Origin of the sequence: Bacillus sp. FSL R5-0397 (genome assembly GCF_038593395.1) — a bacterium.
Lineage (GTDB): Bacteria > Bacillota > Bacilli > Bacillales > Bacillaceae > Bacillus > Bacillus altitudinis.
On sequence record NZ_CP151992.1, the window covers coordinates 107,501 to 222,843 of the forward strand.

Consider the following 115,343-nt stretch of genomic DNA (forward strand, 5'->3'; position numbering starts at 1 on the left):
AAACTTTGTTCTGATTCGAATGAATGACACGCAGCCTTTGGCTAAAAGGGTACTTGTTGAAAAGCACTTGATTAGCCCCAATTTAGCAGAATCAAGATTTGGCGCCTGTTTGCTTTCAGAAAATGAAGAAATCAGTGTCATGCTGAATGAGGAAGACCATATTCGTATTCAATGCTTGTTCCCAGGATTTCAGCTGGCTAATGCACTAAAAGCAGCTAACCAAATAGATGACTGGATTGAAGAGCAAGTGGATTATGCGTTTTCAGAAAAGCGAGGATACTTAACGAGCTGTCCGACCAATGTAGGTACAGGTATTAGGGCTTCAGTCATGATGCACTTACCAGCATTAGCCCTGACAAGACAAATGAATCGCATTATTCCTGCAATTAATCAATTAGGTCTTGTGGTCAGAGGAATTTATGGTGAGGGTAGCGAAGCAATAGGGAACATCTTTCAAATTTCAAATCAAATGACACTGGGTCAATCAGAAGAAGATATTGTAGATGACTTGAATAGTGTGACGGCGCAGCTCATTGAACAAGAGCGATCTGCACGTAAGGCATTATATCAGACGTCTAAAATTGAACTTGAAGACAGAGTGTACCGTTCCTTGGGGATTTTGGCTAATTGTCGCATGATTGAATCTAAGGAAACGGCTAAGTGTTTGTCAGATGTGCGACTTGGAATTGATTTAGGTATCATTAAGGGGCTTTCAAGTAATATACTGAATGAACTCATGATTTTGACACAGCCTGGCTTCCTTCAGCAATATTCAGGAGGAGCCTTGGAACCAAATGAAAGAGATATAAAACGAGCAGCAATTATCAGAGAAAGGCTGCGCTTAGAAATGCATAGGAATGGACAGGAGGATGAAACGATATGATGTTTGGAAGATTCACTGAAAGAGCTCAAAAGGTATTAGCACTTGCACAAGAAGAAGCCATTCGCCTAGGCCATAAGAACATCGGTACAGAGCATATTTTACTTGGTCTTGTACGTGAAGGTGAGGGCATCGCCGCAAAAGCATTAGAAGCACTGGGCCTTGTTTCAGATAAAATCCAAAAAGAAGTCGAGAGCTTGATTGGAAGAGGGCAAGAGGTGTCTCAAGCTATTCCTCATTACACACCTAGAGCGAAGAAGGTTACGGAGCTTTCTATGGATGAAGCGAGAAAGCTTGGTCATTCCTATGTAGGGACAGAACATATTCTTTTAGGTCTTATTCGTGAGGGAGAGGGTGTAGCTGCCCGTGTCTTAAATAACCTCGGAGTGAGCTTAAATAAAGCACGCCAGCAAGTATTGCAGCTTCTAGGCAGCAATGAAACGGGTGCATCTGCGGCAGGATCTAATAGCAATGCCAATACACCAACTTTAGATAGCTTGGCAAGAGACTTAACGGCTATTGCGAAAGAGGACAGCTTGGACCCTGTGATTGGCCGCAGCAAAGAAATTCAGCGTGTCATTGAGGTCCTAAGTAGAAGAACAAAGAATAACCCTGTCTTGATTGGAGAGCCTGGTGTTGGTAAAACAGCGATCGCAGAAGGTCTCGCACAGCAAATTATTCACAACGAAGTGCCTGAAATTCTGCGTGATAAACGAGTCATGACACTTGATATGGGAACCGTTGTAGCGGGAACGAAATATCGTGGTGAATTCGAGGATCGTTTGAAAAAAGTCATGGACGAAATCCGTCAGGCTGGAAATATCATTCTCTTCATTGATGAACTTCATACACTGATTGGTGCAGGTGGAGCAGAGGGTGCGATTGATGCCTCTAATATTCTAAAACCATCTTTAGCACGTGGTGAGCTTCAATGTATCGGGGCAACAACGTTAGATGAGTACCGTAAATATATTGAAAAAGATGCTGCACTTGAACGTCGATTCCAGCCAATTCAAGTGGACCAGCCATCTGTCGATGAAAGTATTCAAATTTTAAGAGGGCTTAGAGACCGTTATGAAGCACATCACCGTGTGTCTATTACAGATGAAGCCATTGAGGCGGCGGTAAAGCTTTCTGATCGTTATATCTCTGATCGTTTCCTTCCAGATAAGGCGATCGACTTAATTGATGAGGCGGGTTCAAAAGTTCGCTTACGTTCTTTCACAACACCGCCTAATCTAAAGGAACTTGAGCAAAAGCTGGATGAAGTACGCAAGGAAAAGGATGCAGCTGTTCAAAGTCAAGAATTTGAAAAAGCGGCTTCTCTTCGTGATACGGAGCAACGTTTGCGTGAAAAGGTAGAAGTGACGAAGAAATCTTGGAAAGAAAAGCAGGGACAAGAGAATTCAGAGGTTTCTGTGGATGATATCGCAATGGTTGTTTCTAGCTGGACGGGAGTACCTGTTTCAAAAATTGCTCAAACAGAAACAGATAAGCTTCTAAACATGGAACAATTGCTCCACTCTCGCGTCATTGGACAGGATGAAGCAGTTGTTGCTGTTGCAAAAGCTGTAAGACGTGCCCGTGCTGGACTAAAAGATCCGAAACGTCCGATTGGCTCCTTTATTTTCTTAGGGCCAACAGGTGTTGGTAAGACTGAGCTTGCAAGAGCACTCGCTGAGTCTATCTTCGGTGATGAAGAAGCGATGATTCGTATTGATATGTCTGAGTACATGGAAAAACACTCGACTTCAAGACTTGTTGGATCACCTCCAGGCTATGTGGGCTATGATGAGGGTGGTCAGCTGACTGAAAAGGTGAGAAGAAAGCCGTATTCTGTCGTGCTTCTAGATGAGATTGAAAAGGCGCACCCTGATGTGTTTAACATCTTACTTCAAGTGTTAGAAGATGGTCGTCTCACTGATTCTAAAGGTCGTACTGTTGACTTTAGAAATACGATTTTGATTATGACTTCAAACGTTGGAGCTAGTGAGCTGAAGCGCAATAAATATGTTGGCTTTAACGTGCAGGATGAAAGTCAAAATTACAAAGATATGAAAGGCAAAGTTATGGGTGAGCTGAAACGTGCGTTTAGACCGGAGTTCATCAACCGTATTGATGAAATCATTGTCTTCCACTCACTCGAAAAGAAACATCTAAAAGAGATTGTGTCTCTCATGTCTGATCAATTGACAAAACGACTAAAAGAGCAGGACCTTTCAATTGAATTGACGGAAGCAGCAAAAGCCAAGATTGCCGACGAAGGCGTAGATCTTGAGTATGGTGCTCGTCCGTTAAGAAGAGCGATTCAAAAGCACGTCGAGGATCGACTTTCTGAGGAATTGCTGAAAGGCAATATTGAAAAGGGCCAACATATCGTATTAGATGTAGAAGATGGAGAAATTGTCGTAAAAGCAACGGCTGCTACGAACTAATATAGTAAGAAAAAAGTGTGAGGCATACCAGTAAGTTGGATGCCTCCCTTTACTTATTTTCTGACCAGTATAAGGAGTTGTATTCTTCAATCTATGGCTAAGTCAAAATCAAAATTTATATGCCAATCGTGCGGTTATGAGTCAGCCAAATGGATGGGGAAATGTCCCGGCTGCGGCACTTGGAACAGTATGACAGAAGAGGTCGTTCGTAAAGAGCCGGCAAATCGTCGAAGTGCGTTTAATCATTCTGTTCAAACCATTCAAAAACCTTCACCTATATCTGCAATTGAAACATCCGAAGAACCCCGAATTAAAACGAATTTAGAAGAATTTAACCGAGTATTAGGAAGTGGAATTGTCAAAGGTTCACTCGTTCTTATTGGCGGTGATCCTGGGATTGGGAAGTCCACACTATTATTACAAGTTTCAGCACAGCTATCAGATCAAAATCAGAATGTGTTATACATATCTGGTGAGGAATCAATCAAACAAACGAAGCTTAGGGCGGACCGTCTCGGTATTGAAAGTGCCTCTTTACATGTTTTGGCTGAAACCGATATGGAGTATATAACGTCTGCTATACAAGAGATGAAACCCGCTTTTGTTGTGGTCGATTCAATTCAAACCGTTTATCAAAGCGATATCACGTCAGCTCCTGGATCTGTTTCTCAGGTGAGGGAATGCACTGCCCAGCTGATGAAAATTGCCAAGACGAATGGTATTCCTATTTTTATCGTTGGTCACGTGACGAAGGAGGGCTCGATTGCTGGGCCGCGCCTTTTAGAGCATATGGTAGATACAGTTCTTTATTTTGAAGGGGAGCGCCATCATACGTTTCGTATTTTACGGGCAGTGAAAAACCGTTTTGGTTCAACGAATGAATTAGGAATTTTTGAAATGAGAGAGGAAGGGCTCACAGAGGTATTAAACCCATCAGAAATCTTCTTAGAAGAGCGGTCAGCAGGTGTATCTGGATCGTGTGTTGTTGCCTCAATGGAAGGAACAAGACCTGTTCTAGTGGAGATACAAGCACTTATTTCACCGACGAGCTTTGGGAATCCACGGAGAATGGCTACTGGCCTTGATCATAACCGAGTGTCATTGCTTATGGCCGTTTTAGAAAAACGGGTAGGGCTGCTACTGCAAAACCAAGATGCCTACTTAAAGGTCGCAGGTGGTGTGAAACTTGATGAACCAGCGATAGACTTGGCTATTGCCGTTAGTATTGCATCAAGTTTTAAAGATGCAGCGCCGCATCAAGCAGATTGCTTTATAGGAGAAGTGGGTCTGACGGGAGAAGTCAGAAGAGTTTCAAGAATTGAACAGCGTGTGCAGGAAGCTGCTAAACTAGGATTTAAACGAATGTTTATTCCTCAGGCGAATATAGATGGATGGAAAAAACCGAGAGGGATTGAGTTAGTCGGTGTAGAAAATGTAGCAGAGGCACTTCGTATTTCACTAGGGGGATCATAGAAATGGAAAAAGAGAAAAAAGGAGCGAGAGAAGTCGATCTCTTAGATATTGTCCAGTTTGTGGCACCAGGGACACCCCTGCGGGCAGGGATTGAAAACGTCCTAAGAGCCAATACTGGAGGGCTCATTGTTGTTGGTTATAACGATAAAGTGAAAAGTGTGGTAGATGGAGGATTTCATATTAATTCTGCTTTCTCCCCAGCACATTTATATGAATTGGCGAAAATGGATGGGGCGATTATTTTAAGTGACTCTGGTCAAAAAATCTTGTATGCGAATACACAGCTTATGCCGGATGCAACCATTCATTCATCAGAAACAGGCATGAGACACCGAACGGCTGAACGTGTAGCAAAGCAGACAGGTTGCTTAATCATTGCCATTTCTGAACGTCGGAACGTCATTACCTTATACCAAGGGAACCGACGATATACGCTGAAAGATATTGGTTTTATTTTGACGAAGGCCAACCAAGCGATACAAACACTTGAGAAATATAAAACCATTTTAGATCATGCCATTTCTGCGTTAAGCGCCTTAGAATTTGAAGAGCTTGTGACCTTTGGTGATGTATTATCCGTGCTACATCGTTATGAAATGGTACTTAGAATCAAAAATGAAATCAATATGTATATCAAAGAGCTTGGGACAGAAGGACACTTGATCCGTCTGCAAGTCAATGAGCTGATTACAGATATGGAGCAGGAAGCGGCGTTATTTATTAAAGATTACGTGAAAGAAAAGATCAAAGATCCATATGTGCTGCTGAAACAGCTCCAAGATATGTCGAGCTTTGAACTTTTAGATGACTCCATTTTGTACAAGTTACTTGGCTATCCAGCATCTACAAATATTGACGAATATGTGTACACTAGAGGATACAGATTACTTCATAAAATCCCTAGACTGCCTATGCCAATCGTTGAAAACGTGGTCGAAGCATTTGGTGTGCTAGATCGAATTATGGAAGCAGATGTACAAGATTTGGATGAAGTAGAAGGAATTGGAGAAGTAAGAGCGAAAAAGATAAAAAAAGGATTAAAAAGACTGCAAGAAAAACATTATATCGACCGTCAGCTATAAAAAGAGAAATTTTTCTTAAATACGGTTAAAAATGGATGAATATGGGTATATTAATGATGGTTTTGTTTTCTGTTCATGATGATAGGAAACTTAAGCATATATCAATGTCAGATGAAGGTGGATTGACAGATGAAAAATAAAGGAGGTGAAGGTATGTTAAAAAGAATCGTTCAGGCGTTTTTTATCATTTTCGGTGCAGTTGTAGGGATTTTTATCATTCCAGAGTTATTTCTGCTGTTAAATTTGAAGGACATACCTTTCATAACAAATGCTTACTCTTCAGCACTAATAGGAGCCGCTGTGTTCTTTATCATTGGTAAATGGTGCACAGGCTATGTGGTTAATTGGGTGAAATGGATCGAGGATTCTCTATTGAAGGCGCCTCTTCCTGATCTTATATCTGGAAGTTTCGGTTTAGTATTTGGACTTATTCTAGCATATCTTATTGTAAACGTGATCCCGCTAAACAATATCCCATATCATATTTTTGGTACCATTATTCCGATTTTCCTGGCTTTCTTTTTAGGATACCTTGGATTTCAGGTAGGGTTTAAGAAGAAGGATGAAATGATGGGGCTGTTCTCCCGATCTGCAAAGGTCACAAAGAAAAAAGGAGCAGCTGATGATGAACCTGAAATAGAAGATAAAAAGCTGAAAATTTTAGACACAAGTGTTATCATTGATGGAAGAATCGCAGATATTTGTCAAACTGGATTCCTAGAAGGTGTGATGGTCATTCCTCAATTTGTACTCGAGGAATTACAGCATATTGCAGACTCTTCTGATGTATTAAAGAGAAATAGAGGCCGAAGAGGTCTTGATATTTTAAATCGTATCCAAAAAGAACTGGATATTAAAGTTGAAATTTACGAAGGTGACTTTGAAGATATTCAAGAGGTTGACAGCAAGCTTGTGAAACTCGCTAAGTTAACTTCAGGTGTTGTTGTGACAAATGATTTTAATTTAAATAAAGTATGCGAACTTCAAAAAGTAGCAGTGTTAAACATCAATGATCTAGCCAATGCAGTCAAACCGGTTGTGCTGCCTGGGGAAGAAATGAAGGTACAGGTCATCAAAGATGGGAAAGAGCATAACCAAGGTGTTGCTTACTTAGATGACGGTACGATGATTGTGGTCGAAGAAGGACGCAATTATATTGGAAAAGACATTGATGTGCTCGTCACGAGTGTGCTGCAAACTGCTGCTGGAAGAATGATTTTTGCGAAGCCAAAACTTCTGGAGAAGGCGCTCTAAAGGGAGAACGAACATGTATTATGAAGTAGTTATTCCGGCTGCGGGGCAGGGGAAGCGAATGAAGGCCGGCCGCAATAAACTTTTTATTGAATTGAAAAGAATGCCGGTCATCATCCACACACTGAAGGTGTTTGACGCTCATTCACAATGCAGACGCATGATCTTAGCGATCAATGAAGAAGAGCGTCGTGACTTTGAAAGGCTACTGAAGGTACACGCTTTTCAAACGCCTGTTTCACTTGTCACTGGCGGTGAAGAACGGCAGCAAAGTGTATACGAAGGGTTGAAGGCTGTGCAAGATGCGGACATCGTGCTTGTTCATGATGGCGCAAGGCCTTTTATTAAGCATACACAGATTGACTTGCTCGTTAAAGCAGCGATTGAAAAAGGCTCCGCAGTCGTAGCGGTACCAGTGAAAGACACAATCAAACGCGTTCAAGAAGGCAAAGTGGAACAAACCATTGAACGTCAGAGCTTGTGGGCAGTCCAGACCCCACAAGCTTTTCGTCATTCTATTTTAAAAGAAGCGCATGAACATGCGGAGCGGACAGGCTTTCTTGGAACAGATGACGCCAGTCTTGTGGAACAATTACACGGTGAGAGTGTGTATATTGTCCAAGGAGACTATACCAATATTAAACTGACAACACCGGATGATTTATTGGTTGCCAAGGCAATTATGGATGCGGAAAGAGGGTACTAGAACATGTTTAGAATAGGACAAGGTTTTGATGTGCATCAATTAACAGAGGGAAGACCTCTTATTATTGGCGGTGTGACGATCCCTTATGAAAAGGGTCTACTTGGGCATTCAGATGCGGATGTACTGCTTCATACTGTGGCGGATGCCTGCCTAGGTGCGATTGCAGAAGGAGATATCGGCAGACATTTCCCAGACACGGATCCGGAGTTTAAAGATGCAGACTCTTTTAAATTACTTCAGCACGTGTGGGCACTTGTAAAAGAAAAAGGCTATACACTGGTGAATATCGATTGCACGATCATGGCGCAAAAACCAAAGATGGCACCATACATTCAGCCAATGTGTGAGAAAATCGCAGAAGCTCTTGAGGCAGATGTCACACAGGTGAATGTCAAAGCAACAACGACAGAGAAACTTGGATTTACAGGAAGAGGCGAAGGAATTGCCTCTCAAGCAACCGTACTTCTTCAGAAAAAGTAAAATCCGTTTTGATGAGAATGGGTTTTGATGATAAAATACGTTTATAAAAAATTGGTGTCAGACAACATGATGCAGATGAAAGGAAGTTAAACTCATGGGAAATGAAGTGCGTGTTCGTTATGCACCGAGTCCAACTGGTCATTTACATATTGGGAATGCTAGAACGGCTCTTTTCAACTATTTGTTCGCACGCAGTCAAGGCGGCAAATTTATTATTCGAATCGAGGATACGGATCAAAAGCGTAATGTAGAAGGCGGAGAAGAAAGCCAGCTTCGCCACCTGCAATGGCTCGGGATTGATTGGGACGAGAGCATTGATAAAGATGGCGGCTACGGTCCTTACAGACAATCAGAGCGTAATGATATTTACAAAAAATATTATGACGAGCTGCTAGAGAAAGATTTGGCGTATAAGTGCTATTGTACGGCTGAAGAACTAGAAGAAGAGCGTGAAGCACAAATTGCCCGCAGTGAAATGCCTCGATATTCTGGTAAATGCAGTCATTTATCAAAAGAAGAAGAGGACAAGCTGATTGCTGAAGGAAGAGAGCCAAGCATCCGCTTCCGAGTGCCTAAAGGAGAAATCATCAAATTTGACGATATGGTCAAAGGCGAGATTTCATTTGAAACAGACGGCATCGGTGACTTTGTTATTGTGAAGAAAGATGGTACGCCAACGTATAACTTCGCTGTAGCGGTGGATGATCATTTGATGAAAATGACTCACATTCTTCGTGGTGAGGATCACATCTCGAATACACCTAAACAAATTATGGTCTTCAATGCATTTGGCTGGGATGTTCCGCTGTTCGGACATATGACGCTGATTGTAAACGAGAACCGCAAGAAATTAAGCAAACGTGATGAATCAATTATCCAGTTCATCGAACAGTATAAGAACTTGGGCTATTTACCAGAAGCTTTGTTTAACTTCATTGCACTGCTTGGATGGTCTCCAGTTGGTGAAGAGGAACTATTTACAAAAGAGCAGTTCATCGATATTTTCGATGTCAATCGACTTTCTAAGTCACCAGCTCTATTTGATATGCATAAACTAAAATGGGTGAATAACCAATACGTGAAAGCACTTGATCTTGATCAAGTTGTGGCACTTACACTTCCACATCTTCAAAAGGCAGGCAAGGTAAGCGAGCAGCTGACAGAAGAAGAAAACACGTGGGTGCGCAAACTCATTTCTCTATACCACGAGCAATTGAGCTACGGAGCAGAAATTGTTGAGTTAACAGAGTTGTTCTTTAAGGAACAAATTGAGTATAATCAAGAGGCAAAGGAAGTTCTTGCAGAAGAGCAAGTACCAGAAGTGATGGCTTCGTTTGCAGGTCAGCTTGAACGTCTTGAGTCTTTCACACCTGATGAAATCAAAGCTGCCATTAAAGCGGTACAAAAAGAAACAGGGCATAAAGGTAAGAAACTATTCATGCCAATTCGTGTGGCTGTCACTGGACAAACGCATGGCCCAGAGCTTCCGCAAAGTATTGAACTACTAGGTAAAGAGACGGTATTAAACCGCATTAAACAAATATAAGGAAAATCGTTGCGAGGGAGAAGTACAATGTTATCGTCCATCACAGAAAGAGTCTTCACCGGCTGAAAGAGACTTATGGGCAGACGTTGGAAATGCACCCTCAAGACCCTTGAGGAACACGTATGTTAGTATGCAAGGGCGGTACCCTCCGTTATGGGATGAAGTTGAGAAGGCTGCGAAATGAGGGCTTTCTAAACAGAGTGGAACCGCGTTTTCAAAACGTCTCTGTCATATGGCAGAGGCGTTTTTTATTTGTCCAAAAAAGAGAGCAAGTCCTAAGAGAGATTGATGGGGAAGAACGGGGGGAGCATGTGTTTTTCAAAATGCTGAAAGAAGATATTGATACTGTGTTTGATCAAGATCCTGCTGCTAGAAGCTATCTTGAAGTAGTGCTAACCTATTCAGGGCTTCATGCGATTTGGGCTCATCGTGTTGCGCATGCATTTTACAAGCGTAAGCTGTATTTTCTTGCGCGGATCATTTCTCAGGTCAGCCGGTTTTTCACAGGGGTTGAGATTCACCCAGCAGCAACCATCGGCCGGCGGTTCTTTATTGATCACGGCATGGGCGTCGTGATTGGGGAAACATGTGAAATTGGCGATAACGTCACTGTTTTCCAAGGCGTGACATTAGGGGGAACAGGGAAAGAAAAGGGAAAGCGGCATCCAACTATTTTGGACGATGCCCTGATTGCGACTGGTGCTAAGGTGCTCGGTTCCATTACCGTAGGAAAAGGGTCCAAGATTGGTGCGGGGTCTGTTGTGTTAAAAGACGTACCAGACCATTCCACTGTTGTAGGTATACCTGGGCGAGTGGTCGTTCAAAATGGAAAGAAAATCAATCGTGATCTCAATCATCAAGATTTGCCAGATCCAGTTTCTGATCGTTTCAAAGAATTGGAGCGAGAAATGGAAAAGCTAAAACGTGAGCTGGCTTCATTGAGCAGAAAGGAAGAACAATCATGACAATCAATATTTATAATACATTGACACGTAAGAAGGAAGAGTTTGTCCCACTTGAACCAGGAAAGGTGAAAATGTATGTATGCGGACCAACCGTGTATAACTACATTCATATCGGGAATGCAAGACCTGCCATTGTATATGACACGGTACGTAAGTATTTAGAATATAGCGGCTATGATGTGAATTTCGTATCCAACTTTACTGATGTGGATGATAAACTCATCAAAGCAGCAAATGAATTAGGCGAAGATGTCCCAACGATTGCTGATCGATTTATCCAAGCATACTTTGAGGACGTCAGTGCATTAGGCTGCAAAAAAGCAGACCTTCACCCGCGAGTGACAGAAAATATGGATGATATCATTGCGTTTATCGCCACATTGATTGAAAAAGGCTACGCCTATGAGGCGGATGGTGACGTGTATTACAGCACACGCTCATTTGAAGGCTACGGAAAACTGTCTCACCAATCGATTGATGAACTAAAGACAGGTGCCCGTATTCGTGTAGGTGAGAAGAAACGAGATGCGCTGGACTTTGCTTTATGGAAGGCTGCAAAGGACCAAGAAATCTCATGGGATAGCCCGTGGGGCGAAGGACGCCCAGGCTGGCATATCGAATGCTCAGCCATGGTTAAAAAATATTTAGGTGATACGATCGATATTCATGCAGGCGGACAGGATTTAACCTTCCCTCATCATGAAAATGAAATCGCTCAATCTGAGGCTTTGACAGGCAAACCTTTTGCAAAGTATTGGATGCATAACGGATATATTAATATTGAGAATGAAAAAATGTCAAAATCACTAGGCAACTTTGTGCTCGTGCATGACATTGTGAAAGAACAAGATCCTGACGTACTTCGATTCTTTATGTTGTCGGTTCACTACCGTCATCCAATTAACTACTCAATGGACTTACTAGAGAGTACAAAGAGTGCGTTTAACCGACTCAAAACGTCGTATGCTAATTTACATCATCGCCTTGAAAGCAGCACGAATATCACAGAAGATAACACTGAATGGTTGACAAAGATTGAAGAGCAGCGTGCGACATTTATTTCTGAAATGAATGATGACTTCAATACGGCAAATGCCATCTCTGTTTTATTTGAACTAGCGAAACAAGCGAATTACTATATGGAAAATGATCATACTTCTGAGGAAGTGATCAAGGCATTTATTGGTTTGTTCCAAGAAATCACATCCGTCCTCGGCTTCTCACTAGAAGAAAAGCACACGCTTGACGAAGAGGTAGAAGCATTAATTGAGAAGCGGAATGAAGCTAGAAGGAATCGTGACTTCGCATTGTCTGATCAAATTCGTGACCAGTTAAAGAGCATGAATATTGTATTGGAGGATACTCCTCAAGGTACGCGCTGGAAAAGAGGAGAATAGGTCATGTTGAATTTTGAAAAGCTGAAAGACGGAAAACAGTTGAACGGACTTGCGCTTGCTTATATGGGTGATGCCATTTTTGAAGTATACGTGAGGCATCACCTCCTCCAAACGGGGGCGACCAAACCAAATGAGCTTCATAAACGTGCAAGTAAGATCGTTTCAGCTAAATCTCAGGCCGCTATTTTATTTGAGCTTCAGCAGAAGGGCTTTTTCACAGAAGCGGAAGAAGCGGTGCTGAAAAGAGGAAGAAATGCAAAATCAGGCACAGTGCCTAAAAACACAGACGTTCAAACGTATCGTTATAGTACAGCGTTTGAAGCGCTCATGGGTTATTTATTTATTGAGAAGCAGGACGAACGCTTAGAAGAGTTGATTAGTCAGGCGATTGAAATCGGAACGTCAGGGAGGAAGACAAATGAGTCAGCAACATGATTATGTGATTGGGAAAAATGCAGTGATTGAAACACTGAAGTCAGATCGGGAGTTATACAAGCTCTGGATGGCAGAAAACACTGTAAAAGGACAAGCCCAGCAGGTCATCGAACTCGCGAAAAAGCAAAATATCACCATTCAGTATGTTCCGAGGAAAAAGCTTGATCAGATGGTAACAGGTCAGCACCAGGGAATCGTTGCACAAGTAGCAGCATATGAATATGCAGAATTGGACGATCTGTATCAAATTGCTGAAAAGCGGAATGAACAACCATTTTTCATCATCTTAGATGAAATTGAAGATCCGCACAATTTAGGGTCGATCATGCGTACGGCCGATGCTGTTGGTGCACATGGAATCGTCATTCCAAAACGACGAGCGGTAGGCTTGACGACAACTGTTGCGAAAGCATCTACTGGAGCCATTGAACATATCCCGGTCGCAAAAGTAACCAATCTTTCCAGAGCTCTTGATGAAATGAAAGAAAGAGGAATCTGGGTCGCAGGAACAGATGCATCTGCGAAGCAGGACTACAGACAATTTGATGGCACGATGCCTCTCGCTCTTGTCATTGGCAGTGAAGGAAAAGGAATTGGCCGATTGATTAAGGAAAAATGTGATTTCTTGATTAAATTGCCAATGGCCGGGAAGGTCACTTCATTAAATGCATCAGTTGCCGCTAGTCTATTGATGTATGAAGTGTATCGAAAACGTTATCCGTTAGGAGAATAGAGATGGACATCCTCTTAGTCGATGGATACAACATGATAGGTGCATGGCCTCGTTTGCAGCACTTAAAAGAAAACAGCTTTGAAGAAGCCAGAGACGTGCTGATTCAACATTTAGCAGAATATCAAGCATATACAGGGTATCGAGTCATTGTCGTATTCGATGCCCATATGGTCAAAGGAATCGAAAAGAAGCGGACAAACCACCGAGTAGAGGTCATCTTTACAAGAGAAAATGAAACGGCTGATGAGCGGATTGAAAAACTGGCACAAGACTTAAATAACATTCGGACGCAAATTCATGTGGCGACCTCTGATTATACAGAACAATGGGCGATTTTTGGACAGGGTGCACTTCGTAAGTCAGCACGAGAGCTCTTAAGAGAGATAGAAGTGATTGAACGAAAGATTGAAACACGTGTCAAAAAGATTACTTCTGATAAACCAGCATCCAAAATTGAATTGTCAGAAGATGTATTGAAAACGTTTGAAAAATGGCGGCGGGGAAACTTGGAATAGCTTGACGATATTTCAACCATTATTGTATAATATTTCTATCTAGGTGCGGTCGGGGGGATCGAAGTGAATCTAAACAACAGCAAGGGTAAGTCCATCAGAGAGCAATTTTGCCAGTTGGAAGATGAACAAGTCATTGAAAGGGTTCATGTCGGAGATAGTGATGCGCTAGATTATTTAATAACGAAATACCGCAATTTTGTACGTGCGAAAGCAAGATCTTATTTCTTGATTGGAGCGGATCGAGAGGACATTGTCCAAGAGGGGATGATCGGACTTTATAAGTCTATCCGCGATTTCAGAGAGGACAAGCTTACTTCATTTAAGGCTTTTGCAGAATTATGTATTACCCGCCAAATTATCACCGCAATTAAAACAGCTACTCGCCAAAAACATATCCCGTTAAATTCCTATGTATCATTAGACAAGCCGATATACGATGAAGAATCGGACAGAACATTATTGGACGTCATTTCCGGTGCTAAAGCGCTTAACCCAGAAGATTTAATCATTAGCAAAGAAGAATTTGATGATATTGAAATGAAAATGGGTGAATTACTAAGCGAGCTGGAAAGAAAGGTACTTGTGCTTTATCTTGATGGCAGGTCCTATCAGGAGATTTCTGAAGATTTAAACCGTCATGTGAAATCAATTGATAACGCACTCCAAAGAGTAAAGAGAAAATTAGAGAAATATTTAGAGCTGCGCGAGATCAGTCTCTAATCAAACCTATATTGACAGCTTTTTCGACACTGTGATAAGGTACTAAGGAAATGATGTCGAGAAAATAGGTGTAAATATGAGGAAAAAGATTACTCTAGCCTGTAAAGACTGCGGAAGCCGCAATTATACGACAATGAAAAGTGTTGCTTCAGCAGCTGAAAGATTAGAAGTTAAGAAATATTGCAAGACTTGTAATTCACATAAAACACATTTAGAAACGAAGTAGGATTTGCGTTCTTTAATCTGTGGAGGTCTTTTACATGCGTATTATCAGTTTCTTAAAAAGTGTCGGGAAAGAAATGAAAAAGGTCAGCTGGCCAAAGAAAAACGAAATGGTCCGCTACACGATCACTGTTATTTTAACAGTCGTATTTTTTGCCATCTTTTTCTCTTTTCTTGATATAGGAATCTCACAATTAATCGAATTAATTCATTAATACTTGAATAATGGTCTGCTGAACGTGCTATAATAGATCATAATATGACTTGCCAAAAAACCCGTTTTACGGGTTTTTTCAATTGCTTGAAAATATTTACCGGTACTCGAGATTCGTCAAATAGACATTACGAAATGTGGGGAGGGAAGGACTAAATAGTCCTGAACGAAAATGGAAAAGAATTGGTATGTTGTGCATACGTACTCTGGCTATGAGAACAAAGTGAAAGCGAACTTGGAAAAGCGTGTTGAATCAATGGGCATGCAGGATAAAATTTTCCGCGTTGTTGTACCAGAAGAAGAAGAAACGGACATTAAAAATGGTAAGAAAAAAGTAGTGAAAAAGAAAGTATTCCCTGGATATGTGCTAGTAGAAATCGTCATGACTGACGATTCTTGGTATGTCGTTCGTAATACACCAGGTGTGACAGGATTCGTTGGATCAGCTGGATCAGGCTCTAAGCCGACAGCGTTATTACCTGGCGAAGCGGAAACCATTCTGAAGAGAATGGGACTTGAAGAGCGCAAGACAGAAATCGACTTTGAACTAAAAGAAACAGTCAAGGTCATCGATGGACCATTTGCTAACTTCACAGGCTCTATCGAAGAGATTGATTATGATAAAAGCAAAGTCAAAGTATTCGTTAATATGTTTGGTAGAGAAACTCCTGTGGAACTTGAGTTCACACAGATCGATAAATTGTAATTTAAAAGAGCTTGAAATGAGTGTATAGAAGTGGTAATATAGCAAAGGTACGTCTTGAGTTCGCTCAAGATCGCTAGCTAGTTATTTCGTCATTCATATAAAGAATGAAGTTGTTGAGTGGGAGGGGGATTCCCCTATTACCACATCACGGACTTTAAGGAGGTGTGTCTCGTGGCTAAAAAAGTAGTAAAAGTTGTTAAATTGCAAATTCCTGCTGGAAAAGCTAACCCAGCTCCACCAGTTGGACCTGCACTAGGTCAAGCCGGTGTTAATATCATGGGATTCTGTAAGGAGTTTAACGCTCGTACAGCTGACCAAGCTGGTCTTATCATTCCTGTTGAAATTTCGGTTTTTGAAGACCGTTCATTTACATTTATTACTAAAACTCCACCTGCTGCAGTATTACTTAAAAAAGCAGCTGGTATTGAGTCTGGTTCTGGTGAACCTAACCGTAATAAAGTGGCAACTGTTAAGCGTGATAAAGTACGCGAAATCGCGGAAACAAAAATGCCTGACTTAAACGCTGCTAGCGTTGAATCAGCTATGCGCATGGTTGAAGGTACTGCACGCAGTATGGGTATTGTCATCGAAGATTAATTTTTTGTCTTGTTGGGTTGCGAGTTTGGTTTTGACAAGTTCGCAACCCTTATTCGTGGGAGGTTATTCCGCTAAAACCACATAAGGAGGATTTTTATAATGGCTAAAAAAGGTAAAAAGTATGTAGAAGCTGCTAAGCTAATCGATCGTACAAAAGCGTATGATGTTGCTGAAGCTGTTTCTCTTACAAAAAAAGCAAATACAGCGAAATTTGATGCGACTGTAGAAGTTGCTTTTCGTTTGGGCGTAGACCCTCGTAAAAACGATCAACAAATCCGCGGTGCAGTTGTACTTCCTAACGGAACTGGTAAAACTCAACGCGTTCTTGTGTTCGCTAAAGGCGAAAAAGCAAAAGAAGCAGAAGCTGCTGGAGCAGACTACGTTGGAGATTCTGATTACATCACTAAAATCCAACAAGGCTGGTTCGAATTCGATGTAATCGTTGCGACACCTGACATGATGGGTGAAGTTGGTAAGATCGGTCGTGTACTTGGACCAAAAGGTCTTATGCCAAACCCTAAAACAGGAACTGTAACTTTCGAAGTAGAAAAAGCAATCAATGAAATCAAAGCTGGTAAAGTAGAATACCGCGTTGATAAAGCTGGTAACATCCACGCGCCAATCGGAAAGGTTTCTTTCGAGGACGAAAAGCTTGTTGAGAACTTTGCAACAATCTATGACACAATCCTTAAAGCAAAACCTGCAGCGGCTAAAGGTGTATACGTGAAAAACGTTTCTGTTACATCTACTATGGGCCCTGGCGTGAAAGTGGATCCATCTTCTTTCTCTGCAAAGTAATTCTTGACTTATCACAACCGTTTTGATAATATCAAAATGTTGTAAAATAGAATAATCATTTATACCGTAGACAGCAGGGGCCTTATGGCTTAATTAACCCGCCGAGGTGTATATGTCACAGTCTTACGTTAACGTATGCTTGTATATACAGCCTCCATGTCTTAATGGAGGCTTTTTATATGGAGAACCGTTCGTTAGGAACGTGATGGCCTGATCGGTATAAGTGTTACACAAAGAATGTACAGGAGGTGTAACCATGAGCAATGCAATCGATACTAAAAAAGTTGTCGTTGATGAAATTACTTCTAAATTTAAAGACAGTATGTCTACTGTAATCGTAGATTACCGCGGTCTTTCAGTTTCTGAAGTGACTGAACTTCGTAAACAGCTTCGTGATGCTGGCGTAGAATTCAAAGTTTACAAAAACACTTTGACTCGCCGTGCAGTTGAACAAGTTGAACTAACGGGTTTAAACGATTTCTTAACAGGTCCAAACGCTATCGCATTCAGTAACGAAGATGTTATCGCACCTGCGAAAATCATCAACGAATTTGCGAAAAGCCACGAAGCTTTAGAAATCAAAGCTGGTGTTATCGAAGGAAACGTAGCGACTGTAGAAGAAGTGAAGGCTCTTGCGGAACTTCCGTCTCGCGAAGGCTTACTTTCTATGTTGCTTAGCGTTCTTCAAGCTCCAGTTCGTAACCTTGCTCTTGCTACTAAAGCAGTTGCAGATCAAAAAGAAGAACAAGGCGCTTAATGCGTACTTGACGTAAAAAAACTTAAAATGGAGGAATTACAAATGGCTTTAAATATCGAAGAAATCATTGCTTCAGTTAAAGAAGCAACTGTACTTGAGTTAAACGACTTAGTAAAAGCAATCGAAGAAGAATTTGGCGTAACTGCTGCTGCTCCTGTAGCTGTAGCTGCTGGTGGCGGTGCTGCTGCTGAAGAAAAAACTGATTTTGATCTAGTACTTGCTGGTGCTGGAGACCAAAAAATCAAAGTTATCAAAGTGGTTCGTGAAATCACTGGTCTTGGCTTGAAAGAAGCTAAAGAACTTGTTGACAACACTCCAAAACCACTTAAAGAAGGTATTGCTAAAGAAGAAGCTGAAGAACTTAAAGCTAAGCTTGAAGAAGTTGGCGCTTCTGTAGAAGTTAAGTAATCTTCGCCTAATCTTTTGGGAAAGCTCGCTTTTACTGGCGGGCTTTTTCTTTTCTTATCTCCTGAAACGATTGAATCCAGAGGAGGTCCATTCACCATGAGTGACCACTATTATACGGAAAAGCCATCAGTGAAAAGCAATAAACAGACATGGGACTTCACCTTGAGAAACCGTAGCTTTACTTTTACAAGTGACAGTGGAGTGTTTTCTAAGAAAGAAGTCGACTATGGTTCGAGGCTTTTAATTGAAGCTTTTGAAGAACCTGACTTGGATGGCGACGTCTTAGATGTCGGTTGCGGTTATGGACCGATCGGCTTATCGTTAGCAAACGAAATGACAGGCCGCACCATTCATATGATTGATGTGAACGAAAGAGCAGTCGAACTTTCAAAGGAAAACGCTAAGCATAATCGCATTGATAATGTCCGCATCTATCAAAGTGATTTGTTCTCGAATGTTCATTCATCAGCTGCTTTTGCCTCTATACTGACCAATCCCCCAATACGGGCAGGGAAGAAAGTAGTACATGCGATCTTTGAAAAAAGTGCTGATCATTTATTGCCGGAAGGTGAGTTGTGGGTGGTTATTCAGAAAAAACAAGGTGGACCATCTGCGATTGAGAAATTAGAGCAGCTTTTTGGAGAAGTGACGGTCGTTATGAAAAAAAAGGGCTACTATATTATCAAAGCTAAAAAAGTTTGACGCAGTTTCCTAGCTGTGTTAACATTATAAAATGCCAATGTGTATATTTTGCTTGATAGGCTTAAAAAACAACTATTTTGTATAAATTATGCATACTTGGGAAAACTAATAAAATCGGTATTTGTTTTTGGATGTGGTTTTCTTATTTTAGAAACCCTTTTTTCTTTTGTCTTGTAAAAGTATTTCTTTACTGACATTTGAAAGACAGAAATACTTTTTACACATATAATACGCATGATTTGAGGGGTGAATCAGTTGACAGGTCAACTAGTTCAGTATGGACGACACCGCCAGCGCAGAAGCTACGCACGCATAAGCGAAGTGTTAGAATTACCAAATCTCATTGAAATTCAAACCTCTTCTTATCAGTGGTTTCTTGATGAGGGTCTTAGAGAGATGTTTCAAGATATATCCCCAATTGAGGATTTTACTGGTAACCTTTCTCTTGAATTCATTGATTACAGCCTAGGGGATCCTAAGTATCCTGTAGCAGAATCAAAAGAACGTGATGTAACTTACTCTGCTCCACTAAGAGTAAAAGTTCGTTTAATTAACAAAGAAACTGGAGAAGTAAAAGACCAAGATGTGTTTATGGGGGATTTCCCAATCATGACAGACACAGGTACTTTTATCATTAATGGTGCGGAACGTGTAATCGTTTCTCAGTTAGTACGTTCTCCAAGTGTATATTTCAGTGGTAAAGTAGACAAAAACGGTAAAAAAGGTTTTACTGCGACTGTCATTCCAAACCGTGGCGCATGGTTAGAATACGAAACTGATGCGAAGGATGTAGTCTATGTACGCATCGATCGCACACGTAAGTTGCCGGTTACGGTTCTTTTGCGTGCTCTCGGCTTCAGCTCTGATCAAGAGATTCTTGACCTCATTGGCGAGAATGAATACTTACGCAACACGTTGGAAAAAGACAATACAGAGAATGCCGATAAAGCACTTCTCGAAATCTACGAGCGTCTTCGTCCCGGAGAGCCACCAACTGTTGAAAATGCGAAAAGCTTGCTAGACTCTCGCTTCTTTGATCCGAAGAGATATGACCTAGCAAATGTTGGACGCTACAAGATTAATAAGAAGCTTCATATTAAAAATAGACTATTCAATCAAAAATTGGCTGAAACGCTAGTTGATCCTGAAACAGGTGAAATCCTAGCAGAAAAAGGTCAAATTTTAGATAGAAGAGTGCTTGATAAAGTTCTTCCATACTTAGAAAACGGCATCGGATTTAGAAAGCTTTATCCAAACGGTGGCGTAGTAGAGGATGAAGTAGAACTTCAATCTATCAAGATTTATGCACCAACTGATCAAGAAGGCGAGCAAGTGATCAACGTGATTGGTAATGCATATGTAGAGGAAGCTGTGAAGAACATCACGCCTTCTGATATCATTGCTTCAATCAGTTACTTCTTTAACCTGCTTCATGGAGTAGGTGACACAGATGATATCGATCACCTTGGTAACCGTCGTCTGCGTTCTGTAGGTGAACTTCTGCAAAACCAATTCCGTATTGGTTTAAGCAGAATGGAGCGTGTTGTTCGTGAAAGAATGTCGATTCAAGACACGAACACGATCACACCTCAGCAGTTGATCAACATCCGTCCTGTGATCGCTTCTATCAAAGAGTTCTTTGGTAGCTCTCAGCTTTCTCAGTTCATGGATCAAACAAACCCGCTTGCTGAATTGACACACAAACGTCGTCTATCAGCGCTTGGACCGGGTGGTTTGACACGTGAGCGTGCAGGAATGGAAGTTCGTGACGTTCACTATTCTCACTATGGTCGTATGTGTCCGATTGAAACACCAGAGGGTCCAAACATTGGTTTGATCAACTCTCTATCTTCATTTGCGAAAGTGAACCGCTTCGGATTTATCGAAACACCTTACCGTCGGGTTGATCCTGAAACAGGTAAAGTGACGCCGAGAATCGATTACTTAACCGCTGATGAAGAGGATAACTACGTTGTAGCACAAGCGAACGCTCAGCTAGCTGATGATGGTTCGTTTATCGATGATAACATTATCGCTCGTTTCAGAGGGGAAAACACCGTTGTTCCTCGAAACCGCGTTGACTACATGGACGTTTCGCCGAAGCAGGTTGTTTCTGCAGCGACAGCATGTATCCCATTCTTAGAAAACGATGACTCTAACCGTGCTCTAATGGGAGCGAACATGCAACGTCAGGCTGTGCCTTTGATGCAGCCGGAATCACCGATTGTTGGTACAGGTATGGAGTATGTATCAGGTAAAGACTCTGGTGCTGCTGTGATCTGTCGTTACCCAGGTGTTGTAGAACGTGTTGAAGCGAAGAATATTTGGGTTCGCCGTTATGAAGACGTTGACGGACAACAAGTCAAAGGAAACCTAGACAAATACAGCTTGCTGAAATTTGTCCGCTCTAACCAAGGGACTTGCTACAACCAGCGCCCAATTGTAAGTGTTGGAGATGAAGTCGTCAAAGGAGAAATCCTTGCAGACGGTCCTTCTATGGAAAAAGGTGAATTGGCTCTAGGACGTAACGTCATGGTCGGCTTCATGACTTGGGACGGTTACAACTATGAGGATGCGATCATTATGAGTGAGCGCCTTGTAAAAGATGACGTCTACACTTCTATTCATATTGAAGAATATGAATCAGAAGCTCGTGATACAAAGCTTGGACCAGAAGAAATTACGCGTGATATTCCAAACGTTGGGGAAGATGCTTTACGCAACCTTGACGAGCGTGGAATCATCCGTATTGGTGCAGAAGTAAAAGACGGAGATCTTCTTGTCGGGAAAGTAACGCCTAAAGGTGTAACAGAACTAACAGCTGAAGAACGTCTATTACATGCAATCTTCGGTGAAAAGGCTCGTGAAGTACGTGATACGTCTCTACGTGTACCACACGGCGGCGGCGGAATCATCCACGATGTCAAAGTCTTTAACCGTGAAGATGGAGATGAATTACCACCAGGTGTTAACCAGTTAGTCCGTGTATACATCGTTCAGAAGCGTAAAATTTCTGAAGGTGACAAAATGGCCGGACGACATGGTAACAAAGGGGTTATCTCCAAAATTCTTCCAGAAGAAGATATGCCGTATCTTCCAGATGGAACACCGATTGATATCATGTTAAACCCTCTAGGGGTACCATCTCGTATGAATATCGGTCAGGTACTTGAGCTTCATATGGGTATGGCTGCACGTTACCTAGGCATCCACATTGCGTCACCAGTATTTGATGGTGCGCGTGAGGAAGATGTTTGGGAAACGCTTGAAGAAGCAGGTATGTCCCGTGATGCGAAAACAGTCCTTTATGACGGTCGAACTGGTGAACCATTCGATAACCGTGTATCAGTCGGAATCATGTACATGATCAAACTGGCTCACATGGTTGACGATAAACTTCACGCTCGTTCAACTGGACCATACTCACTTGTTACGCAGCAGCCACTGGGCGGTAAAGCACAGTTTGGTGGACAGCGTTTCGGAGAGATGGAAGTATGGGCACTTGAAGCTTACGGTGCAGCATATACACTTCAAGAAATCTTAACTGTAAAATCGGATGACGTTGTGGGTCGTGTGAAAACATACGAAGCGATCGTCAAAGGGGATAACGTACCTGAACCAGGTGTCCCTGAATCATTCAAAGTATTAATTAAAGAACTTCAAAGTTTAGGTATGGATGTGAAAATCCTATCTGGCGATGAAGAAGAGATAGAAATGAGAGATTTAGAAGACGATGAGGAAACGAAGAAAGCAGACGGATTAGCGTTATCTAATGACGAAGATGCTGCAGACCTCGCACCTGTCGATCTTGAACGTGACGCAGTCACAAAAGAATAGCAGAAACGATTAGAGCAAGTGACTAGGGTATAACCCGAAGATTAAAAGGGAGGTAGGCCCCTTGCTAGATGTGAACAATTTTGAGTATATGAACATCGGTCTCGCATCACCTGATAAAATCCGTTCTTGGTCTTTTGGTGAAGTGAAAAAGCCTGAAACGATTAACTATCGTACACTGAAACCGGAAAAAGATGGTCTCTTTTGTGAACGTATCTTCGGACCGCAAAAAGACTGGGAATGTCATTGTGGAAAGTATAAACGCGTTCGTTATAAGGGTGTTGTATGTGACCGTTGTGGTGTAGAAGTAACACGGGCAAAAGTCCGTCGTGAGAGAATGGGGCATATCGAACTGGCTGCCCCAGTTTCCCACATTTGGTATTTCAAAGGTATCCCAAGCCGTATGGGTCTTGTTCTAGATATGTCACCACGTGCGTTAGAAGAAGTGATTTACTTCGCTTCTTACGTCGTGACTGATCCGGGCAACACACCGCTTGAGAAGAAACAACTTCTTTCTGAGAAAGAATTCCGTGCTTATTTAGATAAATACGGTAACACCTTCCAAGCAGCTATGGGTGCAGAAGCAATTAACAAACTTCTTCAAGATATCGATCTTGTAAAAGAAGTAGATACACTCAAAGAAGAGCTAAAAACAGCTCAAGGACAGCGTCGTACACGTGCGATCAAACGCCTTGAAGTGTTGGAAGCTTTCCGTAACTCAGGAAACAAACCGTCTTGGATGATCCTTGATGTACTTCCGGTTATTCCACCAGAATTACGTCCAATGGTTCAGCTTGATGGCGGACGTTTTGCTACTTCTGACTTGAACGACCTTTATCGTCGTGTCATCAACCGTAACAATCGTCTGAAACGTTTATTAGATCTTGGCGCGCCAAGCATCATCGTTCAGAACGAGAAGCGTATGCTTCAAGAAGCTGTCGATGCCTTGATTGATAATGGACGTAGAGGCCGACCAGTAACAGGACCAGGAAATAGACCATTGAAATCTCTTTCTCACATGCTGAAAGGGAAACAAGGGCGTTTCCGTCAAAACTTGCTTGGTAAACGTGTTGACTATTCTGGACGTTCCGTTATCGTCGTTGGACCACATTTGAAAATGTATCAGTGTGGACTTCCGAAAGAAATGGCTCTTGAACTATTCAAACCATTCGTGATGAAGGAGCTTGTTGAAAAAGGATTAGCTCACAACATTAAGAGCGCGAAACGTAAGATTGAGCGCGTGCAGCCGGAAGTTTGGGATGTTTTAGAATCAGTGATTCGTGAGCATCCAGTCTTACTAAACCGTGCACCAACTCTTCACAGACTTGGTATTCAAGCGTTTGAACCTACACTTGTGGAAGGACGCGCAATTCGTCTGCATCCACTTGTATGTACTGCCTACAACGCTGACTTTGATGGTGACCAAATGGCGGTTCACGTACCATTATCTGCTGAAGCTCAAGCTGAAGCTCGTATCTTAATGCTTGCTGCTCAAAACATTTTGAACCCGAAAGATGGAAAACCTGTTGTTACGCCATCTCAGGATATGGTGCTAGGTAACTACTACCTTACACTTGAGCGTAAAGGTGCTATCGGAGAAGGTATGGTCTTCAAAGATACGAACGAAGCCCTTCTAGCTTATCAAAATGGGTATGTGCATCTTCATACACGTGTAGCTGTTGCAGCTAACTCGTTGAAGAATGTGACATTCACTGATGAACAGCGTTCTAAATTGTTGATTACAACAGTTGGAAAACTAATCTTTAACGAAATCTTACCGGAATCATTCCCTTACATGAATGAGCCGACAAAGAGCAATATTGAAGAAAAAACGCCTGACCGCTTCTTCCTTGAAAAAGGTGAAGATGTCAAAGCTGCGATCGAGAAACAAGAAATCAATGCGCCGTTCAAAAAAGGTATTTTAGGTAAAATCATTGCGGAAATCTTTAAGAGATTCCATATCACTGAGACATCTAAAATGCTTGACCGCATGAAAAATCTTGGTTTCAAATACTCTACTAAAGCGGGTATTACGGTTGGGGTGTCTGATATCGTCGTATTAGATGATAAACAGAAGATCCTCGAAGAAGCGCAAGCAAAAGTAGATAACGTCATGAAGCAATTCAGACGTGGTTTGATTACTGAAGAAGAGCGTTACGAGAGAGTCATTTCGATCTGGAGTTCTTCTAAAGATGTCATCCAAGGTAAACTGATGAAGTCCCTTGATGAAGTCAACCCTATCTACATGATGAGTGACTCTGGAGCGCGTGGTAACGCATCTAACTTCACTCAGTTGGCTGGTATGCGTGGTCTGATGGCCAACCCGGCTGGACGTATCATTGAACTTCCGATTAAATCTAGTTTCCGTGAAGGTTTAACCGTATTGGAATACTTTATTTCCACTCACGGAGCGCGTAAAGGTCTTGCCGATACAGCTCTTAAAACAGCTGACTCTGGTTACCTCACGCGTCGTCTTGTTGACGTTGCGCAGGATGTTATCATCCGTGAAACAGATTGCGGTACAGACCGTGGAATCTTGGCGAAGTCCATTAAAGAAGGAAATGAAATTATTGAGAAACTTGAAGAACGTCTTATCGGACGTTTTGCAAGAAAACCAATTGTTCATCCTGAAACGGGCGAAGTCATTGTTGGCGAAAACGAACTAATTGATGAAGATAAAGCACTTGAAGTAGTTGAAGCAGGAATCGAGGAAGTATGGATCCGTTCTGCATTTACATGTAACACGCCTCATGGTGTATGTAAACGATGCTACGGCCGTAACCTTGCAACTGGTACTGACGTTGAAGTCGGTGAAGCAGTTGGAATCATCGCTGCACAATCGATCGGTGAGCCAGGAACACAGCTTACAATGCGTACGTTCCACACCGGTGGGGTAGCAGGAGACGATATCACTCAAGGTTTACCTCGTATCCAAGAGTTATTTGAAGCGCGTAATCCGAAAGGGCAGGCAACCATTTCTGAAATTGATGGTGTCGTTGCTGAAATTAACGATGTTCGTGACAAGCAACAGGAAATTGTGGTTCAAGGCGAAGTTGAAACTCGCTCTTACACAGCTCCTTACAATGCACGTCTGAAAGTTGTTGAAGGTGACAAAGTCACTCGTGGTCAAGTACTGACAGAAGGTTCAATCGATCCGAAAGAACTTCTTAAAGTGACTGACATGACAGCTGTTCAAGAATATCTGCTTCATGAAGTACAAAAAGTATACCGTATGCAAGGGGTAGAAATCGGAGATAAGCACGTAGAAGTAATGGTTCGCCAAATGCTTCGTAAAGTGCGTGTCGCTGATGCAGGGGATACAGATGTATTACCAGGCACACTTCTTGATGTACACCAATTCACAGAAGCGAACAAAAAAGTACTATTCGAAGGCAAACGTCCTGCAACAGGCCGTCCAGTTCTTCTTGGTATTACAAAAGCATCGCTTGAAACAGACTCATTCTTGTCTGCAGCATCCTTCCAAGAAACGACTCGTGTCCTAACAGATGCGGCGATCAAAGGAAAACGTGATGAACTGCTTGGCTTGAAAGAGAATGTCATCATCGGTAAACTTGTTCCTGCTGGAACTGGAATGCCAAACTACCGTAAAGTTAAGCCGGTTTCACAAGTGCAGCCGTCTGATGATATGGTTCCTGTAGAGTAATCTTTCTCTTAAGATTTCTATAAAAATCATCAAAAAATGGTGAAGGATGTCAAGATTATCTGTCAAACGATATTGACATCCTTCTGCCATGATGATAATATAACCAAGGTGCTCAAAATAAAACCTGTTACTTTGGAGGATATTCGATGTCTTATGATAAAGTATCACAGGCTCAATCCATTATTATTGGTACGAAGCAAACAGTAAAAGCTCTGAAACGAGATTCAGTGAAGGAAATCGTCGTAGCGAAAGATGCTGATCCTGCTTTAACCGCTAGTGTAATGAAACTAGCGCAAGAGAAGGGTGTAGACATTTTAGTGGTAGATTCCATGAAAAAGCTCGGCAAGGCCTGCGGAATTGAAGTTGGGGCAGCAGCTGTTGCCATTATGTTATAGCGTACTTGTTTTGTTTTTGCATGCTTAAAATGCAAAAGCATTGTTTTTTGCCTTTTGATGAACCACCTGGGTATGTGGGTTATAAAAAAAGTAATGAAGGGAGGAATAACAACATGCCTACAATTAATCAGCTAATACGCAAAGGACGCGTGAGTAAAGTTGAAAACTCAAAGTCTCCTGCACTTAACAAAGGATACAACAGTTTCAAAAAAGAGCACACTAACGTAACATCTCCACAGAAGCGCGGGGTTTGTACTCGTGTCGGTACAATGACACCGAAAAAACCAAACTCAGCACTACGTAAATATGCTCGTGTACGTTTGTCTAACCTGATTGAGGTAACAGCTTACATTCCTGGTATCGGACATAACCTACAAGAGCACAGTGTAGTACTTATCCGTGGCGGACGTGTAAAAGACTTACCGGGTGTACGTTACCACATCGTTCGTGGTGCGCTTGATACTGCCGGAGTTGACGGCCGTATGCAAGGACGTTCTAAATACGGAACAAAACGCCCTAAACAAAGCAAATAATATAAACAAACATAAGGGTTTTTAGAAGTTGAGTTCAGATCAGTGGAGTCAGGCAGCTGACAATGAAATTGAGATGAAAGACAGATAGAAATCCTTTTAAAAGAGAAGGGAGGCTATTCAGATGCCACGTAAAGGTCCTGTAGCAAAAAGAGACGTTTTGCCAGATCCAATTTACAATTCTAAACTTGTATCACGTTTGATCAACAAAATGATGATCGACGGTAAAAGAGGAAAGTCACAAACTATTCTCTACAAGTCATTTGATATCATCAAAGAACGTACTGGTAATGAAGCGATGGAGGTTTTCGAACAAGCCTTGAAAAACATCATGCCAGTTCTTGAAGTTAAAGCACGTCGTGTAGGTGGAGCTAACTACCAAGTTCCTGTAGAAGTTCGCCCAGATCGTCGTACGACTTTAGGTCTTCGCTGGTTAGTAAACTACGCTCGTCTTCGTGGAGAAAAAACGATGGAAGAGCGTCTTGCTAACGAAATCCTTGACGCAGCTAACAACACTGGTGCTGCTGTTAAGAAACGTGAAGATACACACAAAATGGCAGAAGCGAACAAAGCATTCGCTCACTACCGCTGGTAGGATTTATACCAAACTAAAAAAACTATTCCCTAATAAGGAAGGAGAAATTACCCAATGGCAAGAGAGTTCTCCTTAGACAAAACTCGTAATATTGGTATCATGGCTCACATCGATGCCGGTAAAACGACAACGACTGAGCGTATCTTGTACTACACTGGTCGTATCCATAAAATTGGTGAAACTCACGAAGGAGCTTCACAAATGGACTGGATGGAGCAGGAGCAAGAACGTGGTATTACAATCACTTCTGCTGCTACTACAGCACAATGGAAAGGTTACCGTGTAAACATCATTGATACACCAGGACACGTAGACTTCACTGTTGAAGTTGAACGTTCTTTGCGTGTACTTGATGGTGCGGTTGCTGTTCTTGATGCACAATCAGGTGTAGAGCCTCAAACTGAAACAGTTTGGCGCCAAGCAACAACTTACGGAGTACCTCGTATCGTATTCGTTAACAAAATGGATAAAACTGGTGCGGACTTCCTTTACTCTGTAAGCACATTAAGAGATCGTCTTCAAGCGAACGCTCATGCAATTCAATTGCCGATCGGCGCTGAAGATCAATTCGAAGGAATCATCGACCTTGTAGAAAACGTAGCATACTTCTACGAAGATGACCTTGGAACTCGCTCTGATGCACAAGAAATCCCTGCTGAGTATAAAGACAAAGCTGAAGAGCTTCGCAGCAGCTTGATTGAAGCTGTCGCTGAGCTTGATGAAGAGCTTATGGAAAAATACCTTGAGGGTGAAGAAATCACAATTCCTGAATTGAAAGCTGCAATCCGTAAAGGAACTTTGAATGTTGAATTCTACCCAGTTCTTGTTGGATCTGCTTTCAAAAACAAAGGTGTTCAGCTTGTACTTGACGCTGTGCTTGACTACCTTCCTGCACCAACTGATGTTGCTGCAATCAAAGGTACATTGCCAGATACAAATGAAGAGGTTGTACGTGAGTCTACTGATGACGCACCATTCGCAGCTCTTGCATTTAAAGTTATGACTGACCCTTATGTTGGGAAACTAACTTTCTTCCGCGTATACTCTGGAACACTTGATTCTGGTTCTTACGTGAAGAACTCTTCTAAGAACAAGCGTGAGCGTGTTGGACGTATCCTTCAAATGCACGCAAACAGCCGTGAAGAAATCTCTACTGTATATGCAGGGGATATCGCAGCAGCTGTTGGTCTTAAAGATACATCTACTGGTGATACTCTTTGTGACGAGAAAAATCTTGTTATCCTTGAGTCTATGGAATTCCCAGAGCCAGTTATCGATGTAGCTATCGAGCCTAAATCTAAGGCTGACCAAGATAAAATGGGTATCGCTTTAGCTAAACTAGCTGAAGAGGATCCAACATTCCGTACACAAACAAACACTGAAACTGGTCAAACGATCATCTCTGGTATGGGTGAGCTTCACCTTGATATCATTGTTGACCGTATGAAGCGTGAGTTCAAGGTTGAAGCTAACGTAGGAGCTCCTCAAGTTGCGTACCGTGAAACATTCCGTTCTAGTGCAAAAGTTGAAGGTAAATTCGTACGTCAGTCTGGTGGACGCGGTCAGTTCGGACACGTTTGGATCGAATTCGAACCAAACGAAGAAGGCGCAGGCTTCGAATTCACAAATGCAATCGTCGGTGGGGTTGTTCCACGTGAATACATTCCAGCAATTCAAGCAGGTCTTGAAGATTCACTAGAAAATGGTGTATTAGCTGGATTCCCATTAATCGACATCAAAGCAAAATTATTCGATGGATCTTACCACGATGTTGACTCTAACGAAATGGCGTTTAAAATTGCTGCATCTATGGCATTGAAAAATGCTGTCAGCAAATGTAACCCAGTTCTACTTGAGCCAATGATGAAAGTAGAAGTCGTTATCCCAGAAGAATACATGGGAGACATCATGGGTGATATCACATCTCGTCGTGGACGTGTAGAAGGTATGGAAGCTCGCGGTAACGCTCAAGTTGTTCGCGCTATGGTTCCACTTTCTGAAATGTTCGGATATGCAACTGCACTCCGTTCTAACACACAAGGACGCGGTACTTTCACTATGCACATGGATCACTACGAAGAAGTGCCTAAGAGCATCAGTGAAGAAATCATCAAAAAAAATAAAGGTGAATAATTGATTTTGCCTTTAAACTAAAGTATAACTACTATTGAAGATCAGAAAGTGAGAGGTAACTCTTCACTTTCTATCACTCATACCAAATACAATGAACCTTTAAGGAGGATTTTTAGAATGGCTAAAGAAAAATTCGACCGTTCCAAATCGCATGCTAACATTGGTACAATTGGACACGTTGACCATGGTAAAACAACTCTAACTGCTGCTATCTCAACAGTTCTTCATAAGAAATCTGGTAAAGGTACAGCTATGGCTTATGACCAAATCGATGGTGCTCCAGAAGAGCGCGAGCGTGGAATCACAATCTCAACTGCACACGTTGAGTATGAAACTGAAACTCGTCACTATGCACACGTAGACTGCCCAGGACACGCTGACTATGTTAAAAACATGATCACTGGTGCTGCTCAAATGGACGGCGCGATCTTAGTAGTATCTGCTGCTGATGGTCCAATGCCACAAACACGTGAGCACATCCTACTTTCTCGTAACGTAGGTGTTCCTTACATCGTAGTATTCCTTAACAAATGTGACATGGTTGACGATGAAGAGTTACTTGAACTTGTTGAAATGGAAGTTCGTGACCTTCTTTCTGACTATGACTTCCCTGGTGACGATGTACCAGTTATCAAAGGTTCTGCTCTTAAAGCTCTTGAAGGTGATGCTGATTACGAAGCAAAAATCTTCGAACTTATGGATGCGGTTGATGAGTACATCCCAACTCCAGAGCGTGACACTGAGAAGCCATTCATGATGCCAGTTGAGGACGTATTCTCAATCACTGGTCGTGGAACAGTTGCTACTGGTCGTGTTGAGCGTGGACAAGTTAAAGTCGGTGACGAAGTTGAAATCATCGGTCTTCAAGAAGAAAACGGTAAAACAACTGTTACAGGTGTTGAAATGTTCCGTAAACTTCTTGACTATGCTGAAGCTGGTGACAACATCGGTGCACTACTTCGTGGTGTATCTCGTGAAGATATCCAACGTGGTCAAGTACTTGCTAAACCAGGTACAATCACTCCACATAGCCGTTTCAAAGCTGAAGTTTATGTACTTTCTAAAGAAGAGGGTGGACGTCACACTCCATTCTTCACTAACTACCGTCCGCAGTTCTACTTCCGTACAACTGACGTAACTGGTATCGTACATCTTCCAGAAGGTACTGAAATGGTAATGCCTGGCGATAACACTGAGATGGAAGTTGAACTTATCTCTACTATCGCTATCGAAGAAGGAACTCGTTTCTCTATCCGTGAGGGTGGACGTACTGTAGGTTCTGGCGTCGTTTCTACTATCATTAAGTAATAACAGTTAAAAGAGACTCCTTGCAAAAGGGTCTCTTTTTTTGCTTTTCCAGTGCATAACGGCTACTATAAGCTATAGAATCTAAATGGAACCGAGAGGATCACTGGAATGGCGAAGACAATGTTGAAAAAGTGGCCGATTGGCGGGCTTGATCAATGGATTATGATAAAAGAAGATCAAGCAGAAAAAACAAAACCTGTTTTATTATTTTTACACGGTGGCCCAGGCTCAGCTCAAATGAGTTATATCGATTCCTTTCATAAGGAACTTGATCAAGACTTCACTGTTGTTCATTGGGACCAGCGCGGTGCAGGACTGTCTTATCAAAAAAACATTCCTGAGTCTTCTATGACCATTGGGCAATTCGTAGAGGATACGATTGAGCTTACAGAAAAACTACTTTCTTATAATGATCAAACGAAATTATACATTGCGGGTTATTCATGGGGATCATTAATTGCGATACAAGCTGTACATAAACGACCAGATTTGTATCATGCCTATTATGGAATTAGTCAGGTGGTTGATGTATTAAAAGAGGATATTGTATCGTACGAACTTCTTCTAAAAAAATATCAAGGCAAGCATTTCTTCACTAGATGTCTAAGATTGCTGACACCACCCCCTTGGAAACGCACCTCTGCTCATGCTTTGTTCTCTCTATACAAAGAGTTCGCAAAAGTAGGGCTCACGCATAGGTGGAAGCCACTTTTTCAAATGCTGTATGCATTTCTCGTTAGTAAGCATTATCAGCTAAAAGATAAGTGGAAATTCCTTATGGGACAGAAGTATAGCCAGGATATGCTGTGGGACGAGCTGATGAACGAAAGCATTCAATACCGAGTTTCTTCTATATTAATACCCTGCTACTTTATCATCGGGGAACATGACATGATTACACCAGCTGCTGTATCAAAACCATATGTTGATCAACTTACAGCACCAATAAAAGAGTGGTTTACTTTTAAAGAATCTGCGCATTCTCCGCATATTGAAGAGCCAGAAGAATTTATTCGTATCGTCAGGAAGACAGCTACACATCATCTTCAGGGAAAGCTTGATTTATAGGCTGAACCCCTGTATAATATGAAAAGTGTGCAAATCATAAATTTATCCGATTTATTATTGCAACACGCAGGCCAATTTGGTACAATAGTGCATGTTGGTCTTTGACTGCGATGAAGTGAGAGGTTGCTGACACACCCGGCCGCTTTGCCATGGCAAGGTGATCAGGTTTTTCTCACGGAGAACTGTCTAACGTAAGTAGGCGAAAAGGAGGGAAAATAATGGCAAAACAAAAAATTCGTATTCGTTTAAAAGCATATGATCATAGAATTCTTGATCAATCTGCTGAGAAGATTGTTGAAACGGCTAAGCGTTCTGGTGCTAGTGTATCTGGTCCAATTCCGCTTCCAACTGAAAAATCAGTTTACACAATCCTTCGTGCGGTGCATAAGTACAAAGATTCTCGTGAGCAATTTGAGATGCGTACTCACAAACGTCTAATCGACATCGTGAATCCAACTCCACAAACAGTTGATGCACTTATGCGTTTAGATTTACCATCCGGTGTAGATATCGAAATCAAACTTTAATTCAAATAGAAAACACATATTATAGGAGGTGTGACGAATGACCAAAGGAATCTTAGGTAGAAAAATTGGTATGACGCAAGTATTCGCAGAAAACGGTGATCTTATCCCTGTAACTGTTGTTGAGGCTGCTGCTAACGTTGTTCTTCAGAAGAAGACTACTGACACGGATGGCTATGAAGCAATCCAAATCGGTTTTGATGACAAACGTGAGAAGCTTTCTAACAAACCAGAGAAAGGCCACGTTGCTAAAGCGGAAACTGCTCCTAAGCGCTTCGTAAAAGAATTACGCGGTGTGGAGTTAGATGCGTATGAAGTTGGTCAGGAAGTCAAAGTTGATATTTTCGCAAATGGAGATATCGTAGATGTAACAGGAACATCAAAAGGTAAAGGATTCCAAGGGGCTATCAAACGCCACGGACAATCACGCGGACCAATGACTCACGGTTCACGTTACCACCGTCGTCCTGGTTCAATGGGACCTGTTGATCCAAACCGAGTATTCAAAGGTAAACTTCTTCCAGGACGTATGGGCGGAGAGCAAATCACTGTCCAAAACCTTGAGATCGTTAAAGTTGATGCAGAACGCAATCTTCTATTGATCAAAGGAAACGTACCAGGAGCTAAAAAATCTCTAGTAACTGTAAAGAGTGCAGTTAAAACTAAATAACTCTCTTAGGAAAGGAGGAAACAAGTCATGCCAAAAGTAGCATTATTTAACCAAAACGGTTCTACTAACGGTGAAATCGAATTAAACGCTTCTGTGTTTGGAATTGAGCCAAACGAAAGCGTAGTATTCGATGCTATTCTTATGCAAAGAGCTTCCTTACGTCAAGGAACTCACAAAGTAAAAACTCGTTCTGAAGTACGTGGCGGAGGTCGTAAACCTTGGAGACAGAAGGGTACAGGTCGTGCTCGTCAAGGTTCTATCCGTTCACCACAATGGCGCGGAGGCGGTATCGTATTCGGTCCAACACCACGCAGCTATTCTTATAAATTACCTAAAAAAGTTCGCCGCTTGGCTATCAAGTCAGTATTGTCTTCTAAAGTAATCGACAACAACATCATCGTTCTTGAAGATCTTACTCTTGATGCAGTGAAAACGAAAGAATTCGCAGGGATCCTTAAAGGGTTATCTGTTGAGAAGAAAGCGTTGATCGTCACTGCGGATGCAAACGAAACAGTTGCTTTATCTGCTCGTAACATCCCTGGAGTAACAGTTGTTGAAGCTAACGGTATCAACGTTCTTGACGTTGTCAACCACGACAAACTTCTGATCACTAAAGCAGCGGTTGAAAAAGTAGAGGAGGGACTTGCATAATGAAAGATCCTCGTGATGTTCTAAAGCGCCCTATCATTACTGAACGTTCTGCTGATCTAATGACAGAGAAGAAGTATACGTTCGAAGTTGATGTCAGAGCTAACAAGACAGAAGTGAAAGACGCTGTTGAAGAAATCTTTGGAGTGAAAGTTGAGAAAGTCAACGTTCAAAACTACAAAGGTAAATCAAAACGCGTTGGACGCTACACTGGTATGACTAGCCGTCGCAGAAAAGCGATCGTGAAATTAACTGCTGACAGCAAAGAAATCGAAATTTTTGAAGCGTAAATCTTAAAAAGAAGGAGGGAAATTCAAAATGGCGATTAAAAAGTATAAACCAACCAGTAATGGTCGTCGTGGCATGACTACTTCAGATTTTGCTGAAATCACGACTGACAAACCAGAAAAATCGTTGCTTGCACCGCTTCACAGAAAAGGCGGACGTAACAACCAAGGTAGATTGACTGTTCGTCATCAAGGTGGCGGTCATAAACGTCAATACCGTATCATCGACTTTAAGCGTGATAAAGACGGTATACCTGGACGCGTTGCTACAATCGAGTATGATCCAAACCGTTCAGCGAACATCGCTCTTGTAAACTATGCAGATGGTGAGAAACGTTACATTCTTGCTCCGAAAGGAATCCAAGTTGGTACTGAAGTTACTTCTGGACCAGAAGCTGACATCAAACCAGGTAATGCTCTTCCACTTATCAACATCCCAGTTGGTACAGTTGTGCATAACATTGAATTAAAACCAGGTAAAGGTGGACAATTAGTTCGTTCTGCTGGTACTTCTGCTCAAGTTCTAGGTAAAGAAGGTAAATACGTTCTTGTACGTTTGAACTCTGGTGAAGTACGCATGATCCTTTCTGCTTGCCGTGCGACTATCGGTCAAGTTGGAAACGAACAACACGAACTAATCAACATCGGTAAAGCTGGACGTTCTCGCTGGAAAGGCGTACGCCCAACAGTTCGTGGTTCTGTAATGAACCCTAACGATCACCCACACGGCGGTGGTGAAGGACGCGCTCCAATCGGACGTAAATCACCAATGTCTCCATGGGGTAAACCGACTCTTGGATTCAAGACTCGTAAGAAAACCAACAAGTCTGATAAATTCATTGTACGTCGTCGTAAAAACAAGTAACGGGGTTGTCTACGGTTCATTTAGGACCGTAGTTCAATCACGAAGGGAGGTTCCACAATGGCTCGCAGCTTAAAAAAAGGACCATTTGTTGATGATCATTTGATGGCTAAAGTCGAGAAATTGAATGAAACTGACAAAAAGCAAGTCGTAAAAACTTGGTCTCGTCGTTCTACAATTTTCCCACAATTCATCGGTCACACAATCGCTGTCTATGACGGACGCAAACATGTACCTGTTTTCATTTCTGAAGATATGGTAGGTCACAAATTGGGCGAATTCGCACCAAGCCGTACTTACAAAGGTCATGCTAGTGACGATAAAAAAACAAGACGCTAATGAGAGGAGGCTTTTAAATGCAAGCTAAAGCTGTCGCAAGAACAGTCCGTATTGCTCCTCGTAAAGCACGTCTAGTAATGGACCTGATCCGAGGTAAGCAAGTAGGAGAAGCAGTTTCTATCTTAAACCTTACGCCTAAGGCTGCTTCACCAATTATTGAAAAAGTATTAAAATCTGCTATCGCAAATGCTGAGCACAACTACGAGTTGGATGCTAACAGCCTAGTGATTACTCAAGCATTCGTTGACGAAGGTCCAACACTTAAGAGATTCCGTCCACGGGCTATGGGTCGTGCGAGCGCAATTAACAAACGTACTAGCCACATTACAATCGTTGTATCAGAAAAGAAGGAGGGATAATCCGTGGGTCAAAAGGTAAATCCAGTAGGTCTTCGTATTGGCGTCATTCGTGATTGGGAATCTAAATGGTTCGCAGGAAAAGATTACGCTGACTTCTTACATGAAGACTTGAAAATCCGTGAATTCATCAGCAAGCGTTTGTCTGACGCGTCTGTTTCTAAAGTAGAAATCGAACGTGCTGCAAACCGCGTAAATATCACAATCCACACGGCTAAACCAGGTATGGTAATTGGTAAAGGCGGATCTGAAGTTGAAGCACTTCGTAAAGCTCTTAACAGCCTAACTGGCAAACGTGTACACATCAACATTCTTGAAATCAAGAGAGCAGATCTTGATGCTCAGCTAGTTGCTGAAAACATCGCTCGTCAACTTGAAAATCGTATTTCATTCCGTCGTGCACAAAAACAAACAATCCAACGCACAATGCGTGCTGGAGCACAAGGAATCAAAACAATGGTTTCTGGTCGTCTTGGCGGTGCAGATATTGCTCGTTCTGAATATTACAGTGAAGGTACTGTTCCATTGCACACACTTCGTGCTGACATCGACTATGCTACTGCTGAAGCTGATACTACTTATGGTAAGCTTGGCGTAAAAGTATGGATCTATCGTGGAGAAGTCCTTCCAACTAAGAAGAATACTGCGGAAGGAGGAAAATAATATGTTATTGCCAAAACGCGTGAAGTATCGCAGAGAACATCGTGGAAAAATGCGTGGTCGTGCAAAAGGCGGCACTGAAGTACATTTCGGTGAGTTCGGTATCCAAGCTCTTGAAGCTTCTTGGATCACTAACCGTCAAATCGAAGCTGCTCGTATTGCTATGACTCGTTACATGAAACGTGGCGGTAAAGTTTGGATCAAAATTTTCCCTTCTAAGCCATACACAGCAAAACCTCTAGAGGTCCGCATGGGTTCCGGTAAAGGTGCTCCAGAAGGCTGGGTAGCTGTAGTAAAACCGGGCAAAGTTTTATTTGAAATTTCTGGTGTGTCTGAAGAAGTTGCTCGTGAAGCTCTTCGTCTTGCATCTCACAAATTGCCAATTAAGACGAAGTTCGTAAAACGTGAAGAAATTGGTGGTGAATCAAATGAAAGCTAATGAAATTCGTGACCTTACCACTGCTGAAATTGAACAAAAAGTAAAGTCTCTTAAAGAAGAACTTTTCAATCTTCGTTTCCAATTAGCGACTGGGCAGCTTGAAAACACTGCTCGCATTCGTGAAGTGCGTAAATCAATCGCACGCATGAAAACTGTGATTCGTCAAAGAGAAATCGCTGCTAATAAATAATAATTAGAGGGGAGGCCCCGCAAACATGAGCGAACGTAACCAACGTAAAGTGTATCAAGGTCGTGTTGTTTCTGACAAAATGGATAAAACCATCACTGTTGTAGTTGAAACATACAAAAAGCATTCACTTTATGGCAAACGTGTAAGATACTCTAAAAAGTTCAAAGCACATGATGAAAACAACCAAGCAAAAATCGGAGACATCGTAAAGGTCATGGAAACTCGTCCATTATCTGCGACTAAACGCTTTCGTCTAGTTGAAGTTGTCGAAGAAGCTGTTATTATCTAATAAAGTTCGGATTTCTTTTTCCGAAGGGAGGTAACATTAATGATTCAACAGGAGACTCGTTTAAAAGTAGCTGACAACTCTGGCGCACGCGAAGTACTAACGATTAAAGTTCTTGGTGGCTCTGGACGTAAAACGGCTAACATCGGTGATGTCATTGTTTGTACGGTTAAACAAGCAACACCAGGAGGCGTTGTCAAAAAAGGTGAAGTTGTGAAAGCAGTTATCGTTCGTACTAAGAGCGGAGCTCGCAGAAACGATGGATCTTACATCAGTTTTGATGAAAATGCATGTGTCATCATCCGTGACGACAAGAGCCCACGTGGAACTCGTATCTTCGGACCAGTAGCACGTGAACTTCGTGAAAACAACTATATGAAAATTGTTTCTTTAGCACCAGAAGTACTTTAATGAATACAATCCGCGACTCAAGGAGGTGCGATTAAATGCATGTTAAAAAGGGCGATAAAGTAGTGGTTATCTCTGGTAAAGATAAAGGTAAACAAGGTGTCATCCTTGCTGCTTTCCCTAAAAAGGACCGTGTTTTAGTAGAAGGTATTAACCTTGTGAAAAAACACTCTAAACCAACCCAAGCTAACCCTCAAGGCGGAATTTCTGAACAAGAAGCGCCGATCCACGTATCAAACGTAATGCCGCTTGATCCTAAAACGGGTGAAGTGACACGTATTGGATATAAAGTTGAGGACGGAAAGAAAGTCCGTGTAGCGAAAAAATCTGGGCAAGTTCTAGATAAATAGTAAATAAGGAAGGGAGGTCTTTCTCATGAACCGCCTTAAAGAAAAGTATGTAAAAGAAATTACACCTGCATTAGTTTCTAAGTTTGAATACAAATCAGTAATGCAAGTGCCAAAAATCGAAAAAATCGTGATCAACATGGGTGTTGGTGACGCCGTTCAAAACGCTAAAGCAATCGATACTGCTGTTGAAGAATTAACGTTTATCGCTGGTCAAAAACCTGTCGTTACTCGTGCGAAGAAGTCTATTGCTGGATTCCGTCTACGTGAAGGAATGCCAATCGGTGCGAAAGTAACACTTCGCGGAGAGCGCATGTACGATTTCCTTGATAAACTTATTTCTGTATCTTTACCACGTGTACGTGACTTCCGCGGGATTTCTAAGAAATCTTTCGACGGTCGTGGAAACTACACGCTTGGTATTAAAGAACAGTTAATCTTCCCAGAAATTGATTACGATAAAGTAACAAAAGTCCGCGGTATGGATATCGTTATCGTTACGACTGCCAACACGGATGAAGAAGCACGTGAGTTATTAACTCAAGTAGGTATGCCGTTCCAGAAATAATCAATGAAAGGGAGGCGAAATCGTGGCTAAAAAGTCTATGATTGCGAAACAACAACGCAAACAAAAGTTTAAAGTTCAAGAGTATACGCGCTGCGAACGTTGTGGACGTCCACATTCAGTAATTCGCAAGTTTAAACTTTGCCGTATTTGTTTCCGCGAACTTGCATATAAAGGACAAATTCCTGGCGTTAAAAAAGCCAGCTGGTAATCCCCATAAATGGGAAGGAGGTTATTAAATAATGGTTATGACAGATCCGATTGCAGATTTGCTGACTCGTATTCGCAATGCGAACATGGTACGTCATGAGAAGCTAGAAGTACCGGCTTCAAAAATCAAAAGAGAAATTGCTGAAATCTTAAAGCGTGAAGGTTTTATCCGTGACGTTGAGTACGTCGAAGACAGCAAACAAGGAATTATCCGTTTGTTCCTTAAATACGGCCAAAACAACGAACGTGTTATCACTGGTCTTAAAAGAATCAGTAAACCTGGTTTACGCGTATATGCGAAATCAAATGAAGTACCACGTGTACTTAACGGACTTGGAATCGCAATTATTTCTACATCACAAGGTGTTTTATCGGACAAAGAAGCCCGTGCTAAACAAGCTGGTGGAGAAGTACTTGCTTACGTATGGTAAAAAAAGTTTAAGATGAATGGAGGTGCTTGGTATGTCTCGTATAGGTAAAAAGCTAATCGAGATCCCTTCAGGAGTAACTGTGACAAACAACGATAACACAGTGACAGTAAAGGGACCAAAAGGTGAACTAACTCGTGCATTTCACCCTGATATGGAAATTAAAATTGAGGACAACGTCTTAACTGTAAGCCGTCCGTCTGAAAATAAAGAACACCGTGCATTACATGGTACAACACGTAGCTTAATTGCAAACATGGTTGAAGGTGTATCTAAAGGTTTCGAAAGAGGTTTAGAACTAATCGGTGTCGGTTACCGTGCAGCTAAATCTGGAAACAAACTTGTTCTTAACGTTGGATACTCTCACCCAGTTGAAATCGTTCCTGAGGCTGGAGTTGAAGTAGAAGTTCCATCTCAAACGAAAGTAATCGTTAAAGGTATCGATAAAGAGCGTGTAGGAGCTCTAGCTTCTAACATCCGCGCTGTCCGTGCTCCAGAGCCTTACAAAGGTAAAGGAATTCGTTACGAAGGTGAATTCGTTCGCCGTAAAGAAGGAAAAACTGGTAAGTAAGATCGCTTAATGTGAAGAAAGGAGTGACTCGGATGATTACGAAAACTAGCAAAAACGCTACTCGTCTTAAAAGACACGCTCGTGTTCGTGCGAAACTTTCAGGTACTGCTGAAAGACCTCGCCTTAACGTTTTCCGTTCTAACAAGAACATCTACGCTCAAGTAATTGATGATGTTAACGGTGTAACACTTGTAAGTGCTTCTACTCTTGATAAAGAGTTAAAGATCGAGAATAGTTCTGACGCTGCAGCTGCTACTAAAGTTGGCGAACTTGTTGCAAAACGTGCTGTTGAAAAAGGCATCTCTAACGTGGTATTTGACCGCGGAGGATACTTATATCATGGACGTGTAAAAGCTCTAGCTGAAGCTGCTCGTGAGGCTGGACTTAAATTTTAATAAAAGAAGGAGGGACACATCCGAATGAGTCGTATTGACCCAAGCAAATTAGAGTTAGAAGAACGCTTAGTTACGGTTAACCGGGTAGCGAAAGTTGTTAAAGGTGGACGTCGTTTCCGTTTTGCAGCTTTAGTTGTTGTCGGTGACAAAAACGGTCATGTAGGATTCGGTACTGGTAAAGCACAAGAAGTACCAGAAGCGATCCGCAAAGCTGTTGAAGACGCGAAAAAGAATTTAATTGAAGTACCAATGGTTGGAACTACAATTCCACATGAAATCATCGGTCGATTCGGTGCAGGAAACGTTCTATTGAAGCCTGCTTCAGAAGGTACAGGAGTTATCGCTGGAGGCCCAGTGCGTGCGGTACTTGAGCTTGCTGGTCTAGCTGATATCCTTTCTAAATCTCTAGGTTCTAATACACCGATCAACATGATCCGCGCAACACTTCAAGGTTTAAGTGAACTTAAACGTGCTGAAGATGTAGCGAAGCTTCGTGGAAAATCTGTAGAAGACCTGTTAGGATAAGGAGGGAACAATAATGGCAAATAAATTAGAAATTACCCTCAAACGCAGTGTAATCGGTCGCCCGGAAGATCAGCGTGTCACTGTTCGTACTCTTGGTCTAAAGAAAACAAACCAAACAGTCGTACATGAAGACAATGCAGCGATCCGCGGCATGATTAACAAGGTGTCTCATTTAGTTTCTGTTAAAGAACAATAAAACATTTTTAATCGATAAGGAGGTGCCCAAATGAAACTTCATGAATTGAAGCCTTCAGAAGGTTCACGTAAAGTACGCAACCGTGTTGGTCGTGGTATTGGATCAGGTAACGGTAAAACTTCTGGTAAAGGTCATAAAGGTCAAAACGCTCGTTCTGGCGGCGGTGTACGCCCTGGATTCGAAGGTGGTCAAATGCCTTTATTCCAACGCCTTCCAAAACGTGGTTTTACAAACATCAACCGTAAAGATTACGCGGTAATCAACTTAGACAGATTAAACAGTTTTGACGAAGGAACGGAAGTCACTCCTGAACTTCTTCTAGAGACTGGTGCAATAAGCAAGTTAAAAGCAGGAGTAAAAATTCTTGGCAACGGTAAATTAGAAAAAAAATTAACTGTAAAAGCCAATAAATTCTCTGCTTCTGCTAAAGAAGCTATTGAAGCTGCTGGCGGTACAGCCGAGGTGATCTAACTTGTTTAAGACAATCTCCAATTTTATGCGCGTGAAAGATATACGGAATAAGATTATATTTACACTTTTAATGTTAGTCGTCTTTCGTATAGGTGCTTTCATCCCTGTGCCTAATGTGAACGCCGAAGTTCTCCAGGCACAGGATCAAATGAGTGTTTTCGGAATCCTCAACACGTTTGGGGGCGGGGCACTTTTCCAATTCTCCATTCTTGCAATGGGGATTATGCCGTATATCACTGCTTCGATCATCATCCAGCTCTTGCAGATGGATGTTGTACCGAAGTTTACTGAGTGGTCAAAGCAAGGAGAGGTTGGCCGCCGAAAATTAGCACAATTCACAAGGTATTTTACAATTGTTCTAGGATTTATCCAGGCTTTAGGAATGTCATATGGATTTAACAATATGGCAGGAGGCATGCTGATTGAAAACCCAGGTGTTTCAACGTATCTCTTAATTGCGGTCGTACTCACTGCGGGAACAGCATTCTTAATGTGGCTGGGAGAGCAGATTACTGCTCACGGTGTTGGTAACGGTATTTCGATTATTATCTTTGCCGGTATCATCGCAGGTATCCCTCAAACATTAAAGCAAGTGTACGCTCAGCAATTTGTAGGTGGAGATGGACAGCTGTTCATGCAAATCCTGAAAATTGCCCTTATTGTGATTGCTATTCTTGTCATTGTTATCGGTGTTATTTACATTCAAATGGCAGTGAGAAAGATTGCGATTCAGTATTCAAAAGGAACTGGCCGTGCACAAATGTCTGCTAGTCAAGCAACGCACCTTCCATTGAAAGTGAATCCAGCAGGGGTGATTCCAGTCATCTTTGCCGTTTCGTTCATTATTACTCCGCAGACGATCGCATCGTTCTTCGGAACAAATAATGTGACAACCTGGATAACTAACAACTTTGACTATACTAAGCCAATCGGTATGACGATTTATGTAGCACTGATTGTTGCTTTCACATATTTTTATGCCTTTGTCCAAGTAAACCCTGAACAAATGGCTGAAAATCTGCAAAAGCAGGGTGGCTATATCCCGGGAGTTCGTCCAGGGAAAATGACTCAAGATAGAATTACGAGCATTTTGTACCGACTCACGTTTGTGGGCGCCATTTTCTTAGCCGTGATTTCAATACTTCCTATCTTTTTCATTCAATTCGCTGGATTACCTTCCGCTGCACAAATTGGCGGCACAAGTCTTCTCATTGTTGTAGGTGTTGCACTTGAAACAATGAAACAGCTTGAAAGCCAATTAGTGAAACGAAACTACCGTGGATTTATGAAATAAAACAGAGGGCTGGGCTCCTGCCCAACCTCTCTAAGTAAGGAAGGGGAAATCCGAAATGAACTTAGTCTTAATGGGGCTTCCGGGTGCTGGTAAAGGCACTCAGGCAGAACGAATTGTTGATGATTATGGGATCCCTCATATCTCAACAGGAGATATGTTCCGTGCTGCTATGAAAGAGGAGACACAACTTGGACTCGAAGCAAAATCCTTTATCGATAAAGGAGAGCTTGTTCCTGATGAGGTCACAATCGGTATTGTTAGAGAAAGACTTGGCAAGAATGATTGTGAACAAGGTTTTCTTCTGGACGGATTTCCGCGAACAGTCGCTCAGGCTGAAGCTTTAGAAGTCATTCTAAAGGACCTTGGCAGAACGATTGATTATGTCATTAATATTAAAGTCGATAAAGATGCTTTGATGGAGCGTCTGACTGGCCGAAGAATTTGCAAAGATTGCGGAGCAACATATCATTTAGTATTCAATCCACCTGCGAAAGAAAATGTTTGTGACAAGTGTGGAGGCGAGCTTTATCAACGTGCAGATGATAATGCAGAAACCGTTTCGACAAGACTTGAAGTGAACTTAAAGCAGACTGAACCTTTACTGAACTTCTATTCAGAAAAAGGATATCTTGCAAACATTGATGGTGCGAAGCACATTAACGATGTTTACGCTGATATCAAGGACCTGCTTGGGGGATTAAATAAATGATTATCTGTAAAACTCCTCGCGAGCTTGAGATTATGAGAGAAGCTGGACGCATTGTCGCACTGACTCATGAAGAGCTGAAGAAACATATAAAACCAGGTATTTCGACAAAAGAATTGGATCAAATTGCCGAACGTTTTATTACAAAGCAGGGTGCAATCCCATCTTTTAAAGGGTATAATGGTTTTCGCGGGAGCATTTGCGTTTCGGTGAATGAAGAACTCGTTCACGGTATTCCTGGTAAACGGGTTTTACGTGATGGAGACATCATTAGTATCGATATCGGCGCAAAGTTAAATGGCTATCATGGTGACTCTGCTTGGACTTATCCAGTTGGGGTAATCAGTGATGAGGACCGCAAACTACTGGAAGTCACAGAGGAATCTCTATATAAGGGCTTACAGGAAGCAAAGCCAGGTGAACGTCTGTCAAACATTTCCCATGCCATACAAACGTATGTTGAAGATGAGAATTTCTCAGTTGTTAGAGAATATGTTGGACATGGGGTCGGACAGGATCTTCATGAGGACCCTCAAATTCCTCATTATGGTCCACCGAACAAAGGCCCACGGCTCAAACCTGGAATGGTGTTGGCCATCGAACCGATGGTGAACGCAGGCAGCCGATATGTGAAAACACTGGCTGATAACTGGACGGTTGTAACGGTTGATGGGAAAAAGTGTGCTCACTTTGAGCATACGATTGCGATTACAGATACAGGTTTTGATATACTGACTAAGATTTAGGTCTTCACTGAAGCCTTTCAGGCCCAAATCGGGCAGGTTGTCTGTATAGTCCAAGGAAAGAACAAGATCAGTATACAGTTGTCATCGGCGTGTTCGATGGCTGCCATGTACTAATCGCAGACGGAGAAAAGCGTAAATTCATTCTCCTAAGAAAAAATATCAATCATTTAACCTTTTATGATTGCGTATCTCCGGAAGTTCAGAACAGTATATTCAAAACAGGTCGGGTGATAGATGGACAATTGAGAACATCTCATTTGGACATTTATCAGAGAGCAAGTTACTGATTTGAAGAAGGGAGAACACTTGAATGGCGAAAGACGATGTAATTGAAGTGGAAGGTACTGTAGCAGAAACTTTGCCAAATGCAATGTTCAAAGTTGAACTAGAGAATGGTCATACAGTTTTGGCTCATGTATCAGGAAAAATCCGTATGCACTTCATTCGCATTTTACCTGGAGACAAAGTTACGGTAGAATTATCTCCATATGACTTAACTCGTGGTAGAATTACGTACCGTTACAAATAAAGCAACTCCGGAAGAAGGAGGTTGGAAACACATGAAAGTGAGACCATCTGTTAAACCTATCTGTGAAAAATGTAAAGTGATTCGCAGAAAAGGAAAAGTAATGGTGATCTGTGAAAACCCAAAACATAAACAAAAACAAGGCTAATAACAAGGAGGTGCCCAAATCATGGCTCGTATTGCTGGTGTAGATATTCCACGTGATAAGCGTGTTGTCATTTCTTTAACATATGTTTTTGGAATTGGTCGTACGACGGCTCAACAAGTCCTTAAAGAAGCAGGTGTTTCTGAAGACACTCGCGTTCGCGATCTAACTGAAGACGAACTAGGTAAAATCCGTGATATCATTGACAAACTTAAAGTAGAAGGTGACCTTCGTCGTGAAGTTTCACTTAACATTAAGCGTCTAATTGAAATCGGAAGCTACCGCGGAATCCGTCATCGTAGAGGACTTCCTGTTCGTGGACAAAACACAAAAAACAACGCGCGTACTCGTAAAGGTCCGCGTCGTACTGTAGCTAACAAGAAAAAATAAGTAAAGGAGGTAGTTAAAGAATGGCTGCTGCTCGTAAACAAAATACGCGTAAACGTCGCGTGAAAAAGAATATTGAAGCTGGAATCGCTCATATCCGTTCCACTTTCAACAACACGATTGTAACGATTACTGATGTTCATGGAAACGCAATTTCTTGGTCAAGTGCTGGTGCATTAGGATTCAGAGGTTCTCGTAAATCTACTCCTTTCGCTGCACAAATGGCTGCTGAAACTGCTGCTAAAGGTTCTATCGAACATGGCCTTAAAACACTTGAAGTAACTGTTAAAGGTCCTGGTTCTGGTCGTGAAGCTGCAATTCGTGCGCTTCAAGCTGCAGGTCTTGAAGTTACTGCAATCAGAGACGTAACTCCAGTTCCTCATAACGGATGCCGTCCACCAAAACGTCGCCGCGTGTAATTTGTTTGTATAGATTTTGTGTCCCTGTCAATAATGGGTTATGATACAGTTATTTATGAGACGAATACACGACTCGTTGCCTGAGCACATACGGGACTAAACAATGAGGAATTTCGGATGGAATCTCATATGATTCTATTCGAGGTTTCGACGTTTTGAAGGAGGGTTTTATTAGATGATCGAAATTGAAAAACCAAAAATCGAAACGGTTGAAATCAGCGACGATGCCAAGTATGGCAAGTTTGTCGTAGAGCCACTTGAGCGTGGATATGGTACCACTTTAGGGAACTCCCTTCGTCGTATCCTTTTATCCTCACTTCCTGGTGCAGCTGTAACATCGATCCAGATAGATGGTGTCTTACACGAATTCTCAACGATCGAAGGCGTGGTTGAAGATGTTACAACGATTATCTTAAACATTAAAAAGCTTGCACTCAAAATCTACTCTGAAGAAGAGAAGACGCTTGAAATTGATGTACAAGATGAAGGAACTGTAACAGCTGCTGATATTACACACGACAGCGATATTGAAATCTTAAATCCAGATCTCCACATCGCAACTCTTGGCAAAAATGCGAGCTTCCGTGTTCGTTTGACTGCACAAAGAGGTCGCGGGTATAATCCTGCTGATGCAAACAAAAGAGACGATCAGCCTATCGGCGTGATTCCGATCGACTCAATCTATACACCTGTATCTCGTGTAACTTATCAAGTGGAGAACACCCGTGTTGGGCAAATCACAAACTATGATAAATTAACACTAGATGTATGGACTGATGGAAGCACAGGACCGAAAGAAGCGATCGCTCTAGGTTCTAAGATTTTAACTGAACACCTAAATATTTTCGTTGGGTTAACTGACGAAGCTCAGCATGCAGAAATCATGGTTGAAAAAGAAGAAGACCAAAAAGAAAAAGTGCTTGAAATGACAATTGAAGAGCTTGATCTTTCTGTTCGTTCTTACAACTGTTTGAAGCGTGCGGGTATTAACACTGTTCAAGAGCTTGCTAACAAGACAGAAGAGGATATGATGAAAGTTCGTAACCTTGGACGTAAATCTCTTGAAGAAGTGAAAGCGAAACTAGAAGAACTTGGACTGGGTCTTCGTAAAGACGATTGACTAGTTTCATTGTGAACTAGGATTTTCGTGTGTTTTTTATTCATACAGCATCTCTAATTAAGGAGGGGACATCACATGGCATACAGAAAGCTAGGACGCACTAGTGCACAACGTAAAGCAATGCTTCGTGACCTAACGACTGATTTGATCATCAACGAACGCATCGAAACAACTGAAACACGTGCGAAAGAACTTCGCTCTGTAGTTGAAAAAATGATCACTCTTGGCAAACGCGGAGATCTTCATGCTCGCCGTCAAGCTGCAGCTTACATTCGTAACGAAGTAGCTAACGCTGAAACAAACCAAGATGCACTTCAAAAATTATTCGCTGACGTTGCAACTCGCTACGAAGATCGCCAAGGTGGATACACTCGTATCATGAAGCTTGGACCTCGTCGCGGCGATGGCGCACCAATGGCTGTCATTGAATTAGTTTAATCACATATCGTGTATCTAAGAAAGGGCGGGACAGTTCATAACTGGATCTATGCCCTTTTTTAGATACTACGGCTTTTTAGCAACAGGCAAAGTAGAGGTTGAGCTGAGAGGAGGTCCGGTAGAGATGGAGAAGACATTAATTGACGTAAAAGACATTGTATTTCGTTATCACAAAGATGCGGACAAGCCCGCTTTAGACCAAGTGTCATTGCATGTGAATCAAAATGAATGGCTTGCCATTGTTGGCCACAACGGTTCAGGTAAATCCACACTTGCCCGTGTACTGAATGGGCTCATTTTACCGGATGCAGGAACGGTCAAGGTTGGTGAGATTGAGCTGAAAGAAGAAAGTGTTTGGGATATTCGCAAAAAGGTCGGCATGGTCTTTCAAAACCCAGACAACCAATTCGTTGGCTCAACGGTTCGTGATGATGTGGCTTTTGGTTTAGAAAATAACGGGGTTGAGCGGGAATTGATGATAGAGCGTGTAGATTGGGCTGTCAAACAGGTCAATATGCAGGAGTTTCTTGATCAAGAGCCGCACCATCTATCAGGCGGGCAAAAGCAGAGAGTAGCAATCGCAGGTGTACTTGCCGCAAGCCCTGACATCATGATCTTGGATGAAGCAACATCAATGCTTGATCCGATTGGCCGTGAAGAAGTGTTAGAAACCGTCAGACTGCTGAAGGAACAAGGAACGGTCACGGTCATTTCCATCACACATGATTTAGACGAGGCTGCGAAGGCAGACCGCGTTATTGTGATGAATGGTGGGAAGAAATTTGCCGAGGGAACACCAGAGGAAGTATTTGAACTAGATGAACAGCTGGTTCAGATTGGACTTGATCTGCCATTTTCCTACCGTTTGAGTAAGCAATTGAAGCAGCAAGGTGTGCCGCTTGCAAATGCCCATTTGACACAAGAAGGATTGGTGAAAGAGCTATGGACATTACGATCAAAGAATTAGAGCATCGTTATCAAATGAAAACGCCGTTTGAGCGTCTCGCTTTGTATGATGTCAATGCTTCCATCAAAGAAGGCAGCTATGTGGCTGTCATCGGTCATACGGGTTCTGGCAAGTCGACATTGCTGCAGCACTTAAATGGACTGCTCAAACCAACAAAAGGGAGCATTACGCTTAGAGATACGGTCTTACAAGCCAATAAAAAGCAGAAGGATATGAAACCCCTTCGAAAAAAGGTCGGCATCGTGTTTCAGTTTCCTGAACATCAGCTCTTTGAGGAGACCATTCTGAAGGATATCTGCTTTGGTCCGATGAATTTCGGTGTTCCAAAAGAAAAGGCAGAAGCCAAGGCTAAAGAGATGCTGAAGCTTGTAGGCCTTCCTGAATCCTTGTTATCTCGATCACCCTTTGAATTAAGCGGTGGTCAAATGAGACGTGTGGCGATTGCAGGTGTTCTAGCGATGGAGCCAGAAGTGCTTGTGCTTGATGAGCCGACTGCGGGATTAGATCCACGCGGACGTAAAGAAATCATGGACATGTTCTATGAGCTTCATCAAAAAGCCAACCTGACGACGATCCTTGTGACACACAGTATGGAAGATGCCGCTCATTATGCGGATCAAATGATTGTGATGCACAAAGGAACAGTAAAGGCGACAGGTACGCCGAGGGAGCTATTTGCCAATCGTACCGACATGTCTTCTTTCGGACTGGACCTCCCGGAAACGATCAAATTCCAGCAGGCTGTCGAAGAAAAGCTGGGGATGACGTTTCCAAGACCGCTTCTGACCATGGATGAAATGGCAGAAGCCTTAACAGCTTTATATCAGGAGGACACGACATCATGATGGATAGTATGATTATCGGCAAATATGTGCCAGGTACATCCTTTGTCCATCGTCTTGATCCAAGGACAAAGCTGTTATCAATTTTCTTTTTTGTCTTTATTGTCTTTTTTGCGAATAACTACATCACTTACGGGCTTTTAGGGGTCTTTACGATCCTTGTGGTGATGGTGTCTCAGGTGCCGCTGTACTTTATTCTCAAAGGAATGAAACCCATCCTTTGGATTGTTCTGTTTACCTTTATTCTGCATATCTTCATGACAAAGGATGGCGCTTTGCTCCTTCACTTTGGTTTTCTGAATATTTATGAAGAAGGTCTAAAACAGGGGATTTTCATTTCACTCCGTTTTGTCTATCTCATCATGATGACAACACTTCTGACGTTGACCACAACGCCTATTGAAGTGACAGACGGGATGGAGAAGCTGTTGCATCCTTTCCGTAAAATCAAGCTACCTGTTCATGAGCTTGCTCTTATGATGTCAATTTCTCTTCGATTTATTCCGACTTTACTCGAAGAAACAGACAAAATCATGAAAGCCCAAATGGCAAGAGGTGTTGATTTTACAAGCGGACCCGTGAAAGATCGTTTAAAAGCGATTGTTCCGTTGCTTGTCCCGCTTTTCGTCAGTGCGTTTAAGCGTGCGGAGGAATTGGCGACCGCTATGGAAGCGAGAGGCTACCGCGGGGGAGAAGGGCGTACGAAATACCGTCAGCTTGTCTGGGGAATGAAAGACACGTTCACGCTGCTTCTATTCATCCTGTTAACAGCACTCCTTGTGCTGCTTAGAAATTAGGTGATGCCTAGATGAAAGTAAAATGTACCGTATCATACGATGGGACACATTTTAAAGGGTATCAAGTGCAACCAGGACAGCGTACTGTACAAACGGAGATTGAATCTGCTCTTGCTAGAATGCATAAACAAGATGAACTGATTCCGATTGTGGCTTCCGGCCGGACAGACAGTGGCGTTCATGCAAAGGGGCAGGTCATCCATTTTGACACCCCGCTTGCCATCCCGATGGAGAGATGGCCGTTTGCCCTCAATAGTCTCCTGCCTGATGACATCAGGGTTCTAAAGGCTGAGGAAGTGGATGAATCGTTTCATGCACGTTTTAGTGTCGTTTCGAAGGAGTACCGTTATAAGGTCTCAACGGAAACGCACCAAAATGTGTTCACGAGACAGTATGCCTGCCACTTTCCTTACCGGCTGGATGCAGACAAAATGAGAGAAGCTGCTGGGCACCTCATTGGCATACACGATTTCACAAGCTTTTGTGCGGCCAATACAGAGGTTCAAGACAAGGTGAGGGAGATTTATGCCCTTGAGTGGAAAAACGTCTCAGACGGGCTTGAAATGCGTGTGAGAGGGAATGGTTTTTTATATAACATGGTGCGAATTATAGCCGGCACGTTACTTGAAATTGGTTCTGGTAAATTTCACCCTGAGGAGATAAAAGCCATGCTTGCCGCCCGAAATCGCGAAGCGGCAGGCAAGACTGCGCCCAGTCACGGACTGTATTTATGGGAAGTTTTCTATGACAACTAAACCAGGTGTAACATGTTCTTGACACAGGAAGCAGAAAGTTATAAGATATCATATGGTATGTATTTCAACCCCACAAATAAGCCCCGGAAGACTTATCTGTGTTTTGAAATAGAACGTAGCATTTGATTCAGGAAAATTCATTGATTTATTTAGGAGGGAAACTCATGCGTACAACACCAATGGCGAACGCAAGCACAATTGAGCGCAAATGGCTAGTGGTTGATGCGGCAGGCAAGACTCTAGGTCGTCTTTCTACTGAAGTAGCATCACTTTTGCGCGGTAAGCACAAACCAACTTATACACCACACGTTGATACAGGTGATCACGTGATCATCATCAATGCTGAGAAAATCGAATTAACTGGTAAGAAATTGACGGACAAAATTTACTACCGTCATACGATGCACCCAGGTGGTTTGAAACAAAGAACTGCTCTTGAGATGCGTACAAACTACCCTGAAAAAATGTTGGAGCTTGCTATCAAAGGTATGCTTCCAAAGGGTCCACTAGGTCGTCAAATGTTCAAAAAATTAAATGTGTACCGTGGTTCTGAGCATCCACATCAAGCACAACAACCTGAAGTTTACGAACTTCGCGGTTAATTATAAGGGAGGTTAACAATTTGGCACAGGTTCAATATTACGGTACAGGTCGTCGTAAAAGTTCTGTAGCGCGCGTTCGCTTAGTTCCAGGTGAAGGCCGTATCGTCGTTAATAATCGTGAAATTACTGAATACATTCCATTCGCTGCTTTAATCGAAGACGTGAAACAGCCTTTGAACATCACAGAAACAGCTAACAGCTACGATGTTCTTGTAAATGTTCACGGTGGTGGATTCTCTGGTCAAGCTGGAGCAATTCGTCACGGTATCTCTCGTGCTCTTCTAGAAGTAGATCCTGAGTACCGTACACCACTTAAACGTGCTGGACTTCTTACTCGTGACTCTCGTATGAAAGAGCGTAAGAAATACGGTCTTAAAGGCGCACGTCGCGCACCTCAGTTCTCAAAACGTTAATCAATTTTATATTGTATGGACGTTTTACAAGGGTTTGTACAGACAAACCCTATATGAAAAGCATCAGCATCCTGCTGGTGCTTTTTTATTTGTGTTTCTTTCTGTCTGGAAACATATAAAATAGGATCATAGTCAGGTTTTTGTTTAAAAAATGATGTTAAAGGGGGATGGCATTTATGAATCTAACAACAGAAAGATGTCTCATTCGACCGTTTATTGAGGATGATTGGCAGGATGTCTATGCATATACATCTGATCTAGCGGTGATGAAGTATATGCCAGAAGGTGTTTTTTCTAGAGAAGAGGCGCAGCAATTTGTCAAAAATAATCGTCTTGAGACGGGCAAGAATTTTGCTGTTCTATTAAAAGAAGATCATACATGCATCGGGCATATCGTGTTTCATCCTTACTTTGGTGAGCACACATATGAAATTGGCTGGGTCTTCAATTCTGCATATCAAAACAAAGGCTTTGCTTCTGAAGCGGCTTATGCTGTCCTACATCATGGCTTTCACACAATGAATTTACATCGAATCATTGCCACTTGTCAGCCTGAAAATGTGCCATCGTGGAGAGTGATGGAGAAAATGGGGATGAGAAGAGAGGGATATTTTAAAAAATGTATACCACAAGGAAATGAGTGGTGGGATGAGTTTTATTATGCCATCTTACGAGAGGAATGGAAAACTTGATAAGTTTTCATGATATGAAGTAATTCGTCATTCCAAATATCCCTTGGCTTGCTCTATTGATATAATCAGGTCAAATAAGCAGAAGAGGGGCGCGGGCATGAGGATCTTTGATGCACATTTTCATATCATTGATTTTGATTTTCCTATTCAAGAAAACCAAGGATATACACCGCCGAGTTATGTGGTGAATGATTATAGGAGAGAGACGGCTGATTTAGGGATTGTAGGTGGAGCGATTGTATCAGGGTCATTTCAGGGCTTTGATCAAGGTTATTTGTTGAAAGCCCTCGATGAAATGGGACCAGCTTTTTGCTGTGTGACACAATTACCTTTTACCGCAGCCGATGATGAGATTGTTCAATTGAATCAACAAGGGGTAAAGGCTTTACGTTTTAATGTGAAGCGGGGCGGTTCGGAGGATATTTCAAAGCTCGACTATTTTGCGAGAAGGGTGTATGAGCTGGCTGGGTGGCATAGTGAGATTTACATAGACGCTAAGCATCTCCCTGACATCTCATCAACGCTTGAACAGCTGCCGGCCGTTTCCATTGATCATCTAGGCTTATCTGAAGAAGGCTTGCCGCATTTGCTCAAGCTGGTTGATAAAGGGGTTCGTGTGAAAGCGACTGGCTTTGGGCGTGTTGATTTAAAGGTTGAACATGCATTGACGTCTATTTATCAAACGAATCCTGATGCACTAATGTTTGGTACAGATCTTCCATCTACAAGGGCGAAACGTCCATTTGAATACGGTGATATTGAATTGATTCAACAGATGTTTGATGAGGAAGCGGCGGATAAAATTTTATATGAGAACGCTATCAATTGGTATTTTGGCAAATGAATAAAGGCTTCCATTCCGTGATAGGAGGTGTGTTCATTGAAGCTGAATCAATTGACATTTAGAGAAGCCGTCCAAGGAGACCTCGACAACATCGTTTTGATGCTTTCAGATGACAAATTAGGCCAAAAGAGAGAACGCTACACTCGTCCATTATTAGAAAGTTACCTCAATGCCTTTCATTCGATCGAAGCGGATCCCAATATTGAACTAATCGTCGCTTGTGATCGGGAAGAGGTAGTCGGTGTTCTCCAATTAACAATGACCCCATTTCTAACGTATCAAGGAGGATGGAGAGCTTCAATAGAAGGAGTTCGTACAGCCTCGACTCATAGAGGAAGAGGAATTGGCACATTGTTGATCAAACGGGCTATTCAACGCGCAAGTGACCGCGGGTGTCATATGATTCAGCTGACAACTGACAAACAGAGGCCAGAAGCACGCCGTCTTTACGAAAAGTTGGGATTTGAAGCTACGCATGATGGGATGAAACTGCATCTTCTTCGTAAATAAACACACCAAGAAGCAAAGGTATTCACAGCCCTTTGCTTTTTTGTGCCTTTGTTTCAAATATTTGTTATATTGGAGACGAGAATCTATAGTGGTTTGGAAAGGAGAAACATTTGAAGAAAACAAAAGAGGATCTTTTGGCATTTGTCACGAAAAACAAAAAGGACGTATCAGTAACAGTTATTGAAAATGAAAATGTGGTATTAGATTGGAATGGTGATCAAAAAACACCACTTGCAAGTACGATGAAATTAATGGTTTTGTTTCATTTTGTTAAAGCTGTATCCAGCGGTGACATCAAGCTAGATGAAAAAGTGGCATTGTCTGATATAGAGCGGTTTTATATTGATAGAACCGATGGCGGTGCGCACACATACTGGCTGGAGGTCAACGATTTTTCTGAGCATGCAACTTTATTAGATGTTGCCAAAGGGATGATGCAATTCAGTTCGAATGCTTGTACTGATTATTTGATTGACCTGCTGGGCTTAGAGAAGATCAATGATCAGATGAAACAAGCAGGTCTTACAGAACATGATGAACTCATGCCGCTGACACCCAAGGTGTTGTGGCCAGCCTATGTATCTGATCATGAGCAGGATGCATTAAAGCAAATAAGCGATGTAACTGATGAACAATACAAATCTCTGATGATTGAGATTTTTCATATCATGAAAAATGACCCGGAGCATAAAAAGGCGTTAGAAGAAAAATTGATGAAAAAGAACTTGTTAAGCTTGCGTATTCAATCTTTACTGACGCAAAAGATGACAAGGTCTACAACGAATCAATATGCACATTTTATGAAACGTCTACAGGATGAGCTGTTAACAACAGAAGAAAAGCGTCTTTTTAGCCAAATTGTGCTGGGAGAAATATTGAAGACGGAAACAGATCAATATATTTGGTATAAAGGGGGATCGACGTTGTTTGTTGTCACTGCTGCTTTATATCGAAAAACGGATACATCAACTATATCGATTTCTCTATTCATCAATGACCTGAAAGCGGAGAATTCTCACTGGATGGGGGAAGTGTTCGATGAATTTATACTTACCGTAGTAGCAGATCAAAACTTTCGACAACAATTGATTCAAGCTTTTACTACATAATTATCAAAAAACAGAGGGTGACGCCCCTCTGTTTTTATTATTTCTTGATGGGAAACGCTTTGTATACATCTTGACGTTTATCTTTTGACTTCACAACTCCATCAACCAGTTCCTTTTGCCAAAGCGCTGTATCGTCTTTGTACTCTTTAAAAGAGTGAGGCAGCTTTTTTTCTAGCTGTTTTCTTTTAAACGTGACGGATGGCTCGTCTTTAGCGTTCATCTTGAGTGTCACTTGCTCCACATTATCGATAAGAATAAAAAGTGCCAATGCATTATATAAGTAGTTTTTTTCAATGGTATCCTTCTTATCAAACCAAAATGAATCAAACTGTTCTTCTGTATCATTGGTATTTTCTTTCACGCCGTATGTCACTTTTAGCGCTTTTTTATCTACAATTTCATACTCGCGAATCACGTTACCTGGAAGATCTGATAAAATAGCGCCGACTGCTCCGTTGTCTCCAATATAAGAATTTTTGTGTTTGGAGAGCTGTTTTAATGATATGTCTTCTATTCCTTTTATGTCGCTCTTCTGCTCGGTCGCTTGACTGCCGCATCCAGATAAGACGACTGTTAGTAGCAACAGGATATACATCCACTTCTTCATGAATTTTGCCCCTTTTCTATTTTTTCTATATATAAATGTTCATTTTATCACAATTTTCCAATCCGTTAGCGCATTGATTTCCATTTACTGAACTGCATGTTTTGTTCAAACCAACGAACAATACAAAGAAAAAAAGGAGTTCAGTCCATGGCAGAAGTTCTTTCATTTTATCAATTGAAAACAAAACGAGATGTCACGCTTGAAAAAAAGCTGTTGCGTACATTGTCTCTTCAACAGGTGACGGTCGCTTCCGAGAAATTCACGAGGAAGTTGTTCCCATTTGCAGATGATCCAGCTGGGATTATGAGTGATGGCTGTATTGATTTCGCCATTGAGGCTTTTTTAGCAGGTGGGAGATACGGTGAGTCGAGTAAGTATGGTGAATCCTTCGATGATATAAAAAAGCGGTCAGTTCATGAAGAAGATGAGCTGGTTGAGGAGCTAGCAGGGTGTTTGCAATCGTGGGGGAATATGTTCCGAATGGAGCGTAAGATGTCGTGTCTGTATCCATTTGCGAAGGAATTTTTAAGTAAGTGGTGGCAGGAAGGCTTTCGAGAATCAGAAAAAAGGCATAAGCTTCGACTGCACTAAGCATATTTCCAGCCCTTGTCCCATATCTATAAAATAATGGTGTATGGGAGGGACAGGGATGAAAAGAAAGCTGAAATGGACAGGGTTTTTAATCGGGTTTATTGTCCTCTTATTCTTATTCAGATTTCAGTTTCTAAATGATGATTCGTGGAAATCGTGGAACTTGCCTTTGAGCGGCAAGATCATCTATTTAGATCCGGGTCACGGCGGTCCAGATGGCGGTGCTGTTGGCGGCGAGTTGCTCGAAAAAGAGATTGCACTGGATGTGTCCATGAAGATAAGAGACTATTTGCAGGAGCAGGGAGCACTCGTTCTCATGACACGGGAAGATGACTCTGATTTATCATCAAAGAATACAAAGGGTTATGCCCGAAAGAAAGCGGAGGATTTGAGAAACCGTGTGAAAGTCATCAATGAATCTGAAGCGGATCTCTATTTAAGCATTCATTTAAATGCGATTCCATCGAACAAATGGAGCGGGGCACAGACGTTCTTTTACGGAAAGTATGAAGAGAATGAAAAAGCAGCGAAGTTCATTCAAGATGAATTGCGCAACAACCTTGAAAACACAGATCGCAAGGCGAAGCGAATCAACGGGATTTATTTAATGCAAAATGTCACGAAGCCAGGAGCGCTTGTCGAAATCGGATTTTTATCGAATCCAAAAGAGGCTGGTCAGCTGGCGACTCCTAAATATCAGGATCAAATTGCTGCTTCAATTTATAAAGGAATTCTCAGATATTTAACAGAGCAAAAAGAGCCGCCTGAATAAGGGGCTTTTTCCTGTTTATCGCAGGCAAAGAGGACAGACATTGTAAGGATATGTATGATATACTTGGATTGTAAACGAATTCAATAAAGGGTGAGGTTCTGCTATGATCGGACAAGATGATGTGAGAAAACTAGTTGGGAAGATGGACGAACCTTTCCTTCATATACCGCTTGGTGAGCTGGATGCCATCAAGGAAATCAGCCTAAAGCCTGAAAAAGAGCATGTGAGCTTAAAAGTGTCGATTGCCAAAACAGGCACTGCTGAGCAGATGAAGCTGCAGCAAGACATCGTACAAGCTTTAAAAGCAGCGGGCGCGAACACTGTAGGACTTCGTTTTGAAGAATTGCCTCAAGAAACGCTTGAAAAGTTTATGCCGTCACAGGATGAGGATGAAAACCTGCTCAACTCTAAAAATCCGCCTGAGTTCTTAGCGATTGCGAGTGGAAAGGGCGGCGTTGGGAAATCAACTGTTTCCGTTAACCTGGCTGTGGCACTGGCTCGTCTAGGGAAAAAAGTGGGACTGATCGATGCTGATATTTACGGCTTTAGCGTACCGGATATGATGGGAATCACCGTCAGACCGACAGTAAAAGGGGAAAAGATTATTCCTGTGGAACGCTTTGGCGTCAAAGTGATTTCAATGGGCTTTTTTGTTGAAGAAAACGCACCGGTCATTTGGAGAGGACCGATGCTTGGTAAAATGCTAAATAATTTCTTCCATGAAGTAGAGTGGGGAGAATTAGATTACTTACTATTAGACCTTCCGCCTGGAACAGGTGATGTGGCACTTGATATTCATACGATGCTTCCGAGCTGTAAAGAAATCATTGTGACGACACCGCATCCAACAGCGGCTTTCGTTGCTGCTAGAGCAGGCGCAATGGCACTGCAAACAGATCACGAGGTGCTAGGGGTCGTTGAGAATATGAGTTACTATGAAAGCAAAAAAACAGGTGAGAAGGAATATGTCTTTGGAAAGGGCGGCGGGGATAAGCTGGCGGAGGAACTGCGTGTATCAGTTCTTGGTCAAATCCCTTTAAGACAGCCTGATTGGAATGAGGACGATTTTGCACCTTCTGTCTATGATGCGAGTCATCCGACAGGGGAAGTGTATCAACACATTGCCAATAAAGTCATTGAACAATTAACAGTGAAAGCATAATGAAAGCCCGAGTGGACCTTGTGCCACTCGGGTGATGTTTAACTGCCGCTTCCTTGTGAAGCGGAATCATTGCTGCTTTCAGAGACTGCTTTTTTTAGCTCATCTTCGAATTTCTTCTTATAGAGAGGGCTGCTTAATGTTTCTGTAATAACTTTCTCTAAGTGCTTTCGGAACTCTTTGCTTTTGACCAGTTCACCGTATTTCTTTTCCATTTCAGGATCCTTGAGAATATCCATCATCATTTGTTGATAGTCAGGGTCCTTCATCAATTGTTTTAACATCTTTTCATGCTGTTGCTGCATGGATTTTGCGAAAGTCTCGGCAAATTTAGAATCCTCAAAGACCTTCTTCCAGAACTCTTTGCCTTTATCAGAAGTTAGTGTTTTCTCTATTGTTTTTTTCACAGTTTGTTCATCCATTACCAAAGCTTCATTCATTGCCTCGTCATTTAATAACTGTTGAATGGCCTTTTTACCGTCATCTGTTTTCAAAATATCGACGACCATTTTTTTCGTTTCGTCATAGTCCATATTAGATGAGGATTGGGTTTTGGGAGCACAAGCTGTTAGAGATAAAAGAAGAAAACAGCTCATTATACGCAAGATGCCTTTTGACATACTGTGGCTCCTTTCGTTACATGTCTTACTTTTAATATGAATGTTTCACATGAATTTATACATAACAAAAATAGGGGTTGGGTCATTTCAATGAAAAGTCGGGATTTAGTTCGTTTTTTCTTCTCTGTGCTGGCTGTTGGAGCGGTCATTACAAGCGTGGTAGGTTTTGCGCTGGAGTGGGGGAAATATCAGAAGCTGTTTGTATCGTTTGAGATTTTAGAGATTGCGTCTGTGTTATTTTGGTTTATTGGTGTGGGGATGATCTTTAGTGTAATCAGTCAGATGGGGTTTGTTGTCTTTTTGACAGTGCACCGGTTTGCGCTGGAGATTTTCAGGTCGCATTCTTTATGGAATACCATTCAGTTATTCCTTGTGATTTTCGTGCTGTTTGATTTAGCTTATTTGCGGTTTTTGTTTTTCGGGGAGAATGAATCATTTCTTCCATACTTGTGGCTGCCTGTTTTTATCGGTGTGTTTGCATTGATCGTGTCTTATTTTAAACAGCAGCAGTCCTCTAAGAAAACATTTATTTCTGCAATGTTTCTCATGGTCGTCATCACGTCGTTAGAATGGTTTCCGGCGCTTAGAGTTAATGAAGAGGACTGGCTATATTTAATGCTATTCCCGCTATTAGGTTGTAATGCGTTTCAGTTATTAGCTATGCCGCGGTTTTCAAAAGCAAAAGCTACTTAACCTCAGTTGACTTTGTTTTTGTATTAGAGATAAGCTCGCCAACCGTGACGTTTCTTAAATTCTTGTCTTTTAAGTGTTTTAAAATGGCTGGTAAGGCTTGAGCGGTTTGGGTGGCTGAATCTGAGGCGTGAAGGAGAATGATGTCTCCGCTTTTCATTCGATCATTTACATTATGAACAATCTGGTCGACGCCCGGGTTCAGCCAATCTTGAGAATTGATGCTGTAATGGACAACTGTATATCCATACTGTGTTGCAATTTTCAATACCGTTTCATTAAATTGCCCAGTTGGCGGTCTTAATAATTGAATGTCTTCCAGTCCAAGCTTTTGGAATGTATTTTGTGCACGGACAAGATCACGCTTAATTTCGTTTTCTTCAAGCTGGCTATAATTTTTATATGCATAGCCAAGGCTGCCGATTTGATGGCCGTCCTCTTTAATCCTTTTCACAATATCCGGGTGACGCTCAGCCCAAGAAGCAGACAGAAAGAAAGTGGCGTTCTTTATATCGTACTCTCGGAGAACATTTAAAATAGGAACAGCCTTCTCGTCTCCCCAGCCAATATTAAACGTAAGGGATGCGTGTTTTGATGAGGTCTCTCCTTTATAAATTGCTCGGGGTCCTTGTTCTGTTTTAAATACCGACAGCGGCGGTGCCTTTTGTACATAAAAAAAGGTTGCAGCTGCAAGGGCTGCTACAAGAATAATGACTACTTGCTTCAGCCGTTTAATAGGCAACACATATAATCGACTCAATTCAAACACTCCTGCCTTGTCCAAGATTGTTACTTGATTGTATGCAGGACAAGGGTTTAACATGCACGATAAAACTATTTTAAAAAAAGTTCTGAAAAGACGTTGACCAACAGAATGTTTTCGTGATATATTATTAATCGTCGCTGACACACAGTGACAAACACAAACGCTTCGGGAAATAAACTTGAAAAAAGTTGTTGACATAAGATGAAGCGAAATGTTATATTATTAAAGCCGCTAAGAACGGCGAAGATGATCTTTGAAAACTAAACAAGACAAAACGTACCTGTTAATTCGAGTTTTTATAAAAAAATCCTATGATACATCATAGGTAGTCAGTCAAACGCTGACGAAAAACAAAACTTCGGTTTTGTACTTTTTCGGAGAGTTTGATCCTGGCTCAGGACGAACGCTGGCGGCGTGCCTAATACATGCAAGTCGAGCGGACAGAAGGGAGCTTGCTCCCGGATGTTAGCGGCGGACGGGTGAGTAACACGTGGGTAACCTGCCTGTAAGACTGGGATAACTCCGGGAAACCGGAGCTAATACCGGATAGTTCCTTGAACCGCATGGTTCAAGGATGAAAGACGGTTTCGGCTGTCACTTACAGATGGACCCGCGGCGCATTAGCTAGTTGGTGAGGTAACGGCTCACCAAGGCGACGATGCGTAGCCGACCTGAGAGGGTGATCGGCCACACTGGGACTGAGACACGGCCCAGACTCCTACGGGAGGCAGCAGTAGGGAATCTTCCGCAATGGACGAAAGTCTGACGGAGCAACGCCGCGTGAGTGATGAAGGTTTTCGGATCGTAAAGCTCTGTTGTTAGGGAAGAACAAGTGCAAGAGTAACTGCTTGCACCTTGACGGTACCTAACCAGAAAGCCACGGCTAACTACGTGCCAGCAGCCGCGGTAATACGTAGGTGGCAAGCGTTGTCCGGAATTATTGGGCGTAAAGGGCTCGCAGGCGGTTTCTTAAGTCTGATGTGAAAGCCCCCGGCTCAACCGGGGAGGGTCATTGGAAACTGGGAAACTTGAGTGCAGAAGAGGAGAGTGGAATTCCACGTGTAGCGGTGAAATGCGTAGAGATGTGGAGGAACACCAGTGGCGAAGGCGACTCTCTGGTCTGTAACTGACGCTGAGGAGCGAAAGCGTGGGGAGCGAACAGGATTAGATACCCTGGTAGTCCACGCCGTAAACGATGAGTGCTAAGTGTTAGGGGGTTTCCGCCCCTTAGTGCTGCAGCTAACGCATTAAGCACTCCGCCTGGGGAGTACGGTCGCAAGACTGAAACTCAAAGGAATTGACGGGGGCCCGCACAAGCGGTGGAGCATGTGGTTTAATTCGAAGCAACGCGAAGAACCTTACCAGGTCTTGACATCCTCTGACAACCCTAGAGATAGGGCTTTCCCTTCGGGGACAGAGTGACAGGTGGTGCATGGTTGTCGTCAGCTCGTGTCGTGAGATGTTGGGTTAAGTCCCGCAACGAGCGCAACCCTTGATCTTAGTTGCCAGCATTTAGTTGGGCACTCTAAGGTGACTGCCGGTGACAAACCGGAGGAAGGTGGGGATGACGTCAAATCATCATGCCCCTTATGACCTGGGCTACACACGTGCTACAATGGACAGAACAAAGGGCTGCGAGACCGCAAGGTTTAGCCAATCCCACAAATCTGTTCTCAGTTCGGATCGCAGTCTGCAACTCGACTGCGTGAAGCTGGAATCGCTAGTAATCGCGGATCAGCATGCCGCGGTGAATACGTTCCCGGGCCTTGTACACACCGCCCGTCACACCACGAGAGTTTGCAACACCCGAAGTCGGTGAGGTAACCTTTATGGAGCCAGCCGCCGAAGGTGGGGCAGATGATTGGGGTGAAGTCGTAACAAGGTAGCCGTATCGGAAGGTGCGGCTGGATCACCTCCTTTCTAAGGATATATGGAGCAGCGTACGTTTTTCGTCTTGTTTAGTTTTGAAGGATCATTCCTTCAAACATGTCTCTAGCGAGACAGGATTGTTCTTTGAAAACTAGATAACAATAAGTAATACATTCACATTGAATGCAATGCAAAGTTCATCACACATAGTGATTCTTTCTAAAGTAAGAAATGGTTAAGTTAGAAAGGGCGCACGGTGGATGCCTTGGCACTAGGAGCCGATGAAGGACGGGACGAACACCGATATGCTTCGGGGAGCTGTAAGCAAGCTTTGATCCGGAGATTTCCGAATGGGGAAACCCACTGCTCGTAATGGAGTAGTATCCATACTTGAATACATAGAGTATGAGAAGGCATACCCGGGGAACTGAAACATCTAAGTACCCGGAGGAAGAGAAAGCAAATGCGATTCCCTGAGTAGCGGCGAGCGAAACGGGAACAGCCCAAACCAAGAGGCTTGCCTCTTGGGGTTGTAGGACACTCTATACGGAGTTACAAAGGAACGATATAAGCGAAGAGGTCTGGAAAGGCCCGCCAAAGAAGGTAACAGCCCTGTAACTGAAATGTTGTTCTCTCCAGAGTGGATCCTGAGTACGGCGGAACACGTGAAATTCCGTCGGAATCCGGGAGGACCATCTCCCAAGGCTAAATACTCCCTAGTGACCGATAGTGAACCAGTACCGTGAGGGAAAGGTGAAAAGCACCCCGGAAGGGGAGTGAAATAGATCCTGAAACCGTGTGCCTACAAGTAGTCAGAGCCCGTTAACGGGTGATGGCGTGCCTTTTGTAGAATGAACCGGCGAGTTACGATCCCGTGCAAGGTTAAGCAGAAGATGCGGAGCCGCAGCGAAAGCGAGTCTGAATAGGGCGCATGAGTACGTGGTCGTAGACCCGAAACCAGGTGATCTACCCATGTCCAGGGTGAAGTTCAGGTAACACTGAATGGAGGCCCGAACCCACGCACGTTGAAAAGTGCGGGGATGAGGTGTGGGTAGGGGTGAAATGCCAATCGAACCTGGAGATAGCTGGTTCTCTCCGAAATAGCTTTAGGGCTAGCCTCAAGGTAAGAGTCTCGGAGGTAGAGCACTGATTGGACTAGGGGCCCCTACCGGGTTACCGAATTCAGTCAAACTCCGAATGCCGATGACTTATCCTTGGGAGTCAGACTGCGAGTGATAAGATCCGTAGTCGAAAGGGAAACAGCCCAGACCGCCAGCTAAGGTCCCAAAGTATACGTTAAGTGGAAAAGGATGTGGAGTTGCTTAGACAACCAGGATGTTGGCTTAGAAGCAGCCACCATTTAAAGAGTGCGTAATAGCTCACTGGTCGAGTGACTCTGCGCCGAAAATGTACCGGGGCTAAACGTATCACCGAAGCTGCGGACTGTTCTTACGAACAGTGGTAGGAGAGCGTTCTAAGTGCAGTGAAGTCAGACCGGAAGGACTGGTGGAGCGCTTAGAAGTGAGAATGCCGGTATGAGTAGCGAAAGACGGGTGAGAATCCCGTCCACCGAATGCCTAAGGTTTCCTGAGGAAGGCTCGTCCGCTCAGGGTTAGTCGGGACCTAAGCCGAGGCCGAAAGGCGTAGGCGATGGACAACAGGTTGATATTCCTGTACCACCTCCTCACCATTTGAGCAATGGGGGGACGCAGGAGGATAGGGTAAGCGCGGTATTGGATATCCGCGTCCAAGCAGTTAGGCTGGGAAATAGGCAAATCCGTTTCCCGTGAAGGCTGAGCTGTGATGGCGAGCGAAATTTAGTAGCGAAGTTCCTGATTCCACACTGCCAAGAAAAGCCTCTAGCGAGGTGAGAGGTGCCCGTACCGCAAACCGACACAGGTAGGCGAGGAGAGAATCCTAAGGTGATCGAGAGAACTCTCGTTAAGGAACTCGGCAAAATGACCCCGTAACTTCGGGAGAAGGGGTGCTTCTTAGGGTGTTAAAGCCCCGAGAAGCCGCAGTGAATAGGCCCAGGCGACTGTTTAGCAAAAACACAGGTCTCTGCGAAGCCGTAAGGCGAAGTATAGGGGCTGACGCCTGCCCGGTGCTGGAAGGTTAAGAGGAGCGCTTAGCGTAAGCGAAGGTGCGAATTGAAGCCCCAGTAAACGGCGGCCGTAACTATAACGGTCCTAAGGTAGCGAAATTCCTTGTCGGGTAAGTTCCGACCCGCACGAAAGGCGCAACGATCTGGGCACTGTCTCAACGAGAGACTCGGTGAAATTATAGTACCTGTGAAGATGCAGGTTACCCGCGACAGGACGGAAAGACCCCGTGGAGCTTTACTGCAGCCTGATATTGAATGTTGGTACAGCTTGTACAGGATAGGTAGGAGCCTTGGAAACCGGAGCGCTAGCTTCGGTGGAGGCATCGGTGGGATACTACCCTGGCTGTATTGACCTTCTAACCCGCTGCCCTTATCGGGCAGGGAGACAGTGTCAGGTGGGCAGTTTGACTGGGGCGGTCGCCTCCTAAAATGTAACGGAGGCGCCCAAAGGTTCCCTCAGAATGGTTGGAAATCATTCGCAGAGTGTAAAGGCACAAGGGAGCTTGACTGCGAGACCTACAAGTCGAGCAGGGACGAAAGTCGGGCTTAGTGATCCGGTGGTTCCGCATGGAAGGGCCATCGCTCAACGGATAAAAGCTACCCCGGGGATAACAGGCTTATCTCCCCCAAGAGTCCACATCGACGGGGAGGTTTGGCACCTCGATGTCGGCTCATCGCATCCTGGGGCTGTAGTCGGTCCCAAGGGTTGGGCTGTTCGCCCATTAAAGCGGTACGCGAGCTGGGTTCAGAACGTCGTGAGACAGTTCGGTCCCTATCCGTCGCGGGCGCAGGAAATTTGAGAGGAGCTGTCCTTAGTACGAGAGGACCGGGATGGACGCACCGCTGGTGTACCAGTTGTTCTGCCAAGGGCATCGCTGGGTAGCTATGTGCGGACGGGATAAGTGCTGAAAGCATCTAAGCATGAAGCCCCCCTCAAGATGAGATTTCCCATTCCGCAAGGAAGTAAGATCCCTGAAAGATGATCAGGTTGATAGGTCTGAGGTGGAAGCGTGGTGACACGTGGAGCTGACAGATACTAATAGATCGAGGACTTAACCTATATTCTAATGTGAAAAATGAACATTGTTATCTAGTTTTGAGAGAACATTCTCTCCATCAGGTTTGGTGGCGATAGCGAAGAGGTCACACCCGTTCCCATACCGAACACGGAAGTTAAGCTCTTCAGCGCCGATGGTAGTTGGGGGTTTCCCCCTGTGAGAGTAGGACGCCGCCAAGCTTTTTGTTTATATCCTTCCAATGGAAGAAGTTACTTTATCCATTCCGCAGTAGCTCAGTGGTAGAGCTATCGGCTGTTAACCGATCGGTCGTAGGTTCGAGTCCTACCTGCGGAGCCATGCTTCCATAGCTCAGTAGGTAGAGCACTTCCATGGTAAGGAAGAGGTCAGCGGTTCGAGCCCGCTTGGAAGCTTTCCTCTATATGATAATGGTAAATGTTAAGGTTTCTCGTTGATGAGAAGGCTTTTTTTGTTTGTTTTAAAATAAATTGACGTTTATTGATCTTAGTTAGGCTCATGAAAATAGAAAATGACTCGAGCGATTTTGATGGAAGCTTTGCCTTAGCTTTCTATATACTCCTTCTATTTGTTCTTGATTCTTCGGCGTATTTCTTTTATCCTTACTAAAGTGATGACTACCTCTCTTACAAAAGACTCTGTACGTTCCTCTTTTTCCCCGAAATTGAATGGTTATTGTTTTTTCCTTTCTGTATCTCCGGTTTTTATTCGCCTACTTTTTCCTTGTACGGTATGTATATAAAAAGGAGTAGATGGTTTGAAAGATTTATTTGTAAAGCAAGAATGGTTTGGACATGTGCGTCAGGATGTGCTGGCGGGTATTTTAGTGGCCTTGGCTTTGATTCCTGAGGCGATTGCATTTTCGATTATTGCGGGCGTTGATCCTAAGGTCGGTTTGTATGCTTCGTTTTGTATTGCGATTGTGATTTCGTTTGTTGGTGGACGGCCAGGTATGATCTCTGCCGCTACTGGGGCTATGGCGCTGGTCATGGTCAATTTAATTGCAGATCATGGATTGCAGTATTTGTTCGCAGCTACGATTTTAACAGGCTTGATTCAAATTGTGTTTGGATTGTGCCGTGTTTCTCGTCTGATGAAATTTATTCCGAGGTCTGTGATGGTTGGTTTTGTCAATGCGTTGGCAATTATGATCTTCATGGCACAGCTGCCGCATTTCGTTGGGGAATCCATGGTTATGTATGTCATGACAGGTGGAGCATTGTTGATCATTTATGTATTGCCGATGGTCACAAAAGTTATTCCCTCTCCACTCATTGCAATTATTGTGATGACGATGATTGCTGTATTTGGGCATATTGATGTCAGAACAGTTGGGGACATGGGAGAGCTTCCTAGCTCTTTGCCAACTTTTCTTATTCCCAATGTACCGTTTAGCTGGGAAACACTTGCTATCATTTTTCCTTATTCCTTAGCACTTGCAATGGTTGGTTTACTTGAATCTTTATTAACAGCGCAGATTGTAGATGATATGACGGAAACGTCTAGTCGTAAAAATAAGGAAGCGAGAGGCCAAGGAATTGCCAATGTGGTGGCAGGATTTTTTGGCGGTATGGCTGGCTGTGCGATGATTGGTCAATCTGTGATTAATACAAAGGCAGGGGGACGAGGCAGGCTTTCTACCTTTGTGGCTGGTGCATTTTTAATGGTATTGATTTTTGTGCTCGGTGATGTGGTTGTTCAAATTCCCATGGCTGCTCTTGTGGCTGTCATGATCATGGTTTCTATTGGTACCTTTGATTGGAGTTCATTCCAGCAGCTGAAAAAGAACCCAAAAACAGATTCTCTTGTGATGCTTGTCACGGTCGTGACGGTGGTGTTCACTCATGATTTATCCAAGGGTGTTTTTGCAGGAGTGCTGCTTAGTGCCGTATTCTTTGTGGCTAAAATATCAAAACTTCATATCACCTCTACAGAAAGCCAAGCTGGTACATGGATTTATCGAATTAAGGGACAAATTTTCTTTGCTTCCGTGACTGAATTGATTCAAGCCTTCCATCATGGAAACGACCTGAAAACGGTTGTGATTGATTTGTCTGAAGCGCGTATATGGGACGAATCAGGTGTGGCCGCGATTGAACGTGTGAAGGAAAAATATCGTACAGCTGGTGTAGAGGTGGACGTAGTTGGAATGGATACGTCTAGTCAAAAACTTATGAAACAAGTGATCGGATCTTAAAGAGACTTTTCTGTTTGTTACAATAGAACAAGGAAGAAAGTGAAGGATGGAGGTGGCCGGCATGCTTGTCCGTTTGAATCAGGTGCTCGGCCGGATGATGCCGCTCATTACGCCTGTCAGCGTGCTACTTGGTGTATTATTGGCGGCGTATTTAAAAGATTTCACCTTTTTGGTGCCTTGGGTGTTTGCTGTGATGACATTTTCAGGGAGCTTGTCATCTACTTTTTCAGCTTTAAAGCATACGGTGATGCATCCATTGCCTTTGATTTTATCGTTTATGATTTTGCATGTGCTGATGCCCCTTTATGCATGGTCAGCGGGGCATTTGATATTTGCGGGTGATTCTATGACGATCACCGGTTTGACGCTTGCGATGGTGATTCCGACAGGTGTGTCTAGTTTAATATGGGCGGCAATGTATAAAGGAAATGTGGGGTTAACGTTATCTATCATATTAATTGATACATTGCTTTCGCCATTGATTGTACCAGTAAGCTTGTCAATCTTCGTTGGTACACAGGTCCATATGGACATGGTGGCGATCATGAAAGGACTATTCGGTATGGTGGTGCTGCCCTCTATTTTAGGGATGCTCGTTCGTCAGTATGCAAAGCCATCGGTGACAAAAGCAATGAGTCAGACCTTGGCTCCTTTTTCAAAATTAGGCTTGTTTGTTGTCGTATCGATTAACAGTTCTGTTGTCGCCCCATATTTGCGTGAACTGGATGCTGCGTTTTTTAGCAAAGCAGCGACTGTCTTTTTCATTGCGATGAGTGGGTATGCTTTTGCGTGGTTGATTGGAAAGGCGATGAAATGTACCCAAGGAGAAATTGTGGCGATTGTGTATACGGGCGGTATGCGGAACATTAGCGCGGGTGCTGTGCTTGCCATTAGCTTTTTCCCGCCTGCTGTTGCTGTTCCTGTTGTGATTGGCATGCTGTTTCAGCAAGTGCTTGCAGCCTTGTTTGGCTTTTTACTTCATCGTTTCGAGCTGAAAGTACCTGCTGTGACTAAGTCTTTATCATGAAAAAAACCTCCATCCTTTAAGATGGAGGCTTTTTTGCGATTAATAGATGAGGTATTTCTTCCGTTTCTTTTCGAACGTTTTCAGGTCATGGTGGTATTGTTTCATGATGTGTTTGATGGAAGTGCCTTTATTGATTTCTTCTTTGATCCAGCTATTCCCGATGAGTTTATCAAAGCTGCCTGTTTGTAGGAATTGAAAGTCATTAGGATACAAGTCATGTATTGCTTTGATGATAGATAGACCTGTTTTGACTGCTTCGAATGATTTTCGGTCTGTGACATAAAGCTGTACCCCGTGAGACAAAGTCCCGGCATGTTTTGAAAAGGTAGGGGTAAATGAAACAGGTCTAAATTGAACACCTTTTAGTTTTAACCCATTTAAGTGATCTGCTAGCTCATTGCTATTGATATATGGAGCGCCAATGAGTTCGAACGGTTTTGTCGTTCCTCTGCCTTCAGAAACGTTTGTGCCTTCGATTAACCCTGTTGCTGGGTAAACAAAGGTACTATCAACGGTCGGCATGTTAGGTGAAGGGAGGACGAACGGCAGCTTCGTGTCATCGAACGTCATGGATCGTTTCCAATGTTTCATTTTGATCACTTTTACATCAGCGTTGATATGAAACTCTTTGTTAAACATGTATGCAAGTTCTCCAGTTGTCATCCCATGTCTTAATGGGATGGGATAGAGACCTACAAAAGAGGCGTGTTCTGGCTCTAATACGGGTCCTTCTACTTTTAGCCCGCCTATTGGGTTTGGACGATCTAAGACAACAAATGGAATGTTGTTTTCCTTAGCTGCTTCCATTGCATACGCCATCGTGTAAATATAGGTGTAATAACGAGTACCAACGTCTTGAATATCAAATAGCAGAACATCTACATTTTTGAGCATTTCAGGAGTTGGCTTTCTTGTTTTTCCATAAAGAGAGTAAACAGGCAGGCCTGTTTTTTCGTCAGTATACGATTCGACGCCTTCTCCTGCTTGTGCATCACCGCGCACGCCATGTTCAGGCCCATACAAGGCAGTCAGTTTAATATCGGGGTGTTCAAATAGCAGATCGACACTGCTTTTCATGTTTGCATCAATGCCTGTAGGATTCGTAATAAGCCCTACTTTTTTCCCTTTAAGCCAAGAGAGGTTACTTGAGAGTAATGTTTCGATACCTGTTTTGACTGTTGCTTTTTTTCCTTTTGTATCTGTTCGTTCTGAATCTGCGGGGGAGGCGGCGGTCAATGTGCTGATCATGAGAATGCTAGCGAGTATCAAGCTTGCTGTCTTTTTCAAGAGAATCCCTCCTATTTGATCTGTTTTCCTTTTAAATTGAGTCCATAGCCAAATGGGTAAAGGGTTTGATTAGGATGAGTGACTGATGGGATAGCGACGGGTAATTTCCCTTTAGGTGAGGCCGCTCCAAAAATCACTTCTAGTCCCGCAGGAATATTCGGTTGATTGAATTGTCCGTTTGAGTACCCTTTAAAACCGTACACAGCTAGTAAGGCATCGGCTTCTTCAAAATTTGCCGCATCATAAGGGTTTCGGAGACTCATGATGACCAATTTTTTGTTTTGTGCTGCTGCTTCTTTCATGACAGCACGAGGGAAGGCCGTTGCCCATTTTTTCGGATCCTGTACACCGTCATCAATGACGCCATCATTCACAGCCGGGTCATTTTGGACAACGTAAGAGCCGGTAATGACATAGTCAGCATTTTGAATGAGTTTGGCTGTTTCTTTGGAGAAGCTCTTATCTGCAAATGCGTATGATTGGATTTGCACAGGTTTGATCTTTTTCTGTTTGATCAGAGATTCAATTGTGACGGACATTGCTTTTGTTTGATCTTCGTACGGTGCCATGAGTACGATTTTGTCATTCTTTTTAGGCTTAAAAGGCAAGGTTTTGTCGTTGTTTTTAAGGAGAGTGATTCCTTCGCGTGCCATTTTTTGTTCTGCTTTTCGGTGCGACTTTTGACCAACGAGCTGTGTGGCTTTTTTGATTTTCTTCTCAAGGCTTACTGATTTATTGGCGGAAATGATGCCGCGTTTGATCTTTAATTGAAGGATTTTTTCGACAGATTGATTGATCTGAGATATCGGAATTTCGTTTGTGAGAACTGCTCTTTTTAAAGCATTGAACACATTCTCTAGGTTTTTTTCTGTCTTTAAGGACGTGACAGGTGCTGGCATGAGGGCAATGTCGACGCCTGCTTTAATAGCCATTACCACAGCTTCTTCCTGTCCGAAGTTATCTGCAATCGCTTTCATATTGAGGGCGTCTGTTACAACCACTCCTTGAAAGCCCATGTCTTCTTTTAATAAGTTTGTGATGACTTTTTTTGATAAGGTTGCTGGTACCATAATGTCCTCGCCATCTTTTTTGCTTTTATACGTTGTGTCATCAATGGCTGGGAATTGAACATGAGCGGTCATGACCATATCTGCCCCTGCGTTGATTGCTTGTTGAAATGGATACAGCTCCACCTTTTTAAGACGATCTAGATCATGTTCGACAAGCGGAAGACCGTAGTGACTATCAACAGCTGTATCACCATGTCCTGGGAAATGCTTTAATGTGGAAATGGTCTTTTCCTTTTGAAGTCCTTTCATGGTTTGCAGACCAAGTCTCGTGACAAGTTCAGGGTCAGAGCTAAAGGAACGGACACCGATGACGGGGTTATTCGGGTTATTATTTACATCAAGAACAGGAGAGAAATTTGTATTGATACCTAGAGCGTTTAATTCTTTGCCGATGATTTTACCAGTGTCATAAGCATTTTTCTTACTTCGAGAGGCACCAATCGACATATTTCCTGGGAAATGTGTTCCCTTTTGTAGTCTTGTGACGATTCCGCCTTCTTGATCAATGGAAATGAGTAAAGGAATGTTGGGTGATGCTTGTTGAAATTCATGTGTGAGTTTGACGGTTTGTTTCGTATCAACGACATTTTCTGCAAATAAGATGACACCGCCTAAATGATATTTCTCTACAAGGTGAGAGACTTCTTTACTCATTTTTGTGAAGCCTGTAGGAGCGGATTCACCTTCTGCTTGCCAATTGCGAAAGTCTGGCATGAGCATTTGGCCAATTTTTTCATCCAAGGACATGTCCTGAACCATTTGTTTGGCAGTTGGGAGAGGGGCGGAGCTCACCTTTTCCGTTGGAATGGAAGAGGTGAGCAAGGCCAAAACGAGTGCAGCAGGGAACAGAGCTTTTAACATCGAATTCCTCCTTTTACTTAAAAGATTCGTAGATTGCAGTCATGATGCTTCCATAAGTACCAGTTGGGAAAAGGTCACCTTCAAATTGATTTGGGTTGACTTCAGGTGAAACGACGGGTGAATGTTTTTTATTTGTCAGCAAGACGACGCCTAGATTGTGTTTTGGATCAATCAATGTCATCGTTCCGGTCCAGCCTGTGTGTCCATACGCTTCTTTACTTGCGTATTTCCCAAACATCCATTCCATGTCAGTATTGCCGTTTTTCCGCCAGCCTAGCCCGTAAGTTGGGTTCGTGTCTGATGATTCCGTAAAGAGATCGATAGAAGCTTGGTCAAAGATGGTTGTTTTCCCATAGCCTCCTTTATTGAGCATCAGCTGAAGCAGTACGGCCATATCTGATGTATTAGAGAAAAGTCCAGCATGTCCGGAGACACCTGCCATTGAGTAATAGGCTTTCTCATCGTGGACTTCACCTAGCAAGGTATACCTGCGAATGTTTTCAAAATCAATGACACCATCGCGTGTATTGCCTAGACGCTCGGTTGCTGCAAAATGCTTTGGCTTGAATCCCTTTTTCAGCGGATTGAACATGGTATGTTTTAGACCAAGCGGTCGATAAATCGTCGACTCTACATATTGATCAAGTGGCATACCGGTTTTTTTCTCAATGATCATGCCTAACAGCATGTAATCAATATCACTATAAATATGCTGAGTGCCTGGCTTGTATTGCAGAGGCACCTTTGGTAGCCATTTCATGGTTGTTTGTCTATCTTGAGAGAAAAAAGAGCCCGCTTGCTCTTTGCTATAAAATAAAACACTGGAAGGCAGTCCGGCAGAATGGGTGAGAAGATCCTTGACTCGAAGCTGATCTTTGCCGGTTACCTTTGCATCTGGTTCATCTTGAAAGTCAGGCAGGATGGTTTGTATTTTTTCATTTACATCTAGTTTTTGTTCATATACTAGCTTTTGCAGGGCATAGTTGGTGGCATACATTTTTGTATTGGATGCTAAATCGAACAGTGTGTTCTTTTTCATTTTCTTATAGAATTTGAGTTCTGTTGTCCCTTTATATTTTTGTCTGTAGCCATAGGCTTTTTGATGGACGATCTGACCATCCTTGATAATGATGAGTGCTGCCCCTGGAAACCCTGCTTTGATATCGTTTTGAATCATGTGATCAACCTTCCTAAGCTGCCTAGAAGAAAAACCTACTTGTTCCGGTCGTTTTGCTTTTTTTAAGACGGGATATTCTTCAGGTGCTGTTTTAGACAAAGACGATACAGGATGGGAGCTAGTTGCAAATGTTTGTAATGGTAACCCTAGGAGCATGAAGAACAGACTTGTGATGATGAGAAAATATTTCTTCAAGAGCTAGACCTCCTATTGCTTATTTTCCTCGAATTCAACAGCCATATCATCATGAAATCCGAATAAGTATGTGAAGATAAATCCAGCGACATATGCAATGAAGAGACCTATTAAGTAAAGCAGCATTTGATGTGTGTGAACGATAAAGGTTAATGGGAGACCTGATACCCCGATTGCTTTAGTGGCGATTTGGAAATAGGCTTGAAATGCTCCGCCGATTCCAGCGCCGAGACAAGCAGTGAGGAAGGGTCTTCCGAGCGGGAGTGTGACACCGAAAATGAGCGGTTCTCCAATTCCAAGCATTCCTGAAGGAAGTCCGCCTGCAATGGCTCTTTTCAGCTTTTTCTTTTTTGTTTTCATATAAATGGCAAAGGCAGCACCGACCTGTCCTGCGCCTCCCATAGCGAGGATTGGCAGAAGCGGGTCATCTCCAATTGAATTAATCAGTTCCATATGAATAGGTGTTAGGCCTTGGTGAAGTCCAGTGACAACAAGAGGAAGGAAGGTCGCACCAAGAACAAATCCGGCAAAAATACCGCCAATGTTTAATAGATAAGTAAGTCCAGAGGTGATGGCATCAGATATAAATCCGCCGACTGGCATGAAGATAACGTACGTGAAAATGCCTGTAATGAGTAGTGTGATGGTTGGTGTGACAATGATATCGAGTGATTGCGGGACGAAGCGTCTGATCTGGGTCTCAACAAGTGCCATAAAAATAGCTGCAAGAAGAACACCGATGAGTCCGCCTCTACCTGGTAGAATATTAGTGCCAAATAACATAATATCAGCGGCAGCTGGGTTAATGATGAGAATACCTGCTAATGCGCCTAATGCAGGAGAGCCACCAAATTCTTTTGCGGCGTTTGTTCCTACTAATATACCGAGATAAGCAAACAAGCCTGAGCCTATAACGGTTAGGATAATCGCAGCTTGAGATTTTTCATCGAGCCAGCCTGCTTGCACGACCGCTTTTGTAATACCCGTTATAAGACCCGATGCAACGAGTGCTGGAATAATGGGAATGAAAATGCTGGCGATCCGCCGTAAGAACAGCTTGAATGGTGTGCGGTTCTTTTGTGAAATGGCTTGTTTGTTTTTCTGTGCTTCGTTGTTTAAGTCATATGAACCTGAGGCATTGAGCAGCTGTTCAAACGCACTTGATACTTGGTTGACAACACCTGTGCCTAAAATGATTTGCAGTGTTTCCGCTTCGACGACGCCAATGACGCCATCGAGTTCTTTGATCGCGGTGGTTTGCACTTTTTCACGATCAATGGGTGTAATTCGGAGACGTGTCATACAATGTGTGTGGGAAGAAATGTTTTCAGAACCACCACAGAGTGAAAGGATGTCTTTCGCCAACTGCTGATATTTCTTTTGATGACTCATGTTGAATCCCCCTTTGTTTTTCGTTTCATGGAGCGGATGGCATGCCTTGTTTTGTCAATATATTGTGCCGTCTGTTCATATTGACGAGAGGCTAAACTGAGGAACAAGACATCGATTAAATAGAGCTGTGCCATTCTAGAGGAAGTGGCAGCACTGCGAAAAGGTGCTTCATTGGAACCGGACGTTGATAGATGAACATCACACAATGCAGAAACGCTTGTATGCCCTGGATGCGTTAAAGCAATGGTTTTTACTTCATTTTCTTTTGCGAGCTGAAGGGCTTGGATGATGTCTAATGTTTCTCCTGAGAAGGATATACCGAACACAATGTCATTCTTTCCAGCATTTGCGATGACCGTAGATGCGATGTGCATGTCAGTGAAGGCAGTGGCTGCATAATTGATTCTGAGAAATTTCTGCTGGGCATCAGCTGCGACGATGCCAGATGCACCCACACCGATAAAATGGATTTGGTTTGCATTCAGCAGCAGTTGAACAGCTTTTTCTAAAGCTTCTACATTTAAAATAGAGGCTGTATCTTTGATCGATTGAATGGTGTTTCCTGCTGTCTTTTGAATAATGGATTGAAGTGGTTCATCTTGTTCGATATCCCGGTAGCCTTGTTTATCAGTGTGCATTAAGTCTCCAGCGATCCGCATTTTCAAGTCGTGATAGCCATCCAGCCCGAGAGACTTACAGAGGCGGATGACGGCAGAGCTGCTTGCACCGGCAGCCTGACTGATTTCATGCACTGTGCTTTTAATGACTTTGTCAGGATGGGCAAGGATATAGTCTGCAATGATTTTTTCAGATTGGGGAAGCTTTGATTTCATTGTGTGTAGTAGGGTGAGTCCGCCTGCTGACATGAGTTTCCTCCTTTAAGATTGATGACGTAAGATGGCTTTGTCGATGTGACCATCTGCTTTGTTGAGCAGGTCTTTGGCTGTCTTTTTATCTGTTTTGGTTTGGAGCATGACGATGGCTGTTTTAACTTCTAAATCGGCTGCTTCAAGGGCTTTTACGGCTTGTTCGTAGGAAGCATTGGTCACATGCTGAATGATGGTGATGGCGCGTTCTTTTAGTTTATGATTGCTTACTTTTACATCTACCATCAGGTTTTCATATACTTTGCCTTGTCTGATCATGACAGAGGTGGAAAGCATATTTAAAATCATTTTATGAGCGGATGCGGCTTTCATTCGTGTTGACCCAGTGATGGCTTCTGCTCCTACGACGACTTCAATGGCGCAGTCTGCTAGTTCGCTAATCTCTGCTTGTTCATTGCAGCTGAGGGCTACTGTTTTTGCTCCAATGGTTCTAGCATAGTTTAAAGCGCCAATGATATAGGGTGTTCTACCGCTCGCCGCGATTCCGACAACCGTATCTTTTGATGTCAGGTGAATGTGTTCTAAATCTTTTTGACCAGCTTCTTCACTGTCTTCCACATCTTCTGCTGCATGTGAAAAGGCAGAGTCTCCACCGGCCATGATGCCTACGATGACATCAGGTGAAATGCTATAGGTAGGTGGACATTCGACCGCATCCATTACCCCAATTCTGCCGCTTGTTCCAGCGCCTAGATAAATGAGTCTGCCCCCATTCGAGATGGAATTAAAGGCCAAGTCACTTGCTGTCTTTACGTCTGGAAGGACACGGTTGACGGCTTGAGCGACCTTCATATCTTCCGCATTTATCATTTGGAGTATTTCTAGCGGGCTTGCTTGTGAAATTCTCATGGTGTTAGGGTTTCTTGATTCTGTTGTCAAAGAACGCAGTTGAGATGGCTGCATGTGACATACCTCCTTATTTCTTCATTTTCAGTATATTGAGTATGACATGGAATTTCAATATTATATTTAAATACTGAAATTATATTTCAGTCGAAATGTTGTGCTGATGAGGGTTGAATAGTTAGAAAATAAAAAAAATAAAAATCCCCTTTACAAAAGGGGGACAACCTGTATATAATAACTTTTGTCAGCTTCACGGAAACAGTAAACTTGACAAACTGGCCCGTTGGTCAAGCGGTTAAGACACCGCCCTTTCACGGCGGTAACACGGGTTCGAATCCCGTACGGGTCACCATCATGTGGAGGATTAGCTCAGCTGGGAGAGCATCTGCCTTACAAGCAGAGGGTCGGCGGTTCGAGCCCGTCATCCTCCACCATATGCCGGTGTAGCTCAACTGGTAGAGCAACTGACTTGTAATCAGTAGGTTGGGGGTTCAAGTCCTCTTGCCGGCACTGTTTTTCTTTTATCAATTCCATATGTGGAGGGGTAGCGAAGTGGCTAAACGCGGCGGACTGTAAATCCGCTCCCTCCGGGTTCGGCGGTTCGAATCCGCCCCCCTCCACCATTTTTGGGCTATAGCCAAGCGGTAAGGCAACGGACTTTGACTCCGTCATGCGTTGGTTCGAATCCAGCTAGCCCAGTTAAGACACCTTTTTTAAAAAGGTGTCTTTTTTTATTTTGACGATTGGAATGTATAACTATTCAAAATATTGTTGAGTTGAGTCAGAAGGCACCGAGAAAGTAAAATATAAGCATGAACGGAAAGGGGATGTACATATGGGAGATCAAAAGAAGGTCACGATTGTCGGGGTACCGATGGATCTCGGTCAAATGAGAAGGGGCGTCGATATGGGGCCGAGTGCCATTCGCTGTGCTGGTGTAAAAGAAAAATTGGAATCGCTTTCATTTGATGTTGAAGATCTAGGGGATATTCCTGTTGAGCAAAGAGATGATGAGAAAGGTCTCTATACAAGTGAAAAACTGAAAAACTTAACGGAGAATGCTGGAGCAAACCAGCTTCTTGCTGAAAAGGTTAGCAGTATTGTGCAGTCAGGTTCGTTTCCGCTGATTTTAGGCGGGGATCATAGCATTGCAATTGGTACACTAGCCGGTGTAGCCAAATATTATGAAAATTTGGGTGTCATTTGGTATGATGCGCACGGTGATTTAAATACAGAGGAAACTTCTCCTTCTGGAAATATTCATGGGATGCCGCTCGCTGTCAGTCTCGGCTTTGGGCATGCTGATTTAATCAATATTGGCGGTTATACACCTAAAGTAAAGCCTGAGAATGTGATCTTGATTGGTGCTCGTTCTTTAGATGAAGGAGAGCGGGCATTGATTAGAGAAAAAGGCATTAAAGTGTATACGATGCATGAAATCGATCGATTAGGGATGACGAGAGTAATGGAGGAAGCCATTGCGTATTTAAAAGAAAGAACAGATGGTGTTCATTTGTCGCTTGATTTAGATGGGCTAGATCCTGCAGAGTGCCCTGGCGTGGGAACGCCGGTTGCTGGCGGCATCAGTTATAGAGAGAGTCATCTTGCAATGGAGCTTTTAGAGGAAGCAGGGATTTTGACATCTGCTGAGTTTGTTGAGGTGAATCCGGTATTAGATGAGAAAAATAAAACAGCAGAAGCGGCAGTTGCATTAATTGGTTCTTTAATGGGTGAAAAGCTATTATAGAGCGGGACTTGTTCCGCTTTTTTTTAATTTTGGGGAAATTTAAGGATATGTTAAGGTTTTTACCGGCTGATAAGCGTAACATGCTGTCAAAAATTTGTTACACTATTTTTTAGAGGAGAATGAAACCTTTTGGAACGAGGTTCGTATACATAAAGACCGGTGAAGGCAGAGGTTGAATATACTATGGAAACAATGATTAAAAAGAGAATTAAGCAAGTGAAAAAAGGCGACCAGAACGCATTTGCAGACATCGTAGACCTGTATAAAGACAAAATTTATCAGCTGTGCTATCGTATGCTTGGGAATGCACATGAAGCAGAAGATATTGCGCAGGAGGCGTTTATTCGTGCCTATGTGAATATTGAGAGCTTTGATGTGAATCGTAAGTTTTCCACGTGGCTGTACCGCATTGCAACCAACCTGACCATCGACCGTATTCGTAAAAAAAAGCCGGATTATTATTTAGATGCAGAGGTGGCAGGGACAGAAGGACTGAATATGTATTCTCAAATTGCGGCTGACGGCATTTTGCCAGAGGACGAGGTGGTGTCGCTTGAATTATCGAGCACCATTCAGCAAAAAATTTTAAGATTACCCGATAAATATCGCTCGGTCATCGTATTAAAGTATATTGATGAACTCTCGTTAAAAGAAATTAGTGAGATTCTGAATATACCAGTTGGTACGGTGAAAACGAGAATACACAGGGGTAGAGAGGCTCTCCGGAAACAGTTGAGAGACCTTTGAGTGAGGTGATTTTGATGAGCTGTCAGGAAAAAATCGTCCTGCTTATGCATCAGTATTTAGACGGGGACATTGAGCCCGAAGATGAAAAAGAATTAAAGAGCCATCTGCAATCGTGTGAGGAATGCCGTACTCATTTTCAACAAATTGAGAAATCCATCGCGCTCGTGCAGAGTACATCTCATATAGAAGCACCATCTGATTTCACTGCAAAGGTGATGGCAGGTCTTCCAAAGGAGAAAAAGCGTGTGTCGATTCAAAGATGGATCAAAGCTCATCCGCTAATGGTCGCCGCTGCCCTCTTTGTCATATTGATGGGAGGCAGTCTGTTTACTAGCTGGAATACGGATCATAATTTCAGTGTGTCAAAGCAGCCGAATCTCGTGGTTGAAAATGATACAGTGACGGTACCTAAAGGGGAAACCGTCAAAGGTGATGTCACTGTGAAAAATGGCAAGCTGATTGTAGAAGGCAAGGTTGATGGAAACGTAACAGTCGTCAATGGAGAACAGCTGACTGCTTCTGCCGGACAAGTCACTGGTCAAATCAATGAAATTAATGAAGTGTTTGATTGGGTTTGGTACAAAATGAAGTCTACAGCACAAGACGTGATGCGGGTCATTGGGCCAGAGGAGCAAAAGTAAATCAAACAGTTCGAGAGCAGTCTCTAAGGGACTGCTCTTTTTCTATTGATGGACAGACTTGAATGCCAGCCAGATATGGCAACTATTTTCCTTGCTGAAACAAAATGTGGTATAATAGCCACGCTATGTACTTACACATAGGCTCTTTTTTTATAAAAAATGAATCGAACGAAGAATAACTGAAAATTCTGGAGGACGAGGAAATGGCTTTAGGGGATATTCCTTTTTTGCAGTACCTCGGTAATGCTGTTGATATTCTCGTTGTTTGGTATGTGATATATAAATTAATGATGGTCATCCGCGGAACAAAAGCGGTTCAGCTTTTAAAGGGAATTGTCGTCATTGTTCTCGTCAGGATGGGAAGTGCGTATCTCGGTCTTAACACACTTCAATGGCTGATGGATCAAGCGATCACGTGGGGGTTCCTTGCGATCATTATTATTTTTCAGCCAGAGCTAAGGAGAGCGCTTGAGCAGCTTGGGCGCGGCCGTTTCTTCTCTAGAAGCGGAACACCTGTAGAGGAACAGCAGCAGAAAACGATCGAGGCAATTACAAAAGCAATTAACTATATGGCAAAAAGAAGAATAGGTGCGCTGTTAACGATTGAGCGCGATACTGGGATGAATGATTACATAGAGACCGGAATTCCTTTAAATGCAAAGGTCAGTTCTGAGCTGCTGATTAATATCTTCATTCCGAATACACCGCTTCATGACGGCGCTGTGATTATGAAGCGTGACGAGATTGCAGCTGCGGCGTGTTATTTACCGCTGTCTGAAAGTCCTTTTATCTCTAAGGAGCTCGGTACACGTCACCGCGCGGCAGTTGGTATTAGTGAAGTAACGGACAGTTTAACCGTCATTGTCTCCGAGGAGACAGGCGGCATTAGTGTCGCAAGAAATGGTGATCTCCATCGAGAATTGACAGAAGAAGCGCTTGAAGAAATGCTGATTGCTGAGTTTAGTAAGAACAGCAAAGATGCTTCCTCGACCAAATGGTATTGGAGGGGCAAGAAAAATGGATAAGATTTTGAATAATCGCTGGGCCGTTAAGTTTCTTGCATTGGTCTTCGCTTTATTGCTGTATGGTGCAGTCAATTCAGCGCAAGCGCCCACGCCGAAAAAAATCGGTGAATCCTTTTTCCCAACATCGACAACAGACGAAGCAACCTTAACGGACATTCCTGTTAAAGCGTATTATGATGATGAAAAGTATGTAGTCACTGGTGTGCCGCAGACAGTCAATGTCACGATTAAAGGATCAACTAGTGCTGTGAAAACAGCAAGACAAACGAAAAATTTTGAAATTTACGCAGATATGCAAAACCTTACGACAGGTACACATAAAGTCGAATTGAAGGCAAGAGATGTATCGAAAGGAATTACATTAACGATTAATCCGTCTGTGACGACTGTGACGATACAAGAAAAAACGACAGCTGAATTCCCTGTTGAAACTGAATTTTATAATCAAAATAAAATTAAAGACGGCTATTCACCAGAGCAACCTATTGTTAATCCGAAAAATGTCACGGTTACTGGCTCAAAAGACGTGATCGACAAAATTTCTGTCATTAAAGCATTTGTGAACTTAGAGGATGTCGATCAGCAAATTGAGAAAGAAGCGAAGCTCACTGTGTATGATAGCAGTGGGAATGAGCTGCCAGTCGAAGTGAGTCCGTCTGTGGTAGATATTACGGTCCCGATTACGAGTCCAAGCAAGAAAGTTCCGTTTAAGATTGAGCGGACGGGCAGCTTGCCAGATGGGATCAGTATCTCAAGCATCGAGACAAGCCCAAGTGAGGTGACTGTCTATGGTTCTCAAAATGTGCTGGATGCACTTGATTTTATTGACGGCGTTAAGCTCGACCTAAGCAAGATTAAAGATGATACAGAGATTGATGCTGACATTCCACTGCCAGATGGTGTGAAAAAGGTATCGCCTGAAACTGTTAAAATCAAAGTGAAGGTTGCAACAGCTGAAGAAAAAAAGATCGATAATGTCCCAATTTCTGTCGTGGGTCTGAGCAAGGATCTTAGCTCTGAATTTGTGAGTCCGTCTTCTGGGCGTCTCACACTAACAGCAAAAGGTTCAAAGAGTGCAATTGATAAACTAAAGGCTTCAGATATTGAAGCCTATATCAATGTCGGGGACTTAAACGAAGGAACACATGAGGTCAAAGTACAAGTGAATGGCCCTCAAAATGTGACATGGACATTATCTAGATCGAAGGTCAAAGTGAAACTGACTTCTACTGATACAGAAGATCAGCCGGCTTCTACGAATGATCGGAAAGATCAATCATCCGATGATGATCAGGAAGAGAAGAGTCAAAAGGAATCTACACAAGATAAAGCAAAAAAAGAATCGAGTCAAAGACAGCGGGTCAAAGAAGATAACAAAGAGGACGCAGCGTCCTCTTGAATGGTAAAAAAGGAGCGATTGAAACATGGGCAAGTACTTTGGAACTGATGGTGTAAGGGGTGTGGCTAATAGCGAATTAACGCCAGAGCTCGCATTTAAAATTGGGAGATTTGGCGGCTATGTGCTCACGAAGGATAAAGAACGTCCAAAGGTACTCGTTGGACGAGACACGCGTGTATCTGGTCATATGTTAGAAGGAGCACTCGTAGCAGGCTTACTTTCAATTGGGGCTGAAGTCATGCGTTTAGGTGTGATCTCAACACCTGGTGTGTCTTATTTAACGAAAGCAATGGATGCAGAAGCAGGTGTCATGATTTCAGCTTCGCATAACCCAGTTCAAGACAACGGAATTAAATTTTTCGGCGGTGACGGTTTTAAACTGTCAGATGAACAGGAGATTGAAATCGAGCAGCTGATGGATCAGCCGGTCGATCAATTGCCACGCCCAGTTGGAGCGGACCTTGGAACAGTAAATGACTACTTTGAAGGCGGTCAGAAATACTTGCAATTCTTGAAACAGACAGCAGACGAGGATTTCACAGGTATTCACGTAGCGCTTGACTGTGCACATGGTGCAACATCTTCTCTTGCAACACATTTATTTGCAGATTTAGATGCAGATGTGTCAACAATGGGAACATCACCAAACGGATTGAATATCAACGATGGCGTAGGTTCTACTCATCCAGAAGCACTTTCTGCTTTTGTGAAAGAAAAAGGAGCGGATATTGGTCTTGCGTTTGATGGTGACGGCGACCGCTTAATTGCAGTCGATGAAAAAGGTGATATTGTAGACGGCGATCAAATTATGTACATATGCGCACGTTATCTAAAGGGTGAAGGCCGATTGAAGGATGACACGGTCGTGTCAACGGTCATGAGTAACCTTGGTTTCTATAAAGCGCTTGAGAAGCAAGGCATTAAGAGCATTCAAACCGCTGTTGGTGACCGCTATGTGGTCGAGGCGATGAAAAAGGATGGCTATAATGTCGGAGGCGAGCAGTCAGGCCACTTGATTTTCCTTGATTATAATACGACAGGTGACGGCATGCTTTCAGCGATCATGCTGGTGAATACACTAAAAGCAACAGGAAAAACATTATCAGAGCTTGCAGCTGAAATGGAGAAATTCCCGCAACTTCTAGTGAATGTGAAGGTATCTGATAAGTATAAAGTGGAAGAAAATGAAAAAGTAAAAGCTGTGATCCAAGAGGTTGAAAAAGAGATGAACGGTGACGGACGTATCCTTGTGCGTCCATCAGGAACAGAGCCGCTTGTACGTGTCATGGCAGAGGCGAAAACAAAAGAGCTGTGTGATGAATACGTGGCTCGCATTACGGCTGTTGTCAAAGAAGAAATGGGTATTGAGTAATTGATGTAAAGCAAATCGCTAAGCAGCGGTTTGCTTTTTTTCGAATAAACGTCATAAGAGGAAAGTTCTATACGAATGATATAAGCGAGTGCAATTTGCTGCTTGCTTTCATACATAAGAGAGCACATCAAAGGTAGAACGTGACAAGCCTCATCGCATATAGTGTAGGGAGGTCTTACTTTCTCACATGAAAGGGATCACCCGCTAAATTGTGATTGACGGAGGTCAGACCTTATAGTACAATCATCCTTGTGTTACTGGATTTTTATTCTAGCAGGAAAGGCAGGGTAGATGTTCAGCCACTCTTATAATTATAGCGCCCGAACTAAGCGATCGAACGAGACAGATGCTTAGTTGACGAGGATGGAGGTTATCGAATTTTTCGGCGGATGCCTCCCGGCTGATCAAATATAGAGATCACAGCCGTAAGTGTTTCTTTAAAGCAAAGAGGTGACTCTTTGTACAAAGGGAATACACATGATCTCCCAAAATAAACATGTAGAGAGGGACGAAGAAATGTCCCTTCTATTTTAGTAGGCTTTCTTTGTCCCTTTCACATGATCGGGAGGAAGAATATTTATGTGTGGAATCGTAGGTTATATTGGTCAGAATGATGCGAAGGAAATCTTATTAAAAGGTTTAGAGAAGCTTGAGTACCGTGGGTATGACTCAGCAGGTATCGCTGTGGCAAACGAAGATGGCGTGCATGTGTTCAAAGAAAAAGGACGTATCGCTGAACTTCGTGAAGTCGTTGATGCAAACGTGGCATCTTCAGCAGGAATTGGACATACACGCTGGGCAACACACGGTGTACCAAGCCATCTAAATGCGCATCCGCATCAAAGTGCTTCTGGCCGTTTTACGCTTGTTCATAACGGTGTCATCGAGAACTATGTACAATTGACACGCGAATATTTACAAGACGTCACACTAAAAAGCGACACAGATACAGAGGTTGTTGTTCAAGTCATCGAACAATTTGTGAATAGAGGTCTTGATACAGAGGAAGCTTTCCGTCAAACGCTTCTTCAACTAAAAGGCTCTTACGCGATTGCCCTTTTCGATAACGAAAACAAAGAAACAATCTATGTGGCGAAAAACAAAAGCCCGTTATTGGTTGGTTTCGGAGAAGATTTCAACGTTGTGGCTTCTGACGCAATGGCGATGCTTCAAGTAACGAACGAATATGCGGAATTAATGGATAAAGAAATGGTCATTGTTACTAAAGACGAGGTTATTATTAAAAACCTTGACGGTGATATTATGACACGTCCTTCTTATATCGCTGAGCTGGATGCAAGCGACATTGAGAAAGGCACATATCCTCACTACATGTTAAAAGAAACGGATGAACAGCCGCTAGTGATGCGCAAAATCATCCAAGAATATCAAGACGAAAACGGCAAGCTGTCAGTCGCTGGCGATATCGCAAGCGCAGTAGCAGAAGCAGACCGCATTTACATTGTGGCTTGCGGAACGAGCTACCATGCTGGACTTGTTGGTAAACAATACATTGAAGACTGGGCGAAAGTACCTGTAGAAGTCCATGTAGCAAGTGAATTCTCTTACAACATGCCGCTTCTATCGAAAAAACCGTTGTTCATCTTCCTTTCTCAATCTGGGGAGACTGCGGACAGCCGTGCTGTACTTGTTCAAGTCAAAGAGCTTGGTCATAAAGCATTAACGATCACAAACGTACCAGGATCTACGCTTTCTCGTGAAGCAGACTTCACACTGCTTCTTCATGCAGGACCAGAAATCGCAGTGGCTTCAACAAAAGCCTACACAGCACAAATCGCTGTTCTTGCGATCCTTGCATCTGTTGCAGCTGAATTAAATGGTCAATCTCTTGACTTTGATCTTGTGAAAGAGCTTGGGATTGTGGCAAACGCAATGGAAGCCCTTGTCGATCAAAAGGATGAAATGGAACAAATCGCTCGTGACTTCTTCACAGTGACACGTAACGCATTCTTTATCGGAAGAGGACTTGATTACTATGTGTGCCTTGAAGGTTCACTCAAACTAAAAGAGATCTCTTACATCCAAGCAGAAGGCTTTGCTGGCGGAGAACTCAAACACGGCACAATTGCTTTAATTGAAGAAGGCACACCGGTCATTGCCCTTGCCACGCAAGAGCATGTGAACCTCAGCATTCGCGGTAACGTCAAAGAAGTCGTTGCACGTGGTGCAAACCCATGTGTCATCTCACTAAAAGGCCTAGAAGACGAAGGCGACCGTTTCGTCCTTCCAGCAGTACACCCAGCACTTGCACCACTTGCATCTGTTGTGCCATTACAGCTGATCGCTTACTACGCAGCCCTTCACCGCGGGTGTGATGTGGATAAACCACGTAACCTTGCGAAGAGTGTGACGGTGGAGTAGGTTTAATTTTAATAATGAAACACCCCTTTGAGAATCTATTAAAGGGGTGTTTTTTGTTTAGGGTACTATTATTTTTGAATAATCACCATTTTCAAAGCGTTTAAGGAGGTTTTCAATCTTTTTTATGCATGTTAATGAGTGACTATAAACTCCAAGTTCTTTTAATAAACTGATGTTTTCTATTTTGCAAACAGTTATTTCCCAATTATTTGCTTTGCGTTTTATTAAGTCACTTTTAATTAAAGAAGTCAATGTATTTTGGGGAATCGGAGGTAAATCCCAAAAATCAAAATCAGCTATTTCTAATTTCTCAATAAGGTTTTGTTCGTCATTAATACTATATTGTTGGCCGATATGATTAATCTCATCATGCTGTTCATATTCCAATAATAAATTCATAGTAGACATGAGTTGTAATACTTTTGATGATTCATCGCCATCCCCCAATTGCTTCATAAATCGCTTAATGGCAGGTTCAACATAGAATTGATTAAAATGATATGGTGTTAACTCTTCAAAAAGTCTATATAATATACTCTCCCACTCACTGTTATAGATGTAGTATTCTCCAAATTCAGGATAAAAAAGTTCAGATAATTTTTTTCCATTCTCCAGCTTTATGCGTTTGATTTTTTTTGAATTTTCACCCCATATTTCGGGGTAGATTTCTAGTAATTCATCATCATTAATGCTAAAACTTATACTCATCGAAAAGGAAGCGACGAATAATGGAATATTAATAAACCGTAACCACTGTTCATCCTCTAATATTAAATGTTCATATACAATATTTTTGAGTTCAGGGTTATTTGCTAAATGATCACTATAAATGTTATTTTTTAAAAATTCCCTTTTTCGAAATAAAGGTTGTTCCCGATACATGAATGAACAAAATGAATCAACACAAAAGTCAATTAAATTTATTAATAATGTAGAATCACCTTGAGTTAAGTAGTTTAACATTTTCATATATAAGTCGATTTCTCTCTCAGGTAGCGTTGAACCGTCTTTTTCTAATGTTGAAATTAACAAATTCAAAGATTCTTTAGTATTTAGTAATTGGTAGATGTAAACTGGTGAATAATTGTCTAATATGAGAATTAGTTTATCTTTGACCACATTCGAAAGTTTGCTTTTTGATATAAGTTCGATAACTTCATCGTTTTCTATGAATGCTTCTTCTTTTCCATACATCCAATCATATGCGTTATACTTGACTGTATTTAGACCATGTTCACTTGAATTATTCTCAGTTGGCAAATGACTGTTCACTATTGAATTGTCATTATTTATTCGTGTAGGAGAACGTCCATATAAAAGCTCAATTTCTCTATCCATTTCTATTGAGTATTGAACGCCAAAAAAATCACATAAATCAGGAATGCTATCAATTAATATATCTAATTCTACATCCATGCAGTATTCATCTAAAAATTCTAGCTCTGAAAAAATTAATTGTTTTATATTTTTTCTGATTTTTGAGTTAAAAGATTCATAAAATATTTCGTACTCATTAGGAAATATTTCTCGAAAACGCTCCATCGCTTTATAATGAAACAAACTAAAGGCGTTTTTAAAGTATTTATCTATTAATTTATAATCGTTAAAAGCCATTCCAATATTTGTGCAACTTACGATATAACCAGGTAAATTATGCAAATCATTATATTGATATTCTTTAGGATCATTACTTCCCATATCAATACAGTACTGATTGATTTTATACTCTAAAAATTTATAAAGTCTCGGGTGTTTTTGATTTTGTGTTAGATAAATTCTAAGTAAATCAAAGAATCTATCTAAGCTCCCCTTTTCTAGTTCTAAAATATCAATATTGTATATATTTTCGTTTTCTGAAAAACTAGTTGTATAATCATCATAATGTTCTATGCAACTTTGTATGATCTGTTCACTAAGGTTTGAACTACACGAAGGTGATAAATTCTTAAGTAGAAACAATAATTGATTATAGAAAGAGCAGCAAGGCAGTAGTTTAGGAATCCATTGTTCACAATTCTCTTTCAAGAAGTCAAGAAGAAAATCTTGTGCTGATGGGTTTATAAAATATATAAAGATATCATCATACGCATCATCATAAACGGTCTTGATCATGGTTTCTTCAAGTTCTCTAAGACTCTCACTTAAATTCTTCGTATGCGTTTCATTGAAATAATAATGTAAAGAATTTTTGTAGCCGACTTCTACATCCTCTTGTAATGAAGGTGTTGAAGTAATTAGTAGTAAAAAAGCTACAAATTTTGCTTCATTAGATAAATTATCAAAAATATCTCTCCAAAAATCACTTGGACAATCTAAATACATTAACAATCGATTTAAGTAATCTTCTGGTGTTTCATAACTTTTAGGTTGTTGATCTAAAAATAGTGATAGTACCCTTGGATTATAATTGTCGTGATATACAATCTCATCTGTATGAAGATGCAAATAGTTAACATGCTCATAATTTAGTTTTGAGTAGTAGAGACGACTAAATAAAATACTTGCTTTTTCACTCTCGGAGTATGCCTCCAAGTTGCAAATTAAGGTATAGTTATTAAATACTTTTTTTAGTAAAGGACTTTTATGAATGAGTTGTTGAAGAATATATTCTCTTGTTGTAATAATTAATCTTGTATCATTAGGGAAATTTTCGATATCCTTTATTAACTTAGCTAAGCGTGCTTCTTCTTTTTTATTCTTTTCTTTTTCGAGGATACTTCCCCAGTAATCATCTAAAATAAAAACTTGTATCTGGTGCTCATCTAACATACTGTATATATCATCGATTGAGTATACCCATCTAAATCCGTTTAAATGATTTTGATACAAATGGGCTAAAGCTAGAATTTGAGCGATTGTTGTTTTTCCAACACCTGGTTCTCCGGAAAGTATGATAGTTCGATTAATGTCCCAATTCGAAACTGCTGATCTATAGACTTTTGAAGGTATAAAAGTTTTAGCTGTTTTACAAGCATCTTTTAATCTATAGGCAGATTCTCTATAAATGCGACTATGTAGGTATTCTTTTAACAAGTGTTCAAGCACATTTGAATTTGGAATTAAAAGCTTTGGTTGATTAATTATCACTTTTCTGTAAGTTGGCTGTGAAAGGAGTCTGTTCAATTCAACCCTATCTAATATATCGTGTTCAGTCACATTGAATTCTTTAAATAATTCAACAATATCTTTCGTTTGTTGACGTGTTAACTCCATTGATATCCCTAAGATATAGCGATCTGGTTGTAATTTGCGAACTTTTTGTAGGTCTTGCTTTAAAGAATGTATTAAAGGCTTAAAAGATTGCTGAGCATAACGCTTTACTTGTATGACGGTTTCGGTTTTACCGTCTGTATAAAAACCATCAATGCCTTGATCTCGCCCCTCTTTAAAGGTTCTAAAGGGAACGTTCTCTCTTTGAGAGACTACATCACATACCAACACTTCAAACTCTAATGGTTGAAGTAATGCATGAAAATCGTAATTAGACAATTTTCTTCTTCCTTTCACATGTTGATAGCGATTAATTATATCATAATTTATGTATATATGGATATTATTGTAATGTATATTTTGTAGCTAGATTCCTCATTATTAGATCGGACATAAAAGATTAGGTAGATTAAAACGTGAGGGTAACTATCTTCTATTGCATGGATAAAAGTACTTTAAGAAAGAAAAGAGGAATAACAAATGACCAAACCTAAAATCTACACAATGAGCTTCGCAAAAGTCTATCCTCTCTATATCGCAAAGGCAGAGAGAAAGGGTCGAACGAAGGCTGAGGTTGATACGATTATTTGTTGGTTGACGGGGTACAGTCCAGCAGAGTTACAGGAACAGTTGGACAAGCAGATAGACGTTGAAGCCTTTTTTGCTGAGGCTCCTGAGCTTCATCCTTCCCGCAGTTTAATTAAAGGAGTCATCTGTGGTGTTAGAGTAGAGGACATTGAGGAAGAAACGATGAAAAACATTCGGTATCTAGATAAGTTGATTGATGAGTTAGCGAAAGGAAAGACGATGGAGAAGATTTTGCGAGGTTCGTCATGATCATCACAATCAAGCCCAGTGAATAACCTTCACTGGGCTTTTTTATATTTATAGATCATTCGATCGATAAAAATAAAATCTGTTTGAACGAATCCTCTTTTCATGTCGTCAAAAGAAGTAATACCAAAACAAATTGATGTTTGAAAAGGGAGTGGCGTGGATGGATATGAAGATGATTTTACCTCTTATTTTGCTGCAAGCGATTTTAATGGTGATTGGTTTGTTTGATTTGTTGAAAAGAGATCCATCGAGGATTAGGGGAGAGGTGAAGTGGGTTTGGGCTTTGGTGATTGTGTTTGTGGCGAGTGCTGGTCCTATTGCGTATTTCATTTTTGGTCGTAAACAATCTTAGTAGGGGGGATTCGCTTGAATATGTTGGAGTGTCACGGCCTGACGAAATCGTATGGACGGCATGAAGTGTTAAAAGATGTTTCGTTTTCTGTTGGGGAGGTTGGATGTGTTGGCTTTTTAGGAGCCAATGGAGCGGGGAAGACAACGACGATCCGGATTTTGACGGGGCTTGCTCGTCCTACATCTGGCGTTGTGAAGGTGGCAGGTTTTGATGTCGAAAAGGACATGGATCAAATCAGTCAGGTGATCGGGTACTGTCCGCAGCATCCTGCATTTTATCAGGATATGACGGGGCAGGAATGGATGCATTGGGTTGGCGGGTTATTTCATTTAGAGAAACACACCATTCGTTCCAAAACAGATGAATTGTTGAAGCTTTGCCGCATATACGAGGCGAAGGATCGTGCCATTGGCAGCTACAGCGGAGGCATGAAGCAAAGACTTGCCATTGCGCAGGCACTCATCAACAGCCCGAAGGTTCTTATTCTAGATGAACCAGTGTCGGCACTTGATCCCATGGGGAGAAAAGACGTCCTGACTTTGATTGAGCGTCTAAAGCATGAGATGCTGATCTTTATGTCGACCCATATTTTAGATGACATTGAACGTGTGGCGGATCATATTATCATGATCAACAGCGGCAAAATTGAGATGTCCTCTTCGATGAAACAGCTCAAAGAAGACTATATCCAGCCCGTGATTGAATTTCAATTAGAACAACAGAATACGAAACTAGTGGCTTTGTTAAAAGAACGGGATTGGGTGGAGGAATGCATGGAGACAGGGGACACTTATCAGGTGCGAGTGAACGATCAACAAATGGCATTGAAGGAGCTGCCGGGCATCATCACTGAAGCTGGAGGTGTTCTTATCCAATATCAACTATCTAAGCTAACGCTTGAAGATATTTTCATGAAGGTTGTGACGGCATGATGATGTTGAAAAAGGAATTTAGGGAGTTATTCACTAGTTATAAAATCTTATTTGTGCCGATCATTTTTACGATTTTAATGATTACGCAGCCTATTACGCTCAAAATGCTGCCGGATCTTTTATCGAAATCGGCTAATTTACCTGAAGGGTCTACATTTTATATACCAGAGCCTAGTGCTGGAGAAGCTTTAGCCAGTGCATTGAGTAAATTTGATTCGCTCGGCGTGTTTATCCTGATTATGATCGTGATGGGGACGATTGCTGGAGAGCGTGCCTCTGGGGTGACGGCGATGATTATGGTGAAACCGATCAGTCGAATGAGTTATTATGCCTCAAAAATATGTGCCTATGCCTGTTTAACTTTGTTTAGTTTGATAGTGGCGGTGCTTACTTCCGTATATTATGTGGACATTCAATTTGGGCATGTGGCTTGGGGCGATGTGTTAAAAGGAACGCTTTTGTATTATCCAAACCTACTGCTCATTGTGGTGTCGACCATTTGTGCATCGGCGTTCTTTAAGCGTTCAGTGACTGCGGGCGGCGTTTCCCTTTTGATCAACCTCATCCTGTTTACCGTTCCTTCGTTTTATGAGGATACATTAGGGAAGTTTGCACCTAAAGGCGTCACAAGTGCGGCTGAAGAGATGATTCATAGAGGGACTTATTCGGATCAGGCACTTACAAGCTTTCTAGGTGTATCGGTATTGATTGGTTTCTTTTTTCTCATCGGATGGTTTCTTTTTAGAAAACAAGAATTGTAGCATGGTGTACCCTTTGGATATGAAAATCTAAAGGGTTTTTTATATATTTAGTAAGTAATAAATAAGATATAAATACATATTATCATGATTTAAATGTTGAAATAATATATACTTAGTATATAATTACTCCGTAAAGGGATGGGAGGAGTTTGCAGATGATTCAGATCAAGCATGTGAAGAAGGAATTTTTTCAAGGCCAGGAGCGGACTGAGGTGTTGAGGGGCGTTGATTTGACGGTAGAAGAAGGGGAGTTTGTAGCGGTGATGGGACCGAGTGGTTCTGGAAAAAGTACATTACTTCAGTTGTTAGGCGGGCTTGATCTGCCTACTGATGGAGAGATTTTGATAGATGGGCATCAGTTAAGTGAGATGAATGAGAAAGAGAGAACGATTTTTCGCAGAAAACAGATTGGGTTTGTGTTTCAAAATTATCAGCTGCTGCCTACATTAACTGTCGAAGAAAATGTGGCGTTTCCGCTGCATGCAGATGGACGTTTAACAAAGGAGAATCAACAGACGGTTGTAGAGCTGTTAGAGGCTGTCGGCTTGAATGGGCTTGGGCGGAAACGGGCTAGTTTGCTGAGCGGCGGGCAGCAGCAGCGTGTAGCGATTGCAAGAGCTCTAGTCAATCAGCCGTCAGTGCTGTTAGCAGATGAGCCGACGGGGAACTTGGACCGACATAGAGCGGAGGATATTTTGGCGTTAATGTGCAAGTTCAATCGAGAAAGCAAGCAGACGATTATTATGGTGACGCATGATATTTTCGCAGCGGGGTTTGCGGATCGAATCATCCTTTTTAAAGACGGTGTTATTGATCAAGTGATTTCTAGAAAGGATGATGATTATGCTCAGTATGTGGCGAATTTCATGGCGTAACATGCTTCAGCATAAAAAGCGGTTCGCCATTTCTGTCTTAGGCATCATGGTTGGGATCGCTTTTGTCACGTCGATGCTCATTGCCGATCGAACGACAAATGATGTGTTTCATTACTATGAGCAAATGTATGTCGCTGATGCAGATTATTGGGTGTTGAGTGATGATCATACGTATGATGAGGAACAGATCTCCTCCATTTTAAAGCATCCTGATGTGACAGGATCATTATTAGCGCTGGATAAACAGACGTTTTTTGATGTAGAAGGTGATCACTCTCTTAACCAACGGGCGGTGCGCATTACCGGAGTACAAGATCAAACGAGCTCTTTACTGAAGCTGCCTGTGATTGAAGGGCGTTTGGATAATCAGGGGTTGGTCATACCAGATGTTGTGGCGAAACTGCTGAATAAGAAGGTGGGAGATACCATTCGTTTTTCTGATTTGGGCGAAGCGAAGGTATCTGCCATTGTGGAATATACACAGCTGCTTTCAAGTCCAAGTGACTGGGAGGGTGCAGAATCATCGAGCTTTCGTGTGATGGCGCCGCTTGATTTATTGAGAGACTGGACGGGACTCGATCATCAGCTTTCCTATATGAGATTTCAGACGAATGATGGCGGAGAGCAGCTCTTTCAATCTTTACAGAAAGAGTTCAAGGATGCCGATGTTTTTGTCCAGCCTGTGGTGGCGGATGACCGGCAAAGTAATGACATTGGCGGGTTGTACACGTTCTTTTACCTCATCGCAGGGCTGTCGATGTTTATGAGCGGTTTTATCGTGTTTAATATGATCTATACGAGTGTGATGGAACGAAAAAAAGAATTTGCGATCATGAAGAGCTTCGGTTATACACAGGGCTCTGTTTCTAAGCTGATGTTGATTGAGGTTTTGATCTTGGCTTGTATTGGAACCGTCATTGGGGTACCGATTGGCGTTTGGCTTGGGGATGTGTTCATGCAAACACTGCTTGGTGTGTTTGCTTTTGATATGGTGTATTCGTTAGATTGGCAAGTGCCTGTTGTAATAGCAGTGATCGTTGGTATTGTGTTCCCTGTGCTGTTTTCGTTATTTCCGATCTATCATGCAGGGAAAACGTCTGTGCTGCTGACTTTAAAATCCACCACCCAAACTTCTGCACCGAAGAAACAATCGGTCATTAGAGCGGCGATAGGGATAGGCTTGCTTTCATTCATATGGGTGGATCATCCGGCTGCTTATCTTGCCATTTTAGCCAGCATGGTTCTGTTATTCCCATTTTTCCTGCTCTTTTTGAACCGGTTGTTGGCGCCTCTTTTGAAGCTTGTTTTTGGCTATCCAGGTCATCTATCAGCGCAGCATGTCACGCAGCAACTGAATCGAAATGCCAATACGGCGGCGATTCTAGCTGTTGGGATTGCTGTGATCTTGCTTTTAAGTGCGGTCATTGAATCGGCTCCAAATGGCTACGAAAAAGAGATTCGTCAAACGTATGGAGGCGATCTCAGGGTTACTTCTGAAGCCCCATGGACGAAAGCGGATCAAGAAAAGCTGTCATCCTATGAGGCTGTTGAGCGGGTGGAACCGATGATGGAAGCGGCTCCTTTGACATGGGAAACGGCTGATGGAGAGAAAAGACAATTTTCTCTGATCGGCGTAGAGGAAAAGGGCCCGTCTTTTATAGAAGATGACAATAAAGGCGATTTGTATCAACATTTAGCAAAAAAGCCCTCTATCGTGTTAGGAGAGCGTGCGTTTGATGAATGGGGTGGGCGTATTGGAGAGAGTGTGTATCTCAATGCACCTTCTGGCCGGCAGCAGTTACAAGTCATTGATGTGGTCAAGACTTCTCATCATTCAGGTTATGTGGCATTTGTCGATCAGACATTTTTACAAGAGGATTTAGGGTGGACGCAGCCCCTTGATATCCTGCTTACGTTAAAAGACAAAGGGGCCGGTGAGTCTTTACGAGATCAGCTATGGGAAGACTTTGGGCAGCGGCTTTCAAAGGTGAAAACAGTAGAGGATGAGATTGAATCAACGACATCGGCTTTAACTGGTATGAACGAGTTAATTTCTATGATGCTCATTTTCATTATGGGGCTCGCGAGCATTGGAACAGCCAATACACTGCTGATGAATACGCTTGAACGTACGTCTGAGATTGGCACCATGCGGGCGCTTGGGCTGACAAAGCAGCAGGTGAGAAAAATGATCGTCGGAGAAGGTGTGCTCATTGGGTTATCAGGTGTGATTGGCGGCATTTTATTTGGTGTGATTCTTCTATATGTCTCAAGCCAATCTGATTGGCTCGGTGGATTTGTTTCATTTCAGCTGCCATTTGTGCATGTGTTGCTGGCAGTGATCGCAGGAATTGCGCTCAGTTTAGCGGCTTCGTGGATTTCTAGTGCGACAGCGAGTAAAATAGAGATGATATCATCTCTCAAAGAAGGTTAAATCATATGTCAGTGAAATACGGAATTTTAACATCGCTCTGTCAGCAGCAACATCATGGATATGAATTAAAGCTAGAGCTGGAGTCATTGCTCGGAATAAAAGGAAAAATCAACCCGGGTCAAATCTACACGACGCTTGATCGGTTAATTCGTGATCAATTGGTGACAGCAGTGGGAATAGATGACCAAGATCGAAAGCTGTACGACGTGACGGAAGAAGGCAGACAAGAGCTTGAATCATGGCTGTTGGCGCCTGTTCCGTATCATGCTGTAAAGGATGATTTTCACTTTAAATGGGGCTGTGCACGGAAAATCAGATTTCATCATGAAAAAGAAATGCTTCAGCAGCAGAAAGCCGTCATCATGAAAGATGTGATGGAACTCACGAAGCTGAAAACGGAATGTCTTGTGCAAGGTGATGAGAGTCGGTACTTATTGATTTCTGGCACGCTGCTTCATTTAGAGGCGGATTTGAATTGGATTCATCAAATTGAGCATCGGAGCGGAGCATCATTTTAGAGAGGTCTTTCTTTTGAAGAAAGGTCTTTTTTTGGCTTCGTTCGGAGCATACGCAGATAGGATGGGAAGAAAGTTTGGTATGATAGGTGTAAATTGATTGTATTTTCAGAAAAGGGGTTTGATCAATGAAAACATCACGTAATCCTGAGACCATTCACGCGCCAGTTGCACCGTACATCCATCAAATAGAGACAACAGGACCGCAGCGTTGGTTAACCTTATCAGGGCAAGTGGGGATGGAAGTCGATGGGACCATCCCAGCGAGCCCGATGGAACAGCTCGAGCTAGCGTTAGAGAATGTAAAACGCAATGTAGAAGCGGCAGATATGAAAGTAGAAGATATAACGAAGCTTGTGTTTTATTTGGTAGGTGAGTTTGATGCTGAGAGAAGAAAACGAATCATGGGTCAGTTTTTAGGAGACCACCTGCCTTGTATGACGATGATTTATGTGGTGGCTTTGGCTTCACCTGCTTTAAAGGTCGAGGTGGATGCTTGGGCTTGTCGGGATATGGATTCGGTTTAAGAGTTGGCTTAATGATGGTCTTGATGAGGTAGATAATGAAAAATTTTTGCATAAGGGAAGTATGGGATAAAAGATTGGATTTTCATATCCAATCTTTTTTATATTTAGTTCTCTCTAATTTATTGATATAAATACCTTTTAAGTATTTTTTTAGAATATTTTACACAATTCCCCTTACTTCGACATTTTTCATATGGTAATATCAGGGTGCATAGCGATTGGGTCTATTGACACTATGCAAATTTCTAGAGGAGGTTTTACTTATGACAAGAAACCAAAAAGAATGGGAATCTGTGAGTAAAAAAAGCCTTAAGCGTCCAGGTGGTACTTCAATTGTTAAGGCAGCTGGATGTATGGGGTGCTGGGCCTCAAAGAGTATTGCAATGACACGAGTTTGTGCACTGCCACATCCTGCAATGAGAGCTATTTAATGAATAACATAGGGAGTTAAGCATATATTGCTAGCTCCTTATTCTATAAAAGGGGTGTCTATTTATGTCAAGTAATCAACTAGCAGAATACGATTTACCTGAACTAGCGATTCATTTGCAGCCTCATGGCGCAGTCATGATAGATAGAAAATCAATGTATTACTTTAGATTAAGTGGAAGAGGGGCTCAGCTTGCATTTTTATTATCTAAGAATAAAGACGTGAGCAAAACTGCTCGTATCTGGGAAATCGTTAAAAAGGAAAAGCTAACAGCTGATCAGTTGCGTGAAGAATTGAGTGCTCATCCTTTTACAGAAGCTTGGACACAGGGGTTATTGGATCAACCTATTCAATTTACAGGATCTTTACAGTCCTATTTGCCCATTAGCTGTACTCTCCAATTAACAAACGCTTGTAACTTAGGTTGTTCCTTTTGCTATGCTAGTTCCGGTAAGCCCTATCCTGAAGAGTTAACATGTTCCCAGTGGATTAATGTGATGCAAAAACTAGCTGCGCAAGGTGTGGCTGATGTGACTTTAACAGGGGGCGAAGCCAAGCTCATAAAGGGTTTTAAAGAAATTGTGATGGTTGCGAGTTCATTATTTACGAACGTAAACGTTTTTAGCAATGGCTTAAACTGGAGACAAGAAGAAGTGGAATTACTCAGTCATTTAGGAAATGTATCTGTACAAATTAGTATTGACGGTACGAGCGACACTCACAATTCCTTAAGGGGAAGGAAAGGTGCTTTTCAGGAAAGTATGGAAACCATCCAGCGGTTAACAGAAGTGAATGTTCCTGTAATTGTTGCAATGACCATCAATGAAATGAACGCTGATCAAGTAGCGGAGGTTGTTGATCATTGTGCAAAAGCAAATGCCTCTATTTTCCGTGCTGGTAAGACATTATCCGTAGGACGTGCTACAAAGAATTTTAAAGCGCTAGAAACTTCATTTGAACATCGTGTTCAAAGCCAGTTACAGCAGGCACGTTCTAAGTGGGGACACCATTTGAATATAATTGATTGGGAGCATGAAGAGAGTTCTTTTACAACTGATTTTTGTACACCGGGTTATTTGGCTTGGTATATAAGGGCAGACGGTTATGTGACACCTTGTCAATTAGAGGATATTCCTTTAGGTCATATTCTAACTGATTCTTTTTCTGATATTGGTTCACCAACACGTCTATTGAAATTGAAATGTGAAGCGAAAAACTGTAAATGTATAGGGAAAGTTGAACTATCCGAGCCAGATCTCCCCTTTGAAAATGAAAAGAGAGCAGGCATCACTCATGAATAGTATGACTTTTATTTTGTGGTCAGGTCTTGGAGTGATAGGGCTCTTCCTGTTTGCGAAGTATAGAGTGTCAACAATAGAATCAAACCTTTTAGATAAAATTGAGGCAAGAAAAGTGGGTATCGATTTTATTAGAGAGTTTGTGGGCATAGACGTGGAATCTTGGGAGGTATATTCAGTCTATTGGTATGATCATGAAACAGTGAATAAGTTACATCATTTAGGTTTACTTAAAAAAAATCGACATATACTTCATGAAATGGGATTGGTTGAGTCTTGGCGTGTTCGTTTTGTTCACCAAAACCAATCATTCGTGATAGGAGTAAACGCTAAACGGGAAGTGACCTTTTTTTATGCAGATGTAAGGCAAACTTCATTATCTAAAAAAGACGGTCAGATTTCACTAGAAGGTTTAAAAGATCAATTGACTTGTTCTTCAAAGGGATTATGGGCTAAGACAAAACCAACTGGTTCTGGTTCAAAAGAAGAGGATTTTCGTGAAATTAAAACATATTGGTATCTCGCTGAAAAGGAAGATATCCGACTTAAGGTAACAGTTGAAATGCAATCTGGTGTGATCACATATATCGGCACAGATACAGAGATTTTAACGGATCAGATGAATAAAGTAATAAGAGATGAACAAGTTGAGTCTACTTTTGGTCTCTCAGGTATGTTAGGGTCAGCTGCTGCGATGATCATGGCTATATTAGTTTTAGTCTTAATGAATGTTCAAATTAACCTCACATTAAGTTTTATGCTGGGTTTCATGATTGTACTAGTGCAATCTCTCACAATTAAGGAGGATATACAGTTAACGATAGTAAATGCTTACGATGCTAGGATGAGTGTTCAAACTGTTAAATTACTTGGTATACTCTCTACTTTGTTTGCAGGATTATTGACAGGATTTGTAGTATTTATATGTTCATTGGCAGGAGGCGCTCTTGCGAATGAATTAGAAATGAAATTTTTAGATGAAATCGTTGGACAAACTTTTATTGGTCTTAGCGCTGGGTTAATTAGTCTAGGCATCACATCACTGGTCTTTTACCTGTTAGAGAGAATGAATAAATTACGTATTTCTCCGGAACTATCGAATAGAAGTATGTTTTTATCTGGATTTACTTTAAGACAAGGGCTTAATATGAGTCTACAAAGTTCTATTGGGGAAGAAGTGATATACCGACTCTTAATGATTTCTCTTATATTTTGGTTTAGTGGGAATGCGATATTGTCCATTTTAATATCATCTTTTTTATGGGCAATTATGCATCAGGTTACTGGTTATGATCCAAGATGGATTCGCTGGGCGCATCTTTTTGTTTTTGGATGTTTTCTTGGTTTTCTTTTTATGCATTATGGATTTATTTGTGTACTGGCGGCACATTTTATTCACAATTTTGTGCTCGTTTGTATGCCCTTATGGCAATTTAAACTTCAAAGATATCTACATACCAAAAAGCCTCAGCATACATCACTCTAATAAAAGGGAGAGATTTGATGCCATTCATGGAGGTTCAGAATGTAAGCAAACGATATAGCAATGGTGATGGGATAGAGGGTCTTTCATTTTCCATTGAAGCAGGGGAGGTTGTGGCGCTGCTTGGGCCTAATGGTGCGGGGAAGACGACAACCATTCGATGTTTAACAGGTCTCTATCAACCTGATCAAGGGGAAATACTCATAGAGGGATTTCCTCCTGGTCATTCCCATGTCCAAAAAAAAGTAGCTCTTATTCCAGATCAGCCATATTTGTACCCAGATTTAACGGTTGCTGAACATGTTCAATTCCGTGCGAGGGGCTATCATAAAGGTTTAAAACAGATCAAAGAGAAGGTATTTGAGGCGTTGAAAGAAGTACATATCGAAATGAAGATGAACGAATTGTGCGGAAGGCTTTCAAGAGGTCAAAAACAGCGTGTCGTCTTAGCAGGGGCCATTGTGCAAGATGCCACCCTTTTTATTTTAGATGAGCCGACCGTTGGGTTAGACATCCCTTCGAAACAATGGCTGTCAGATTGGCTGATACAGAAGAGCCTTCAAGGAGGTTCGGTTCTTGTGTCCACTCATAGTCTAGAGTTTGTTCTTGATACGGCTAGCAGGGTGATATTGATTCGAGATGGTGCCATCATGAAAAGTATCACTGTTCCTAAGCGGCAGGAAGAACAAATGAAGTGGCGGGCAGAAGTCATTCAACTCTTAGGGGAGTGGTCTAGTGAATAACACGCTTTCCCTTTTATGGATGAAATCCCAAAGGCGCTTGATCAGTAAAAATCAAGAAAAGAAAATGCCCTTTCTGATCTTGCTACTTATGATGGCTGCCATCGGTTTTCAGCTGAGCGCAGTCTCAAGTATGGGCGATTGGAATGCAAGTACAGCTGGATGGATCATTGTCGTTTTATTTGTTCTTTATACTGGCTTTGGTTTGTTTTCGAATAGGCTGCCTAGTCAGATGAACGATATCATGTGGTTGTATGGAAGTGGTGCTTCCTTATGGACAGTTGTGATGAGTGTATGGGTATATCACATTCTTTGGAGATGTGCTTTTCTCATTGTTTCTGCTGTGATGGCTGATATCCTCCTTCTTTGTTTAACGAAGCAGTACTTTTTTCTACTTGGTAAATCACTCCTGTTAACAGCGCTGTTATGTATGATCGAAACATGGATGATTGCGGTATCTTGTGCAAGAACCATTCAAGTATATAAACGAGTGCTCTTCATTGGTTTTATACTGATGTTTGGTTGTCTTTCATTGCTCACTTTGAATCAATTGATATTGAAACAGTCGTCTATGATGGAGATATCTGCTTCTTTGATGTATCAAGTCGGACGCATGATAGAGGAGTTTTCATTCATTTCTGTATTGATATTACTTGGAGCGATGATTCTATCTTTCATGATGATGTACAGGTCGAGTCATCGTATAGAGATGATGGAGTCGTTAGTCAAAGAGGCGGCATTTTGGGAGGAGTTTGAGGGGAAACAGGTTCATGTAAATCCAATAAGTCCAAAGAAAAGCAAGACGTGGTGGGGGCTTTCAACATTAACGGGCATCTGGGCTTTCCTTTGGCTAGAAATATTGATGATCAAAAAGTATGCTACCTTCCACCTGTTATCTACCATGCTGTTGATCGGTACTTACTATGTCGTCAGTTCTTATTTTTCAGATTGGTTGACTCTATTCTTTCTGGTCATTGGTGCATCTGTCCTGCTCAGTTCATATTACGCTGGGATTGTAAGACACGGGCAAACAGGATTGCTGTATCTTTTTCCGGGTGCTTTATATCAAAAAATTCTTCTATTGGAAGTGTTTCAAACCTTTTGGTTGTATGGTGTCTACTTGATTTCTCTTATCTTGTTAGAGATTCATGATGTATTGTATTGGGCCATTTATGGGGTAGGGGTTTATATTTGGTTTTTGACCATACGGCTCTTTGCCTTTACGCAGCCTTTGAGACGAGAAGCGAGTCTTTCTTTGGGCATCTATTATCGATCATTGCTCATCGGATCTGTCATAAGTGCTGCGGTCATCATTAGGATTCATCTGTTCACTGATGGCTGGTTTACAACGATGACATGTGTAATTGCTGGATGTGTATGTTATGTGATGTGTTATCGATGCCGTGGGACTCATTAAAAAGAGGAGTTGATTGTCATGAAACCAGAAGATAAGCTATCTCAATCGGTTCAACGTTTAGTCAATACCAATGAAGTAACGATCGTTCAAGCCATGGGGGAGTTAAGGAAATCAGGAAAAGAGGCAGTGCCAGTGCTTGTTGAAGCCTTAAAAGAAGAGGGTTCTTTGCGGAATATTGCAGCAGCGGTTCTTGGTGAATTTGGAGCAGATGCAGGGGACGCAGCAGAAGCTCTTGCCAAACTCTTAGAAAGTGAAGAAGAGGAGACAAGAATGGCGGCTGCGATCTCACTCATGAGAATTGGTCAGCCTAGTTTGCCATTTCTTCTGCCTTTGGCAAAACGCTATAAGGGTCCTACTTGTTTTTGGGCGTCGTGGTGTATCTCTTGGATTGATCCATCAAAAATCGAAAAAAATATGTACGAGTGCCTAAAACAGGAACAAGAGAATCCATCAGGAAATGTGGCACCTTTTGCTGCAGAAGAGGCACTAGGAAAAATCATCGCCTTTCAATTAAAAGAAAAGGGGGATGAGTAGTGGAAACGCAAATACTTAAATGGCCTGAGCACCTTCCTTGGATTCATTCTTCACATCAGCGGTGTTTACCTGAAGAGCATACTCAGCTTCTTTATTTTTGGTCAGTTAACTGTCCGCATTGTGAAGAATTAACCGACCACATTCTACATAGTGTGGATCAGTTGAGTATCCATTTAACCTGTGTCCATGTTCCATATACGGAAGAAGAAAAATCGATAGAGGTTGTTTCGAAATATGCGGAGGAAAAGAATCTCATTGCTCCCATTGTGTTGGATCAAGATTATGAGATTGTCACAAAATATAAAATTCAAGGATTACCAAGTTTTTGCCTCATAGATAAAGAGGGGCAATTAATTGATCGGAAAATGGGAGATACCGGCTGGGAAAAAATATTAAAAAAACTAGAAAAACGATCATAATTAGGGTTATGGAGGAGAGCGTTTTGTTTCAATCAAACCAAGAATTGAAAAAAACGGTGGTCTTTTATGCAGGTGTGGGAGCTGTTTTGCTGATTCTCATGATGTTGAAATGGCTGCCGATTTCTGCAGACTGGGAGTTGCCGTTGATTTTGTTTGGATTGGGGATTTTGTTTTATGTGAAGCGTGTGCTTTTTAAAGAAGAAAAAGATCATAAGGCATAAGTTTTCTACCGAGGTGATCTAGAAAGGTACAGTTGATGAAAGGTAAGTAATAAAAGGTTGGATGTTGAATCCAACCTTTTATTACTTCCTGTATTGAGTTTAAAAACAAGGGAATGCTTTTATATTCTCATAGCAGTGTTTGAATTAAATTTTAAAAATCCAATGTCCTCCATGTATTTGAAATAGCGTTTGATTAAATGATCATCCATAGGGGGATAGGTCATTCCATGTGCTTGGAGAACTGTTTGAGTATTTGTTGAGTCAAAGTGCGCCATGTTTTCGTATAGTTCCCAGACTGTTTTGTCTCGTTCTACCTTTTCAGTGAGCATTGGAAGAAATGGCGTAAGGGCGTTGTCTGCGTGTTGGTCGCTTGCTTGAATGAGAGCTTCTACCCAATCGTTATATGCTTTCTTTTCTAATGGATAGCCTATTTCTTCTGTGATTTTTTGAAAAAATTCACCTAATTCCATGCTTTCTTCTTGAGGTGGGACGAGGTGATAGGCTTTGCCGAAGTTGGCTGGATCCTTGCATATGGTTGTAATGGCTTTTGAAACAAAGTCGACGGGTACGAATTCTTTTCGTTGATTCGGTAGCTCACCGTAAGCCTTTAATTGGATGCATCCTTTGATTAGTCTCGCCATGTAATCCTCTGTATTATGAACACCTGTTTGACTGTCGCCCATGATGAAGCCGGGGCGAAGGACTGTGATCGGCACGCCACGTTTTTTTGCTTCCCACATGATTTTTTCTGCCACCCATTTACTTTGAGAGTACCCAATGTCCTTTTCTACAATAGGAAGATAAGCATCGATGGATGTATCTTCAAAAAGAACGGTCGTGCCATCTAGATACCCGGCAGGTCCGAATATGGCAATGGTCGATAAGAAATGAACAGGCTTTACCTGTTCTGTGCAGGCGAGTTTGATGATATTTTCTGTGCCGGTGACATTTGTATCCTTGTGCATGTGATAGGGCTGAACGTAATTGACTTTTGCTCCATTATGATAGATGACATCAATGGTTTGGGCGAGTTGTTGAAATTCCTCTGTTGAGAGTCCTAGTTGAGGCTTGTCCAAGTAACCTACAATCGGTTTTAGTTGTTTCAGATAATGTTCGTCCCATAGGTGATATTTCTCCATATTTACTTGTATTCTCTGTCTTGCGTGCTGTTTGTCCCTTGCTCTGATGACACAATAGATTTGGATGGAGGGATTCATTCGAACAAGCTCTTTAATGAGATAAGCGCCTAGAAAGCCGGTTGCTCCTGTTAATAACACGGCATTCTGCTTAAAGGATTTAGAATCGAATAGGTGCTTTGGCTGAATCTTTTCATCTAAAAATCCCTCTGATGTGAGCTGTTGTTTCGGCTCAGGTGTTTGATTTTGTAGCATAAGATGAACTTGTTGAATCGTAGGATGTTCATAAAGGGTGCTGGCAGGTAGTTCAACGTGTAATGTTTCCTGCATACGCATTAAGGTTTTGGCGGCAAGGATGGAGTTTCCTCCTAAGTCGAAGAAGTGATCGTTTGTGCCAATGGGCTCTACCTTTAATAGGTCTGTCCATATTTCACAGAGTGCTTCTTCGGTTTGATTAGTTGGTGCGACATATTCAGTTTGCAGTTTGGGTCTGTCGAAATGATGTCTTGGTAGTGCTTTTCGATCGACTTTTCCATTTGTGGTCGTAGGGAAGTTTGTCAATAGAACATAATGTGCAGGGCGCATGAAATCAGGGAATGTTTTCTTTGCATAAGTTTGAATGGTATATAGATCCCATGTCTTTTTGTTGGACGGAATGATGTATGCAATGATGCGCTTATCCCCAGGTATCACTTCTGTGGCTGTCACCAAACAGGATTTAACACTTGGATGCTGGATCAACACATGCTCAATCTCGCTAAGCTCAATACGAAAGCCTCTAATTTTGACTTGGTCATCCTTTCTACCAATATATTCAATCAGCCCATCAGGTTGTTGTCGAACAAGATCCCCTGTTTTGTAATAGGTTCTTCCATCCCGTTCGATGAAACGTTCCTTTGTTAGGTTTGCTCTTCGCCAGTAGCCTAATGCTAGTCCATCTCCTGAAGTGATGAGTTCCCCTATTTGTCCTTGAGAGACAGATTCACCTTGTTCATTTGTGATGTCAATGATGGTTCCTGCTACAGGTCTGCCAATTGGTATACTGACGAGATCATCCCAGGTGTCTGGCAGTTGAAAAGTTGTTGTGAAGATTGTATTTTCTGTCGGGCCATAGCCATTAATGATGGTCGTATGTGGGAGCTCCTTTAATGCTTGATGAACGACTTGAGGAGACATGACATCTCCGCCAGAGACGATGTATTTAACTGATTTGATATCGTTCAGGTGTGACTCCATCATCAAGTTGAACAATCCAGTAGTTAAAAAAAGAATCGATACATCATAGTCTTTAATGGTTTGACTGACGAGTTCAGGAGTCAGTTTTCCAGAAGGAGGAATAGCGAGTGTCGCTCCATTTAATAAAGCGGACCATATTTCAAATGTAGAGGAATCAAAAGAGATGGTAGATAATAATGCTAAGGTATCAGAAGAATTAACGGGCAGAAAGGAAGGGTTATGCGTTAGGTGCATGATACATCTATGTGTAATGACAACACCTTTTGGTTTTCCTGTTGTGCCAGAGGTATACATGATATAAGCGGCATCAGAAGGTTTTGCATCAAAAGACGGGTTTGACGTTGATTGTGTAAGGATGAGATGTTTTTCTTTATCTAAGTAGATAGTAGGAATAGGCAAGGAGGTTAGGCTTTGAGTGACATGTGATGTTGTGAGTAAAAACGATAGTTCGGCATCTTCAATCATAAATTGAATACGTTCACTAGGGTAATTTATATCTATAGGCACATATACGGCTCCTATTTTGGTGATAGCGAGAATAGAGACAATCAATTGTGGTGATCTTTCTAAGGCTAGGCCAATATGAGAAGCTTTCGTTACGCCCATTTTGATAAGGTAATTGGCGAACTGGTTACTTTGTTTCTCAAGTTCAGCATATGTGATGTTCTGATGGTTGCACGCTAAAGCTGGATGATGCGGCGTGTGAGTGGCGTGGTGTCTCATGATATCACATAAATTTTGATCATTCATGATGATATTCCCCCTCTAGAATTTGATAGATTAGGAATGTTATTCCTAAATCCATCCAAAGTGTATATGAAGAAATATTCATTGTCAATGAAGGTCATATCAACAATAAAATGTAAAATTTATATAATAATTGAAATAATATGCAGATATATTGTCCTATTTAGAGATAAAATGTATAGGACCCTCGGCTTTTTCCTTGAATGAGCGTTTTGATGATCAAGATGAGATGAAAATAGGGGGAAATTGAATCATAAGATAGGCTGGATTCATTGATAGGATGAAAGATCACTTTTTTATTAGAAATATATATACTATTTCGAAAAATATTTGGTAAAATATACAGGTATATCTTAAATTTGTTATATATTGTTTAAGGAGCTGTCGTGTTGAAGGGATCTAGGGTTGAGTTTATTGATAGTTTACGTGGTTTTAGTTTATTAGGTATTTTGATTGTGAATATGCTTAATTTTCAATATGATTATGATTTTGAGAAGATGTTTGATCCGAGCATATGGGGGCAGGAGTTTGGGGTATATGTGACGGAGATCTTGTTTCAGGGGTCATTTTATCCGATTTTCTCCTTTTTGTTTGGGTATTCTTTTATCAAGTTGATTGAATCCACGAAGGCAAAGGGGCTGAATACGAATGCCATCGTCGTTCGCCGCGGCTTTGGTCTTATTGTGCTTGGGATGTTGCATTACATATTCATTTGGAATGGTGATATTCTCTTATATTATGGAGCATGTACGTTTTTCTTGATGATGTTTTTAAGCAGCCGGATCAAAACAATGCTGATTTGGTCAGGTGTGTTAGGTGCTTTGTCATTAGTGGTTTTACCATATCTGATGACCTTTGTTTATGGAAATGATGATTTATTAACTGATGTGTATGCGAAGGGTGCATACGGTGATATTTTATTGAGCCGGGTAACGATTGAAGACGATATGATGATTGTGACCATTATTATGGCGATCGTGACCATTACGATGATGCCGATCTTGGGTTTTCTATTCGGTACGATTATGGTGGGGCCATTTGCACTGCTTGGCATGGCGATCGGGAAAAAAGGTCATTTGACAGAAGAAGATCGAGGCATGGCTTATCGTAAAGGCTGGGTTTGGATGATTATCATCGGGCTCGCTTTAAAATGTGCAACGTTCAGTGATGCTCCTTGGAGTGAAATGGTGTTGACGTTAGGAGCCTATGTCCTGACGATCGGTTATATTCAAGCTTTCATTGTCTTTTACTATTCAAAGGCTGCACAAGGGTTGAAACGTCTGCTTGCAGGACTTGGCCGATTGTCTTTATCAAACTATTTGGCTCAATCTATTATTTGTACAACGATTTTCTATTCTTACGGACTTGGGTTATTCGGACAAATGGGCTCAATGTTTGGGCTGCTACTTGCTGTTGGACTTTACACAGCTCAGCTGTTCATCAGCTATCTCTATTTGAAAAAGTGGAGAAGAGGGCCTGTGGAATGGCTTATGGGAAAATGGGTATATTGGAGATAAATTGATTTGTTGAGGAACCGCATGGCTGAAGAGCTGTGCGGTTTTTTAGTTGGATCGCATTCAAAAAAGTTCATAAAAGGAGTTGAATATTTTTTCAGTGTGTATATAATGTATATATAGTGTATATACAATATTTCATTGCGAATACCAGTACAGAAAAAAGAGGTTTTTTATATGCAAATTACGATTTCTAACCATTCTAAGGAGCCTATCTATGAGCAAATTACGACGCAAATCAAATCGTTGATCTTAACGGGTGAGCTTGCAGAAGGTGCGGGACTGCCGTCTATCCGAAAGCTGGCGAAGGATTTACAAATCAGCGTCATCACAACAAAACGTGCATATGAAGAGTTAGAGAAGGCAGGATTTATTTATTCGATTGTCGGTAAGGGATCATTTGTTGCCGAGCAAAACCTAGAGGTCATGAGAGAGAAAAAATTGAAGGTGATTGAGGAACAGCTTGGAGCGGTTGTTACAAACGGCAAGGAATTAGGCTTATCTTTTGATGAATTGCAGCAGTTATTAAAGTTCTTGTATGAGGAGTGAGATGAGTGGAGCATGTGATTGAATTCAAAGGAGTATCAAAACGGTTCAAAGACTTTTCTGTGCAGAATCTCGATTTACAGGTCAAAAAGGGCTTTGTTACTGGGTTTATTGGAGAAAATGGAGCTGGTAAGTCGACCACGATTAAAATGATCATGAATTTGTTAAAACCAGATTCTGGTGAGGTTAAAATTTTTGGATTAGATTATCGCACCCATGAAAAAGAGATTAAGGAACGAATTGGCTTTGTTTACGATGCTAACGTTTTTTTTCCAGGATTGAATTTAAAAGACATCAAACGAATTGTGGCACCTGCCTATAAACGCTGGGATGATAGACTATTTTATCAATATATTGAACAGTTTGGTCTGCCGCTGAATAAAGCGATTAAAACATTTTCAAAAGGGATGCAGATGAAGGCATCGCTTGCGATTGCGCTGTCGCACCATGCAGAGCTGATTATCATGGATGAACCAACTGCTGGTTTAGATCCGGTATTTAGAAGAGAGCTGCTCGGCACGTTACAAGAATTGATGATTGATGGAAATCGAACGATTTTTTTCTCAACGCATATGACGACTGATTTAGATCGCATCGCGGATTATATTGCGTTTATACAAAATGGAAGATTGGTCTTTCAACAGTCGATTCATGAGGTGGCGGAGAATTATGCGCTGGTGAAGGGGAGCCTGGATTTGCTGGATCGAGACACAGAAAAGGCGTTTATCCATATTCAGCGTACGGCAGCCGGATTTGAAGCATTAACAGATCGGATTGATTTATTTTTGGGGACGCTGTTGTGATTGAACCGGCGTCGCTTGAGGATATCATGTTTTATTTGAAAGGCGGGGTTGCGCATGTTTCATTTAATTAAGCGTGATGTGATTTTGCAAAAGAAGCAGTTACTTATTTTTATTCCGTTTATCTTATTTTTCATTTTCATGGATGTCCATCCAGTATTAACGTTTCTAGTCGCTAGTGTCTTTATTCCATTTAACACATATGCTTATGATGAGAAGGCAGAAACGAATATTCTATTAAATTCCTTGCCCTATACACGTAAAGAAATTATCGCATCACGTTATCTTGGCGCCATTTTTTATATGAGTATTGCGATCGTGCTGACAAGTGCTGCATTATTTGTGTTTGGGAAGCTGTTTTCGCTGTCAGATATTGCGATTGGCAGCGGGTTGTTTTTATTGTTTGCAGCATGTACGTTTCCATTGTTTTATATCTTAAAGCCTGGTTATATCACAACGGCAGTGATCATTGGCTTTATCGTCTTATCTGCTATGGGACCGCCTGTTGTTCTCTATTTAGCAGAGCAATTCAGTGGGATCACTAATTTTATCATGAATTTATCGATCCCTATTGTCTATACGGGGTCAACTGTACTGATTATGCTCATCTACTTGCTGTCTTGGGGACTTTCTACTGCGATTTACCAGAGGAAAGTGTTTTAAATCAGATGATCACATCATTTATAGAGAATCATTCATTTTGAGGTAGGCCTTTCAAAATGGATGATTCTTTTTTGCATCCGGTGAAATTGACATACAGAAGAAAAGAGGTTATTGTTAATTAACATAATGTTAATTATTTTTAACATTATGTTAAATAAATCATCCTTTAAGAAAGGAATTTGAAATGGAGATTAAAAATAGAATTAAGGTATTACGGGCAGAAAAAGACTGGACACAAAAGGATTTGGCAGAGAAGTTAGGTGTGACTCGTCAAACTGTGGCAGCGATTGAAAATGGTAAATATTCTTTGTCTTTAAAATTAGCATTTCAAATTGCTAGGACATTTGAAGTTGATTTGTATGACGTATTTCAAGAGGTCGACAAGGAGGAACAACAATGATAACGACGATCATACTTTATTCTCTCATTACCCTTTCTATTTTAAGCACGGCCTTTCAATTTAAGAAAAACCGTGAATATAAACATGATGAACGAGGTCAATTTATTTTAGCGAAAGCCGGAAGTTTTTCAATTGTAGGTGTGGCATTAGCCTATATATTGGTTGCTGTCATTCAAGCTTTTGTTCATGAATTATCATCTCCAACGGAATGGTTTTATATAGCGATTACGTTTATGTATGTATCAAGTGTTTGCGCAAATACCATTGGCATTATCTATTGTGAAAGAAAATACTAATCTTTCATCTGCGGATGCAAGCTAGGGTACTTCATCATGAAGGGAAGAAAAAATAATGAAAAAATTACTGAAAATAATGCTGATTGCTCTATGTACCATTCTGACTGTCTTGGTTGTATTTGTAGCCAGTGTTTATGTTGTGAATCTAATTAGTAATGAAAGAGAACAGGGGAAAATAGAAGATTATGGGCAAAAGGTTTTGGTGGATGGGAAGCAGATGAATGTGCTCATTCAAGGCGATGGGAAAGAAACGATTGTCCTTCTACCAGGCTATGGAACTGCTTCACCCGTGCTGGATTTTGAACCGTTAGTCAAGGAGTTATCGCCATATTATAGAGTCGTAGTGATTGAACCGTTTGGTTATGGTTTAAGTGACGACACAGATAAAGTAAGGACAAGTCAAAACATTGTGGATGAGATTCATGAATGTTTGCAGAAACTCAACATTAAAAAATATACGCTGATGGGTCATTCGATTTCTGGCATCTATGGATTAGAATATGTGAATCAATACGAAAAAGAAGTCCAAGCCTTTGTTGGAATTGATAGTAGTTTTCCTAAGCAGGAGGATGCAGATGAATTGCCAGTCTCCAGCTTACAGCTGCTTCATCAATCCGGCTTTTACAGATTGATAGTGAAAATGAATCCAGATCAACTGGTGATGCCTAAAGTAGATGATCAAACGAAAGCTCAGATTAAAATGCTGACTTTCCGAAATTTCTTGGATGAAAGCCAAGCTAGTGAGGCAGAAAACTTTAGAAACAATTTTAAAAACGCTCAGCGCCTACATTTCCCTAAGAAGCTCCCTGTTGCTTTCTATCTAGCGGATCAAACGGAGAAAGAAACACCAAACTGGAAACCAATGCATGAAGAGCTGCTGAAAAATGTAGACCACGGAAAAGTCGTTACTTTCAAAGGCGGCCATTATTTGCATCATACGAAATCAAAAGAAATCGCAGATGATGTGAGGGAGTTTCTATCGAACAACGAGCGCTCACGTTAGCGTTTTTCCTCCTCAGCTGGACAGATGAAACATCGCAATTTTGATCAAAACGAGTGAACTGATTTGTTTTATGATCAAGAAGAGGTGAGGGAGATGATGTATAGTCGGGTGACGCAAGAGGTGATTTCTTATTTGGAGTCGCATTTGATGGATGAGCTGTCGCTGAGACAGGTGCATGAGAAAGTAGGATATTCACATTTTCATTTGCTGCGTGTATTTAAACGAGAAACCGGGCTGTCGATGGGGGAATATGTGCGGAAACGAAGATTAGCTACGGCTGCACAGCTTCTTTTGTATACGGATCAAGGGATTTTAGACATCGCTTTTTCGTTACAATTCCAATCGCAGGAAGCCTTTACGCGTGCTTTTAAGCATCTTTATTCTTTACCTCCCGGAATGTACAGGTCCATGATGAGAGATATGCAAATGAAAAAGGAGGAAGATTCGATGACATTACATGAAGCAGTACCTGGCTGGGGTTTGAGTGGTTCACATCCGCATATGTATGAGATGGGTGTTGATACAGCAGAGTTCCATACGGGAAAGCAATCAGGTGTTTTATCATCTAAAGAAGGCGTACAAGAAGGACAGTTTGCGACGATGATGCAGGGGTTTCAAGCAAAAGAGTATGTAGGCAAGCGGTTGAAGCTCTCTGCTTTCTTGAAAACAGAGAATGTATCTTCAGCAGGAATTTGGATGCGGGTAGATGACGGAAAGGGTGATACGGTGCAGTTTGATAATATGCAGAATCGACCTGTGACAGATTCTACGGAATGGAATCAATATGCGATCGTATTAGATGTTCCTACGCGCAGTGAATCCATTCATTTTGGAGTGCTACTCAGCGGTCATGGAACAGTCTGGGCTGACGGTTTTCGATTTGAGGAAGTGGATGAGAAAACACCTACAACGAATATGGTAGAGGCTTCGGCTCTGCCAGATGTGCCGATGAATTTGCATTTTGAGCTTGAGAAGACCGTGTGAGCGGTCTTTTTTGTTGTATACAAATCTGCATGAACCGTTTATAATGAAAAATATAATTAAACATACCGACGGTCGGTATGTAAAAGGAGGCGTTTGAACTGGCGCGAAATAAGTATCCAGAAAAGACGATGCAGCAAATTTTGGACGTGTCGACAAAGTTGTTTCAGGAAAAGGGATTTGAAAAGACAAGTTTGCAAGATATTATCCATGAATTGAATATGTCTAAAGGGGCTATTTATCATCATTTTAAATCGAAGGATGAAATATTACGCGGCGTGATGGATCGGCAGTTTCGTTATGCAACCGAGAAGCTTGAGGAGTTAATTGAGCATACGGAGGCAGCTCATGCGAAAGAGAAGCTGCAGCTTATTCTGGAGCAGCTTGTGGCAGACCCGCAGTCTCATTCGATTGATGGGATCTTGGTTGATCAGATGAAAAATCCGCAATTTGTGATTGAAGGCATGAAGACAGGTGTCAATCAGGATGCTTTGAGAATCAAACAGTTAATCATTGAAGGGATTGAGGATGGTTCGATGGAAACTGCGTTTCCTGGTGAAGTGGCAGAAGTATTTTTGCTTCTTGTGAATATATGGTTGAATCCCACCTTGTTTGTCCGCAATCATGAAGAAACGGTCCAGCGTTTGTGTTTTTTAAAGCAGATGATGAAGGGTCTTGGCGTGGATATTGTGAGTGATCTATTTATTCAAAAGGTGACAGCGCACTATGCTGAAATTGGCGGGTATGATCTGCCCGAAAGATAAAGAATGCCAACTGATAGGAGGATGACGTATGATTCATTTTATGAAGGTTGAGCTAAGAAAAGGCCACATGAAGCAGTATATTCAAGCTAGTTTCATCGCGAGTATTGTGCTGCTAGTATTCATCTATTTTATTGCGTTTGCTGCAAAAATTGAACGCGAACCGGGTTTTCAGCAATATACGAATATTTATTTGTTAACGAGTACAGTATGGATGATCTTTTTTTCTATCATCACAGCTATGCTGTATTGGCGTGTAGGCAAGACTGTTTATCAGGAACGCACATCCAATTCAGTGAGATTCCTTTCTCATATGATATGGATGGTGTGCCTTTCAACGTTTGCGATGATGTGTAGTATCATTCCTTCGTTTGTTGTGTTTAGTGTGACTGAATTGTTTTTCCCTATTGTTCACGATACGCTGACGGCAGGTTCTCTGTTTCAATTGATGAAAACATTCTTTATGTTGATTGTTTGTGTTCAAGCGATTGGCATGATGGCGATGAGAATAGGCTTGAGCAAAAAATCTGTTTTGATGACCGTCCTGACTGCCATTGTTTTATGTGCTGTTTTAGGAAATGTATCGCTCGCCATTTATGGCAATGATCAATTGAACCTCGTCCTGTCAGGAGCGATGATCTCGGCAATTCTCATTGTGATCTTGGAATTGTGGAGCCGCATCGACCGGCTGCAAACGAGGTAATTCATGATGGGAAAAGGATGGAGATATGTGAAGCATACGGTTCGAATTGAAGAAGCAATAACGGAACTTTCGTTAAACTGGCTGGTGGGAGATGTTCGCCTTTATCACCATGATCATCCTTATTTATTGATGAAGCAGACCACCAATCACGTATTCCCCCATCGGTATTTACTGCATCATCAAGTGCAGGAAGGCAGGCTAGTCATTCAAGATAAAAGAAAACGAGCGATCAGCTTGGGGCTTCATCTTCATCAAACGAATTTGGAGATTTACCTCCCTCAGGCACAGTTACAGTCCTTGTCTATTCATTGTAAAGGAGCAAATCTATTCTTGGATGGACTGAAGGTGAAGGAGGCTGACTGCCAATTGATTTCTGGAAAGTCCATGTTTACGGGAGAAATCAAGCATCTGCGCTTGCAGACAGTGGGTGGATTTATTTCTAGTCAACAGCTCAACACGCAGACAATGAGCCTGCGTACTACTTCGTCAAAAGTGGAGATGGTAGGTGCTTTTTCAGATATTGATCTGAATTTAATAGGCAGAAGGGTACAGATACATTCAAAGGTCATGCTGCATTCGCTCAAATCGACGTCAACTGGATCATCTGTCAAAGTGGCAATTCCGGAAAATGATGGATTTATTTGTTATGTGAAGAAAAGATCAGGTACGTTTCACAATGACTTTCCTTGTGATGTTGATCAGGAGAGAATGGTTTATAAAAATGGAGGGAAAAGCTTTGAGGTCGATATAAGGGGAGGTTCTTTTCTATTAAGTGATGGTCATTGAAGCGATGATGATCCTCTGATTCGATATATCAATATAAAATAATTTGAATATCTTTTTATGTCAGAATATTTTGTTAATAGTGTTTTCCTCAAAAAAACAATTGTTTTTTAAGGGTAGATTTATTATGATAATATACATCGAAAGATTGAAGATTTTGAATCAGAATGAAAATTCTGATTTTTTATTTTTTATGTTGTTTGTTGATGAGGGGGAATAGAAGTGGCTCAAAAGGAATTAAAGAGAGGGTTAAGTGCTCGTCATATTCAAATGATTGCGCTTGGCGGCACAATTGGTGTTGGCTTATTTATGGGGTCAGCTAAAGCCATTCAATGGACAGGTCCATCGGTTCTTCTAGCGTACGCAGTGTGTGGTATTTTTATCTTTTTTATTATGCGTGCGATGGGAGAAATGTTGTATCTTGAACCGAGTACGGGATCGTTTGCTACATTTGGGCATCAATATATTCATCCGCTTGCGGGGTATATGACAGCTTGGAGTAACTGGTTCCAGTGGGTCATTGTTGGAATGTCTGAGATTATCGCCGTAGGCGCTTATATGAAATATTGGTTCCCGGAGTTACCGGCGTGGATTCCCGGATTAATCGCCATGATCATTTTAGGTGCGGCCAACTTGATTTCGGTTAAGTCATTCGGTGAGTTTGAATTCTGGTTTGCGATGATCAAGATTGTGACGATTATTTTAATGATCATTGCAGGTTTAGGCATTATTTTCTTTGGGTTTGGCAATGGTGGAACAGCGATTGGTTTGTCTAACCTTTGGGCGCACGGCGGGTTCTTTACAGGTGGATTTAGCGGTTTCTTGTTTGCATTGTCCCTAGTGATTGCTGCCTATCAAGGGGTAGAGCTCATTGGGATTACTGCAGGTGAGGCGCAAAATCCGCAAAAGACGCTGACAAATGCCATCAAAAGCATCATCTGGCGTATTTTAATTTTCTATATCGGTGCGATCTTTGTCATCGTAACGGTGTATCCGTGGGATCAGCTGAATACGCTCGGCAGTCCATTTGTGGCGACGTTTGCGAAAATTGGAATTACGGCAGCAGCAGGTATTATTAACTTTGTTG

The 115,343-nt window shown here is 42.0% G+C and carries 121 protein-coding genes, 7 tRNA genes, 3 rRNA genes, 1 pseudogene and 2 other annotated features (2 of these 134 running past the window's edge); of the genes and pseudogenes, 121 read left to right on the top strand and 11 right to left on the bottom strand.

Annotated elements, in window-relative coordinates:
- The 70 genes from NSQ70_RS00585 to NSQ70_RS00930 form a co-directional block, all read left to right on the top strand.
- A protein-coding gene (locus NSQ70_RS00585; protein ID WP_047946819.1) for a protein arginine kinase crosses the window boundary here: on the top strand, positions 1–883 show its 3' portion. The gene continues 209 nt to the left of window position 1, outside the view; 883 of the gene's 1,092 nt are visible here — the last part of the coding sequence; its start codon lies beyond the left edge, outside the window; its stop codon occupies positions 881–883.
- A complete protein-coding gene (clpC, locus tag NSQ70_RS00590) occupies positions 880–3,315 on the top strand; it encodes an ATP-dependent protease ATP-binding subunit ClpC (protein ID WP_007496263.1) in 2,436 nt (811 codons plus the stop codon). The genes NSQ70_RS00585 and clpC overlap by 4 nt, the downstream gene beginning before the upstream one ends.
- Positions 3,316–3,408: 93 nt before the next feature.
- The gene (radA, locus tag NSQ70_RS00595) at positions 3,409–4,788 is read left to right on the top strand and encodes a DNA repair protein RadA (protein ID WP_017359160.1); all 1,380 of its coding nucleotides are present in this window, start codon (positions 3,409–3,411) and stop codon (positions 4,786–4,788) included.
- A 2-nt stretch (positions 4,789–4,790) separates the two neighbouring features.
- Positions 4,791–5,870 carry a DNA integrity scanning diadenylate cyclase DisA gene (gene disA / locus NSQ70_RS00600; RefSeq protein ID WP_007496267.1) on the top strand — a complete coding sequence of 360 codons (1,080 nt, stop codon included), beginning with the start codon at positions 4,791–4,793 and terminating at the stop codon, positions 5,868–5,870.
- 153 nt (positions 5,871–6,023) lie between these two features.
- Entirely contained in the window at positions 6,024–7,124 is a 1,101-nt protein-coding gene (locus NSQ70_RS00605; RefSeq protein ID WP_047946821.1) for a PIN/TRAM domain-containing protein, read from the top strand.
- Positions 7,125–7,137: 13 nt separating this feature from the next.
- Complete coding sequence (gene ispD / locus NSQ70_RS00610) at positions 7,138–7,827, top strand: 2-C-methyl-D-erythritol 4-phosphate cytidylyltransferase (protein ID WP_008345432.1); 690 nt, start codon at positions 7,138–7,140, stop codon at positions 7,825–7,827.
- 3 nt (positions 7,828–7,830) lie between these two features.
- Positions 7,831–8,307, top strand: a complete 477-nt coding sequence (gene ispF / locus NSQ70_RS00615; RefSeq protein WP_007496273.1) for a 2-C-methyl-D-erythritol 2,4-cyclodiphosphate synthase — start codon at positions 7,831–7,833, stop codon at positions 8,305–8,307.
- A 94-nt stretch (positions 8,308–8,401) separates the two neighbouring features.
- The gene (gene gltX, locus NSQ70_RS00620) at positions 8,402–9,853 is read left to right on the top strand and encodes a glutamate--tRNA ligase (protein ID WP_007496275.1); all 1,452 of its coding nucleotides are present in this window, start codon (positions 8,402–8,404) and stop codon (positions 9,851–9,853) included.
- Positions 9,854–10,083: a binding site (T-box leader), on the top strand.
- Positions 10,084–10,164: 81 nt separating this feature from the next.
- Positions 10,165–10,818, top strand: coding sequence for a serine O-acetyltransferase (gene cysE, locus NSQ70_RS00625; protein WP_017366453.1), 654 nt, complete (start codon positions 10,165–10,167; stop codon positions 10,816–10,818).
- On the top strand, positions 10,815–12,215 hold the full coding sequence (cysS, locus tag NSQ70_RS00630; RefSeq protein WP_024718297.1) for a cysteine--tRNA ligase: 1,401 nt from the start codon (positions 10,815–10,817) through the stop codon (positions 12,213–12,215). Before cysE ends, cysS begins: the two co-directional genes overlap by 4 nt.
- 3 nt (positions 12,216–12,218) lie before the next feature.
- Positions 12,219–12,650 (top strand): Mini-ribonuclease 3, encoded by a 432-nt coding sequence (locus NSQ70_RS00635; RefSeq protein ID WP_008345428.1) that lies wholly within the window; start codon positions 12,219–12,221, stop codon positions 12,648–12,650.
- Positions 12,634–13,383, top strand: coding sequence for a 23S rRNA (guanosine(2251)-2'-O)-methyltransferase RlmB (gene rlmB / locus NSQ70_RS00640; RefSeq protein ID WP_017359163.1), 750 nt, complete (start codon positions 12,634–12,636; stop codon positions 13,381–13,383). Before NSQ70_RS00635 ends, rlmB begins: the two co-directional genes overlap by 17 nt.
- A 2-nt stretch (positions 13,384–13,385) precedes the next feature.
- Positions 13,386–13,898 carry a ribosome-dependent mRNA decay endonuclease Rae1/YacP gene (gene rae1 / locus NSQ70_RS00645; RefSeq protein ID WP_007496285.1) on the top strand — a complete coding sequence of 171 codons (513 nt, stop codon included), beginning with the start codon at positions 13,386–13,388 and terminating at the stop codon, positions 13,896–13,898.
- Positions 13,899–13,961: 63 nt separating this feature from the next.
- Entirely contained in the window at positions 13,962–14,618 is a 657-nt protein-coding gene (gene sigH, locus NSQ70_RS00650; RefSeq protein ID WP_008345424.1) for an RNA polymerase sporulation sigma factor SigH, read from the top strand.
- Positions 14,619–14,694: 76 nt separating this feature from the next.
- Positions 14,695–14,844: a 50S ribosomal protein L33 gene (rpmG, locus tag NSQ70_RS00655; protein WP_008356502.1), complete on the top strand. Its 150-nt coding sequence runs from the start codon at positions 14,695–14,697 to the stop codon at positions 14,842–14,844.
- A gap of 34 nt (positions 14,845–14,878) precedes the next feature.
- Positions 14,879–15,055, top strand: coding sequence for a preprotein translocase subunit SecE (gene secE / locus NSQ70_RS00660; RefSeq protein WP_008345422.1), 177 nt, complete (start codon positions 14,879–14,881; stop codon positions 15,053–15,055).
- A gap of 171 nt (positions 15,056–15,226) precedes the next feature.
- Positions 15,227–15,760: a transcription termination/antitermination protein NusG gene (gene nusG, locus NSQ70_RS00665; protein WP_003217197.1), complete on the top strand. Its 534-nt coding sequence runs from the start codon at positions 15,227–15,229 to the stop codon at positions 15,758–15,760.
- A gap of 171 nt (positions 15,761–15,931) precedes the next feature.
- Positions 15,932–16,357 (top strand): 50S ribosomal protein L11, encoded by a 426-nt coding sequence (gene rplK / locus NSQ70_RS00670; protein WP_003216956.1) that lies wholly within the window; start codon positions 15,932–15,934, stop codon positions 16,355–16,357.
- A gap of 99 nt (positions 16,358–16,456) precedes the next feature.
- A complete protein-coding gene (gene rplA, locus NSQ70_RS00675) occupies positions 16,457–17,155 on the top strand; it encodes a 50S ribosomal protein L1 (protein ID WP_017359164.1) in 699 nt (232 codons plus the stop codon).
- Between the two features lie 46 nt (positions 17,156–17,201).
- Positions 17,202–17,342 (top strand) — a sequence feature (ribosomal protein L10 leader region).
- A gap of 69 nt (positions 17,343–17,411) precedes the next feature.
- Positions 17,412–17,912, top strand: a complete 501-nt coding sequence (gene rplJ / locus NSQ70_RS00680) for a 50S ribosomal protein L10 (protein ID WP_003217048.1) — start codon at positions 17,412–17,414, stop codon at positions 17,910–17,912.
- 42 nt (positions 17,913–17,954) lie between these two features.
- Positions 17,955–18,320 carry a 50S ribosomal protein L7/L12 gene (rplL, locus tag NSQ70_RS00685; protein ID WP_008345418.1) on the top strand — a complete coding sequence of 122 codons (366 nt, stop codon included), beginning with the start codon at positions 17,955–17,957 and terminating at the stop codon, positions 18,318–18,320.
- A gap of 96 nt (positions 18,321–18,416) precedes the next feature.
- The gene (locus NSQ70_RS00690) at positions 18,417–19,022 is read left to right on the top strand and encodes a class I SAM-dependent methyltransferase (protein ID WP_007496296.1); all 606 of its coding nucleotides are present in this window, start codon (positions 18,417–18,419) and stop codon (positions 19,020–19,022) included.
- A gap of 255 nt (positions 19,023–19,277) precedes the next feature.
- Positions 19,278–22,859 (top strand): DNA-directed RNA polymerase subunit beta, encoded by a 3,582-nt coding sequence (gene rpoB / locus NSQ70_RS00695; protein WP_024425866.1) that lies wholly within the window; start codon positions 19,278–19,280, stop codon positions 22,857–22,859.
- A 61-nt stretch (positions 22,860–22,920) separates the two neighbouring features.
- On the top strand, positions 22,921–26,520 hold the full coding sequence (rpoC, locus tag NSQ70_RS00700) for a DNA-directed RNA polymerase subunit beta' (RefSeq protein WP_007496298.1): 3,600 nt from the start codon (positions 22,921–22,923) through the stop codon (positions 26,518–26,520).
- A gap of 146 nt (positions 26,521–26,666) precedes the next feature.
- Positions 26,667–26,915 carry a 50S ribosomal protein L7ae-like protein gene (locus NSQ70_RS00705; protein WP_008345416.1) on the top strand — a complete coding sequence of 83 codons (249 nt, stop codon included), beginning with the start codon at positions 26,667–26,669 and terminating at the stop codon, positions 26,913–26,915.
- A 113-nt stretch (positions 26,916–27,028) separates the two neighbouring features.
- Positions 27,029–27,448, top strand: coding sequence for a 30S ribosomal protein S12 (rpsL, locus tag NSQ70_RS00710; protein ID WP_003216962.1), 420 nt, complete (start codon positions 27,029–27,031; stop codon positions 27,446–27,448).
- Between the two features lie 121 nt (positions 27,449–27,569).
- Positions 27,570–28,040, top strand: coding sequence for a 30S ribosomal protein S7 (rpsG, locus tag NSQ70_RS00715; RefSeq protein WP_003216884.1), 471 nt, complete (start codon positions 27,570–27,572; stop codon positions 28,038–28,040).
- A 54-nt stretch (positions 28,041–28,094) separates the two neighbouring features.
- Positions 28,095–30,173 (top strand): elongation factor G, encoded by a 2,079-nt coding sequence (gene fusA / locus NSQ70_RS00720; protein ID WP_007496301.1) that lies wholly within the window; start codon positions 28,095–28,097, stop codon positions 30,171–30,173.
- 117 nt (positions 30,174–30,290) lie between these two features.
- Positions 30,291–31,481, top strand: coding sequence for an elongation factor Tu (gene tuf, locus NSQ70_RS00725; RefSeq protein ID WP_007496302.1), 1,191 nt, complete (start codon positions 30,291–30,293; stop codon positions 31,479–31,481).
- A gap of 108 nt (positions 31,482–31,589) precedes the next feature.
- Positions 31,590–32,549 (top strand): alpha/beta hydrolase, encoded by a 960-nt coding sequence (locus NSQ70_RS00730; protein WP_039169445.1) that lies wholly within the window; start codon positions 31,590–31,592, stop codon positions 32,547–32,549.
- Positions 32,550–32,767: 218 nt separating this feature from the next.
- The gene (gene rpsJ / locus NSQ70_RS00735) at positions 32,768–33,076 is read left to right on the top strand and encodes a 30S ribosomal protein S10 (protein ID WP_003156464.1); all 309 of its coding nucleotides are present in this window, start codon (positions 32,768–32,770) and stop codon (positions 33,074–33,076) included.
- Between the two features lie 37 nt (positions 33,077–33,113).
- Positions 33,114–33,743, top strand: coding sequence for a 50S ribosomal protein L3 (gene rplC, locus NSQ70_RS00740; RefSeq protein WP_007496311.1), 630 nt, complete (start codon positions 33,114–33,116; stop codon positions 33,741–33,743).
- Between the two features lie 27 nt (positions 33,744–33,770).
- Positions 33,771–34,394, top strand: a complete 624-nt coding sequence (rplD, locus tag NSQ70_RS00745) for a 50S ribosomal protein L4 (RefSeq protein WP_007496312.1) — start codon at positions 33,771–33,773, stop codon at positions 34,392–34,394.
- Positions 34,394–34,681: a 50S ribosomal protein L23 gene (rplW, locus tag NSQ70_RS00750; RefSeq protein ID WP_003217016.1), complete on the top strand. Its 288-nt coding sequence runs from the start codon at positions 34,394–34,396 to the stop codon at positions 34,679–34,681. The genes rplD and rplW overlap by 1 nt, the downstream gene beginning before the upstream one ends.
- A gap of 28 nt (positions 34,682–34,709) precedes the next feature.
- Positions 34,710–35,543: a 50S ribosomal protein L2 gene (rplB, locus tag NSQ70_RS00755; RefSeq protein WP_007496314.1), complete on the top strand. Its 834-nt coding sequence runs from the start codon at positions 34,710–34,712 to the stop codon at positions 35,541–35,543.
- A 57-nt stretch (positions 35,544–35,600) separates the two neighbouring features.
- Positions 35,601–35,879, top strand: coding sequence for a 30S ribosomal protein S19 (rpsS, locus tag NSQ70_RS00760; RefSeq protein WP_003216920.1), 279 nt, complete (start codon positions 35,601–35,603; stop codon positions 35,877–35,879).
- A gap of 17 nt (positions 35,880–35,896) precedes the next feature.
- Positions 35,897–36,238: a 50S ribosomal protein L22 gene (gene rplV / locus NSQ70_RS00765; RefSeq protein ID WP_007496316.1), complete on the top strand. Its 342-nt coding sequence runs from the start codon at positions 35,897–35,899 to the stop codon at positions 36,236–36,238.
- Positions 36,239–36,241: 3 nt separating this feature from the next.
- Complete coding sequence (gene rpsC, locus NSQ70_RS00770; RefSeq protein ID WP_003217241.1) at positions 36,242–36,898, top strand: 30S ribosomal protein S3; 657 nt, start codon at positions 36,242–36,244, stop codon at positions 36,896–36,898.
- Between the two features lies 1 nt (position 36,899).
- Positions 36,900–37,334 (top strand): 50S ribosomal protein L16, encoded by a 435-nt coding sequence (gene rplP / locus NSQ70_RS00775; protein WP_003225801.1) that lies wholly within the window; start codon positions 36,900–36,902, stop codon positions 37,332–37,334.
- Positions 37,324–37,524, top strand: a complete 201-nt coding sequence (gene rpmC, locus NSQ70_RS00780) for a 50S ribosomal protein L29 (RefSeq protein WP_003217155.1) — start codon at positions 37,324–37,326, stop codon at positions 37,522–37,524. Before rplP ends, rpmC begins: the two co-directional genes overlap by 11 nt.
- Positions 37,525–37,549: 25 nt before the next feature.
- Positions 37,550–37,813 (top strand): 30S ribosomal protein S17, encoded by a 264-nt coding sequence (gene rpsQ / locus NSQ70_RS00785; RefSeq protein WP_003216906.1) that lies wholly within the window; start codon positions 37,550–37,552, stop codon positions 37,811–37,813.
- A gap of 39 nt (positions 37,814–37,852) precedes the next feature.
- Complete coding sequence (rplN, locus tag NSQ70_RS00790) at positions 37,853–38,221, top strand: 50S ribosomal protein L14 (RefSeq protein WP_003216882.1); 369 nt, start codon at positions 37,853–37,855, stop codon at positions 38,219–38,221.
- Between the two features lie 35 nt (positions 38,222–38,256).
- Positions 38,257–38,568, top strand: coding sequence for a 50S ribosomal protein L24 (gene rplX / locus NSQ70_RS00795; RefSeq protein WP_007496325.1), 312 nt, complete (start codon positions 38,257–38,259; stop codon positions 38,566–38,568).
- A gap of 25 nt (positions 38,569–38,593) precedes the next feature.
- Positions 38,594–39,133: a 50S ribosomal protein L5 gene (gene rplE / locus NSQ70_RS00800; protein WP_003217159.1), complete on the top strand. Its 540-nt coding sequence runs from the start codon at positions 38,594–38,596 to the stop codon at positions 39,131–39,133.
- A 22-nt stretch (positions 39,134–39,155) separates the two neighbouring features.
- Positions 39,156–39,341, top strand: a complete 186-nt coding sequence (gene rpsN / locus NSQ70_RS00805) for a 30S ribosomal protein S14 (protein ID WP_008356542.1) — start codon at positions 39,156–39,158, stop codon at positions 39,339–39,341.
- A 31-nt stretch (positions 39,342–39,372) separates the two neighbouring features.
- Positions 39,373–39,771 carry a 30S ribosomal protein S8 gene (gene rpsH / locus NSQ70_RS00810; protein WP_007496327.1) on the top strand — a complete coding sequence of 133 codons (399 nt, stop codon included), beginning with the start codon at positions 39,373–39,375 and terminating at the stop codon, positions 39,769–39,771.
- Positions 39,772–39,802: 31 nt separating this feature from the next.
- Positions 39,803–40,339, top strand: a complete 537-nt coding sequence (gene rplF, locus NSQ70_RS00815; protein WP_008345395.1) for a 50S ribosomal protein L6 — start codon at positions 39,803–39,805, stop codon at positions 40,337–40,339.
- Positions 40,340–40,371: 32 nt separating this feature from the next.
- Positions 40,372–40,734: a 50S ribosomal protein L18 gene (gene rplR, locus NSQ70_RS00820; protein WP_003216951.1), complete on the top strand. Its 363-nt coding sequence runs from the start codon at positions 40,372–40,374 to the stop codon at positions 40,732–40,734.
- A gap of 24 nt (positions 40,735–40,758) precedes the next feature.
- The gene (rpsE, locus tag NSQ70_RS00825) at positions 40,759–41,259 is read left to right on the top strand and encodes a 30S ribosomal protein S5 (RefSeq protein ID WP_007496332.1); all 501 of its coding nucleotides are present in this window, start codon (positions 40,759–40,761) and stop codon (positions 41,257–41,259) included.
- Between the two features lie 13 nt (positions 41,260–41,272).
- The gene (gene rpmD / locus NSQ70_RS00830) at positions 41,273–41,455 is read left to right on the top strand and encodes a 50S ribosomal protein L30 (RefSeq protein ID WP_003217067.1); all 183 of its coding nucleotides are present in this window, start codon (positions 41,273–41,275) and stop codon (positions 41,453–41,455) included.
- Positions 41,456–41,485: 30 nt separating this feature from the next.
- Positions 41,486–41,926 (top strand): 50S ribosomal protein L15, encoded by a 441-nt coding sequence (gene rplO, locus NSQ70_RS00835; protein WP_003216888.1) that lies wholly within the window; start codon positions 41,486–41,488, stop codon positions 41,924–41,926.
- Between the two features lies 1 nt (position 41,927).
- Entirely contained in the window at positions 41,928–43,220 is a 1,293-nt protein-coding gene (secY, locus tag NSQ70_RS00840) for a preprotein translocase subunit SecY (protein ID WP_007496334.1), read from the top strand.
- A 55-nt stretch (positions 43,221–43,275) separates the two neighbouring features.
- A complete protein-coding gene (locus NSQ70_RS00845) occupies positions 43,276–43,929 on the top strand; it encodes an adenylate kinase (protein ID WP_342502363.1) in 654 nt (217 codons plus the stop codon).
- Complete coding sequence (gene map, locus NSQ70_RS00850) at positions 43,926–44,672, top strand: type I methionyl aminopeptidase (protein ID WP_017359166.1); 747 nt, start codon at positions 43,926–43,928, stop codon at positions 44,670–44,672. Before NSQ70_RS00845 ends, map begins: the two co-directional genes overlap by 4 nt.
- A gap of 310 nt (positions 44,673–44,982) precedes the next feature.
- Positions 44,983–45,201: a translation initiation factor IF-1 gene (gene infA / locus NSQ70_RS00855; RefSeq protein WP_003217190.1), complete on the top strand. Its 219-nt coding sequence runs from the start codon at positions 44,983–44,985 to the stop codon at positions 45,199–45,201.
- A gap of 31 nt (positions 45,202–45,232) precedes the next feature.
- On the top strand, positions 45,233–45,346 hold the full coding sequence (gene rpmJ, locus NSQ70_RS00860) for a 50S ribosomal protein L36 (protein WP_003156543.1): 114 nt from the start codon (positions 45,233–45,235) through the stop codon (positions 45,344–45,346).
- A gap of 21 nt (positions 45,347–45,367) precedes the next feature.
- Entirely contained in the window at positions 45,368–45,733 is a 366-nt protein-coding gene (gene rpsM / locus NSQ70_RS00865) for a 30S ribosomal protein S13 (RefSeq protein WP_003217023.1), read from the top strand.
- Positions 45,734–45,753: 20 nt separating this feature from the next.
- Positions 45,754–46,149, top strand: a complete 396-nt coding sequence (gene rpsK / locus NSQ70_RS00870; protein WP_003217231.1) for a 30S ribosomal protein S11 — start codon at positions 45,754–45,756, stop codon at positions 46,147–46,149.
- A 175-nt stretch (positions 46,150–46,324) separates the two neighbouring features.
- The gene (locus NSQ70_RS00875) at positions 46,325–47,269 is read left to right on the top strand and encodes a DNA-directed RNA polymerase subunit alpha (protein ID WP_003217009.1); all 945 of its coding nucleotides are present in this window, start codon (positions 46,325–46,327) and stop codon (positions 47,267–47,269) included.
- Between the two features lie 75 nt (positions 47,270–47,344).
- Positions 47,345–47,707, top strand: coding sequence for a 50S ribosomal protein L17 (gene rplQ, locus NSQ70_RS00880; protein WP_003216944.1), 363 nt, complete (start codon positions 47,345–47,347; stop codon positions 47,705–47,707).
- A gap of 124 nt (positions 47,708–47,831) precedes the next feature.
- Positions 47,832–48,674 (top strand): energy-coupling factor ABC transporter ATP-binding protein, encoded by an 843-nt coding sequence (locus NSQ70_RS00885; RefSeq protein WP_008345218.1) that lies wholly within the window; start codon positions 47,832–47,834, stop codon positions 48,672–48,674.
- A complete protein-coding gene (locus NSQ70_RS00890) occupies positions 48,650–49,519 on the top strand; it encodes an energy-coupling factor ABC transporter ATP-binding protein (RefSeq protein WP_342502364.1) in 870 nt (289 codons plus the stop codon). Before NSQ70_RS00885 ends, NSQ70_RS00890 begins: the two co-directional genes overlap by 25 nt.
- Positions 49,516–50,313 carry an energy-coupling factor transporter transmembrane protein EcfT gene (locus NSQ70_RS00895; protein ID WP_007496348.1) on the top strand — a complete coding sequence of 266 codons (798 nt, stop codon included), beginning with the start codon at positions 49,516–49,518 and terminating at the stop codon, positions 50,311–50,313. Before NSQ70_RS00890 ends, NSQ70_RS00895 begins: the two co-directional genes overlap by 4 nt.
- An 11-nt stretch (positions 50,314–50,324) precedes the next feature.
- The gene (gene truA / locus NSQ70_RS00900; protein ID WP_110487780.1) at positions 50,325–51,068 is read left to right on the top strand and encodes a tRNA pseudouridine(38-40) synthase TruA; all 744 of its coding nucleotides are present in this window, start codon (positions 50,325–50,327) and stop codon (positions 51,066–51,068) included.
- 164 nt (positions 51,069–51,232) lie between these two features.
- On the top strand, positions 51,233–51,670 hold the full coding sequence (rplM, locus tag NSQ70_RS00905) for a 50S ribosomal protein L13 (protein ID WP_003217042.1): 438 nt from the start codon (positions 51,233–51,235) through the stop codon (positions 51,668–51,670).
- A 20-nt stretch (positions 51,671–51,690) separates the two neighbouring features.
- A complete protein-coding gene (gene rpsI / locus NSQ70_RS00910) occupies positions 51,691–52,083 on the top strand; it encodes a 30S ribosomal protein S9 (protein WP_007496354.1) in 393 nt (130 codons plus the stop codon).
- Between the two features lie 176 nt (positions 52,084–52,259).
- Positions 52,260–52,775 (top strand): GNAT family protein, encoded by a 516-nt coding sequence (locus NSQ70_RS00915; RefSeq protein ID WP_342502365.1) that lies wholly within the window; start codon positions 52,260–52,262, stop codon positions 52,773–52,775.
- A gap of 97 nt (positions 52,776–52,872) precedes the next feature.
- Positions 52,873–53,619, top strand: coding sequence for an amidohydrolase family protein (locus tag NSQ70_RS00920; RefSeq protein ID WP_274661058.1), 747 nt, complete (start codon positions 52,873–52,875; stop codon positions 53,617–53,619).
- Positions 53,620–53,655: 36 nt separating this feature from the next.
- The gene (locus NSQ70_RS00925; protein ID WP_342502366.1) at positions 53,656–54,129 is read left to right on the top strand and encodes a GNAT family N-acetyltransferase; all 474 of its coding nucleotides are present in this window, start codon (positions 53,656–53,658) and stop codon (positions 54,127–54,129) included.
- A 110-nt stretch (positions 54,130–54,239) separates the two neighbouring features.
- Positions 54,240–55,238: a serine hydrolase gene (locus tag NSQ70_RS00930; protein WP_342502367.1), complete on the top strand. Its 999-nt coding sequence runs from the start codon at positions 54,240–54,242 to the stop codon at positions 55,236–55,238.
- A gap of 37 nt (positions 55,239–55,275) precedes the next feature.
- Here the strand turns inward: NSQ70_RS00930 and NSQ70_RS00935 are convergent, their stop codons facing one another.
- Positions 55,276–55,845: a DUF4825 domain-containing protein gene (locus NSQ70_RS00935; RefSeq protein WP_327878661.1), complete on the bottom strand. Its 570-nt coding sequence runs from the start codon at positions 55,843–55,845 to the stop codon at positions 55,276–55,278.
- Positions 55,846–55,992: 147 nt separating this feature from the next.
- Between NSQ70_RS00935 and NSQ70_RS00940 the strand changes: the two genes are divergently transcribed.
- From NSQ70_RS00940 to NSQ70_RS00950, 3 genes are all read left to right on the top strand, one after another.
- Positions 55,993–56,436, top strand: a complete 444-nt coding sequence (locus tag NSQ70_RS00940) for a YbaK family protein (RefSeq protein ID WP_035389125.1) — start codon at positions 55,993–55,995, stop codon at positions 56,434–56,436.
- A gap of 58 nt (positions 56,437–56,494) precedes the next feature.
- Complete coding sequence (gene cwlD, locus NSQ70_RS00945) at positions 56,495–57,208, top strand: N-acetylmuramoyl-L-alanine amidase CwlD (protein ID WP_017359175.1); 714 nt, start codon at positions 56,495–56,497, stop codon at positions 57,206–57,208.
- Positions 57,209–57,311: 103 nt separating this feature from the next.
- Complete coding sequence (locus NSQ70_RS00950) at positions 57,312–58,370, top strand: P-loop NTPase (RefSeq protein ID WP_342502368.1); 1,059 nt, start codon at positions 57,312–57,314, stop codon at positions 58,368–58,370.
- Positions 58,371–58,408: 38 nt separating this feature from the next.
- Here the strand turns inward: NSQ70_RS00950 and gerD are convergent, their stop codons facing one another.
- Positions 58,409–58,987 carry a spore germination lipoprotein GerD gene (gene gerD, locus NSQ70_RS00955; RefSeq protein ID WP_217967614.1) on the bottom strand — a complete coding sequence of 193 codons (579 nt, stop codon included), beginning with the start codon at positions 58,985–58,987 and terminating at the stop codon, positions 58,409–58,411.
- 90 nt (positions 58,988–59,077) lie between these two features.
- Between gerD and NSQ70_RS00960 the strand changes: the two genes are divergently transcribed.
- Positions 59,078–59,680 carry a KinB-signaling pathway activation protein gene (locus NSQ70_RS00960; RefSeq protein ID WP_008345196.1) on the top strand — a complete coding sequence of 201 codons (603 nt, stop codon included), beginning with the start codon at positions 59,078–59,080 and terminating at the stop codon, positions 59,678–59,680.
- Here NSQ70_RS00960 and pdaB read toward each other — a convergent pair.
- Positions 59,673–60,437: a polysaccharide deacetylase family sporulation protein PdaB gene (gene pdaB / locus NSQ70_RS00965; protein WP_017366469.1), complete on the bottom strand. Its 765-nt coding sequence runs from the start codon at positions 60,435–60,437 to the stop codon at positions 59,673–59,675. The genes NSQ70_RS00960 and pdaB overlap by 8 nt on opposite strands.
- Positions 60,438–60,814: 377 nt before the next feature.
- Here pdaB and NSQ70_RS00970 point away from each other — a divergent pair.
- From NSQ70_RS00970 to NSQ70_RS01000, 7 genes are all read left to right on the top strand, one after another.
- Positions 60,815–62,363, top strand: a 16S ribosomal RNA gene (locus tag NSQ70_RS00970).
- Positions 62,364–62,545: 182 nt separating this feature from the next.
- A 23S ribosomal RNA gene (locus NSQ70_RS00975) occupies positions 62,546–65,476 on the top strand.
- A 61-nt stretch (positions 65,477–65,537) separates the two neighbouring features.
- Positions 65,538–65,653 (top strand): 5S ribosomal RNA (gene rrf / locus NSQ70_RS00980).
- The 16S, 23S and 5S rRNA genes sit together here with 2 tRNA genes alongside, the layout of an rRNA operon.
- Positions 65,654–65,696: 43 nt before the next feature.
- A tRNA-Asn gene (locus tag NSQ70_RS00985) sits at positions 65,697–65,771 on the top strand.
- A gap of 1 nt (position 65,772) precedes the next feature.
- A tRNA-Thr gene (locus NSQ70_RS00990) sits at positions 65,773–65,845 on the top strand.
- Positions 65,846–66,207: 362 nt separating this feature from the next.
- Positions 66,208–67,647 carry a SulP family inorganic anion transporter gene (locus tag NSQ70_RS00995; RefSeq protein WP_342502369.1) on the top strand — a complete coding sequence of 480 codons (1,440 nt, stop codon included), beginning with the start codon at positions 66,208–66,210 and terminating at the stop codon, positions 67,645–67,647.
- A 61-nt stretch (positions 67,648–67,708) separates the two neighbouring features.
- On the top strand, positions 67,709–68,674 hold the full coding sequence (locus tag NSQ70_RS01000) for a bile acid:sodium symporter family protein (RefSeq protein ID WP_035390705.1): 966 nt from the start codon (positions 67,709–67,711) through the stop codon (positions 68,672–68,674).
- 39 nt (positions 68,675–68,713) lie between these two features.
- Here the strand turns inward: NSQ70_RS01000 and NSQ70_RS01005 are convergent, their stop codons facing one another.
- Genes NSQ70_RS01005 through murQ form a run of 6 tightly spaced genes read right to left on the bottom strand, consistent with a single transcriptional unit; the run spans position 68,714 to position 76,446 of the window.
- Entirely contained in the window at positions 68,714–69,961 is a 1,248-nt protein-coding gene (locus NSQ70_RS01005; protein WP_007498566.1) for a DUF1343 domain-containing protein, read from the bottom strand.
- A gap of 11 nt (positions 69,962–69,972) precedes the next feature.
- The gene (locus NSQ70_RS01010; protein WP_159159371.1) at positions 69,973–71,892 is read right to left on the bottom strand and encodes a glycoside hydrolase family 3 protein; all 1,920 of its coding nucleotides are present in this window, start codon (positions 71,890–71,892) and stop codon (positions 69,973–69,975) included.
- 13 nt (positions 71,893–71,905) lie between these two features.
- The gene (gene pbp4b, locus NSQ70_RS01015; protein WP_335350636.1) at positions 71,906–73,264 is read right to left on the bottom strand and encodes a penicillin binding protein PBP4B; all 1,359 of its coding nucleotides are present in this window, start codon (positions 73,262–73,264) and stop codon (positions 71,906–71,908) included.
- Between the two features lie 12 nt (positions 73,265–73,276).
- Complete coding sequence (locus NSQ70_RS01020) at positions 73,277–74,656, bottom strand: PTS transporter subunit EIIC (RefSeq protein ID WP_342502370.1); 1,380 nt, start codon at positions 74,654–74,656, stop codon at positions 73,277–73,279.
- The gene (locus NSQ70_RS01025) at positions 74,653–75,522 is read right to left on the bottom strand and encodes a MurR/RpiR family transcriptional regulator (RefSeq protein ID WP_007498558.1); all 870 of its coding nucleotides are present in this window, start codon (positions 75,520–75,522) and stop codon (positions 74,653–74,655) included. The genes NSQ70_RS01020 and NSQ70_RS01025 overlap by 4 nt, the downstream gene beginning before the upstream one ends.
- Positions 75,523–75,534: 12 nt before the next feature.
- Positions 75,535–76,446: an N-acetylmuramic acid 6-phosphate etherase gene (gene murQ / locus NSQ70_RS01030; RefSeq protein WP_251185540.1), complete on the bottom strand. Its 912-nt coding sequence runs from the start codon at positions 76,444–76,446 to the stop codon at positions 75,535–75,537.
- Between the two features lie 220 nt (positions 76,447–76,666).
- Here murQ and NSQ70_RS01035 point away from each other — a divergent pair.
- The 12 genes from NSQ70_RS01035 to glmS all read left to right on the top strand — a co-directional run bounded on the left by NSQ70_RS01035 (position 76,667) and on the right by glmS (position 85,702).
- Positions 76,667–76,741, top strand: a tRNA-Glu gene (locus NSQ70_RS01035).
- A 6-nt stretch (positions 76,742–76,747) separates the two neighbouring features.
- A tRNA-Val gene (locus NSQ70_RS01040) sits at positions 76,748–76,823 on the top strand.
- 3 nt (positions 76,824–76,826) lie between these two features.
- Positions 76,827–76,899, top strand: a tRNA-Thr gene (locus tag NSQ70_RS01045).
- Positions 76,900–76,927: 28 nt separating this feature from the next.
- Positions 76,928–77,012 (top strand) — tRNA-Tyr (locus NSQ70_RS01050).
- 4 nt (positions 77,013–77,016) lie between these two features.
- Positions 77,017–77,088 (top strand) — tRNA-Gln (locus NSQ70_RS01055).
- 136 nt (positions 77,089–77,224) lie between these two features.
- Complete coding sequence (gene rocF / locus NSQ70_RS01060) at positions 77,225–78,136, top strand: arginase (protein WP_251185539.1); 912 nt, start codon at positions 77,225–77,227, stop codon at positions 78,134–78,136.
- Positions 78,137–78,319: 183 nt separating this feature from the next.
- The gene (gene sigW / locus NSQ70_RS01065; RefSeq protein WP_007498553.1) at positions 78,320–78,883 is read left to right on the top strand and encodes an RNA polymerase sigma factor SigW; all 564 of its coding nucleotides are present in this window, start codon (positions 78,320–78,322) and stop codon (positions 78,881–78,883) included.
- Positions 78,884–78,897: 14 nt separating this feature from the next.
- Positions 78,898–79,524: an anti-sigma-W factor RsiW gene (gene rsiW, locus NSQ70_RS01070; protein ID WP_008344028.1), complete on the top strand. Its 627-nt coding sequence runs from the start codon at positions 78,898–78,900 to the stop codon at positions 79,522–79,524.
- A gap of 203 nt (positions 79,525–79,727) precedes the next feature.
- The gene (gene cdaA, locus NSQ70_RS01075; RefSeq protein WP_008344027.1) at positions 79,728–80,549 is read left to right on the top strand and encodes a diadenylate cyclase CdaA; all 822 of its coding nucleotides are present in this window, start codon (positions 79,728–79,730) and stop codon (positions 80,547–80,549) included.
- Positions 80,542–81,948: a YbbR-like domain-containing protein gene (locus NSQ70_RS01080; protein ID WP_342502371.1), complete on the top strand. Its 1,407-nt coding sequence runs from the start codon at positions 80,542–80,544 to the stop codon at positions 81,946–81,948. Before cdaA ends, NSQ70_RS01080 begins: the two co-directional genes overlap by 8 nt.
- A gap of 25 nt (positions 81,949–81,973) precedes the next feature.
- On the top strand, positions 81,974–83,320 hold the full coding sequence (gene glmM / locus NSQ70_RS01085) for a phosphoglucosamine mutase (RefSeq protein ID WP_256688923.1): 1,347 nt from the start codon (positions 81,974–81,976) through the stop codon (positions 83,318–83,320).
- A gap of 579 nt (positions 83,321–83,899) precedes the next feature.
- Positions 83,900–85,702, top strand: a complete 1,803-nt coding sequence (gene glmS / locus NSQ70_RS01090; protein ID WP_007498541.1) for a glutamine--fructose-6-phosphate transaminase (isomerizing) — start codon at positions 83,900–83,902, stop codon at positions 85,700–85,702.
- A gap of 57 nt (positions 85,703–85,759) precedes the next feature.
- Here glmS and NSQ70_RS01095 read toward each other — a convergent pair whose 3' ends face one another.
- Positions 85,760–89,191 carry a restriction endonuclease gene (locus tag NSQ70_RS01095; protein ID WP_342502372.1) on the bottom strand — a complete coding sequence of 1,144 codons (3,432 nt, stop codon included), beginning with the start codon at positions 89,189–89,191 and terminating at the stop codon, positions 85,760–85,762.
- Positions 89,192–89,392: 201 nt separating this feature from the next.
- On the opposite strand from NSQ70_RS01095, the gene NSQ70_RS01100 reads away from it, so the two are divergent.
- The 16 genes from NSQ70_RS01100 to NSQ70_RS01175 all read left to right on the top strand — a co-directional run bounded on the left by NSQ70_RS01100 (position 89,393) and on the right by NSQ70_RS01175 (position 102,687).
- Positions 89,393–89,749: a DUF2200 domain-containing protein gene (locus NSQ70_RS01100; RefSeq protein ID WP_058336266.1), complete on the top strand. Its 357-nt coding sequence runs from the start codon at positions 89,393–89,395 to the stop codon at positions 89,747–89,749.
- Between the two features lie 160 nt (positions 89,750–89,909).
- The gene (locus NSQ70_RS01105; protein ID WP_003217265.1) at positions 89,910–90,101 is read left to right on the top strand and encodes a PLD nuclease N-terminal domain-containing protein; all 192 of its coding nucleotides are present in this window, start codon (positions 89,910–89,912) and stop codon (positions 90,099–90,101) included.
- 14 nt (positions 90,102–90,115) lie between these two features.
- Positions 90,116–91,033: an ABC transporter ATP-binding protein gene (locus NSQ70_RS01110; protein WP_342502373.1), complete on the top strand. Its 918-nt coding sequence runs from the start codon at positions 90,116–90,118 to the stop codon at positions 91,031–91,033.
- Positions 91,030–91,794: an ABC transporter permease subunit gene (locus NSQ70_RS01115; RefSeq protein WP_217967605.1), complete on the top strand. Its 765-nt coding sequence runs from the start codon at positions 91,030–91,032 to the stop codon at positions 91,792–91,794. Before NSQ70_RS01110 ends, NSQ70_RS01115 begins: the two co-directional genes overlap by 4 nt.
- A 155-nt stretch (positions 91,795–91,949) precedes the next feature.
- On the top strand, positions 91,950–92,669 hold the full coding sequence (locus NSQ70_RS01120) for an ABC transporter ATP-binding protein (protein ID WP_342502374.1): 720 nt from the start codon (positions 91,950–91,952) through the stop codon (positions 92,667–92,669).
- Positions 92,638–95,103 (top strand): FtsX-like permease family protein, encoded by a 2,466-nt coding sequence (locus tag NSQ70_RS01125; RefSeq protein WP_342502375.1) that lies wholly within the window; start codon positions 92,638–92,640, stop codon positions 95,101–95,103. The genes NSQ70_RS01120 and NSQ70_RS01125 overlap by 32 nt, the downstream gene beginning before the upstream one ends.
- Positions 95,104–95,108: 5 nt before the next feature.
- On the top strand, positions 95,109–95,621 hold the full coding sequence (locus NSQ70_RS01130; protein WP_178896768.1) for a PadR family transcriptional regulator: 513 nt from the start codon (positions 95,109–95,111) through the stop codon (positions 95,619–95,621).
- A 125-nt stretch (positions 95,622–95,746) separates the two neighbouring features.
- Positions 95,747–96,145 (top strand): RidA family protein, encoded by a 399-nt coding sequence (locus tag NSQ70_RS01135; RefSeq protein WP_178896769.1) that lies wholly within the window; start codon positions 95,747–95,749, stop codon positions 96,143–96,145.
- 263 nt (positions 96,146–96,408) lie between these two features.
- Positions 96,409–96,576, top strand: coding sequence for a sporulation killing factor (gene skfA / locus NSQ70_RS01140; protein WP_017366484.1), 168 nt, complete (start codon positions 96,409–96,411; stop codon positions 96,574–96,576).
- A gap of 64 nt (positions 96,577–96,640) precedes the next feature.
- Positions 96,641–97,876: a sporulation killing factor system radical SAM maturase gene (gene skfB, locus NSQ70_RS01145; protein WP_178896770.1), complete on the top strand. Its 1,236-nt coding sequence runs from the start codon at positions 96,641–96,643 to the stop codon at positions 97,874–97,876.
- On the top strand, positions 97,869–99,359 hold the full coding sequence (locus NSQ70_RS01150; RefSeq protein WP_138278026.1) for a type II CAAX endopeptidase family protein: 1,491 nt from the start codon (positions 97,869–97,871) through the stop codon (positions 99,357–99,359). Before skfB ends, NSQ70_RS01150 begins: the two co-directional genes overlap by 8 nt.
- Before the next feature lie 17 nt (positions 99,360–99,376).
- On the top strand, positions 99,377–100,099 hold the full coding sequence (locus tag NSQ70_RS01155; RefSeq protein ID WP_178896771.1) for an ABC transporter ATP-binding protein: 723 nt from the start codon (positions 99,377–99,379) through the stop codon (positions 100,097–100,099).
- Complete coding sequence (gene skfF, locus NSQ70_RS01160) at positions 100,092–101,513, top strand: sporulation killing factor system integral membrane protein (protein ID WP_342502376.1); 1,422 nt, start codon at positions 100,092–100,094, stop codon at positions 101,511–101,513. The genes NSQ70_RS01155 and skfF overlap by 8 nt, the downstream gene beginning before the upstream one ends.
- 18 nt (positions 101,514–101,531) lie before the next feature.
- Positions 101,532–102,047, top strand: coding sequence for a HEAT repeat domain-containing protein (locus NSQ70_RS01165; protein WP_024719127.1), 516 nt, complete (start codon positions 101,532–101,534; stop codon positions 102,045–102,047).
- Entirely contained in the window at positions 102,047–102,466 is a 420-nt protein-coding gene (locus NSQ70_RS01170; protein ID WP_008343914.1) for a TlpA disulfide reductase family protein, read from the top strand. Before NSQ70_RS01165 ends, NSQ70_RS01170 begins: the two co-directional genes overlap by 1 nt.
- 23 nt (positions 102,467–102,489) lie before the next feature.
- Positions 102,490–102,687 (top strand): hypothetical protein, encoded by a 198-nt coding sequence (locus tag NSQ70_RS01175; protein ID WP_113767281.1) that lies wholly within the window; start codon positions 102,490–102,492, stop codon positions 102,685–102,687.
- 119 nt (positions 102,688–102,806) lie between these two features.
- Here the strand turns inward: NSQ70_RS01175 and NSQ70_RS01180 are convergent, their stop codons facing one another.
- Positions 102,807–105,809 (bottom strand): amino acid adenylation domain-containing protein, encoded by a 3,003-nt coding sequence (locus tag NSQ70_RS01180; protein WP_342502377.1) that lies wholly within the window; start codon positions 105,807–105,809, stop codon positions 102,807–102,809.
- A gap of 386 nt (positions 105,810–106,195) precedes the next feature.
- Between NSQ70_RS01180 and NSQ70_RS01185 the strand changes: the two genes are divergently transcribed.
- The 12 genes and pseudogenes from NSQ70_RS01185 to NSQ70_RS01240 all read left to right on the top strand — a co-directional run.
- Positions 106,196–107,323 (top strand): DUF418 domain-containing protein, encoded by a 1,128-nt coding sequence (locus tag NSQ70_RS01185; protein ID WP_061417701.1) that lies wholly within the window; start codon positions 106,196–106,198, stop codon positions 107,321–107,323.
- A 174-nt stretch (positions 107,324–107,497) separates the two neighbouring features.
- Positions 107,498–107,869: a GntR family transcriptional regulator gene (locus NSQ70_RS01190; protein ID WP_008343911.1), complete on the top strand. Its 372-nt coding sequence runs from the start codon at positions 107,498–107,500 to the stop codon at positions 107,867–107,869.
- A 5-nt stretch (positions 107,870–107,874) separates the two neighbouring features.
- Positions 107,875–108,740 (top strand): annotated as a pseudogene (locus tag NSQ70_RS01195) (ABC transporter ATP-binding protein).
- Positions 108,724–109,329, top strand: a complete 606-nt coding sequence (locus NSQ70_RS01200) for an ABC-2 transporter permease (protein ID WP_159145338.1) — start codon at positions 108,724–108,726, stop codon at positions 109,327–109,329. The pseudogene NSQ70_RS01195 and the gene NSQ70_RS01200 overlap by 17 nt, the downstream one beginning before the upstream one ends.
- Before the next feature lie 184 nt (positions 109,330–109,513).
- Positions 109,514–109,729 (top strand): helix-turn-helix transcriptional regulator, encoded by a 216-nt coding sequence (locus tag NSQ70_RS01205; protein ID WP_039176085.1) that lies wholly within the window; start codon positions 109,514–109,516, stop codon positions 109,727–109,729.
- On the top strand, positions 109,726–110,025 hold the full coding sequence (locus NSQ70_RS01210; protein ID WP_327862483.1) for a hypothetical protein: 300 nt from the start codon (positions 109,726–109,728) through the stop codon (positions 110,023–110,025). The genes NSQ70_RS01205 and NSQ70_RS01210 overlap by 4 nt, the downstream gene beginning before the upstream one ends.
- 55 nt (positions 110,026–110,080) lie before the next feature.
- Positions 110,081–111,028, top strand: a complete 948-nt coding sequence (locus tag NSQ70_RS01215; RefSeq protein ID WP_159145340.1) for an alpha/beta hydrolase — start codon at positions 110,081–110,083, stop codon at positions 111,026–111,028.
- Between the two features lie 93 nt (positions 111,029–111,121).
- Complete coding sequence (locus NSQ70_RS01220; RefSeq protein WP_041508153.1) at positions 111,122–112,012, top strand: AraC family transcriptional regulator; 891 nt, start codon at positions 111,122–111,124, stop codon at positions 112,010–112,012.
- A gap of 128 nt (positions 112,013–112,140) precedes the next feature.
- Complete coding sequence (locus NSQ70_RS01225) at positions 112,141–112,773, top strand: TetR/AcrR family transcriptional regulator (protein WP_008343904.1); 633 nt, start codon at positions 112,141–112,143, stop codon at positions 112,771–112,773.
- A gap of 28 nt (positions 112,774–112,801) precedes the next feature.
- A complete protein-coding gene (locus tag NSQ70_RS01230) occupies positions 112,802–113,473 on the top strand; it encodes a bacitracin ABC transporter permease (protein ID WP_342502378.1) in 672 nt (223 codons plus the stop codon).
- Between the two features lie 27 nt (positions 113,474–113,500).
- Positions 113,501–114,259: a DUF4097 family beta strand repeat-containing protein gene (locus tag NSQ70_RS01235; RefSeq protein ID WP_342502379.1), complete on the top strand. Its 759-nt coding sequence runs from the start codon at positions 113,501–113,503 to the stop codon at positions 114,257–114,259.
- 219 nt (positions 114,260–114,478) lie between these two features.
- Positions 114,479–115,343 carry the 5' portion of an amino acid permease gene (locus tag NSQ70_RS01240; RefSeq protein WP_008343901.1) on the top strand. It continues 524 nt past the right edge of the window, so only the first 865 of its 1,389 coding nucleotides appear in the window; the start codon lies at positions 114,479–114,481; its stop codon lies off the right edge, out of view.

Excerpts from the sequence above, each read along its gene's own strand:
- NSQ70_RS01190 (WP_008343911.1), top strand. The coding sequence starts at position 107,498 with ATGCAAATTACGATTTCTAACCATTCTAAGGAGCCTATCTATGAGCAA.
- NSQ70_RS01230 (WP_342502378.1), top strand. The coding sequence starts at position 112,802 with ATGATTCATTTTATGAAGGTTGAGCTAAGAAAAGGCCACATGAAGCAG.
- rpsG (WP_003216884.1), top strand. The coding sequence starts at position 27,570 with ATGCCACGTAAAGGTCCTGTAGCAAAAAGAGACGTTTTGCCAGATCCA.
- NSQ70_RS01210 (WP_327862483.1), top strand. The coding sequence starts at position 109,726 with ATGATAACGACGATCATACTTTATTCTCTCATTACCCTTTCTATTTTA.
- infA (WP_003217190.1), top strand. The coding sequence starts at position 44,983 with ATGGCGAAAGACGATGTAATTGAAGTGGAAGGTACTGTAGCAGAAACT.
- NSQ70_RS00950 (WP_342502368.1), top strand. The coding sequence starts at position 57,312 with ATGATCGGACAAGATGATGTGAGAAAACTAGTTGGGAAGATGGACGAA.
- NSQ70_RS01225 (WP_008343904.1), top strand. The coding sequence starts at position 112,141 with ATGCAGCAAATTTTGGACGTGTCGACAAAGTTGTTTCAGGAAAAGGGA.
- NSQ70_RS01155 (WP_178896771.1), top strand. The coding sequence starts at position 99,377 with ATGCCATTCATGGAGGTTCAGAATGTAAGCAAACGATATAGCAATGGT.
- rpmC (WP_003217155.1), top strand. The coding sequence starts at position 37,324 with ATGAAAGCTAATGAAATTCGTGACCTTACCACTGCTGAAATTGAACAA.
- rplW (WP_003217016.1), top strand. The coding sequence starts at position 34,394 with ATGAAAGATCCTCGTGATGTTCTAAAGCGCCCTATCATTACTGAACGT.
- rplD (WP_007496312.1), top strand. The coding sequence starts at position 33,771 with ATGCCAAAAGTAGCATTATTTAACCAAAACGGTTCTACTAACGGTGAA.
- ispF (WP_007496273.1), top strand. The coding sequence starts at position 7,831 with ATGTTTAGAATAGGACAAGGTTTTGATGTGCATCAATTAACAGAGGGA.
- NSQ70_RS01130 (WP_178896768.1), top strand. The coding sequence starts at position 95,109 with ATGTCAGTGAAATACGGAATTTTAACATCGCTCTGTCAGCAGCAACAT.
- NSQ70_RS00705 (WP_008345416.1), top strand. The coding sequence starts at position 26,667 with ATGTCTTATGATAAAGTATCACAGGCTCAATCCATTATTATTGGTACG.
- NSQ70_RS00875 (WP_003217009.1), top strand. The coding sequence starts at position 46,325 with ATGATCGAAATTGAAAAACCAAAAATCGAAACGGTTGAAATCAGCGAC.
- rpmG (WP_008356502.1), top strand. The coding sequence starts at position 14,695 with ATGAGGAAAAAGATTACTCTAGCCTGTAAAGACTGCGGAAGCCGCAAT.
- NSQ70_RS01135 (WP_178896769.1), top strand. The coding sequence starts at position 95,747 with ATGAAAACATCACGTAATCCTGAGACCATTCACGCGCCAGTTGCACCG.
- NSQ70_RS00690 (WP_007496296.1), top strand. The coding sequence starts at position 18,417 with ATGAGTGACCACTATTATACGGAAAAGCCATCAGTGAAAAGCAATAAA.
- skfA (WP_017366484.1), top strand. The coding sequence starts at position 96,409 with ATGACAAGAAACCAAAAAGAATGGGAATCTGTGAGTAAAAAAAGCCTT.
- NSQ70_RS01100 (WP_058336266.1), top strand. The coding sequence starts at position 89,393 with ATGACCAAACCTAAAATCTACACAATGAGCTTCGCAAAAGTCTATCCT.
- rplB (WP_007496314.1), top strand. The coding sequence starts at position 34,710 with ATGGCGATTAAAAAGTATAAACCAACCAGTAATGGTCGTCGTGGCATG.
- rplF (WP_008345395.1), top strand. The coding sequence starts at position 39,803 with ATGTCTCGTATAGGTAAAAAGCTAATCGAGATCCCTTCAGGAGTAACT.
- radA (WP_017359160.1), top strand. The coding sequence starts at position 3,409 with ATGGCTAAGTCAAAATCAAAATTTATATGCCAATCGTGCGGTTATGAG.
- gltX (WP_007496275.1), top strand. The coding sequence starts at position 8,402 with ATGGGAAATGAAGTGCGTGTTCGTTATGCACCGAGTCCAACTGGTCAT.
- rae1 (WP_007496285.1), top strand. The coding sequence starts at position 13,386 with ATGGACATCCTCTTAGTCGATGGATACAACATGATAGGTGCATGGCCT.
- rpsQ (WP_003216906.1), top strand. The coding sequence starts at position 37,550 with ATGAGCGAACGTAACCAACGTAAAGTGTATCAAGGTCGTGTTGTTTCT.
- cdaA (WP_008344027.1), top strand. The coding sequence starts at position 79,728 with ATGGCTTTAGGGGATATTCCTTTTTTGCAGTACCTCGGTAATGCTGTT.
- rplC (WP_007496311.1), top strand. The coding sequence starts at position 33,114 with ATGACCAAAGGAATCTTAGGTAGAAAAATTGGTATGACGCAAGTATTC.
- rplR (WP_003216951.1), top strand. The coding sequence starts at position 40,372 with ATGATTACGAAAACTAGCAAAAACGCTACTCGTCTTAAAAGACACGCT.
- disA (WP_007496267.1), top strand. The coding sequence starts at position 4,791 with ATGGAAAAAGAGAAAAAAGGAGCGAGAGAAGTCGATCTCTTAGATATT.
- rplJ (WP_003217048.1), top strand. The coding sequence starts at position 17,412 with ATGAGCAATGCAATCGATACTAAAAAAGTTGTCGTTGATGAAATTACT.
- cysS (WP_024718297.1), top strand. The coding sequence starts at position 10,815 with ATGACAATCAATATTTATAATACATTGACACGTAAGAAGGAAGAGTTT.
- rplQ (WP_003216944.1), top strand. The coding sequence starts at position 47,345 with ATGGCATACAGAAAGCTAGGACGCACTAGTGCACAACGTAAAGCAATG.
- NSQ70_RS00895 (WP_007496348.1), top strand. The coding sequence starts at position 49,516 with ATGATGGATAGTATGATTATCGGCAAATATGTGCCAGGTACATCCTTT.
- NSQ70_RS00885 (WP_008345218.1), top strand. The coding sequence starts at position 47,832 with ATGGAGAAGACATTAATTGACGTAAAAGACATTGTATTTCGTTATCAC.
- skfB (WP_178896770.1), top strand. The coding sequence starts at position 96,641 with ATGTCAAGTAATCAACTAGCAGAATACGATTTACCTGAACTAGCGATT.
- ispD (WP_008345432.1), top strand. The coding sequence starts at position 7,138 with ATGTATTATGAAGTAGTTATTCCGGCTGCGGGGCAGGGGAAGCGAATG.
- rplN (WP_003216882.1), top strand. The coding sequence starts at position 37,853 with ATGATTCAACAGGAGACTCGTTTAAAAGTAGCTGACAACTCTGGCGCA.
- NSQ70_RS00845 (WP_342502363.1), top strand. The coding sequence starts at position 43,276 with ATGAACTTAGTCTTAATGGGGCTTCCGGGTGCTGGTAAAGGCACTCAG.
- rpsL (WP_003216962.1), top strand. The coding sequence starts at position 27,029 with ATGCCTACAATTAATCAGCTAATACGCAAAGGACGCGTGAGTAAAGTT.
- murQ (WP_251185540.1), bottom strand. The coding sequence starts at position 76,446 with ATGCAGCCATCTCAACTGCGTTCTTTGACAACAGAATCAAGAAACCCT.
- rpmJ (WP_003156543.1), top strand. The coding sequence starts at position 45,233 with ATGAAAGTGAGACCATCTGTTAAACCTATCTGTGAAAAATGTAAAGTG.
- rpsJ (WP_003156464.1), top strand. The coding sequence starts at position 32,768 with ATGGCAAAACAAAAAATTCGTATTCGTTTAAAAGCATATGATCATAGA.
- NSQ70_RS00920 (WP_274661058.1), top strand. The coding sequence starts at position 52,873 with ATGAGGATCTTTGATGCACATTTTCATATCATTGATTTTGATTTTCCT.
- rplL (WP_008345418.1), top strand. The coding sequence starts at position 17,955 with ATGGCTTTAAATATCGAAGAAATCATTGCTTCAGTTAAAGAAGCAACT.
- rplV (WP_007496316.1), top strand. The coding sequence starts at position 35,897 with ATGCAAGCTAAAGCTGTCGCAAGAACAGTCCGTATTGCTCCTCGTAAA.
- rplE (WP_003217159.1), top strand. The coding sequence starts at position 38,594 with ATGAACCGCCTTAAAGAAAAGTATGTAAAAGAAATTACACCTGCATTA.
- rplA (WP_017359164.1), top strand. The coding sequence starts at position 16,457 with ATGGCTAAAAAAGGTAAAAAGTATGTAGAAGCTGCTAAGCTAATCGAT.
- gerD (WP_217967614.1), bottom strand. The coding sequence starts at position 58,987 with ATGTCAAAAGGCATCTTGCGTATAATGAGCTGTTTTCTTCTTTTATCT.
- rlmB (WP_017359163.1), top strand. The coding sequence starts at position 12,634 with ATGAGTCAGCAACATGATTATGTGATTGGGAAAAATGCAGTGATTGAA.
- rpsE (WP_007496332.1), top strand. The coding sequence starts at position 40,759 with ATGAGTCGTATTGACCCAAGCAAATTAGAGTTAGAAGAACGCTTAGTT.
- fusA (WP_007496301.1), top strand. The coding sequence starts at position 28,095 with ATGGCAAGAGAGTTCTCCTTAGACAAAACTCGTAATATTGGTATCATG.
- NSQ70_RS00935 (WP_327878661.1), bottom strand. The coding sequence starts at position 55,845 with ATGAAGAAGTGGATGTATATCCTGTTGCTACTAACAGTCGTCTTATCT.
- NSQ70_RS01215 (WP_159145340.1), top strand. The coding sequence starts at position 110,081 with ATGAAAAAATTACTGAAAATAATGCTGATTGCTCTATGTACCATTCTG.
- NSQ70_RS00915 (WP_342502365.1), top strand. The coding sequence starts at position 52,260 with ATGAATCTAACAACAGAAAGATGTCTCATTCGACCGTTTATTGAGGAT.
- NSQ70_RS01080 (WP_342502371.1), top strand. The coding sequence starts at position 80,542 with ATGGATAAGATTTTGAATAATCGCTGGGCCGTTAAGTTTCTTGCATTG.
- NSQ70_RS00605 (WP_047946821.1), top strand. The coding sequence starts at position 6,024 with ATGTTAAAAAGAATCGTTCAGGCGTTTTTTATCATTTTCGGTGCAGTT.
- NSQ70_RS01105 (WP_003217265.1), top strand. The coding sequence starts at position 89,910 with ATGGATATGAAGATGATTTTACCTCTTATTTTGCTGCAAGCGATTTTA.
- rocF (WP_251185539.1), top strand. The coding sequence starts at position 77,225 with ATGGGAGATCAAAAGAAGGTCACGATTGTCGGGGTACCGATGGATCTC.
- rplO (WP_003216888.1), top strand. The coding sequence starts at position 41,486 with ATGAAACTTCATGAATTGAAGCCTTCAGAAGGTTCACGTAAAGTACGC.
- rsiW (WP_008344028.1), top strand. The coding sequence starts at position 78,898 with ATGAGCTGTCAGGAAAAAATCGTCCTGCTTATGCATCAGTATTTAGAC.
- NSQ70_RS01205 (WP_039176085.1), top strand. The coding sequence starts at position 109,514 with ATGGAGATTAAAAATAGAATTAAGGTATTACGGGCAGAAAAAGACTGG.
- rplP (WP_003225801.1), top strand. The coding sequence starts at position 36,900 with ATGTTATTGCCAAAACGCGTGAAGTATCGCAGAGAACATCGTGGAAAA.
- NSQ70_RS01000 (WP_035390705.1), top strand. The coding sequence starts at position 67,709 with ATGCTTGTCCGTTTGAATCAGGTGCTCGGCCGGATGATGCCGCTCATT.
- NSQ70_RS01120 (WP_342502374.1), top strand. The coding sequence starts at position 91,950 with ATGATTCAGATCAAGCATGTGAAGAAGGAATTTTTTCAAGGCCAGGAG.
- glmS (WP_007498541.1), top strand. The coding sequence starts at position 83,900 with ATGTGTGGAATCGTAGGTTATATTGGTCAGAATGATGCGAAGGAAATC.
- NSQ70_RS01150 (WP_138278026.1), top strand. The coding sequence starts at position 97,869 with ATGAATAGTATGACTTTTATTTTGTGGTCAGGTCTTGGAGTGATAGGG.
- rplX (WP_007496325.1), top strand. The coding sequence starts at position 38,257 with ATGCATGTTAAAAAGGGCGATAAAGTAGTGGTTATCTCTGGTAAAGAT.
- rpsM (WP_003217023.1), top strand. The coding sequence starts at position 45,368 with ATGGCTCGTATTGCTGGTGTAGATATTCCACGTGATAAGCGTGTTGTC.
- NSQ70_RS00730 (WP_039169445.1), top strand. The coding sequence starts at position 31,590 with ATGGCGAAGACAATGTTGAAAAAGTGGCCGATTGGCGGGCTTGATCAA.
- map (WP_017359166.1), top strand. The coding sequence starts at position 43,926 with ATGATTATCTGTAAAACTCCTCGCGAGCTTGAGATTATGAGAGAAGCT.
- glmM (WP_256688923.1), top strand. The coding sequence starts at position 81,974 with ATGGGCAAGTACTTTGGAACTGATGGTGTAAGGGGTGTGGCTAATAGC.
- NSQ70_RS00890 (WP_342502364.1), top strand. The coding sequence starts at position 48,650 with ATGGACATTACGATCAAAGAATTAGAGCATCGTTATCAAATGAAAACG.
- secE (WP_008345422.1), top strand. The coding sequence starts at position 14,879 with ATGCGTATTATCAGTTTCTTAAAAAGTGTCGGGAAAGAAATGAAAAAG.
- NSQ70_RS00960 (WP_008345196.1), top strand. The coding sequence starts at position 59,078 with ATGAAAAGTCGGGATTTAGTTCGTTTTTTCTTCTCTGTGCTGGCTGTT.
- sigW (WP_007498553.1), top strand. The coding sequence starts at position 78,320 with ATGGAAACAATGATTAAAAAGAGAATTAAGCAAGTGAAAAAAGGCGAC.
- NSQ70_RS01125 (WP_342502375.1), top strand. The coding sequence starts at position 92,638 with ATGCTCAGTATGTGGCGAATTTCATGGCGTAACATGCTTCAGCATAAA.
- rpsH (WP_007496327.1), top strand. The coding sequence starts at position 39,373 with ATGGTTATGACAGATCCGATTGCAGATTTGCTGACTCGTATTCGCAAT.
- nusG (WP_003217197.1), top strand. The coding sequence starts at position 15,227 with ATGGAAAAGAATTGGTATGTTGTGCATACGTACTCTGGCTATGAGAAC.
- tuf (WP_007496302.1), top strand. The coding sequence starts at position 30,291 with ATGGCTAAAGAAAAATTCGACCGTTCCAAATCGCATGCTAACATTGGT.
- rpsK (WP_003217231.1), top strand. The coding sequence starts at position 45,754 with ATGGCTGCTGCTCGTAAACAAAATACGCGTAAACGTCGCGTGAAAAAG.
- rpmD (WP_003217067.1), top strand. The coding sequence starts at position 41,273 with ATGGCAAATAAATTAGAAATTACCCTCAAACGCAGTGTAATCGGTCGC.
- NSQ70_RS01180 (WP_342502377.1), bottom strand. The coding sequence starts at position 105,809 with ATGAATGATCAAAATTTATGTGATATCATGAGACACCACGCCACTCAC.
- rpsS (WP_003216920.1), top strand. The coding sequence starts at position 35,601 with ATGGCTCGCAGCTTAAAAAAAGGACCATTTGTTGATGATCATTTGATG.
- NSQ70_RS01165 (WP_024719127.1), top strand. The coding sequence starts at position 101,532 with ATGAAACCAGAAGATAAGCTATCTCAATCGGTTCAACGTTTAGTCAAT.
- NSQ70_RS00940 (WP_035389125.1), top strand. The coding sequence starts at position 55,993 with ATGGCAGAAGTTCTTTCATTTTATCAATTGAAAACAAAACGAGATGTC.
- NSQ70_RS01010 (WP_159159371.1), bottom strand. The coding sequence starts at position 71,892 with ATGTTAAAAGCTCTGTTCCCTGCTGCACTCGTTTTGGCCTTGCTCACC.
- NSQ70_RS01025 (WP_007498558.1), bottom strand. The coding sequence starts at position 75,522 with ATGTCAGCAGGCGGACTCACCCTACTACACACAATGAAATCAAAGCTT.
- NSQ70_RS01115 (WP_217967605.1), top strand. The coding sequence starts at position 91,030 with ATGATGATGTTGAAAAAGGAATTTAGGGAGTTATTCACTAGTTATAAA.
- NSQ70_RS01200 (WP_159145338.1), top strand. The coding sequence starts at position 108,724 with ATGTTTCATTTAATTAAGCGTGATGTGATTTTGCAAAAGAAGCAGTTA.
- cwlD (WP_017359175.1), top strand. The coding sequence starts at position 56,495 with ATGAAAAGAAAGCTGAAATGGACAGGGTTTTTAATCGGGTTTATTGTC.
- NSQ70_RS00635 (WP_008345428.1), top strand. The coding sequence starts at position 12,219 with ATGTTGAATTTTGAAAAGCTGAAAGACGGAAAACAGTTGAACGGACTT.
- clpC (WP_007496263.1), top strand. The coding sequence starts at position 880 with ATGATGTTTGGAAGATTCACTGAAAGAGCTCAAAAGGTATTAGCACTT.
- NSQ70_RS01220 (WP_041508153.1), top strand. The coding sequence starts at position 111,122 with ATGATGTATAGTCGGGTGACGCAAGAGGTGATTTCTTATTTGGAGTCG.
- NSQ70_RS01020 (WP_342502370.1), bottom strand. The coding sequence starts at position 74,656 with ATGAGTCATCAAAAGAAATATCAGCAGTTGGCGAAAGACATCCTTTCA.
- rplM (WP_003217042.1), top strand. The coding sequence starts at position 51,233 with ATGCGTACAACACCAATGGCGAACGCAAGCACAATTGAGCGCAAATGG.
- truA (WP_110487780.1), top strand. The coding sequence starts at position 50,325 with ATGAAAGTAAAATGTACCGTATCATACGATGGGACACATTTTAAAGGG.